The sequence below is a fragment of the Acinetobacter sp. ACNIH3 genome (assembly GCF_002918965.1).
GTDB classification, from domain to species: domain Bacteria; phylum Pseudomonadota; class Gammaproteobacteria; order Pseudomonadales; family Moraxellaceae; genus Acinetobacter; species Acinetobacter schindleri.
The window spans coordinates 173,015-271,977 of the sequence record NZ_PQLP01000001.1; the positions used below are offsets into that span (position 1 = coordinate 173,015).

The window sequence follows — 98,963 nt, forward strand, 5'->3', positions numbered from 1 at the left end:
TCTTGCCGGTAATGGCCAGAACATCTTCAACCTGATGAATCAGTTGTTCACCGCGATGCATCGTGGTATTTGCCGGAGACAATTGTGCAGCAAATACGGTCGAGCCATTACGAGCCATATCCGGCAGAATCTGATACCAGTAATCCAGTCCGATACTATCGGTACTAATGCGTGACCAGCCTAGCCAGCCATGTACCATCAAGATCGGATATTTGGTTTTGGCATAATCGGACTTGGTCTTTTCGATGACTTGTGTGGCACTTGCCGCTGCCTGGGTTTGTGCAGCAAAGCTTAAGCCCAAAGCCGCTGCTAAAGTCACAGTCAGTAACTGTGCTGTCTTGTTGAAAGTACGCATAACCGTCCCTTTTTAATTTTATCGTTATTCAAGCAATCATTGCTTTTCTAGAGTGATGTAGCCCACACCATCAGACGTTTTAAAATAAAATACAGTCTTAGCCTTGAGTGGCTGAGCCATTTTTCTTTGTAAGTAGCGGTATTTTTTCATTTTAGCTGTCTAAAACCATGTCATTTGGGGACATGTTTGACAGAAGGAAGTTTAATTTTAAGTGTATTTTTTATATACACATGTATTTAAATAAAAAGTCTTTGAAATATTTATAATTTGCTTAAGTAAATTTATGTAAAAGAAAATATTTTGAAACAATCATAGAAGTAGCTCCTTGAAGTTCAAGTACAAAATTGTCCAAATAGCAGTGATAAAAAAGCCATCAACAGGTGATGGCTTTCAGGCTTAATCTGCAAAGGGTAGCTTACCTCCCTGATCATGTATCTGTTCAAAAGTTTCTACACGTAGGCGCTCTTCCGGTTTTTTGAAATGCTGCGCACGTAGCTTTTGAACTGCTTTTTGCTTGGCACTGTCATTCAGGCCGCTTTGCATGATGCTATCACGCTCATTTAAATAGCTGGTCACACTGGACTTCCAGCTCGTGCGTTTACTATCCAGATTTTCCAGACGTTGTGTGGCTTCAGGGCCAACCAGATTTAAACGCATCTGGCGGATTTCTTCAGTCGAGCCACCACGCGCTTTAATATCTGCGGTCAGTTTACGTAAATCTTCTAATTTATTTAACTGCTCCAGATTTTCCTGCCAATCTTCCGGTAACTGCTGAAATAGTTCTTTCAGTTTCTGTGCTTTTTCAGTTTCACTTAAGTTCTTATCTGCCAGAACTGCCATGCGGTCCAGCGTATATTCATGATAAGTATCTTCGGTACCAAACAGTCCTTCAATTTCATAATTAGAGAAAAATCGTTTACGCAGATTCTGGGTGCTGGTATAGATATTGCGGTAATAGGCAGGATCTTCCTGATTCAGACCGGCAGGTGGGGTTATTTCACCAAGACTTTGACGATACTGCATATAACGATCCCACAGATCCAGAATCTGGGACAGGGCAGGCTCTTTGTGGTTCTGAGAAATATAGGTCTTAAAGTCCTGCTGAATCTGTTCAATGGTTTTTTCACCGTACTGCGTAATGAAATATTCAAAACAGTTGCGGGTCTGTTCATTCACGATCAGGCGATTACTGCTATCCAGCTGCATCTTACAGTTGATTTCGGTATCCTGCTGGCTGGCGCTGGCAAAAAAAGTATTGTTCTGGGCACTGACATTCAGGGCGTTTGCTTCTGTATCTAGCATGGCTGGCTGAGCGCTATCTGGTTCATTCGAAGTCTGCTTTTCATCCTGAGGGGAAAGCCACAGTAACAGCGTGACCAGACACAGGATCACTAAAGCAACAATGATCCATATTTTATATTTCTGCATGTCCTATGCACCTTTATTTTGTTTTTCTTCAATTATTATCAAGAAATGAATCGGCTCAATATGCCATAAATACAGATTGAATAGCATAGAAAAGTTGTAAAACATTGACCAGGGTTTTACCATTGCGCCAACTTAAAAATTGTCTGATTTTTTGCCATGAAATCTTCATCTCCTAAAATTCAGCGTCGTCATATCAGCGGTGTGTTCCTGTTAAATAAGCCTCTAGGCATCAGCTCAAATGCTGCACTGCAAAAAGTACGCTGGCTGTATCGTGCGCAAAAAGCCGGACACACAGGTGCGCTGGATCCATTGGCATCTGGTTTATTGCCAGTCTGTCTGGGAGAAGCGACCAAGTTTTCGCATTATCTGCTGGATTCCACCAAACGTTATCAAACGACTATTTTTCTAGGTCATAGCACGACTACCGGTGATGTCGAGGGGGAAATCCTGCTTGAACAAGCTGTTCCTGAACTGAATGAACAGCTAATCAAGGATACGATTGCCCAATTTGTTGGGGAAATCCAGCAAGTACCACCGATGTATTCAGCGCTTAAAAAAGAAGGTCGTCCGCTGTATGAGCTGGCGCGTAAAGGTATTGAAATTGAGCGTGAAGCGCGTCCAATTACCATTTATGCCATCGAACTTTTATCTTTTACTGAAAATAGCATCACGCTGGACGTGACCTGTTCTAAAGGCACGTATATCCGTGTACTGGGTGAAGATATTGCCAAGGCATTGGGTACTTATGGTCATCTGACTTATTTGCATCGTACGCAAACGGGTCATTTTGACATCATTCCAAGTTATACCATTGAATATCTGGAAAGCCTGAGCGAAGAAGAGCGTGAAGCTTTATTGCTACCGGCTTATGCGCCAGTGCAGCATTTTCCGCAGGTTCAAGCCCCAGAAGGCCGTGCTGAATATTTTAGCCATGGTATGGAAAGTAATATTGACCATCCGGCAGAGCCACAAGTGCTGGTATTTGAGGGTGAGAAATGTCTGGGCTTGGCAGAAATTACCGATCGTAAGCGTCTGGTGCCGAAGCGTGTGTTAAATCTCTAGTAAATATTAAGAGAAAGTTGAGATGGACATCGAGATCATCATCAGTCTGATTGGCTTTGCCTTTATGGCAGGGGCAATTGATGCCGCCGTTGGTGGTGGTGGTCTGATCCAGATTCCAGCGATTATGAGCAGCCTACCGTATCTGCAGCCAGCGACCGTGTTCGGCACCAATAAGCTGGCTTCCATTTTTGGCACTGCCTCTGCGGCACTTTCCTATTTGCGACAGGTAAAATTGCCGTGGGCTTTGCTCGGCGTGGTTGCCTTATGTAGCTATATCAGTTCTTTTGCTGGCGCGGCCAGTGTCACGCTAATTCCGGTCGATATTCTCAAGCCTTTTGTGCTGGTCATGCTGATCGTGATCGCGGTCTATACTTTCATGGAAAAACAGTTCGGCCGGGTACATGTCGAGCAAAAATTGACACGGAAAATGCTGATGTTCGCTGCCATTGGTAGCTTGATGATCGGGTTTTATGACGGAATTTTTGGTCCGGGCACGGGCAGTTTCTTTATATTTTTCTTTATCCGTTATCTGAGCGTGGATTTTTTACATGCGTCAGCACTTTCGAAAATTGCCAATTTCACTACGAATCTGGCTGCACTGAGTTTCTTTATTCCAACAGGTCATGTGCTGTTTATGGTCGGTGCCATGATGGCGGTGGCGAATATTGCAGGCTCGATTGTTGGGGTGAAACTGGCCTTTAAATATGGCAGTGGTTTTATCCGGATTCTGTTTCTCATATTGGTCAGTTTGCTGATCTGCCGGATGGCTTATCAGATGTTTTTGATTTAAAAATAGATGTAAACCATTCTCGATATTAAAGTTTTTTATACAATTTCTACTTATAAAACCTCCTGAACCCTTGCCATTTCCTCTTTATGATGCAAAAAGGCATGACAAAAACAGGAGAAAAATTACATGACCACCATTTTTGAAGCACTCAGGGAAAGTCATGAAATTCAGCGTGATCTCGCTGAAAAACTATTACAAACTTCCGGGGATACGGCAGAACGCCGTGAGTTGTTCAAGCAGCTTAAAAACGAACTCTTTGCCCATGAAACTGCAGAAGACCGCTATTTCTATATTCCATTGATGATGACTGATTCGGGATTGAATATTACCCGTCATGCCTTGGCAGAACATCATGAAATGGATGAGATGATTGAAGAGCTGACTGCAACCGAATTTAGTAATCCGGGCTGGATTGCGATTGCCAAAAGACTTTCAGAAAAGGTTCATCATCACTTAAAAGAAGAAGAACATGGCTTCTTTCAGCAGGCAGGTAAAATTCTTGGAGAAGAGCAAAAGACCGCTTTAGCTGTGCAGTACAAGAATGAATATCAGCGTTATAAAGACATGAAAAAAGACATGCTGGTACAAAGTTAAGTTTTAAATTCAAAAACTATATTGCAAAAAAAGATGGCTGAACAGCCATCTTTTTTAAGAGATATTTAAGCTGTTTTTGCCTTTCTGGCCTGACGTGCAGCACGCAATGTGACCCCGACGGAAGCCAGCATAATACAGGCCAAAGCAATCCATTGTAATACGCCGATACGTTCATCAAGCAGGATAAAACCGGTTAAGGCTGCCAGCGCAGGAGAAAGGCTGGACAGGGTGCCATAGCTCATCTTGTTCAGCTGTTTAAGTGCTTTCAGATCCAGTGCATAGGGAATTGCTGTTGCCAGAATTGCAATGGTAATGGCTTTGCCCCAATGTTGGGTATCGAGGACTGCTGCAGCATTGTGATATAGTCCGAATGGAAGTAAACATAGCGCAGAAATACTGATGGCAATGGTCAGGGCATGCATACCCATATTCTGCTGTACCACACGCTGACCAAAGAAAATATAGAAGGCCCAGCATAGACCAGCACCTAATGCACAGGCAGCACCCAGCAGGTCAAACTGATGATTGGCAGCTTGTCCCCATGGCACCATCAATGCGATTCCTAAAATGGCCAGAATTACCCAGATATAATCACTGCGATTTTTAATCGATAACAGTGCCAGCCCTAGCGGTCCTACAAATTCCAGGCCGACTGCAATCCCTTGAGGCAGTCTGCCCAGTGACATATAAAACAGGATATTCATCAGGCCCAGTGCTGCACTGTAGCAGAGTAAATCTTTCCATTTGAGATAGGGCAGTCGCGAGATAATTTTCCAGGAACGGAACATCACACAGACAATAATGGCGGCAAAACATAGACGCAAAATGGTTACTGTCAGCGGGTCCAGTACAGTAAATAATTGCTTCGCAAAGGATGCACTGATCTGGTATGAAGTCATGGATAAAACCATGTACAACACAGCAAGGAGTTGGGCGTTTGGCATGGGAGTTTGATATGCCAGGCAGGCACAGAATTCAGGTCAGGGAGAAAGGCAGATTATAGCAAACTGGCTAATTTTTGATGAGTAGGCGGAGAGAATATTTTGTGAACCGTTGCCTTAAATTTAAAGCAAATGAATTTAAATTTTTAAGCTCCATAAATGACCAGAAAATTTTAAATTCAAAGTGTAAAAATCACTGCGCAAAACTTTGAATTTAAAAATTCCTACAGTACAAAATAATTAATGATTTAAATATTTTTATTTTTGCGCTTTTGCATGGTCACCGTGCAGCCAATTGAAGCGCTAATGATTGTGCCTAGTGCCAGCCATTGGGTCCACAATAAAGTTTCACCCAAAAAGATAAAACCGGAAAATGCTGCAATTGCAGGTTCCAGACTCATCAAGGTTCCAAAACTCAAAGCGGTTAAATTTCTAAGTGCAATCATTTCCAGGGTAAAGGGCAGTGCACTGGCCAATATTGCCAGAGCTAAAAAGTACATCAGGCTGATCGGTTCGAAAGTATGAGCTGGCATTCCTGCAAAGAGTGCAATTGGCATCAGTACCAGCATACCGACAAACATGCCTAAGCACACGGTATGGTTGCCGGAAACCCCGGAAGGCTTCTGTCCCGCGACGATATACAGTGCCCAGCAGGCACCTGCACTCAAGGCAAATAGAATACCAATCGGATCAAGCGGCTGTGCGGCCTGATCAAAGGGAAACAGCAGCACCAGCCCTAGAATTGCCAGTCCGACCCAGATAAAATCAAACTTCTGCCGGGCATGAAAAAGCGCCACACTGAGTGGCCCAATAAATTCAAAAGAAACTGCAATACCAAGTGGCAGGCGATCAATCGCCAGATAGAACAGCATATTCATGCCAGCCAGCGCTAAGCCATAACTGATAATCGCTGACCATTTCACCTGACGGAAATTGATTTGCCAGATTTTAAAAATCAACGCCAACACGGCTGCACCTAAGAGTAGGCGCATGGCTGAAACTGTCAGAATCGGGAACTGGCCAAACAGATATTTGGCAAAGGAACCACTGCTTTGCATGCTGATCATGGCGATCAGCAAAATCAGTGGCGCTTGCACCATCGGTGCAATTTTAAAATCTGGCATGACTAAATTTGGCTTCGAAGTAATCGAATACTGCGCACAGGAGCGGACTGTACTCAGGGAAAATAAATCCCTAAAAAATAAAAAAACCGCAGACCGAAGCCTGCGGTTTTTTCAGTAGTTGAATTAGAATAATACGCGTACGCGAATCGTGCCTTCAACTTCGTGTAGCGTATCAAGTGCTTCTTTAGATGCAGTCGCATCTACATCCATCACGAGGTAACCGACATCGCCTTTAGTCATCAGTGACTGACCAGAGATGTTGATGCCGTGTTCAGCAAACAGATTGTTAATCTTAGACAGAACACCCGGGATGTTTTTGTGGATGTGAAGCAGACGGTGTTTGCCTTCAGTCAATGGAAGCGCAATTTCTGGGAAGTTCACCGCAGAAAGTGTCATACCTTTGTCAGAATAAGCTACGAATTTTTCAGCAACTTCCAAACCAATATTCGCCTGAGCTTCCATAGTAGAACCGCCCACGTGTGGAGTCAGAATCACGTTTGGAATGTTACGCAGTGGAGAAACGAATTCTTCACCGTTCGCTTTCGGCTCTTTCGGGAATACGTCAACCGCGGCACCTGCAAGGTGACCTGCTTTCAGTGCATCCGCCAAGTCTTCGATCACAACACAGGTACCACGTGCCGCGTTAATGAAGATAGAACCTTCTTTCATTTGCGCGAACTGGTCTTTGGTCATGAAGTTACGTGTAGACGGAACATCTGGCACGTGTAGAGATACCACGTCAGCATTTGCCAAAAGTTCACCTAATGAACCGACCTGACGTGCATTACCTAAAGGCAATTTAGTCACTGTATCGAAGTAGATGACTTTCATACCCATGCTTTCAGCAAGCACAGAAAGTTGTGAGCCGATTGAACCGTAACCTACGATACCTAAAGTCTTACCACGTGTTTCGAATGAACCTACAGCAGATTTGTTCCAGCCGCCTGCATGTGTATCTGTCGATTTTTCAGGTACACGGCGAAGAAGAAGAATTGCTTCAGCAAGTACAAGTTCAGCAACCGAACGAGTATTTGAATAGGGTGCGTTGAATACCGGAATACCACGACGCATTGCTGCATCCAGATTTACCTGGTTGGTACCGATACAGAAACATCCTACCGCGATCAGTTTGTTCGCAGCTTCAAACACTTCTTCAGTGAGCTGAGTACGGGAACGGATACCAATAAAGTGCGCATCTTTGATCGCTTCTTTCAGTGCTTCACCCTCAAGCGCCGTTTTGCGATAGTCGATGTTGGTATATCCAGCTGCATTCAATGTGTCGATTGCGTTCTGGTGAACGCCTTCTAGCAATAGAAAACGGATTTTATCTTTAGGTAGAGATAGATGTTGGCTCATTACGGCTCCGCTACAAAGGCCAAATTTAGTCGCGGTATAATAGCATAGGAAAGTACCTGATTTACATTTCCTTCGTGACGTGAATATCAGGTATTTTTGCAAGTGATATTGGTGAAAATGATGATTCTGGTTGAATTAAACTATCATTTTCAAAGGTATATTAGCTAAATTGTCATTTTTTCAGGGAATCGCCTAAAAATAGCTTATAATATTGCGCCATGCTTTTAAAGCAGCCCGTTTTGATGCTTTAATGGTCATGTATCGTCTGAATTTCATACAGGCCTTGATGCCTGAAAAATATGCAAATAAACAGACGACCTTTCTCTTGTTTACTTCATGCTAGGTCTGCAAACGATGAATGCTCCAGTCGCTTTAACCCCTGAGTTATTGACCCAATTGACTGCAATTGTAGGTGAAAACCGTATTAAAACCGATACGGACAGCCTCCAGAATTGGGGTCGCGATCATACTAAGCACTTTGATCCAAACCCGTCAGTCATCGTTTTCCCATCAACCACTGAGCAGGTTCAAGACATCGTAAAATTGGCGAACCAATTTAACGTTGCAGTGACACCATCAGGTGGTCGTACTGGTCTTTCGGCAGGTGCAGTGGCTGCCAACGGCGAGATCGTAGTCAGCATGGACAAGATGAACCAGATTCTGGAATTCTTCCCGGCAGACCGTATGGTACGCGTGCAGGCAGGTGTCGTGACTGAACAGTTGCAAAACTATGCTGAAGAACAGGGGATGTATTATCCAGTCGACTTTGCTTCAGCAGGTTCATCGCAAATTGGCGGTAACATCGGGACTAATGCTGGCGGCATTAAAGTGATTAAATATGGCATGACCCGTAACTGGGTGCTTGGCCTGACTGTGGTGACGGGTAAAGGTGATGTATTACGTCTGAACAAGGGCATGATCAAGAATGCAACCGGTTATGCGCTTCAACATTTATTTATTGGTGGTGAAGGCACGCTGGGTCTGGTGACGGAAGCGGAAATCAAGCTTGAACGTCAGCCACAAGACCTGCAAGTGATGGTACTGGGTGTGCCTGACTTTGAAGCAGTGATGCCAGTGCTCCACGCTTTCCAGGCAAAAATTGATTTAACAGCGTTCGAGTTCTTTGGTGAACTGGCAATGCAAAAAGTCCTGGCCAATGGACATGTACAGCGCCCATTTGAAACTGAATGCCCATTCTATGTATTGCTTGAGTTTGAAGCGCCATTTGAGCCGATTATGGACAAGGCGATGGAAATCTTTGAACACTGTATGGAACAGGGTTGGGTGCTGGACGGTGTGATGAGCCAGAGTCTGGATCAGGTGGAAAGTTTGTGGCGTTTACGTGAAGACATCTCTGAGTCAATCGCGCCGTTTATTCCATACAAAAATGACATTTCAGTTCTAATCACGCACGTTCCTGCATTTATTAAGGAAATTGATGCGATTGTTTCTGAGAACTATCCTGACTTTGAGATCTGCTGGTTCGGTCATATCGGTGACGGTAACTTACACCTAAACATCTTAAAACCTGCTGATTTGTCTAAAGATGAATTCTTTGCCAAATGTCAGGTCGTAAACAAGTATGTGTTTGATACCGTGAAAAAATATGACGGTTCAATTTCTGCGGAACATGGTGTAGGTATGACCAAAAAGCCATATCTTGAATATTCACGTTCAGCTGAAGAAATCGAATATATGAAAGCCCTGAAAAAAGTGTTCGATCCGAAAGGCATCATGAACCCGGGTAAATTATTCGATCTTTAATCTGGTCAAATTTACAAAAGCGCATCGAAAGGTGCGCTTTTTTTATTGTTGTGTAATCGTACTTACATTGTCTCAATAGTCGGTAAAAAGAAAGCCCGGCATCATAGTTTTTGATAATAAAGACAACAATGGAAACAAGACCATGCTACGAATAATTTTATTGGCAACTTTGACTTTGGGTGTGGCTGTAACAGGTGGTTGTGCAACGACGCAGGATACAATTTTTAAATTACAGTCACCAGATACCCCACTAGAGCAGGTTTTAAAATTGCGCCCTGAACTGCGTGAGAACCTTGCAACAGTGGAACTACGTCAATTCTTTAATAATGTAGAGTCACCTACTGCAGGTCAGGTGAAAGTGACAGAAACCGGGCTGAAAGATGATTCGGTAAAAGCCATTCAAACCATTTATCACTTTAAGCTGGATGGTCGTCAGTGGGAGCTGGTCAATACTCAGAAAGCTTATCAATGCTTGCGGGGAAATGATAAGAAAAAATTCCAGCAAGAGCCGTGTCCATAATATTGTTTGCTCTTTAAACAGGTCTTAGTTAAAAGCGTATTTTAAGGATGCGCTTTTTTCTTTTTTTAAGAATGGCTTAATTTATTTTAAATTTATAAATACGCAACTTATAGAAGTTATTAAATAGTTATATTTAGATAGACTTAACCCAAAAAGCTTTAAACAATAAACTCTGCTACACTTTGCTAAATTTTTCCAAATTCAGCTCTTTTAAAATTCTAAAAAGAGTAAATGAGCCTTAACTCTTCCATGCAAAATATTCAAACGACAAAACTCACCCGTGCCACCATTATGTTCCCATTGGCGCTGGTACTGTTTGAGTTCTCCGTCTATATCGGCAATGACCTGGTACAACCCGCCATGCTCGCTATTACCAAAGAGTTTGGTGTGAGCAGTACCTGGGCGCCGTCGTCCATGTCTTTTTATTTATTGGGTGGGGCATTTATTGCGGCTGTGCTTGGCCCTTTATCTGATCGACTCAGTCGTAAAACCGTATTACTTGGCGGTGTGGCTTTCTTTGTTATAACTTGTCTGGCAATTCTGTTTGCTCCGAATATTGAAAGCTTTATTGCACTGCGCTTTTTACAAGGCTTCGGCCTATCTGTGATCGGTGCAGTAGGTTATGCCGCAATTCAAGAAACCTTTGAAGAACGTGATGCCATTAAAGTTATGGCACTCATGGCAAATGTGTCTTTGCTCGCGCCATTGTTGGGGCCTGTGCTCGGTGCCTTTATGATTGAGCATGTATCCTGGCATTGGGGTTTTATCGGGATTGCCTTCTTGGCTTTTTTGAGCTGGTTTGGTCTTAAAGCCAAAATGCCTGACCCTCAAATCAGTCGGGTTAAACAGCCGCTGAGTTATGTCTGGGATGACTTCAAAGAAGTACTAAAGAATAAGCGCTTTGTGACACTAACCATGTCATTGCCCACCATCTGCATGCCGTTAATGTTGTGGATTGCATTATCCCCAGTTATGCTGGTCGAGCATTTGGGCCTGACCAGTATGCAGTATGGTTTGGCCCAGATTCCAGTTTTGGGCGGCCTGATAGCAGGTAATCTGGTCTTGCTAAAAATCATCGACAAAATGCCATTAGGTCATACCGTCATGCGTGCCGTCCCGCTGATGTTTATTGGGACATTGGTCATCGTCGCGGGGCTGTTTATTCCAGAATATTTTGTACACTGCCTGATTCTGGGCATGACTCTAATCAGTTTCGGTGAAGGCTTGAGTTTTTCGGTTATTTACCGTTTTGCTTTGATGTCTTCTGAAGTGTCTAAGGGCACCGTAGCGGCTGCATTATCTGTACTAATGATGCTGAGCTTCTTCGCTGTGATTGAACTGGTACGGGTGATTTATGAAGCTTATAATATTGGGGGTTATAGTATTTCTTGTGCTGTGCTGATTGCACTGTGGTTTGGCATTCCAAGAGCATGTTTAAAAACACTGATAGCAGAAAGAAAGGAAAGAGGGGAGTTTTAAGCCTCTCCTTTTTAAATTTTTATATAAATGAAGGTATTTACTTTATATCCCTTTGATAAAATGTATTGAATGTTCTCTCTCCCTCTGCGAGAGAGTTAGAGAGAGGGAAATATTAATAAAATAATCTTCCCCTTGTGCTGCAGTACTGCTCATCTCCTAAAAGGAGAGGGAATGTCCATTACCATTTGATAATGATTGCAATCCCAAAATTAAGCTTCAGCCGGCTGCTCCAGCTTTTTTAATTTCATATCAAAGATAAATGGCCCAAATGGCAGAATTGAAGCGATCAGGCCCATAATAAACATATTGAGTGCCCATTTCTGTTTTTCACATACCGCAAACAGCACTACTATAAAAAGAATAAATAACACGCCATGCCCCATGCCGATATATTTCACCAAAACAGGATTGTCCATCATGTACTTCACCGGCATGGCAATAAATAACAACAGCAGGAAAGAAATACCTTCAATCAGGCCAATAAGGCGTAGGGTTTCGATGTTCATAAGCAAGTCAGAATATTTGGAAACTCTACGAGTGTAGCCGATATAAGTAGCAGAATAAATAGGCTTTATAACTATAAGTAATTGTATTTAAAATAAATAATTCAGAGTTGTATGGTTGGTTTTAGCTGTGTTTTTATATTGGTAAAATGATCTGTATGATTTATAAGATATAAAAAAGCACCTCCGGGAAGGTGCTTTGCTGTATTCAATGAATTAGATCACGCCACAGGCAATACGGTCACCACCACCGCCAAGTGGTTTAGGTGAATCAGAGTAGTTATCACCACCAGCATGAACCATGATGGCACGGCCTTGAACATCAGCCAGCTTTAAGCGTGGTGCAACCACAGTCACTTTCGCAGTACCATCAGCAGCTACTTTCAGCGCTGGCAAGTCACCGAGGTGACCACTCATTGGCGTACCGTGATTCGGTGCCTGATTGGTATTCAGGTGACCGCCCGCAGCAATTGCAGCGCCGACTTTACCGTCTTTTTCAGCAGGAGCACATGAACCATTTTCATGAATATGGAAACCACGTTCACCCGCAGGCAAGTTGCTTAAATTGGTACGAATCACCAGTCCTGCCGGGCTATCAGCCAGGTAAACCATACCAATCGACTGACCCACACCTTGTGGAGATACAGCATTTACCGTAACCGCTTTCATATTGTCGATACTTGGTTGAGTCGAGGAGGTTGCACAACCAGTGAACAGGGCCGCACTGATAATACCCAGTGCAGATAACTTGAACATTGATGACTTAAACAATGCAGACATGATATGGCATCCCATACTTATTTTGATTTTGTGTCCTCATTGAAACAGAGAATTTATGACAATTCTATATGGATTAAGCACTTAAATGTTTTAGCTTTGTAATGCGATATAAGCGCTGCCAACACCACTTAAAGTGACGATGTTGGTGGATCTTTCTTTTCTTCTTCCAGATCATAGGCCAGCGTGGCTTTCGGCATCATTAGCGGTTCATTCTGGCCATTTTCATGCAGCCATTCACGCCAGATTGCCAGTAGTACAGCCAGAATCACTGGACCGATAAATACCCCAATCAGACCGAAGCTGGCAATACCGCCAAGTACACCAAACATGATCAGCAGGAATGGAATCTGGGTTGCGCCGGAAATGACCAATGGACGAATTACATTATCGGCCGTGCTGACGATACAGACGCCCCATGCCATCACGCCAATCGCTTCGATAGTTTGACCTTGTGAAAATAGCCAGAGGGATACTGCACCATACGCCATAGGTGGGCCAAACGGAATCAGGGCAAAAATAAAAGTAATAATGGTCAGAACCATCGGGTTTGGCACACCTGCGACAAAGTAACTTACACCCGCAAGGAGGGCCTGTGCAATTGCAGTCAGTCCAACACCATAGACCACGGCACGCGTGGTATCAGAAATGGTATCCAGATAATGATGCACACGTGGACCAATCACTTTTTCTAAGGCTTTGCTGACCTGTTTCAGAATGATTTCGCCATCACGGTAGAAAAAGAACAAAGACAGCATCGCAAAACCTAACTTAATCAGGTTTTTGCTGATTTCATTAAATACCACTTTACCGTAGTTCAGGTGCCCCTGAATCCAGATGGAAATATTCTGGACAATGCTGTTTGGGTCGTTATTGATATCACGCAAGGTACGGGAAATTTCCTTACCTACAAGGGGCAGATTACGAATAAAGTCTGGAACATTGAGATGACCAGAAAAGACCTGTTTCTGTAATTCGTAATACAGGCTACGACCTTCATGTTGCAGCAGGAAGATGGCAAATGTTAGTGGAATACCGACCACCAGCGTTACCATAATCATCATGATAATCGCACTCAGGTTCGGTCTTGAACCGACAGAGCGTTTGATAGACTGATACAGAGGCCAAGTCATATAGGCAATAATGGCTGCCCAAACTACAGGTACAATAAAGTATTTGAGTACATTAAAACTCAAATAAAGCAGGATAAAAAATAATCCAAACAATAAAACTTTTTGTAATGTAGGCGCGTATTGTTGCACTGAATTCAATGACTCATTCCTTAGGTCTGTCAGGCATATTAACTGAAAAAAAGCCGGGCGCAAATGTACACTGACAAAGTTATACGGATTCTTTTATCAAAAAAAAGATATCGTACGCTGCGAGTTTAGAACCATTGGGCTGGATCATCGATAATGGCATTTAATACAGGTTGCCATTGTGCCTGCATTTCCCGGTACATTTTTTGTGGTTTATCGAAAATCGACAGACCTTCCATCGCCAGACGTCCATACGGTGCACGTTCAGAAATCCATGCCACCGGCTGCTGTTCAATACGGTCAAAGAACTGCTGAATTTCCTGATTCGATGCTGCATTCGGCCTGTTACGATTTGCCAGAAGCAGAATCTGGACTTTACCTTTACGAATCCGCTTGATTTCCTGAAGATGTTTCAGAAAACGGCGGGTCGAATCGATATCAAAAAATGAAGGCTGTAAAGGAATGATAATGGCATGTGCTTCACTGACCAGTTGTTCCGCATGCTCACCATTTAAAGCGCCTGGCGCATCAATGATCAGGTATTCGATTTTCTTGGGTGCATCGCCAATAGATTTGGTACTACGCCAGTCCAGACTCTGAATCGGAGCAGCATTTTCAGGGCGATGTTTTAGCCATTGCAGTGCAGATTTCTGGTTATCGGCATCAGCAAGCGCAACCTTGTAACCTTTTTGGGCCAGTGCTGATGCTAGGCTGATGGCAGTCATTGTCTTGCCACAACCACCTTTCTGATTTGCAACTAAAATTGTTTTCATGAGTGGGGGTGATTTATTTATGTACATTGCTAGCATATCATTCTTTTCTGATCGGCAGATGGCGGAAAACCTCGACTTCAGTCGAATCTAACCATAACTTAAGTGAAAATTAAGGAAGATTGAATGTCCATATGGATGGCAATGTTAATAGGAGCGTGTATCGGGATTGTGCTAACCACACTCATTCTGGGGCAAAGCCGTAATGGCCGCATCAAGGCAGAATATGAACAGTATATTGCCGAGCTGGAATTGGAACATCAGCAGGCTCTGACGGCCGCCCAGAAGCGTAGCGTAAATACCAGCCGTGCTGTACTCAAGGGGAAAATGGCCGAACAGTTAGCACCGATTATGCCTGAATTTCAGTATTTACCCAGTGATGCCAAGTTCCTGGGTGATCCGGTAGATTATGTAGTTTTTGATGGTTATACCGACTTCCGTGATGGTGATGGTCTGGCCGAAGATATTGAAGTGGTGCTGATTGATATCAAGAGTGGTGGCGCAAGGCTGAGCAAAGGGCAACAGGCAATTGCCCGGGCAATTCAGGAAGGACGGGTACGCTTTGAAACCATCCGTATCGATTTTGAAGAATTCGAGGATTAGGAAAAGATCATATGGATAAGTTACTGATCACCGCAGCACTATTCGCATTTGGGATCTGGGTCTGGTCAGAGTATTTTCGCGCTATCCCTCATCTGGAAGAAAGCGGCGTTCTCAAGAATTTTAAGGTAGAAGCGGTGCAGCCTGTTTCAGCAACGTATACAGTGCTGGATAAATCGTTTATCAAACCAAACCGTCGGGTCTTGCATCAGGCCAGTCCCTTTGTGGGCAGTTTTAATGATCTGGCCTATGTCAGTAATATTGATATCTTGCTGGCGATTCAGCCTTTGCCCACTACTATGCAGGCTAAACTGCAGCTCGATCAGCCAAAACGCTGCTTCCAGATTGAAGGTACAATCAATACAGCGGAGCAGGAAGCCATTAAAACCCATGTACAGCACTTTAGCCTGATTGCCGCCAATGAAAATATTGCCAATCAGATTCGCCGTCTGAAATCAGGGCAGCAGGTTCATCTTCAGGGTAACATTGTCACTGTACAGTCGGGTACTACAGGTCAGGCTTTTCAGGCAGGAATCGGGTCGAAACATCGCGCCCAATGTCAGTTGCTTAAAGTGCATGCTATTCAGGTGAATTGATTTTATTTAATGCATCAAACAGGCTTACGTGCCCGGGCCAGCAACATACGCTGTCCAATACTTGGAATACCAGCGGCATCGACATATTTTACTTCATCCAGTTCAAAACCAGCTTCAAGTAAAGCAGTTTCAATATCCCGATCAAGATGGCAGCCATCCGCGACTTTTTTCTGAATCGGGGTCAATAAATGCTGTAAACGTTGTATGTTCAGATTCTGCCGATTCAGTACATGTTCTGCTACATGCAAAGTTCCACCCGGCATCAGTACCCGATAAATCTCCTTCAGGCTTTGATACAGATCAGGAATACTGCAGAGAGTCCAGGTTGAAACTACATTTTCCAGCTGATCACGATCAAAAGGTAATGCTTCAGCACTGGCAAGAATGTGCTCAACCACAAAAGGCGTCGTCTGAATCCGCTCTTGGCCTAATTTAAAAATTTCGAGATTAGGCTCTAAGGCATAGACGGTATGGACGCCTTGATAGAAGGGTAGATTCAGCCCGGTACCGAAACCGATTTCCAGAACTTCACCAGAAACCCCAAGTAGCAGTTCACGGCGCAGATCCATGAGTGATGCGGTTTGCATGACCTGATTTAGCAGATGCGGGAAAATGTGTTTTTGATAAAGTTTATACAGCATGATTTTAGGTTCAATTTATTGCTGGATTGCGCTTAGCTTAACCGAAAATTCCTCGGTAAATATAATTTTTAGTACGACTCATTCATAGCACATTGTTACCAATTTCAACTATTTCCTTCATAAGTTCGCGCTAAGATATTTGGTAAACAGATGAACTGAGATGGTTGGGATAAAAGCAAGATGAGGTTGAAAAGCATGAAGCATATTGCCCTGTGTCTGGGTCTGATGTTACCGGTGCTGTCACAAGCATCCGTAGAACATAATATTGCCAAAGGCTTGCCACCCGTGGCAAAAGGCCAGTCAATTTCGGTATTGCAGCCGTTTAAAGGTGATTTCCGGATCTTGGGTTCAAAAATTTATAATAATGATCCGCAGGCCAAATTTTCTCCAATTGATTATGCAGTAAGTTGGGGACTATTTGCTGAACCGGAAATTGCCCGGCATATCACGGTAAACCAGTATGACCGCTATCTGAACTGGAAAATGGATCGTATTCCAGTGCCTAAAGCACAAGCCATGCAGATGGTATCCAATATGCATATCATTCCTGCCAATCCGCAGATTGCCAAAGCCATTAAACAGGTCAAACGTGGTGATCTGGTCCGTTTGAAAGGCGAGCTGGTTGAAGTGCGAGATAAAGATCTGGTATGGACCTCATCATTGACTCCGACCGATACAGGTGATGGCGCGTGTGAAGTGTTTCGTGTTAATTCAATTCAGTGGATTGAAAAGGTACAACGTAGTTAGTGATAAAAGTTCATTCATGGCAATTTATAGGAAAAGAAAACCGCTCAAAGGAGCGGTTTTTTTATAGCTTGATTGAGCATTTATTTAGCAGCTAGCGCTTCGCCTTCAAACTGAATCCCATCCCAGCCATTGAGCATGAACTGACGGATATTCTGGTGGTCGGTCGCTTCAGGCGTTGCCAGTACTGCGGCATAGTGTTCAGCAAACAGACTCAAAGTTTGCGCCTGATCCAGACCATTCAATTTAGCAAAAGAGAATACTTTTGCACTACCCTGGTTTTCAGTAGCGGCATTGGCTTGTTGACCATTTTTAAAAGCTGTTGGTGTGTGCTGATAGCGTGCATCAATGAATGCAATTACATCAGCAAATTTTGCTTCGCCAGCAGCCAATTGAGCCAGTAATTCCTGAGCCATGGGGTTTCCCTCTAGAACTTAAATAAATATGAATGGTGTCGAATATACCAATTTTTTGGCAAAGATCCATGTTCATTGTGCAATTTTAGGTGCATGATGTTATTCATTATTCTCGCCCAATATAAGGGCTGATGACGTATTCAGGATTGAAGGATAACGGAGAGGACATGAACTGGCTTTTGGTGGCAATGGGCGGCGCAATCGGGGCGACACTGCGTTATGCAACAGGCATGCTGATTTTCAAGCCGCAGATGTTATTTCCTTGGCCGACCTGGTGGATCAATATTATCGGTTGTTTATGTGCGGGGATCTTCTTTGCCTTTAGCCAGAAATACAGCTTTCTACAGAATGAAGCACGGCTGTTATTTATGGTGGGGATCTTGGGTGGTTTTACTACTTTTTCCAGTTTTGGTTTGGAAACTTTTCAGCTGCTTAAACAGGGAGCGCTAACAATTGCTATCAGTTATGTCGTATCCAGTGTGATTGTCGGTGTACTGCTGCTGGGAATTGGTTTCTATCTGACTCAGCTGGCTTTAGCGCAGGCATAAAAAAGTCAGGAAACTAGGGAGATTTCCTGACAATAGAGGATTTAGAAATGAGACATTAAGGTTTAACTGCGTTTAAAGCGTGCAAAACGTTTATTGAAGCTTGCTACGCGGCCTTCATTACTGGTTTGACGCTGTTCACCGGTATAGAAGGGGTGAGACGCACTTGAAATATCGAGAGTGACATAAGGGTAAGTTTTGCCTTCGTATTCACGGGTCTGGCTGGAATTCATGGTGCTGCCAATAATGAAATAAACATCGGCATTGGTATCATGAAATAGTACTTCACGATACTCTGGATGGATATCTGGACGCATATTTTTTACCTTGCTTGAACAACAATGATTAGATTTAATGTTATGTTATAATATAACAATATTATTTTCAATATAAGCCGGGTAACGATGTGTATCCAGGTGTAACTCTTGTTAAAGCTTAGGCACGTTTCGGTACCAGCTCCTCAAATACATCACTGAGATCATCTTTAACTTTTAAATGAATCAGGTTCCAGTATTGTCCTGAAATGGTCCGGTTTACCATCAACGTATCTGGAGAAGGTTTAAATACGTCCCAATATTTCAAGGATGGCTTGATCAGCTCTATACCGTCATGGTGCGCCGAGTTTTCCTCAAAATCATAATAGCCATTTAGTGGGCGTAACAGTACTTCCAGCCACTGTTCATACAGTTCCTGAGGGAATTTTCCAAGTTCTGTAAGTGACTTAAGCGAGTCTAGCTGCTGCTCGATCATCGGAATATTCTGTTCCCGAGCTGCATGTACTAACTCTCTAAAATGACCAATCACTTCAGTAGATAAAGTTTTTACACCACCGAAATCGTAAATAATCACTGTGCCATCTTCACGGAAGGCGAAGTTACCCGGATGCGGGTCACAGTGGAAACGACGCAGATAGAAAATTTCCTGGCCAATGGCACGGAACAGGCGACGGCCCAGATCATTACGGATTTCCACCGGCCAAGTACTGGCAGTTTCAATGCTTTCACCATGTTCCAGACTTAAAGTCAGAATATGCCGTGACGAATAATCCGGATAGACTTGTGGAATTACAATCTTGCTATCCAGTGTTTCGTGGAAAGCACGAGCAACCTCTAAATTTTGTGCTTCGATTTCATAGTTCAGCTCATCGTCCAGACTGTGCTGAATTTCCTTAAACAGCTGATCTTGCAGTTTACGGTCAATTTTCAATACCCCCATCAGACGTAACGCCAGACGGACCTGTTTTAGGTCGCTTTCACAAGCTTCTTCTACACCCGGATATTGCACTTTCACCACGACTTGCTGACCATTCGGCAAGGTGGCTTTATGCACCTGACCAATCGAGGCAGCCGCAAAAGGTTTAGGTTCAAAATCCTGGAAAATCTGCTCCAGCGGTTTGCCAAGCTCTTTTTCAACCTGTGCTTTAATCACATTAAACGGCATGGCTGGCGCCTGACGTTGCAACTTGGAAATGGCACGTGCGACTTCAGGCGGAAAAATATCTTTATATTGAGAAGCGATCTGACCGACTTTCATCACTGCGCCTTTCATTTCTCCAAGGGTATCGGCAATCTGTACACCAATATCCTGAAAAAGTTTGCTGCGCGCTGCATTTTTCTGCTCTTCGTCGGCAGTTAAATTTTTAATAGAATTTGATAATGTTTTGCTGGCGATACTTGCTGTCATACCGGCAAGTTTCATAAAGCGACGACCGGGTGTGCTAGCCGTTTTTGCCATGCGGAATTCCTCAAAATCATCTTTTTAATGCTGTCTTTGATCATAGGCGACAAAGGCGTAAATGCCTATAACTAATTGTAGAGGTTGTGTTGCCAGCCCAATCTCATACTTTACAATTTCTTCAAGAATCTTCCAAAAACTGTGCCAATACCGCTTTGATTCATTATTTAGAGTGATTGGGTTCACCATTAATTCTGAGTTTTTATGCATTGATGAGATTAGAATAGTCAGCATGATTTAAGCTAAGACTATTCCATGAAAGTTTATCGTTATTTTACCGGTAAGGATGATGTGCATTTTTGTGCCCGTGTCACCAAGGCATTAAATGAAGGCTATGAACTGTATGGTTCACCAACCATGACTTTTAATGGAACAGAAGTGATTGTGGGCCAGGTCGTCATTAAAGAAGTAGCAGATGAGTCTGAGATTCCACAGGGTTTAAAAGCAGCTTTAGAAGCGAACTAGAGTTCTGAATGATCATGCCCTCAATGTTTCATTCGCATTTTTATCTTATTGTGTAGGTGGTTTTTACTTTCGCAGCGGCAAAAGTAATAAAACCCTTTTATTAATCTGATGCTTTATCCTAAGCACGCTTTAAGCACTGCTTTAAAGCGTTGCGCAAGATGACTGATCAACGGCGACATCCATGTCGTTGGAGAGTTAATTGAATATAGGATTGAAAATTCATCCTTTTTAATTCTTTTAAGCCTGCTGAATTAAACGTTTATTGTTGCCATAAAGGCGCATCAGCAGTAGCACACAGGCCACACTCAGGCCGACAATCAGCCCCACCCAGACACCGGCCGCACTCATATCCGTAAATCTGGACAGATAGACACCGACCGGGAAGGCAATCACCCAATAGGCAATCATGGTGATCCACATCGGGCCTTTGGTATCTTGCATACCACGTAAGCAACCTGCCGCACTGATCTGCCAAGCATCCATCAGCTGATAGGCAATTGCAAATAGTACCAGATACACTGCGATCTGGGAGACCTGCATTTCTGAGGTGTAGAGCGCCACAATCTCATGCTTAAAGAACCACAGCAGCAGCATGGTTAATACGGCAAGTACAGTAGCAGTGGCTAAACCCAGCCATTGCACCTGACGCATCGCGACCCAGTTTTTCTCGCCATAATAGGTTCCAACACGGATCGTCAAAGCAATCGCTAAAGACATTGGAATCATAAATAGCTGCGATGTAATCGAGATCGCAATTTGATGTGCCGCGACAATGGTTTCACCGAGTGGACTAAGGACAATCGCTGCCGTACTGAAAATGCTCACTTCAAAGAAAATTGCCAGACCAATCGGTAAGCCTAACTTGAGAATACGCTTGAGCCAGTAAGTATTAATTTTTTCCCAGTGAGTGAAGGGTTGGGTTGCCTGATAGGACTTATTTTTTAAAATATAAATCGCAAGCGTAATCAGCATCAGCCATTGCAGAATCGCTGTAGCAAAACCACAACCAGCGCTGCCCAATGCAGGAATTGGACCGAAACCATACATGAAAATAAAGTTGAGTGGTATTAATGCCAGCAGAGCCAATAGACTGATTGCAGTGACTGGGCGTGGATAACCGATTGCCTCGGAATAGCCACGCAGTGCTGCATACATGGTCACCGCTGGCATACCAAAACCAATGGCATGCAGGAACAGGCCGGCCTTAGGCTGCAGGCTTTCCGGTACACCTAGCAAAGGTAGGGTTAGAGGTAAAATCTGCAAAACTAGCCCTGCGATCACCCCAAGTACTAAAGCCACCCAAAGGGATTGACGGGCAATCGTTGAAATTTTCTCGGGAGTGCGAGCACCGTAAGCTTCAGCCACTAAAGGAGTAGTAGCAATCATGATGCCACTAAATAATAACATCACCGGAATCCATAACCCGACCCCGACTGCAATGGCTGCCAGATCAGTTGCAGACAGATGCCCTGCCATAATGGTATCAATCAGACCAAGACCAGCTTGGGAAAACTGGGTGATCAAAATGGGCAACATTAAGGTGAACAGTCGTTTTAATTCAAAGCTTAGGGTTGTGGCTGACGAAACATTCGACACAAAAAATACTCATCTTTCATCATGTGCTTAGATAGAAGGTTTAGCGTTGTAAAGTGAGAAGCACACCAATAAAAATCACCACGCCACCCAGAAGACGTTGCCAGTTGAGTTGTATTTTTTCACTGTCGAACCAGCCAAAATGATCAATGATCATGGAAGAGACCAGCTGTCCAAAAATCACCAATGCAGACAAAGTCAGTAGCCCAAGCTTAGGCGCACTATAGATGCTCATGCTAATTGCATAGACACCGATGACACCGCCTAGCCATAAGTACCAGGGCAATTGCGTAAATGTACTGAGGCTCGGTTTATCCACCTGCTGAAAAAATACCAACACAGCAAGCAATATTGTACCAATCAGAAAGGAGAAAAGGGCAGCTTGTAAGGGAGAATATAAATATTCCCGTAGCTGGGTATTGATACCGGTCTGAAAACTTAAGCCAATACCAATTGCCATTGCCAAAGGGATAAACAGCAGGATCTCGGAAGATATTTTCATTCTCAGGGTCTTGTTTTTGTTAAGTTAAACTGAGTCTACTGTAAAGCGGATGAGAATTCATAAGCAGGGTACTTTTGTCATGCTAAAATACAACAAAATTCATCTGATGTTCTGAGCACTGTCCTTGACTGATTTAAATCCTGCCGCTATTCCCTTGTCCCTGTATATTCATATGCCATGGTGTGTGCGTAAATGTCCATATTGTGATTTTAATTCGCATGCGGTACCAGATGGCAAGCTGTCTCTGGATCTTGAGCAGGAATATTTGCATGCCTTGGTCGAGGACTTTAAAACTCAGCTTGACTTTGCACACGGACGTCAGATTCATAGTGTATTTATTGGTGGGGGTACACCATCCCTGATTTCTGCTCAAGGTTATCAGTGGTTATTTAGTCAATTAAAAGCACTGCTTCCTTTTGAAGAAGGTTGTGAAATCACCTTGGAAGCCAATCCGGGCACAGTAGAGCATGATCCATTTGCCGGTTATCTGGCAGCGGGTATTAACCGTCTTTCGATCGGTGTACAAAGCTTTAATACTGAGCATTTGAAAAAGCTGGGGCGTATTCATAGCAATGAAGATGCGATCTCGGCAATTGCGCATGCGAAAGAGGCAGGTTTTGAGCGCATTAATATTGATCTGATGCATGGATTACCAGAACAGACTTTAGAACAGGCTTTAAATGACTTGAAATTAGCTGTGGAAAATGGAGCGACTCATATTTCCTGGTATCAGCTCACTATTGAACCCAATACGGTATTTTTCCGTACGCAGCCTATTTTACCTATGGATGAGGTCTTGGAAGATATTCAGGAACAGGGTGAGGCTTATTTAAAAGCTCAGGGCTTTATCAACTATGAAGTCTCGGCTTGGCGTAAAGAGTTACCGTCAGCACATAACCTGAATTACTGGCAGTTTGGCGATTATTTGTCGATTGGGGCAGGGGCGCATGGGAAAGTCACACAAGCTGATGGGGTCTATCGTTTCCAGAAAACCCGTTTGCCGAAAGATTATTTAGCCAAAGTACCAGCAGAACATTTGCAGTTTAAACGGATTGAAGCTGAAGATATGCCGTTTGAATTTATGATGAATGCCTTGCGTTTAAATAATGGTGTAACAGCAAAGTTGTATGCAGAGCGTACAGGCCTCAGTCTGGAGGGTCTGAATGAATTATTGACTTCACTGCGTCAACGTAAACTCATGGTTGAGGATCCAGAACGTTTGGCTTGTACCGAGCAGGGGCATGTATTTTTAAACTCAGTACTGGAAGAGTTTTTATAAGCCTGTGGATTTCTATTCAATAAAGTTTAATTCCATCTACCTCTATTAATTTCTCAATAATTTTGTGATTATTCAAATATTAAGTCATTTGAATAACATAACAATATTGCGAGGGGCGGGTGAGTTCTTTATTAGATTTCTACAAAGTAGAATTAGGCGATGCACGCTTTTTTATTTTGGATAGTAAGAGTGATCATCTGGTGTATGGTGACTTGGATTTTGAGGAATATCATTGGGACAAGGCAAAATTTAATAAAGTGCGTCCAGGTGATTTCTTTCTCTACCGTCGACCACAAAAAGCTTCAGAAATAAAAAACCAATTCTATATTTACGGTGCTGGCCGCATTGGTCAGATGATTGAAGTTGCGAATGCATCTGGGCCCGATAAAGTTCGTCAAAAGCCAGTCTATGCCACTATTGAACAAGGCATTGCCTTTGAAAATCCCATCCTGCAATCCGATTTGGAAAATTTTCAGTGGAGCTTTAAGACCCGTGGCTCAACTTGGGAATATTTTTTCCAGCAATATGGTATGAATGAAATCCATGCTGATGATTTTTGGCGATTGCTGAATATTGGGGTGCAAGGTAATAATTATGAATTCAATGCATCCCAAACTAGTGTAGAGCAAGAAGTTGCTGATTATTTTGTTGAAGATAAGCGTGCCCATGTCAAAATCCGAGGCGTTGAACAAAGAGAATTTGCTTTAAAAGTAAAGCTCAATTATCAATATCAATGTGCAATTTCAGGGATCAAAACCAAAGATTTTCTAGTAGCTTCACATATCATTCCTTGGTCAGAAAATTATGCGCAACGAACTAACCCACGGAATGGAATTTGCTTGTCTTCTCTATTAGATAAAGCTTTTGATACTGGTTTTATGACTATTGATGAAAAGTTTAAAGTTTGTATTGCGAATAAAGCACTACACGACCAGTCCTTATACACCTATTTAAAACAGTATCAGGGGCACAGATTACAGGTGCCAAAGAGCTATCAACCCGATCAAAACTTTTTAGCTTGGCATCGGTAGCATGTATTTTTAGATAATCACAGTGCCGATATCAGTTTCAAGTTAAAGTAAGCAATAGATTAACCTTTGATATCATTTTGATTTTTTAAAAATAAAAAAGCCCGATGGATTACCTAGGGCTTTTCTTCTATTTCAACTTTGCCTTCAAGTTATTCGTTATTAACGAGGCCTAGGCGATATTTTGTAATATGGGCTGTTGCGATGATTATGACTTAGTGTAATTTTTTACATGATTGTATGCAGATGAAGAAATTAGACAGAGTATTTTGAATTGAAAGACTAGGGACTAGAGAAAAGCAAGACCTTAATTAATGTATCTAAGATAAGTGTGTATTTATTTATGGCACAAAAAAAGCACTCTAATGAGTGCTTTTTTTCATCTTAGCAACGATTAGATTGCAGTGATGTTAGTCGCTGTAGGGCCTTTTTGACCTTGAGCAACGCTGAAAGAAACCTTTTGGCCTTCAGCTAAAGTTTTGAAACCTGAACCTTGGATTTCGCTGAAGTGAGCGAAAACGTCTGGACCGTTGTCTTGTTGAATGAAGCCAAAACCTTTAGTTTCGTTGAACCACTTTACTGTACCAGTAACTGTATTAGACATAATATAACCTATTGAGTTTTATTGATTTATAGTCAATCTATGGGATGACTAAGATGTAACTTGGAAAAATAGACTGGATGGAGCTTTTGATCTATAAAAACGGAGGTTTATGACTAAAACTGCGATACTTAAAGAAGACTAACCAAAACAAGAATTTTTCTAGTTGCAACCATCATACCCTGAATTCAGAGATATTCAAGCTGTATATCACTATTATTTTTTATGCAGTTGATATCACTCAAAATAAAATTGTAGAAAAATTATACAGAATTAAAAAATCAAGGACTTAATATGCTTTAACAAAAAGAGCGCCGTAGCGCTCTTTTTGTTATTTGACTTTCAATGTCAGCGAAAACTTAGTAATCGAAACTGAAGTGCTCAGATGCCAGTGAAGTCATCGTTTTAGATGGGTTGACCATCGCTTCGGCATGACCTTGGGTACGTGGCAATAAGCGTTCAAAGTAGAAATCTGCCACTTTGATTTTCGCTTTGTAGAATTCTGGGGTTTCTGCGCCATCATTCGATGCCAGCTTGGCCGATGCAACGGCCGCCTGCTGTGCCCAGAAGTAAGCCATCATCACATAACCCGAGAACATCAGGAAATCTACAGATGCAGAAGAAACGATATCACGGTCCTTACGTGCAGCCAGCATGATACGAACCGTTAATGCATTCCATTGTGCGCAAAGTTTGGTTAAGTCCCAAGCAAAACGACGCATGTATTTGTTACGTGCATGCTGGCCACAGAATTTCAGGATTTCTGCCGTGTAATCACGAATCACTTTGCCTTTAGAAGTTAACAGCACTTTACGGCCAATCAGATCTAGTGCCTGTACACCTGTTGTACCTTCATAAAGAGTAGAGATACGCGAGTCACGTACGATTTGTTCCATGCCCCATTCTTTGATATAGCCATGACCACCAAAGACTTGCATACCGTGATTGGCTGCTTCATAGCCCAGTTCAGTCAGGAAACCTTTCAGAATAGGGGTATAGAAACCTAAGTGATCATCATGCGCCTCGAAAGCTGCTGTATCTCCACGAACCAGAGCATCATTCATTTTGTCTGCAATTTGTGCTGCATGATAAATCATTGCACGACCGCCTTCAGCAATTGCTTTTTGTGTTAATAACATACGGCGAACATCAGCATGGTGAATGATGGCATCAGCTACTTTTTCTGGATCTTTCTTGCCAGAAAGGGCACGCATTGACATACGCTCTTTGGCATAAGGCAGGGCTCCTTGGAAAGACAGCTCTGCATGACAGATCCCCTGAATCGCGGTACCGATACGTGCCGTATTCATAAAGGTAAACATTGCATGCAGACCTTTATTCTTTTCACCAATCAGGTAACCAACCGCATTGTCAAAGTTCAGTACAGCTGTTGCAGATGCACGGATTCCCATTTTGTGTTCAATCGAACCACAAGTAACCGGATTGCGTTCACCAATGCCGCCATCAGCTGCCGGAATGAATTTCGGTACGATGAACAAGGAAATACCTTTAGTGCCCGCAGGTGCATCTGGCAGGCGTGCAAGTACAATATGAATGATATTTTCAGTCAGATCATGTTCACCCGCCGAGATGAAGATCTTGGTACCTGAAATGGCATACGTGCCATCTGCATTTGGCTCAGCTTTGGTTTTTACCTGGCCCAGGTCGGTACCACATTGCGGCTCAGTCAAACACATGGTACCAGACCATGTACCTGCTACCAGGTGAGGCAGGTAAAGATTTTTTTGCTCATCTGAACCAAATTGAATAATGGTATTGATACAGCCGATACTTAAACCTGGATACATCTGGAAGGACCAGTTTGCAGTGCCCATCATTTCAGACTTAACCAGATTCAAAGATTGTGGAAGGTTTTGACCGCCAAATTCTTCAGGATAAGAAAGACCTTGCCAGCCGCCTTGTACGAACTGTTCGTATGCTTCCTTGAAGCCTTTAGGCGTAGTGACTTCACCATTTTCAAAATGACAGCCTTCCAGATCACCACTTTGATTCAATGGAGACAGTACATTTTCACAGAAATCTGCTGCACCTTCCAGAATCATGTCCACGGTTTCAGCATCGGCATATTCACCATTTGATAGTGTCTGGTAATGTGCAGGGTAATCAAGCACTTCATTCATAAGGAAGCGAATGTCACGTAACGGGGCTTTATATGCTGGCATGCGTTTTAATCCTGATTAATAGTTTTGGATTATCTGTATCGATTCTTTGATTATTCACATTGCGGCTAAAAATACATTGATAAGGCAAGCAAATAAAAATGTCAGAAAGGCGAATCGAGGAGATAGGAAAATTAGGGTGATTCAGGTTAAAGATATGGGCTAATAATAAATAGCTGAAAAATAAAAAAGACTTATATGAAACGACTTTAATAGATAATTATTCTGTTTGTCTAGGTGATTTTTTGGGTGAATTGTACACAAATGTTATTGTTCGAAAATAAACAGAAGTGCTGTCATTAAATCCACTTATTGCTCTGTATATTGCCTTCTGTCGGAAAATCAAAAGAGCCTCCGTAGAGACTCTTGAATCATATTAAAAGCTTAAACGGGCTTAAAGGAAATCTTTGAGCTGTGGCTTGACCCCATTCCAGATCGCGAAAGATTCAATCGCTTGACCGACCAGCATGCCAAAACCTTCAGCGCTAGGAACACCACGCGCACGGGCTTGATCTAGAAAAGTAGATGGTTTGCCATAGGCCATTTCATATGCGTGTTTAAACTGCAGTGCTTCCGGCAGGATTAAGGCATCACCACTCAAGCTGGCAGAAGTTGCATTGATAATAAGATCGAACTCACCCGCCAGATCAGTCAAGGCAATCGCTTGCAGTTCAGCTTGTGGTACTGCATCTTTTAAATCCGCAATCAGCTGTTCGGCACGGGTGAGGGTACGATTGGCAATGACAATTTTCTTCACACCTGCCTGTACCAGTGGATAGATCACGCCACGAGTCGCACCACCAGCGCCAATAATCAGAATATCGGTATTTTCCAGGTTCCAGTCTAAAGCACGAATAGCTTCAACCAGACCTTGACCATCGGTATTATCACCATGCAGGACGCCATTTTCCATCCATAGTGTATTTACTGCACCGGCAATACGAGCGCGTTCAGTCAGCACCTGACACTGTGCATAAGCTTGTTCTTTAAACGGAACCGTGACATTCATGCCGATACCGCCTTGGGCAAAGAAGTCCTGAATATTGGCTTCAAAGCCATCCAGCGGAGCCAGACGTTTACTATAGGTGAGATCAATACCGGTTTTAGCGGCAAATGCATGATGCAATTCTGGAGAACGTGATTGTTCAATCGGGTTGCCAACAACAGCAAATTGTTTGCTCATTTCACAGTGTCCATGTGCTGAAATGCTCAACAATATACGTGAAAACAGGTAGGGACTAAAGTATTGAAAGGTCTAATTCTAGGGGCTTATTTTAGGAATTACAGGTTTTAATAATGCGTTCAGTCAGAAGCAGGGCACCACTTAAGATAATACCGATAATCATAATAATGCTGACACTGATTGCCAGACTGTCCAAGATAAGATCCTTGGTTAAGAATGTTGTGGTAATTGCACTGACTGTAACGGCCAGAAATACCCACATCATCAGCACATGACTTTTGAAATGTCGTAGCTGCATATATTTTTACCCAATATTTTTTAAGATTTTACTATACAGCAGAGCTTGTGACGAAGTGAGGACATTTCTGCTTATTTATATAAAGAAAAGTTTCTAAATGTTTATAGGAAAATTTTTCGTTCAAATTAATAGTCTTGAAGAATTAGTTTTGTAAATTTGGGAACGAATTAATTGCATGAAGTTTTCAGGAGAAAAAAATTAGAGGTACTGTAAGCAAAAAATAATTGGAACAGTTTTATAAAAAATGCCCTCAAACTGAGAGCATTTTGGTTAAGCGTACACTTACTTCTTTAACTCTTTTAGCCAATCTCGTGGCTTTAGATAATAATCGGTGAGTTGTTTCTCTGGTGAACCTTCGGCCCATTCCGGACGATAAGACCAGCCAGTGAGTGGGGGCAGACTCACTAGAATGGACTCGATCCGGCCACCGGTCTGTAAGCCAAACAAAGTGCCACGGTCATACACTAGATTATATTCAACATAACGGCCACGACGATACAGTTGAAACTCACGCTGTGCTTCGCTATAAGGTTTGTCCTGATTGCGCTGGAAAATCGGAATGATGGCATCCAAGTAACCCTTACCCATCGCCTGCATGTATTTAAAACAGGTTTCAAAATCCCATTGGTTCAGGTCATCAAAGAACAGGCCACCGACACCACGCTGTTCATCACGGTGCTTTAAGTAGAAATAATCATCACACCATTTTTTATGCTGTGCATAAACTTCTTCGCCAAATGGCGCACACAGATCATGCGCCGTCTGATGCCATGAAAGCACATCTTCATCATTCGGATAGAACGGTGTCAGGTCAAAACCACCGCCAAACCACCAGATCGGATCCTGGCCTTCTTTTTCAGCAACAAATAGGCGCACATTGGCATGTGAGGTCGGCACATTTGGATTTTTGGGATGGATCACCAGTGAGACACCCATCGCCTGTGCCTTAGCCCCGGCAATTTGTGGATGACGTTCAGTGGCTGAAGCCGGTAGTTTAGAAATATTGATGTGCGAGAACATTACCCCGCCTTTTTCAATCACTGTCCCATTTTGCAGCACACGTGAACGGCCACCACCACCTTCAGGTCGCTCCCAGTCATCAATGATAAACTCAGCTGAGCCACCACCAGCACGTTCTTGTTGTTCGAGAGCCGCACAGATGCGTGCCTGTAAGTCGAGGAGGAATTCGCGTACGCGTTGAATATCCGCAGAAGTTGGATGCTGCATCAAAGCCCTCATGGGGAGAAAGAAAGACTTTCTACATCAAAGCATAAAATGGCATAAAAATTAAGATGTATTTGCCGATACTGATGATCTAAAAAGACTTTGTGTTCACAGTAAATTAAAGCAAGGTAGCGTATTAAATCCGACCGAGATGCTAGGTTGAATTCTTTTTTCGAGCCCCACACAATAGCTTTAGATGGCCCATGCTTGGGTGAATTTTCGATGGTCATAGGTGGATATTATGTCGGTTCAGGCTACTTCCCTCATTCAAAAATACAATCTCCCAGGTCCACGCTATACTAGTTATCCAACTGTACCGTATTGGGAAGAACAGTACTTTTCTCTGAAACAGTGGAAACAGACTTTAAAGCGCTCTTTTGCTGAATCGAATCAGAAAGAAGGCATCAGTCTATATATCCATCTGCCCTTTTGTGAAAGCCTGTGCACTTTCTGTGGATGCCATAAACGTGTCACCAAACGGCATGAAGTTGAGCAACCCTATATTCAGGCGGTGCTGAAGGAATGGGATCTGTACTGTGAATTATTGGAAGAAAAGCCAATGATCAAGGAAATCCATCTTGGTGGTGGTACACCGACTTTTTTCTCGATTGAGCACTTAACTCAACTGATTAAAGGTATCTTGGTTAAGGCCGAAATAGCGTCTGAGCATGAATTCAGTTTTGAAGGTCATCCGAACAATACCACTTATGAACATTTGCAAGGCTTGTATGACTTAGGTTTTCGCCGGGTCAGCTATGGCGTGCAGGATTATAATGAAACTGTGCAGAAAGCCATTCACCGCATCCAGCCTTATGAAAATGTCAAACAGGTCACCGAATGGGCGCGTGAAATAGGTTATACCTCGATTTCGCATGATCTGGTCTTTGGTCTGCCATTCCAGAGCCTGGATGATGTCCTGACTACCATTGGCCAAACCAATACCTTAATGCCGGACCGTTTAGCCTTATATAGCTATGCCCATGTGCCATGGATCAAGGGTAATGGCCAGCGCGGTTTTAAAGATGCCGATGTGCCAAAAGATGAAATCAAGCGTCAGTGCTATGAAGAAGGTAAGAAGAAACTGCTGGCACATGGTTACCATGAAATTGGCATGGATCATTTTGCGCTAGAAAGTGACAGCCTGTATCAGGCTTTTAAGGAGAGTTCTTTGCACCGTAACTTTATGGGTTATACCGCATCTAAAACCCAAGTCATGATCGGATTAGGGATTTCATCAATCAGTGATAGCTGGTACAGCTTTGCCCAGAATGTAAAAACCATTGAAGAATATTATGAATGTCTTGAACAGAATGAGATTCCAGTAGTTAAAGGGCATGTATTAAGTCAGGAAGATTTAATCATCCGTAAGCATATTCTGAATCTGATGTGCAGTTTCACCACTTCTTGGGCAGATGAGCACATGCAATTTGCTGAAATTGACGAAGTACTAAAACAGCTCAAAGAAATGTCACAGGATCAGTTGATTAAAATTGTAGACTCATCAGTCACAATTTTGGAGAAAGGGAAACCTTTTGTACGTAATATCTGTATGGCTTTTGACCTGAGATTAAAACGTAAAATGCCGGAGAACCGGATTTTTTCGATGACGATTTAGAAATCCCTTCAATCCTCCTCAACCCTCCTTTAGCAAAAGGAGGGTTGAGGAGGATTTGTATGAAAGCTAAAAATCATCCTTCCGATACAGATGCGCCATACGTTCATGCTTGGTCTTAAGATACTGTTCATTAAATGGATTTAGACCAACCGTCAGCGGTACACGATCTACCACATTAATACCCAAATCTTTAAGTGCATTGATTTTTGTAGGGTTATTGGTAATCAAGCGTACTGCTTTTACACCTAAATGATCCAGCATGATGCTACACATATCGTATTGGCGTGCATCGGCTGGCAAGTTTAGCATCAGGTTGGCATCTACGGTGTCATGACCTTGATCCTGTAGGGCATAGGCTCGGATTTTATTGGTTAAACCAATCCCGCGGCCTTCCTGACGCAAGTATAGAATCACACCACGACCGACTTCATTAATCAGCTTTTGTGTCGCCTGAAGTTGCGGTCCACAATCACATTTCAGTGAGGCAAAAGCATCCCCCGTCAAACACTCAGAATGTACACGTACCAGCACGGGTTCATCACTCGATTCTTCCAGTCCTTTAGATAACGCGACATGTTCTTCGCCAGTCTTAGGGTCTTGAAAAACAGTAATTTTAAATTCACCATGAGCGGTAGGTAATCTTGATGTTGCGACAAACTCGATAGGCACAGCTGAACCCGTTAAATCCTGAAATTGCTCAAAGTATAGCGTAATGATTGGACATTAGTAGGGTTGCATAGAGGAATTTCTGGAGAACATTTTCTTTTTTGTATAAAGCGAACGATAATAGTTGATAAACAGTAAGATTATTCAGGATAATCGTATTCTGCAAATTTTACCCTGATCAAGATCATTGTTTAATATTGCGCCGTTAACAGCTTTAGTCAATTGAAGCTGCTACAATTCGACTATATGATCGGGACTCCCCATAGACAGACCTAGCTTAGGATTTGCCAGGCTTTTGAAGGCTTTGCCATTTATGCTGTATACAGAAATACCAACTCAACGCCCTGTAACACCGTTGCTTGATGCGATCGATCATCCAGAGCAATTGCGTTCACTTGAGCAAAATCAGCTTGAGCAGGTGGCCGATGAGTTACGTCAGTACATTTTGTATGCTGCAGGACAAAGTGGTGGGCATTTTGGTGCCAATCTGGGGGTGATTGAGCTGACTGTAGCTTTGCACTATTGCTTCAATACGCCAGACGACCGCCTGATCTGGGATGTAGGTCATCAGGCATATCCGCATAAAGCCTTAACCGGTCGTCGTGAGCAATTAACCACGATTCGTGCCAAAGATGGCTTGGCCGCATTCCCGGCGCGTGATGAATCTGAATTTGATACTTTCGGGGTAGGGCATTCTTCTACTGCGATTTCAGCAGGCTTGGGCATGGCCTTGGCGCGTCGCTATCAAAAGAATCCATGTGAAGTGGTGTCCATTATTGGTGATGGTGCAATGACGGCAGGTATGGCCTTTGAAGCCATGAATGACGCCGTCGCACACAATGCAGATCTGATGGTGGTGCTGAATGATAATGACATGTCGATTTCCTGCAGTACCGGTGGTTTTGCCAAGCATCTCGCTGCACTGTGGGAACGTGGTGAGTCGGTGAATATTACTGAAGAGGGTGAAGCCTTCGTTCAGCCGCATCCAGAATGGGTCTATAACTCACGTCTGCATTGTGCCGCGACTGATGCTGCCGATAACCTGTTTAAGGCGATTGGTTTTGATTATTTTGGTCCTTATGATGGTCATGATCTGAGTCAATTGGTGCATGTGTTTAATGCACTGAAAAAGCGTAAAGGTCCACGTCTGATTCATGTCTATACCAAAAAAGGCAAAGGCTTTGCTCCGGCAGAAGCAGAACAAATTAAATATCATGCGATTAGTCGTTTAAATGCAGGATCTACTGCAAATCCAGCACCAAAATATTCTGATGTCTTTGGTCAATGGTTGTGTGATGAAGCGGCGAAAGATGACCGCTTGCTGGCCATTACCCCAGCCATGTGTGAAGGTTCAGGCATGGTGGAATTTGCTAAGCAATATCCTGAGCGTTTCTTTGATGTCGCGATTGCAGAACAGCATGCGGTAACGCTAGCAGCGGGTATGGCTTGCGAAGGTTTGAAGCCAGTTGTAGCGATCTATTCAACGTTTTTGCAACGTGGTTATGACCAGTTAGTACATGATGTGGCGCTACAAAATCTGGATGTGACGTTTGCTATCGATCGTGCTGGTCTGGTTGGTGAAGATGGTCCGACCCATGCCGGAGCATATGACTATGCTTATATGCGTACCATTCCGAATCTGATGATCATGGCGCCAAAAGACGAAAATGAATGTCGCCAGATGCTACATACTGCGTATCTCTATAAAGGTCCGGCAGCAGTACGTTATCCGCGTGGGAGTGGTCTGGGTGTTGAGATTCAGCAAGACATGGTTGAATTACCAATGGGTCAGGCTGAAATCGTGGCTAGCTTTAATAGTCAGCATGATGACTATATCTCTGTACTGGCATTTGGTAGCCGAGTGCAGGCCGCTATCGATGCAGCCCAAGCCTTTGCTGCAAAACATGATGTGGCAGTACGTGTGGTGAATATGCGTTTCATCAAACCACTGGATACCCAAATGCTGGATGATATCTCGCAAAGTACCACTCTGTTCGTGACAGTCGAAGAACATGCAGTGATGGCAGGTGCGGGCAGTGCAGTCAATGAATATCTGGCTGAAGCGCAGATCGTAAAACCAATTTTAAATCTTGGTCTTGCTGATACCTTTATGGCGCAAGCGACCCATGCACAGATGCTGCAACAGGCAGGACTTGATGCTCAAGGCATTGAAAAGTCAATGAATCAGGCTTGGTCTTCACTTACCCAGTCAGTCTGAAACAACGTCTTCAAAATTTTAGACACATTTTTTTCCCAAAAAGCCCTTATATTTGCTAAAATGTAGGGGCTTTTATGCATTATTCTTTATCAATATCTTCAAATTTGTAGTGGGTGTTCAATGGAACCTATGGTGGTGATGGCTGCGCGTGCGGCTCAATTAGTTGGTCAAGAGCTTTTAAAAGCGCATCAAAATCGTCATAAACTCGATCTACAAGTCGAAGAAAAAGGCATTGATGGTCCTGTAACGCGTGTTGACCGTTATCTGGAGCAACTGACTATCGATACGCTGCGTAAAAGTTATAAAAATCACAGCTTCCTTGGTGAAGAGTTTGGTCTGCAAGAAGGTAAAGGTCACGACGCTGAATGGTGTTGGGTGATTGATCCTCTTGACGGTACACTGAACTTCATCAACGGTTTCCCGCATTTCTGTATCTCTATTGCTGTTCAGCACAAAGGCGTAACCCAACACGGTGTTATTTATGACCCTGTGAAAGACGAGCTATTCTCTGCAAGTCGTGGTCGTGGCGCGATGCTGAACCAGCGTCGTATCCGTGTAAATGTGAAAGACAACTTGCAGAATTCTTTCCTGGCAGTCGGTCATGCTTACCGTGCTCAACGTGGCGGTGAAGTGGTGTCTTATGCGAAAAACCATTTCGAATCACTATTAAACGTTACTGAAGCAGGTGCTCAATACCGCCGTGCAGGTTCTGCTGCGCTGGATCTGGCTTATGTTGCGGCAGGTCGTTTAGATGGTTACTTTGAACTTGGTTTGAAACCTTGGGATATCGCTGCTGGTGAACTGATTGTGAAAGAAGCGGGCGGTACAGTGGTTGATGCACGTGGTGGCAGCGAATCTATGGAAAAAGGTCAGGTCATTGCCTGCTCTATGAAAATGCTGAAACCTTTAATGCAGGCAGTTGTTCCTGCATGGGGCGAGGCAGCTAAATAATCGGGTTTAGACATTTTGGTTTAAAACATATAAGAGGCATCCTAAGGGATGCCTTTTTTATGACTGGATAATATTTTTTTCTGCTAAATATGGTTAAAATATCAACTAATTTTAGATTAATACAAAATAACAATAAAACTTAATGACATTATTTTAAATCCTGCTATAATCCGCGCACGCACTTAATTTCTGTTCGTTACCTGAACATTTCTCTTCTTATCATTGTGTATGCGCGTGCGGTCCAAAGAGAGGACGATATCTCGCGCCCCAATCGCTAAAGCGATTCCTTCAGGTTATGCCGTAATCATGCGTGCGTTATATCACATCGTCGTTACTCGGATCGCCGCTGAATGATCTCTTATTTTCAGCGTATATTGCTGTACCGCTTTTTGTCGATGTTCATTTGACTTTATTTTTAATGGAGCACCCAATTTCCGGGTGAAAGACTCTATGAGCAAAACTTTTGCTGATTTTCCTCTACACGAAACCTTACAACAAGCTTTACAAGCACTAGGCTTTACTGCGCCTACACCTGTACAGGAACTATCTATTCCTGCGGCGCTTGAAGGTAAAGACCTTCTAGTGTCAAGCCAGACTGGTTCTGGTAAAACTGCAGCCTTCCTTCTCCCTACATTGAATGGCCTTGCAACTGAAGATACTTTCGTTCCGTTCAAAGAACGCATGAAAGCGGTAACTCAACCAAATATCCTGGTAATTTCACCAACACGTGAACTTGCACAACAGGTTTGTCAGGATGCGATTGCATTTGTACGTCACATGAAAGGTGTTCGTATTGCTGCAATCATGGGTGGTATGCCATTTGGTAAACAAATCCAACAATTAAAAGGTGCACAAGTTGTAGTTGCGACACCAGGTCGTTTACTTGATCTCGTTAACCGTCGCCAGATTAAACTGGACAAAGTTGATGCGTTAATCGTCGACGAAGCTGACCGTATGTTAGACCTTGGTTTCTCTGAAGACCTAGAGGCAATCGGTGACTTGGCTGCGAACCGTAAACAGACTTTGATGTTCTCTGCTACATTTGCACCGCGTATCATCACGCTTGCTGAACGCATGATGAATGAGCCAGAGCGTATTGCGATCGAAACTGGTCACTCTACGAATACTGACATCACTCAGACTTTGCACTGGACTGATGGCTTTGAGCACAAGAAAAAATTACTGACTCACTGGTTAAACGAAGAAGACGTTGATCAGGCAGTTGTATTCGCTTCTACGCAAGAAGATACCGATATGCTGGCTGAAGAACTTGCTGAAGCAGGTCTATCAGTAGTAGCACTTCACGGTGCAATGCCACAGACAGTTCGTAACCGTCGTCTACGCAGCATCCGTGAAGGTCGTGCGAAAATCTTGGTTGCAACTGACGTTGCAGCACGTGGTCTAGACGTACCAACAATCTCTCACGTCATCAACTTCGGTCTTCCAATGAAGAACGAGGACTATGTACACCGTATTGGTCGTACAGGTCGTGCGGGCCGTACTGGTAAAGCGATTACTTTAGCGACTTACCGTGAACGCGGTAAAATCCGTGCGCTTGAAGACTACCTAGATGCTCGTTTAGAAGTATCTGAAATCGAAGGTCTTGAGCCATCTCCACCTCCTGCACGCGGTAGCCGTGATGGCGCTGGTCGTGGTCGTGGTCGTGGTCGTGATGGCGGCCGTGGTGGCTTCGGCGGTGGTCGTCGTTTCGAAGGTGAAGGTAACTTCAAACGTCGTGATGGTGGTGATGACCGTCCACGTCGTAGCTTCGATGACAAACCTCGTGGCGACCGTCCTGCGTTCGGTGGCGAAGATCGTCCACGTCGTGACTTCAACAGTGATCGTCCACGTCGTGAAGGCGGTTTTGGTGATCGTCCTAAACGTGACTTCGGTGATCGTCCAGCTTCACGTCGTGAAAGTGGTTTCGGTGACCGTCCGCAACGTTCTTTCGATGACCGTCCAAAACGTGATTTTGGCGACCGTCCTCGTTTCGAAGGTTCTGATGACAACCGTGGCAACCGCGTAGACTACAAACCACGTCGTGAAGGTTCTTTCGGTGACCGTCCTAAACGCGATTTCGGTGATCGTCCGGCGCCACGTCGTGAGGGTGGTTTTGGGGATCGTCCTAAACGTGATTTCGGTGATCGTCCGGCGCCACGTCGTGAAGGTGGCTTCGGTGACCGTCCAGCACGTTCATTTGGTGATGACCGTCCTAAACGTGATTTCGGTGGTGATCGTCCACGCCGTAACTTCGATGACAAACCACGTGGTGAGCGTTCGTTCGGTGAAGACCGTCCACGTCGCAAATTTAATGACTAATTGAATCTAGCCAGAAAAAACCAGCGATAACGCTGGTTTTTTTATGGATGCATTTTTTTAAAGTTTTAGGTAAAGTGTGTGCCATTTCTGAATTTGAATCGGTTATGATAACTAATCCTCAAAAATCACACTTGGCTCGTTATATCCATGAGGTTATTATGCCTTATATTGCGCTGATCCTGATCTTATGTAACATCATTCTCTTTCTCTATAATTTTTATAATTGAATGATTATTGAACATATAAGCAAGCGATAAAATTATAAAAATAAATCATGCTTTCTCATTTTTTTCATTCAGATATTGCCTTTTTGCCATTGTAACATTCCGATCAAAAGGTAACATTTAGAGAGTTAATCCTTTATAGTACGCATGCTGAAAAAATGCAGGAAAACGCTTAGCTATGAAAAATCAAACAGCGTTTGAGACTCAATCACTCATAGAAGTGAAAGGTTTGAGCTTCAAGCGAGGCGAACGTGTGATTTATGAGAATGTCAGCCTGAACATTCGACGTGGTCAGATCACTGCCATTATGGGACCTTCTGGTACCGGTAAAACTACATTATTACGTCTTATTGGCGGACAGCTAACGCCAGATCAGGGACAGGTGTTGCTGGATGGCAAGGATATCGCACGCATGTCACGTCACGAGCTATTTGCTGCACGTGCACGTATGGGTATGTTATTCCAGAGCGGTGCATTGTTTACAGATATGAGTGTCTATGAAAATGTCGCTTTCCCGATTCGTGCACATACCAAATTGCCTGAGCACTTGATCGCAGAAATCGTGGCGCTCAAGCTGGAATCTGTCGGTCTGCGCGGTGCAGAGCAGATGATGCCCTCTGAATTATCTGGTGGTATGAACCGTCGTGTGGCTCTAGCACGTGCGATTGCACTTGACCCAGAGCTGATCATGTATGACGAACCATTCGCCGGGCAAGACCCGATTGTGATGGGCGTATTAACACGTCTGATTCGTTCCCTGCGTGAAGCATTAGACCTGACTACAATTATCGTTTCGCATGATGTAGCAGAAACTCTATCCATTGCGGACTACATTTACGTAGTGGCAGAAGGGAAGATCCAGGGCGAAGGTACACCTGAAGAATTAAAAGCACATCCTTCTGCATTTGTTCAGCAGTTCCTGACGGGTTCCGTTGAGGGGCCTGTGGATTATCAGTTTAGTCATGCGGCTTATTTAAGTGATGAGGTGCGTTCATGAATGCAATTGCCTTATTGGGTAGACGTGTCATAGAACGTGTGCGCGGGATTGGGGTTGCGACCCTAATGCTGTTGCAAATTCTGATTTCGATGCCAACCTGGCTGGGGTTTAAGCTATTTGTCTACCAGATGTATCGTGTTGGGGTGCTCTCTTTACTGATCATCGTAGTTTCGGGTCTGTTTATTGGTGCTGTCCTCGGTTTGCAGATGTATACCATTCTGGCGACCTTCGGCAGTGAGGCGATGTTAGGTACCGCAGTAGCTCTAACCTTATTACGCGAACTGGCACCTGTTGTGGCCGCTTTACTGTTTGCCGGTCGTGCCGGTTCCGCATTGACAGCCGAAATCGGTCTGATGAAAGCCACTGAACAGTTATCCAGCATGGAGATGATTGGGGTTGATCCGCTGAAAAGGGTCATTTCACCACGTCTTTGGGCAGGGATTTTCAGTCTGCCTATGCTGTCCGTAATTTTTGCTGCCGTGGGGATTATGGGCGGTAAAATGGTCGGTGTAGATTTCCTTGGCGCAGATGAAGGTGCGTACTGGAGCGGCATGGAAAGTACCGTGCAGTTCTACAAGGATATCTTTAACGGTACCATCATTAAAAGTTTTGTATTTGCATTGATTTGTACATGGATTGCGGTCTATCAGGGTTATGCCTGTGAACCGACATCTGAAGGGATTGCAACGTCCACAACACGTACTGTGGTGTATTCATCGTTGTGTGTTTTAGGTTTTGATTTCGTGTTGACTGCGGTCATGTTCGGAGGTGTTTAATGAAATCACGTACCAGTGAGCTGGCCGTTGGTGTTTTTGTCATTCTGTTTGGAATTGCAATTTTCTTCCTGGCAATGCGTGTCAGTGGTTTGGTCGGAACCAATATTGCCGACAGCTATAAAATGACAGCAACTTTTGAAAATGTAAATGGCATTAAGCCACGTACCAAAGTGGCTTTAAGCGGTGTGAAAGTCGGTCAGGTCGATACGATTACACTTGATCCAGTCACCCGATTAGCCACTGTACATATGACGCTAGATGGTTCATTGACATCATTTAATGCTGAACAGTTAAAGAAAGTACAGCAAGAAGCCCTAGATGAGTTACGTTACAGCACTGACTATGAAGCTGCGGCACCTGCGCAACAAAAAGCAATGGAAAAGCAACTCTTAGACAACATGACATCCATTACCAATATTGATGAAGATGCTTACATTATGGTAGCAACCAATGGTTTGCTGGGTGAAAAGTATTTGAAAATTATTCCAGGCGGCGGTCTGAATTATTTGAAACGTGGTGATCATATTGCCAATACCCAAGGCACGATGGAAATTGAAGATTTAATTACCAAATTCGTGACAGGTGGAGCAGGCAGTAAGTCATCAGAAACTCAGGAGGCATCTGCTGATGCAGTAACTTCTGAAGCTACAGATGCAGAACCTGCATTTGTTGAATAATGATTGAGGAAATTTGAGTGAATATTTTAGTAAAGCAAACCCTTGCAGCAAGCATTCTATCTACTATGGCGATGGGAAGTGTTTTCGCTGCACCGGCTGAAGCACCACCTGCATTTATCAAGAAAGTTGCAGACAATCTGGTGGCTCGTCTGAAAGCAGACCATAGCAAGTTGCAGAGCAATCCGGCACTGGTGAAAACTATTATTCGTCAGAATCTTGATCCATATATCGATTCACAAGCATTTACCCGCATTGTGATGGGAACGTATGCAACTAATCAGTATAGCTCTGCTGCACAGCGTGCTCAGTTTGAACGTAATTTCCGTGAAACGCTGACTGAAAATTATGGTTCAGCATTTGCCAAATATACCAACCAGTCTTATACCATGCGTCCGTACAAAGACACGGGTAGCAAAAATCCAGTTGTAACCATTGATTTCCATAATAATGGCGAGAAAATTCCGGTTTCTTTCCAGTTGGCCGATAAAGGTTCACAATGGAAAATCCGTAATATCAACGTGTCTGGTATCGATCTAGGTTTACAGTTCCGTAACCAGTTTGCAGCGACTGTAAAACGTAATGGCGGTAACCTGGATAAAGCAATCGCAAACTTCAAGCCAGATGCAGAAGCAGCGGTTGAAAAGAAAAAATAAGATAGGTGAACTGTGATCAAATTCAGTAATCAGGAACTGCATGTTGTAGGCAAAATCGACTATAACAATGCGCAGCAATACTATGAACAGGGGCTGCGTGAAATTCAGTCACAGACAGTTTTTCCTATTGTGGTAAATCTGGCTGAGCTTGAAAGCGGCAGTACTTTGGCTTTAGCGATATTGGTCAGATGGTTACGTCAGACGCCACAAGCCAAAGGATTGCAGTTTAAAGCCGTTCCTGCAAAAGTGATGAAGATCATACAGTCCTGTCACCTAGAGAATGATTTACAGATCATTCAGTAAAAAGAAAAAGCACCGAAAGGTGCTTTTTTATTGTGATTAGATTTTAAAAAAATAATGAAAATCAAATAGATCTAAGTATAGATTGCAAGTCCTCTTTCTCAGGGAGAGTTAAAGAGAGGGTGAAAATTCTCACCTAACTCCTCCTCTGGAAAAGGAGGGGGAATTTTCTTCACTTTTTTAGAGAGAAGTTGATCAGGGATTAAATAGATATAAATTAAATACAGAGATTTCTTGCGCTTTGCTTTGAAGCAGGGCCTCAAAGCTCGCTCAAATCCATTTCTTCCATCTAAAGTAAATCAACGGTCCAATAAAGAATGCGACCAGAATCAGCCCGACAATAATAAAGCTGGTGGTGCCATGTGCAAAAGGCAGAACTTCTGTGTTCATCCCATAAATACTCGCAATCAGCATTGGTGGCGCAAGCATACTTGGCAAGATCGAGAATCGACGGATTGTGTCATTCTGTTCGGTATTAATGAATCCGGAAGTGGTATCGAGCAGGAATCGCACCTTTTGGAACAGGAACGCATCATGCTCAACCAGAGAGCGTACATCTTCACTGAGCTCTCGAATGTCCGCATCGTAGATATGACTACCGAGCGCCCGTGGACGGGACAGGAAGGTCAGTACCCGGCGTAAATCGATCAGACAGAGCTGGGCTTTTCCAAGCATATCCTCGAGCTGTGCCAGACGGGTAATCATGTCATCCAGATCCAGAATCTGTTCACGATGGCGGTTATTCAGAACTTCGGTTGAGTATTTTTCCAGATCCTTGTGCACATCTTCCAGAATATCCGCCAGCTCATCCAGCTTGGCTTCAAGCAGGCCAAGTAGAATCCAGGTCGGATCCTTATAATCAATCTCATAATCATTGCGGCGCGCACGAGCACGAAAGGCACGGAACGCGACCAGTTTTTCCCCACGCAAGGTAAACAGCCGATCTTTATGCAGAATGAAGGCGACGGTTTGCACCGTGGCTAAAATGCTGGATTGATCTTCAGTATCTTCTTCGACCTGATAGTTTTTATTTTTCGTTAAAAAATAAGTGCTGATATGCAAAATACCGTCATCATCGCGGTAGAATCGGGCACTGGATGAAATGTCTTCTAATGATTTGAGCGTAGGAAGATTTTGCTCATAAGCATCCATGATCCATTGCTGCTCTTCCTGTGAAGGAGCAATCAGATCAACCCAAACCAAATCTTGATGTAAATCAAAGTCGCCATTAATAGTGGCATCTTCTAGGCTACCGCGCTCTGTGGCATAAAAGGCTTCAAGCATGCTGTCTTTTCTCCCTTGCGCAGTATGTAAATTGGAATGGGTGTATTTTAGACAAGGAATTGAATAAAAACACTGATTGAACAGTTATTTTTTCAAAAAAAGCTTCGATCAGGGATTCCTTGCGATACAGCTAGAACTAAATGGTGAAAAATGATGAATTCTATCGCAATTTTTTGTGGTTCCGCACTGGGGATCGCTCCTGTTTATACCGAGATTGCTGAAAAAGTCGGCCAGACGCTGGCATCTAGACAGCAAACTCTGATTTATGGTGGTGGCCGTTCAGGCTTGATGGGAATTGTTGCGGACAGTACTCTGGCTGCGGGCGGCCAAGTGATTGGGGTGATTCCAAAACAGCTGGTAGACCGTGAACTGGCCCATCCTGGTCTGACTGAACTGCATATTGTTGAAAATATGCACGAGCGCAAAACCAAAATGTCAGAACTGGCAGATGGTTTTATTGCGATACCGGGTGGTGTAGGAACACTGGAAGAAATCTTTGAGCAATGGACCTGGGCACAGCTCGGTATTCATGAAAAGCCATGCGCATTTTTAAATGCAGAAAACTTCTATACCGGTTTGATTCAATTTATTCAGCACACGACTGAACAGGGTTTTACCAAGGCACGTTTTACCGAGAAACTCATTGTCAGTGAAGAAATTGAAACAATTCTGGATGCTTTTGAGAATTATCAACCACCGCAAGCGAAATGGGGGATGGTTGATCAGCAAGATCTCGTGAAATAAGCCCATTGATCATTTTTAAATTTGAGTTGTTATGAAAGTTATTACTGTTGCCGCCGGCATTGTACTGAATGAAGCACAGCAATTATTGGTTGTGCGTAAGAAAGGCACCAGCTGCTTTATGCAGGTGGGTGGCAAGCTGGAACCGAATGAAGCACCTGAAGTGACGATTGTTCGTGAAATTCAGGAGGAAATCTGCTGTCAGGCTGAAGTGCAGCAATTTGTGGGTCGTTTTGAAACGAAGACCGCGAATGAACCCGACCACCAACTGGTCAGTTATGTATATCTGGTCAAACTGGATCAAATGCCCAAAATTGAGGCGGAGATTGCCGAGATGAAATGGATTGATCTCAATGAACGAGACTTAGCACTGGCCCCGTTAACCACAGAAATTGTAATTCCATGGGTGAAGTCAAATCTTTTAGCCCAAGCTTAATTTAAAGCTTTGCACCTGCGACACAGGCTGTATAAATTTGCTGGCAGCCAAGTTCTTCGAGCTTCTGATTAAGTGCACGAATTGAACTACCAGTTGTTACCACATCATCAATAATCAGTACTTTACGATAACGCAATTTTGATGATGTACTGATCTGAAATTGTGCTTCAATATCTTCAATCCGTTCCAGGCGGCTTAAGCCTTTTTGTGAATGCTGTTTGAGCCGGCTTACCGGTTGCCATACTGGAACCTTGAGATGCTTTGCGACCTGTTTAGCCAGCAGTAAGGACTGGTTATAGCCACGCTGTACCAGTTTGTCTGTCGAGATTGGCATCGGAACGACTGCGCTGACTTTGGGAAGTTTTAAACTGATAAGCGCGCCTGCTAACAAGTTTTCCAGATAAAGCTTCTGTTCATATTTGAACAACTGAATCAGACGATCTATCGGATAATCATAATGGCAGGCAATCTGTACCTGCATTTCCTGGCGCTGGATGGTCTGACGTGCCCAAGGTAGCTGGTTCCAGCAATCCTGGCATACTGAGTGAATTGTTTGATAATCGTTGTGACAAAGCTGGCAAGGCTGTAACTTGCCCAGCCAATGCTTGCCTTGCTGAATCAGCTTAGACATAAGCATAACGTGGCGCCTCAGGTAACCAGCGTTTTAATAACGCATCGGCCTGTTTCGGATAATCCTTTAACATCTGCTGCGCCACATAATGTGCCTGATTGAGTAGGTGGTCATCGCGTTCCAGCTTGGCTACCCGGAAACCCATATCTCCAGTTTGTTTGGTGCCAAGCAGTTCACCTGGACCACGCAGTTCCAGATCCTTTTCCGCGATGATAAAACCGTCATTGGTTTCACGCATGATACGCAAACGTTCCTGACCATTCTGAGAAAGGGGATGCTTATACAGGAGTACACAGAAACTGGCTTTGGCACCCCGACCAACACGTCCACGCAGCTGATGCAGTTGTGAGAGTCCGAGACGCTCGGCATTCTCAATCACCATCAGAGAAGCATTCGGTACATCGACACCCACCTCAATCACGGTCGTGGCAATCAATAGCTGCAATTCATTATTTTTAAATTGTTGCATCACTGCCTGCTTTTCATCAGGCCTCATCTTGCCATGGACCAGACCAATATTGATTTCCGGGAAGCGTTCCTTAATTTCGGCAAAAGTGGCTTCTGCTGCTTGGGCATCCAACGTTTCTGACTGTTCGACCAGAGTACAGACCCAATAGGCCTGCTTGCCTTCAGCACAGTTAGTGGCAATACGCTGTAGTACTTCTTCACGGCGATCCAGTGGGATAGTTACGGTTTGGATCGGGGTACGACCTGGTGGCAGTTCATCAATAACTGAAGTGTCCAGATCGCCATACGCAGACATGGCAAGCGTACGTGGAATTGGTGTCGCCGTCATGACCAGTTGATGCGGTGACATGCCATCCAGCCCTTTATTGCGTAGAGCCAGACGCTGATCCACACCAAAGCGATGCTGTTCATCAATAATTACCAGCCCCAATTTGGCAAACTCGACATTTTCCTGAAACAAGGCATGGGTGCCGACCACCAGATTGGCACTACCATCTCTAATGCTTTGTTCTGCCGCAGTACGAGCTTTACCTTTTTGTTTGCCAGATAACCAGGAAACAGTCAGTCCCAGTGGCTCAAACCATTTTTTAAAATTCAGATAATGCTGTTCTGCCAGAATTTCGGTTGGTGCCATGAGGGCCACTTGCCAGCCTTCTTCCAGAGCATGACAGGCTGCCACACCAGCAACCAATGTTTTACCTGCACCGACATCGCCCTGTACCAGACGCAACATCGGTTTGTTGCCTTTCATGTCATGGGCAACTTCTCGTGAAACACGTTTTTGCGCCCCCGTCATTTCAAAAGGTAGACCCGCGAGCAACAGTTTGGCATAACGCTTACTTGGTGAAAATGCAGGCGCTTCAATCTGCTGAATAAAGGCACGGCGGGTCAGTAAACTGATCTGATGCGCGACCAGTTCCTCAAAGATCAAACGCTGCTGGGCGGGGTGGGAACCCTGTGCCAGCTGCAACATATTGGCATCGACTGGAGGATGATGAATATATTCCAGTGCCTGCTTCAGGTCATAGCCATTGCTGAATTGAGCTGGTAACAGTTCCGGCAGATCATCACTGTGTAGGGCGAGCGCCTGCTTGATATATTCACGTAATTTGGGTTGGGTCAGGCCTTCAGTTGCCGGATAGATCGCCGTAAGTTGTGTCTGCGGAAGTGGGGTATGTTCAGTAATGACCTGTAATTCGGGGTGATACATTTCCAGGCCACGGGCACCAACACGCACTTCGCCAAAAACTCTTAATCTTGCACCAACTTTGCAGCGGTCGGTAATGCCTTTATAGATATGATAGAAACGTAGCGTCACCTTGCCGCAATCATCATCCAGCAGTACGGCCATGGACTTGCGTTTACCTGGTGGAAAATCTACGCCTTTGACAATACCTTCCAGCAAATAGCTACGTCCCACAGTCAATTGATTCATGGGAATGATCGTGCTACGGTCTTCGTAGTCACGTGGCAGATGAAAGAGCAAATCATCAGTTGTGAACAGATTTAATTTTTCAAGTAATGTGGCGGCGGCATTGCCGACACCTTGTAACTGATGGACTGCAGCCATGTCCCCTCAACCAGGTTTTGTGATTCGGTGCTGAATGCATATTTTATTTATCGGTTATGGTAAAACATCCGCACGCATAGCTAAACAATTATTTGAGCAAGGTCATCAAATTAGCACAATCAGTCGCAGTGCGAAAACAGATTCCTGTGCCACTCATCATGTTCAGGATGTGCATCAGCTCGATTTAATCAGCCTTGCACCGATTGACTGGGTCTACGTCTTGCTCAGTCCTGACCAAAGTACGCTCGAAGCTTATCAGCAGACTTATCTGGACTCAGTCGGTCCAATTGTTAGGGCGCTAAAATCCCATCCGATACAACGTCTGGTTGTTGTATCTTCCACCCGGGTCTATGGTGAGAATGCCGGAGAGCAGGTGGGTGATGACAGTGCAATTTATCCGAATGATCCGCAAGGCAAAGTCCTGCATCAAATGGAGCAGACTTATTTAGCTGCTTATCCAGACCAATGTACGATCATCCGCCCAAGTGGGATTTATGGAACTTCAGTTGCACGCTTGGAAAAAATGGCACGATCTATGACCAGTTATCCAAATCTGCACTGGTCGAATCGGATTCATATTGAAGACTTGTCACGTTTTATGGCTGAGATGATTCACGTGGAACATCTTGAATCTTCATATATTTTGACCAATAACCAGCCACAACTGTTGCATGAAGTTCTGCAATGGTTTCAGCAGCAGATGAGATTGCCTTTATTAAAGGTAGACAGTGAGCAGGTGACAGGGAAGAAACTATATGCTACCCGTATGCAAAAAATGGGATATGAGTTAAAGCATCCGGACTGTTATGAGGATTATTTAGAATTGATGAAGTTAGCCACTCATCTTGAATAAAGTTGAGTTCCCTCTCCTTTTAGGAGAGGGTTAGGGAGAGGTAAGTTTTTAAACATTTTCTCTCATCCCTCTCGCGAGCAGTGCTTCTCATCCCAGAGGGAGAAGGAGCTTAAATAATCTTACTTTTTCTTCCGTTTCGCACGCTTCTTGGCTTGTTCAGCTGCCAAGGCATCCAAAGCTTCTTTCAATTCTTCATCCGTAAAGGCTGTAAGATTATGAAGCATTTGCAGCTTTACTTCATCCAGTACCAGATCAGCATACTGAGCGATATTTTTGAAGCTTTCATCAAAGACAATCGCATTGTCTTCATTGGTACTGATATAACCTTTTTGAGTTAGCGTTTTGATAAAGCTTTGGAATAGTGCCTTATCAAAGAATTCTGGTGAATTGAATTCATACAGTACAGACAGACGCTGACCTACCAGATGGCTTAATTCTTCAACCTGACGGGTGGAGATATTGCCTGAACCACGTTGGGTAATCAGTGCCAGCGTCATGTAATAGCGCTCGATACTTTGCATGACAGGTGCAGCCAAAACTTCTAGCTGATGATGCGCTTCGCTGTTTGGTGTAGGTGCAACCAGATTTTCACCATCCTGTGCAATCAACTTCGCTGCAATTAAGGCATCAATATAAGCGTTTACTGGTACCTTGATTTCATCTTCATGCCATTTCAGAAACAGTTCAGCTTTCAGGAATGGATACAGCGTGCTGCTGATATTTACCAGATCATCACGGCGAATAATGCCATTATGATTTACCAGGGCGGCTACCAGTGATGGTAATACAAAAGCATGCACAATATTGTTGCGGAAATAGGTCAGTAAAATTGCCTGATTATCTTCGATAGCGATAATATTGCCCAGCACATGATTGACGCGTTTGATCAGTTTTAACTTCATTGCATAGGCAATGATTTCTTTCCCTGACAACGGCGTCACTTGCATACGTTCATCATATGGCAAAGACGTCAGCAGATTACGATAAGTATCTAACTGTTTGATACAAATCGCCTCATCCAGTGTGTGTTTTGGTGTCGCTAATAAAATGAGTGACAACAGGGATACTGGGTTAATGACGGCTGCACGGTTAATATTTTCCAGAATTGCCTGTGCAGAACTATTTACTGCTTCAGATACTGCTGGCGGGATTGGATCATCATTCTTTTCAATCTTGATTTCATCTGCACCATGCTGTTTCAGCATGTCATCCAGAAAGACGGGTTCACCAAAATTCAGATGTACCTTACCGAAAATACGTTCAATCTTGCGCAAGGTTTTTAGGATGCCAAAAATAGATTCCGCTTCTTTTTCCTTACCGTTCATTTCACCTACATAAGTTGCACCTTCCATCAGACGTTCATAGCCGATATAGGTGGGTACAAATACGATAGGCTTCGCTTTGCCACGCAAATGACCATGCACGGTCATTGCCAGCATACCGGTTTTCGGTGGCAACAGACGGCCGGTACGTGAACGGCCCCCTTCAATAAAGTATTCCAGTGGAGTATTACGTGACAGAACGCTATACAGATATTCTTTGAAAACTGTTGTATAAAGTGCATTACCGCGGAAAGTACGGCGGATAAAGAAGGCACCACCGCCACGCAAGATCTGGCCAACAAATGGCATGTTCAGGTTATCACCCGCTGCGATATACGGCACCATCAGACCACGACGATAAATCACATAAGACAATAACAGGTAGTCGATATGACTACGGTGACATGGTGCATAGACAATTTCATAGTCTTTCGCCAGTTCACGTACCGTACTGAAGTTATGTACATCAATGCCGTCATAGAGCTGAGTCCAGAGACGGGTCAGGGCCTTATCAGCAAAACGTACGGTTGAGTTGGAATAATCTGATACGATTTCATTTAAATAACCAATGGCACGGCGTTCAGCTTCATCCACACTGATCTTGCTGCGGATACTTTCATTACGGATAGCCGCCTGCACATCTGGAGATTTAATCAGACCCTGCATCACATTACGGCGATCTGAAAGGTCAGGTCCCAGCACTACTTCACGTTGGGCATCCAGATAGTCATTCAAGGTACTGACAATATAAGTTGCTGGAGACAGGTTTGGATGTGTCACTTTGGCATGATCAATCAGTGCACGCAGAGACTGTGCTTCATGGAACTCCAGATAAGACTGACGACCATGCAGGCCAATATTCACCAGCTGTTTCATCTTGCTTGGTGTTGACCAGGTGTCGGTAAATAACAATTTGAACCAGGAATCTTCTTTCTCTGGCTCACGACCCCATAGCACGGTCACCGGAATCAGTTCCACATCCAGTTCTGGATTCTGTTCCAGTGCTTCAATCAGACGCAGCAGACGTGGTGGAAAAGCATGTGGCGGTGAGCTCAGCAGATTGCTTTCATCATGATATTGCAGGAACAATACCGAAGCTTTTTCCCGGCGCGTACCTAAATCCATTGGATCAAGTGCAGCAGGCAATTTGAGACGACGGGTTTCACCATCTACCACCAGCGCATTACTGCGAGAATGGTTTTGCAGAACATAACAGACAATCTTTTTCTGATCTTGCTGGTCAGCCGCTGGAGCAGGGACTTCCGTTGGTACTTCCCCAAGTACATGCGGGGTAACCACAAGTTCAAGCATCTTACTTGAAAGCTTGCGATACATTTGACCAAAGCCACTCTTGGACATACCTACTCCTAATTTTACTGACCAGAACCACAGGATTTCTGAGGGGGGATCTATTTTGATAGATTGTATTTGAAAACAATATGTCATTTTCTAACAAATTCTACAAAAGTTCTTTGATTTTAACGTGAAAAAACGTTTTTTTTATCGGAACATCTACAAAGTGAATGACAGGTCAGTCAGTCAATCTCTAGGGATTTACTCAGAATTTATGGCAGAATATTACCAGAAATGAAGCACATTGTTATTTTTCCAATGTTGGATATCCCGAACATCGTATAGGTTGCCTATGAATGTCTTAACACAAGAACTGGTTGAATTGCTTAGCCTGGAAAAGCTGGAAGAGAATATTTTCCGTGGAATTAGCCGTAACCTGGTAGGCAAGCGCGTATTCGGTGGGCAGGTATTAGGACAGGCTTTGCGTGCTGCATCGTATACGACTGATCGTCCAGCACATTCATTGCATGCCTATTTCCTGTTTGGAGGAGATGTCAATGCACCGATTATCTATGAAGTAGATCGTATCCGTGATGGCAAGAGTTTTGCCAGTCGTCAGGTGCGTGCGATTCAGCATGGCCGTACTATCTTTATGTGTATGGTGTCTTTTGCCGAACCAGAAGAAGGCTTGAACTATCAGATTTCTGAACCAGAATATCCCTCAGTCGACAGCCTGAAAAATGAGGCAGAACTGAAGCATCAAATTGTTGAATTCGTACCGGAAAATGTCCGTGCTTCATTTATGCGTGATCGCCATGTAGAAATTCGTCCTGTGATGCCGGTGAATCCATTCCAGCCGCAACCGGAAGCGCCAAATTATGCGCATTATATCCGTACCCATGGCCAAGTCGCTCCGGAAGTTGATGAGGTTTCGCTGCATCAGGCAATTGCGGCCTTCTACTCAGACTTTACCTTGATGACGACAGCATTGCGTCCACATGGTCTGAGCTATATTTCACCAAACCTGCAATGTGCCAGCATCGACCATGCCATGTATTTCCATAAGCCATTCCGTGCCGATGAATGGATGCTTTATGATATGGATGCGACAGTGAGTGCCAGCTCACGTGGTCTGAACTTCGGTCGTATGTGGCAGAATGGAGAACTGGTCTGTAGTACAACCCAGGAAGGTCTCATCCGTCTGCGGGAAATTGAAACCCAGTAAGATTTAAAATAAAAAAAGCCGGATTAGAGTTCCGGCTTTTTTTATGGGTGTGATTTGAAGTTAGTGGCAATGTGGAACATCATTGCTTGAATGCTTATGGCAACCTTGCTGTTCTTTACCGCCCGAAGAATGTGCAAAAACCTGCCCGATGCTGCAAATGAGTGCAACAGCAATGATCATTTTTTTCATGACGTTTATTTCCTTTGTATAAAACCAGCTTATTGCACTGATTAAGCACATTGCGTGCCAAAATTTGGTACATCAGTATATGGATTAAGTGAATAATAAAAGATATTTTGCTGCAAAGCGTTTATAAAATTTTACTCGATTATCCGAAACTTGCATGGCATAGTGCCGGATAAGTTCAATATTAAAATGTCCATGAAGATGAGCTTAAATACGCAGATTCTAGTTGCCGCAGTATTGGGTGTCCTGTTTGGTTTTTTATTAAATCTTTTCCCACAAACCACGTTTGAAGAGCTCAGCCTGTATGGTCTGGGTATCATGAGCAGCATCTTCATTGGTTTGCTAAAAATGTTACTGGTTCCATTGATCTTTAGCTCGATTGTGGTTGGGGTATCGAATCTGCAAGCTGGTGGTCAGCTGAGCCGAACCTGGAAAATTACCTTGGCATGCTGTGTCACCACGACCACCCTGGCTTTAATCTTGGGATTGGCTTGTGCCCATCTGTTTGATGTAGGCAAGGGGGTCGATGTAGTAATGTTTCAGGATGCCATGGCTCAGCATAAAACTCCGGATACCTTAACGCCGTCTTCATTCTTTACCAACTTTATTCAGAATACCCTGATCAATCCGTTTAAGGCCTTTGCCGATGGTAATGTGCTGGCAGTGGTGGTCTTTGCACTCTTTGTCGGTGTGGCACTGGTGGCAGGGGGAGACAAGTTCCGGACGGTACGTAAGCTCAGTATGCAGTTCTTTGACATCATGATGCTGATGATTGGCTGGGTCATGAAACTGGCGCCATTCGGGATTTTTGCGCTACTGGCCAAGCTGATTGCCACTGAAGATATTTCGGTACTGAGCCGTCTGGCAGAGTTTGCTGCGGTAGTAACGGGCACCACCATTTTCCACGGTCTGGTAGTTCTACCATTATTGTTGTGGATCTTCGGGAAAATGAGCCCAATTACCTTTTTCAAAGGCACTCGCGCAGCCTTGATTACCGCTTTTGCGACCAGTTCCAGTTCTGCAACCATGCCATTATCCATGAAATGTGCCCAGGAAAATCTGGGAGTACGTCCACATACGGCAGGCTTTGTCATTCCGCTTGGGACTCAGCTGAACATGGATGGTACGGCACTGTATGAAGCCGTAGCAGCTTTGTTTATTGCCAACCTCATGGGACTTGATCTGACGTTGGGGCAGCAATTGGTCGTGTGTGCCACAGCAATGATTGCATCTTTAGGCGCACCGGGTATTCCAAGTGCCGGGATGGTGACCATGATCATGGTACTGCAATCAGTGGGTCTACCGGCAGAAGCCATTGCGATCCTGTTGCCGATTGACCGACTGCTCGATACGGTCAGGACTGTGGTGAATGTGCAGGGTGATATGATGATCAGTGTCGTGGTTGACCGACATACCCGTGAACCGCAACTGGATCAGTCCATCTCTAGTTGAGGATTGAAAACTATCTCCCACAGATGTCCATCTGGATCCTGAAAATAGCCTGCATAGCCGCCATAAAATGTAGCCTGTGCAGCTTTCACAATCTTGGCTCCAGCTTTTTCAGCCTGAGTCATGACCTGATCGACATCTAATGGGCTATACACATTGTGTCCCAAGGTCATTTGAGTGGGACACATCGGGCTCGGTTCGAGTCCGGTATCATGCTGGATGCTGCTTTGCGGCCATAAAGCCAGTTTTAATCCAGCCTGTAGTTCAATAAATGCGACTGCGCCACATTCAAATTCTTTGCCAACAATGCCTTTGCTGGGAAAGCCCAGCCCATCACAATAAAAGCGTAGTGCAGCCTCCAGGTCGCGAACACCGAGTGTAATCACTGAAATCCGTGCTTGCATGAGCTCATCCTTATGGTCATGTCTGTAGCTTTATCTTAGGTCAAATAAAAAGCAGGGAAATGATCCCTGCTGTTAGAAATTGTAATAAGAGGAGAGCTTAGGCGACTTTTAAACCTGCCCGTTTGGCCGCAGGGGAATGCTCAAGATAATACAGGGCATCATCGGTACTGCCTTCATGCACCGGGTCATACCATGGCATCAGATAGCCGAGTTGCTGAGAAACCAGCCAGAGGGGATTGGGTAGCAAACGATTGTCCTGCTGTGAAATACGGAACCATTCTTTCCAGATCCAGGGTTTATATACCGCTGGTTTCAGCTGCTTAAAACGAGGGTCTTGTGCCAACAAGCGTGCTGCACCGTCGACCCACAGACCAATTACTCCAATAATCACCACCACACTTAAATAGTAGCGGGCAATATAACCGCCACCAAGATGACGATATAAGTCAAATGCCACACTGCGATGCTCAATTTCTTCTGCGCCATGCCATTTCACCAGATCTAGCATATTCGCGTCAGCACCGAGCCGTTCCCACTCGGTGTTATAGAGCGCATATTTTCCAAGGACACAGGTCATATGCTCTACAGTTGCGACGACACCAAGCCGGAACAGATCCCATTGATGTTCTGCGATTTTAGGAATTTTCAGACCAAGCGGCTGATCGGCCAGCAATTGATTGAACAGGAAATTCATAATGTCCAGATTGCGCTGGATATCAATCTGGCGTTCAGATAGATACTCTTTATTGGCCGAATTATGTGCCTGAGCATGCATGGCTTCCTGACGGATAAAAGCCTGTACATCATGCTTTAATTTTTCGTCGGTGATCTGAGCGAGAACCTTATTATACAAGCGACAGAACCAGAATTCACCGGCCGGCAGAATATTATTAATTTCATTCACAAAGTAACTGGCGAAAGGCTGATTTGGAATCCAGTCAATCGGGGTAGCCTGCCATTCAAACTTAACTTTGCGCGGTTGGATAAAATAGGAAATTGAAGAGCCAATTTTTGTTGTTTTGAATCGTGAGAGTAAAGACATGGGGTGGATCCATCACTGCTTGATCAATACAGTATGAAAAAAATGTCCCGAATTGCTGCAGGCAATACGGGACATTATTTTGTCACTTGGATCACATCGGACTTATTTTGGCTGTTCTTGGTTGACAATCTCTGTTTGATCAGCCTCAACCGGCTCATCCAGATTATTTAATTCACTCGCAGTAATTTCATGATCTGGGTCTGAGTCAGTTTCATCTTCTAGCTCCACAGATTCAATCGGTTCATCAGCTTCGTTTAAATCATGGATTGACGCTTCTGGAATGTTATCCAGATCAAATTCCGTTGGTTGATCCAGGGTAAAGTTAAGACGACCAGCCATCACGCTTGCCAGTTCTTCCAGACCTTCTTTATTTAAAGAGGAAAATAATTGAATCGAGAAGTTCAGCTTCATTTTATTTAATGTTGCTTTGACTTCCTGCAAGGCTTTGGACGCAGGACCACGATTCAGCTTGTCTGATTTGGTCAACAAGACATGCACGAACAGGTGACGTGAATAGGCCCATTCCAGCATCATCACATCAAAGTGTTGTAGCGGATGACGGATATCCATCAGCAGCACCAGACCTTGCAGGCTCTTACGGTGAATCAGATAGTTTTCCAGTTCTTTTTGCCAGACAATTTTCATGGCTTCTGGGACAGCTGCGTAGCCATAACCCGGTAAATCGACCAGACGCTGATCCGGATTGCCAAGGCTAAAGAAGTTGATCATCTGGGTACGGCCTGGTTTTTTGGAGGCACGGGCCAACTGTTTCTGATTGGTCAGGGCATTGATGGCACTGGATTTACCCGCATTGGAGCGACCGGCGAATGCAACTTCATAACCTGTATCTTCAACACACAGGTTAAGTTTGGGTGCACTCATTAAAAATTCAGCTTTGCGCAGCCAATTGAGCGAGCGCACAGAGTATTCAGTAATCGCAGGATCGACTTTTTTGGTATAGCTAATCTTTTGCTTTGGGGCAGCAGCTGCCTTACTGTTTTTCGATTTTCCTCTGCTGTGGTGCATGGCTCAACTTCAAACTTAAATTTACAAGCAGCTATTATAAAGGAAGTCGCTTGGGCAAGCGAACTTTCAATGCAAGACTTGGTAAGCAGAAAGTGAAAACTAAAGATTGATCAGGCCGATTGGTGACTGGATGCTGTAATGGCCTTGCAGTGGTGTTACCACTTCACTGAGCGTGTATTGATCCAGGCTGGCATAAAACTGCTCTACGGCATCATCTAAAATGCCTTTTAAACCACAATTTTTACGCAGCACACAGGGTGGGGTATTGCATTCTACCACTTGGCTATCCTGTTGCAGGATACGCACGACTTGACCCAATGGTATTTTTAAGGTGAGCGGATTCATGCGAATGCCGCCGCCTCGCCCACGAGTAGTGATGAGCCAGTCCTGCTTTGCCATAAAATGTACGATTTTCATGGCATGGTTCTCTGACACCTGCAGCTCATTCGCGAGTTCCGCAATGGTATACGGCATTTCTTTCGGCTGAGCGATGTACATAAGAATCCGTAAGGCGTAATCGGTAAATTTATTTAACTGCATTATAAATATAGAGTTTTCATACAAAGCAGGGCTAGTCTAACACAGCCAGACTAGCCCTTGCTTGATTTCAGTTTAAGCTGACTGCTTAGTGGCGAACGCCACCAGTACCAAAGGCTTCACTGTGAATATTCTCAGCAGGAATGCCTCGTGCAACCAGCGCTTTGTGTTGTTCTGCCATAAATGGCATTGGGCCACATAGATAGTAATCAGCATTTTCTGGTAATAAAGCACGATCAATTGTACTCAGATCCAGACGGCCTGCTACATCATAGTCTTCACCCAGTTTGTCACCTTGGTGTGGGAATTCGTAAGCAGTCAGCGTGCTTAAACGTGGGTATTTGGCTTTCAAATCATGAATGTGCTGTTTCATGGCATGCACCTGTTTGCTACGGCAGGCATGAATGAAAGTCACAGGTTGTGGCATATCCAGAGTTACCAACTGATTTAACATGGCTACCATTGGAGTTAAGCCCACACCGCCACTGATAAATACATTACGTTTGTTTGGATCAATCAGGTAGAAATTACCTGTTGGTGCAGACACTTCAATTTCTGAGCCTTCTGCCAAGCTATGTAAAGTATTAGATACCCAGCCTGGAACCAAATCACCTTTTTGATCTTCACGCTTTACTGAAATACGCAGGTATTCATCTTGAGGACAAGTTGAAAGCGTATATTGACGTGGTTGTCTTAAATTCAGTTCAGGCACAAACACACGTACAGAAATATACTGACCTGCTTCATACTTCGGTAATGGTCCGCCGTCGACTGGTGCCAGGTAGAACGAAGTGATCTCTTCACTTTCTACTACTTTCTTGGCAATCTTGAAATTGCGCCAGCCTAACCAGCTACCTTTAGTCTGTTCATGTTGATCATAAATCGCTTTTTCAGTCGCAATAAACAGGTCTGCTAATTGGCCATATGCAGCAGCCCACGCATCAATCAGTGGATCATCCATAGAAATATTGAGTACTTCACTGATTGAATGCAGCAGGTTTTCCCCAACAATGCCGTAATCAGGTGCTTTAATATTTAAGCTGACATGTTTATGCGCAATGAGTTCAACCACAGGTAATAACACAGAAGGATCTTCGATATTTTCAGCATATGCTAAAACTGCACCTGCCAAGGCTTGCGCCTGAGCACCGCTACGCTGGTGACCCATGTTGAAGGTTTCTTTTAGATCTGGGTTATTGTTTAACATGCGGTTGTAAAAATAACCGGTTAAAGCAACCCCATTTTCACGAAGCACAGGTACTGTAGCTTTTACTAGGTCAATTTGCTGTGGAGTCATAGCAGATCTCTCATGGCTGTTATTTATAAGATGTATTTAAAATACATCTTTAAAGATATATTCACAATACATCTTTAAGTAAAAACCATGAAAAAATTATGGGATATTAAAATATCCCATAAAAATAAAGAAAATAATCGGAGAAAGAAGGGTTATCTCTTACCAAATAATGACCCTAATAAACCACGGACAATTTTCTGGCCGGTAGTGCTACCCAAAGTGCGTGCGGCACTTTTAGCAAAGGTGCCAACAATGTCTTGGGTGAACTTTTCACGCTGTTTCGCTGCACGTTCAGCTTCTTTCTGCTGTTCGCGTGCAAGACGTTCCTGTTCGCGGGCTTGCTGCTTAGCAAATGTTTCCTGCTCTTTTGCGACTTGTTTGGCATACGCTTCTTGTTCTTTGGCTTGCTGTTTGGCAAGTTCCGCAGCCTGAAGCTGTTGCTGGCGTTCAGTGACTTTGTTTTGCAGCATTTCATGCGCACTGTCACGATCAACTTGCTGTTCATAAATCTCAGCCACAATGCTTTGTTGCATTAAAGTTTTGCGTTCTTCAGGAGAAATGGGGGTAAAAGAGGAGTGTGGCGGCATCACCCAGCCGCGTTCTACAATTTGCGGTGTGCCTTTTTCATCCAGACAGCTAATCAGTGCTTCACCGACAGCCAGTTCGGTAATGGCATCCTGAACTTTAAACTCTGGATTAGCTCGAAAAGTATCTGCCGCCGTTTTTACCGCTTTTTGGTCTTTAGGGGTAAAAGCACGTAAAGCATGCTGAACCCGATTGCCGAGTTGACCTAAAACGCTTTCTGGTAAATCGAGTGGATTCTGGGTGATAAAGTAAATCCCCACACCTTTAGAACGAATCAAACGCACCACCTGTTCAATCTTTTCTTGCAAGGCAGGGCTAGTATTATCAAATAGCAAATGGGCTTCATCAAAGAAGAACACCAGTTTGGGTTTATCCAGGTCGCCGACTTCCGGTAACTGTTCAAACAGCTCTGAAAGCATCCATAGCAAGAAAGTGGCATACAGCTTAGGTGTGTTCATCAGCTTGTCAGCAGCAAGCAAGTTGATATTGCCATGACCTTGACTGTCGGTTTGTAAAAAATCCATCAGATCCAGCGCTGGTTCACCAAAGAATTGCTCACCACCTTGATCAGCCAAGGCAAGCAGATTGCGTTGAATCGCGCCCAGACTGGCAGGAGACAGATTGCCATAGTCCGCTTTAAAATCTGCGGCATGTTCGCTGACATAACTAATCATGGCCTTTAGATCTTTAAAGTCGATCAGTAATAGGCCTTGATCATCAGCAATACGGAAAATGACTGAGAGCACACCTTCCTGAGTGTCGTTCAGATTCAAAATACGGGCAAGAAGGAGGGGGCCAATCTCGGAAATGGTAGTGCGAATCGGATGGCCTTGCTCGCCAAATAAATCCCAGAACACCACAGGCGACGCTGAAAAAGGGATGGACTCGATATTCAGGCTTTTAATGCGTTCATCAAATTTGGGGTTGTTTTCCCCGGCTTTCGCCAAGCTGGAAACATCACCCTTGGCATCGGCCAAAAATACCGGTACACCAATTCGGGAAAAACTTTCTGCCAGTACCTTTAATGTTACGGTCTTACCGGTACCGGTTGCACCGGCAATCAGGCCATGACGGTTGGCAAGCTGAGAATGCAGCACGATATCCTGGGTGGTATCGGCGGTTTTTTTAGCGATTACGATTGGTGTACCCATATAATTTCCTATTTGTTATTTATTTATTTATTTTTAACTTTTTTCATGTTTTGTAGTGCCTGTTGAATGTCTTCAATCAGATCTTCCGGATGTTCTAGTCCAATACAGAAGCGCACCAGAAAGCCTTCTTTCAAATGTGAATGTTCAAGCACACGCATATCTTTTAAGTTATATAGCATGACCAGGCTAACAGGACCACCCCAGCTAAAACCAAGCTTAAACAGTTTTAAGTTGTCACAAAAACTGCGGATATCTTGCAGTTCATATTTACTATCAAAAATTACACTGACCAGACCGGCACTATGACCTTCCTTGCAAATTTCTTTCCAATATTGATGGCCTGCGCTATGCGGATCGGCTGGATGCAGTACCTGCACAAACTCCGCTTGCTGTTTTAACCAGGTGAGAATGTTGAGTGCACTATTGGATTGATGTGCATAACGCAGCTGCATGGAAGCAAGACTACGTTGCACCTGAGCAACGTCATCACCTGAGACAGCAATGCCTTGAATGGCATGTGCGCGGAACAATTGGTGATGCAGTTCTTTATCACGCGTGACCACTGAACCCATCAGAATGTCACCACCACCGCTTGGATATTTGGTCAGCGCATGTACGGATAAATCTACACTTAGGTGTTCATCACCAAAATCAAAGGCATTAAAGGCCAGACCCGCGCCCCAGGTATTGTCCAGTGCAGTCAGAATATTGTGTGCTTGAGCTTTCTTCACGAGGCCATTTAAATCCGGAAATTCCAGTGTGACTGAGCCAGCTGCTTCCAGCCAGATCAGTTTGGCTTTATCTGAAGGAATAAAGCTTTCCAGGCATAATGGATTATAAACTTGTACCTGAATGCCATAACGTGTTTCCAGGTTGCGTAGATGCTCCATGTTTGGGCCATAAATATTGTCCGGTACCCAAACTTCCTCTCCCTGACTTAAAAAGCAGGAATTCACGAGATTAATCGCAGATAAACCGCTAGGTGCAAGCAAATGGTAGAGCCCACCTTCGAGCTGGGCAATGTTATCACCTAAGGTAAATGTGGTTGGGGTACCATGTGTGCCATAGCTATAGTCATAATCATCGGTCCAATGGCGATTAAACAGGGCATCGGTATTGTTAAAAATAATGGTTGATGCACGATAGAGGGGAGGTTGAACCGTCGAAATGTACTGAGGGGCCTTTCGTGGTGCATGAATCAGGGCGGTTTGAGGATTTTTTTTCATGCTGCAGCTCATATCTGGAGTCAAAAACAGCTTTAGCTTAAGAGAATCTTTGCTTTAGCGCTACTTGCGTTATCAATTGTTTAAAAACCTCACATAAAATAAAAAGTTGGCTTCATTTTTGCAAAACCTAGCCTATATAGATACAAGAACAGGTTCGAGCGCATGAAGTCGCATTTACGAGTACATTATTTTCAGCATATTGCTGGTGAAGGTTACGGTAGTTGTCATGAATTTTTAAAGCAGCATCAGGCGCAAATTACAGCGACTGAATTCTTTGCTTTACCTGTGGATCGTCCTTTGGAAATAGAAGCGCTACCTGCAGTAGAAGAAGTAGATTTGCTCATTATTATGGGCGGCACCATGAGTGTAAATGATGAAGCAAATTTCCCCTGGTTGAAAATAGAAAAACGCTGGTTACGTCGTTACTTGTCTCAGGGGAAGCCAGCGATTGGTTTGTGTCTAGGTGGACAGCTGATTGCCAATGCCTTGGGGGCAGCAGTTAGTTATAACCCGGAACAGGAACTGGGGTGGATGTCTGTCAGTAAAGTGGCCAATGTGCCAGCAGACTGTTTTAGTTTGCCTGAGCAATTCCGGATCATGCAGTGGCATAGCGAGACCTTTGAAATTCCCAAAGGGGCGGTACATCTGGCAGAAAATGAAGCCTGTCGCAACCAGATGTATCAATTAGGCAAAAATGTTCTCGGTTTCCAGTTCCATCCAGAAATAACCCCGGAAACCTTGGCCCTGTTTTTAGAAGATGAAGAGGAGTTGCTAAAATTTTCAGGAAAATATGTGCAGCCTGTGCATGAGCTCAGAAAAAGCCCAAAATCTAATTTTATTGAAGGAAATCAAATACTAAATCGCGCAATCGAATATGTGGTAGAGAAATCAGCTTGACGGGTGAAAAACAAACTCTTGATTTAGCAACCAAATTGATTTGCAGACGAAAACTATAAAAGGCATTTGCTTATGCATTAAACAATGGCTATAATAAGCCACCCTTCGATAGGAAGGATGTTAACTGCGAAGAAAGTAGTTAACTATCGTTACAGTCGTGGCATCGATCATGACCTTAGTGATAATTCACTGCTCTTGACACTTACCTCAAAAATTAGTGGGGTGAGATGCGTCAAGAGTGATTCTTTATATATTTGGCTTGGAGTTTACTGGTATGTCTAACCAGAGAATTCGTATCCGTCTTAAGTCTTTTGATCACCGTCTAATTGATCAATCAGCTCAAGAAATCGTAGAAACAGCAAAACGTACTGGCGCACAAGTTTGTGGTCCAATTCCAATGCCTACACGCATTGAACGTTTTAACGTTTTGACATCACCACACGTAAACAAAGACGCGCGTGACCAGTACGAAATCCGTACTTACAAGCGTTTGATCGACATCGTTCAACCTACAGACAAAACTGTAGATGCATTGATGAAGTTAGATCTTGCAGCTGGTGTTGATGTTCAGATCGCATTGGGTTAAGGCTTTCGGGTTAATTAACGCTCTAAGTTAATTAGGCCGCTTTTTTAGAGGTTTATGCACATGGCTATTGGTTTAGTCGGTCGCAAGTGCGGTATGACACGTATCTTTACAGATGCTGGTGTTTCTGTGCCTGTTACAGTGATTGAGGTTGATCCTAACCGCATCACTCAAATCAAAACGCTTGAAACTGATGGTTATCAAGCGATTCAAATCACTACTGGTGAACGTCGCGAATCTCGCGTAACTAACGCTCAGAAAGGTCACTTCGCTAAAGCGGGTGTTGCTGCTGGTCGTCTGGTTCAAGAATTCCGCGTTTCAGAAGCTGAGCTTGAAGGTCGTGAAGTTGGTGGTACGCTTACTGTTGAGTTGTTCCAAGTAGGTCAAATCGTTGACGTAACTGGTACTTCTAAAGGTAAAGGTTTCCAAGGTGGTGTTAAGCGTTGGAACTTCCGTACTCAAGATGCTACTCACGGTAACTCTGTTTCTCACCGTGTTCTAGGTTCTACAGGTCAAAACCAGACTCCTGGTCGCGTGTTCAAAGGCAAAAAAATGGCTGGCCATTTAGGTGCTGAACGCGTAACTACACAGGGTCTTGAAATCGTTGCTATTGACACTGAACGTTCAGTTCTAGTGGTTAAAGGCGCGGTTCCTGGTGCTACTGGTGGCGACGTAACTGTTCGTCCTACGATCAAGGCCTGAGGGGAAATAACGTGAATTTAAATACTGTTTCCGGCTCTGCTGTTGAATTATCAGAAGTTGCGTTCGGTCGTGAATTTAATGAAGCTCTTGTACACCAAGTTGTTACAGCTTACTTAGCTGGTGGTCGTCAAGGTTCTAAAGCTCAAAAATCACGCGCAGACGTTTCTGGCGGTGGTAAAAAACCATTCCGTCAAAAAGGTACTGGCCGCGCTCGTGCTGGTTCTATTCGTAGCCCAATCTGGGTTGGCGGTGGTAAAACTTTTGCTGCTCGTCCACAAGACTGGTCTCAAAAAGTAAACCGTAAAATGTACCGCGGTGCTATGCAATGCATCCTGGCTGAACTTGTTCGTCAAGATCGCTTAGTTTTAGTTGAGGAGTTTGCTGTTGCAGCTCCAAAAACTAAAGAATTGCTTGCAAAACTTAACGACTTAAATGCGACTCGTGCATTGATCGTTACTGATGCTGTTGATGAGAACTTGTATCTAGCTGCTCGTAACCTTCCACACGTAGATGTGGTTGATGCGACTGCAATCGATCCTGTTAGCTTGATCGCGTTCGATAAAGTTGTTATGTCTGTAGCTGCTGCTAAGAAAATTGAGGTAGAACTCGGATGAACAACGAACGTTTATATCAAGTCCTGCAAGGACCTGTTTTCTCAGAAAAAGCACAAGTTTTAGGTGAAACTGCTGGTGTTCAAGTTTTTAAAGTTGCTACTGATGCAACTAAACTTGAAATCAAAAAAGCAGTTGAGCAATTGTTTGGTGTTCAAGTTGTTAAAGTTAACACTACGATCACTAAAGGTAAAACTAAACGCTTTGGTAAAACTATCGGACGTCGTTCTGATGTTAAAAAAGCATACGTCACCCTGAAAGCTGGCCAAGATGTAGAAATGGCTGACTTGGGCGATGCCGCTGAAAGCGCAGCGGAATAAGGACGAAAACTATGCCTATTCAAAAATGTAAGCCAACGTCTCCAGGACGTCGCTTTGTAGAGAAAGTCGTTCACGACCATCTTCACAAAGGTGCTCCTTATGCTCCACTAGTTGAAGCTAAAAAACGTACTGGCGGCCGTAATAACAACGGTCACATTACGACTCGTCACGTTGGTGGCGGTCACAAGCAACACTACCGTATCGTAGACTTCAAGCGTAACAAAGACGGCATCCCAGCTGTAGTTGAGCGTATCGAATACGATCCAAACCGTTCTGCGCACATTGCGTTGTTGAAGTATGCTGACGGTGAACGTCGCTACATCATCGCGCCTAAAGGTTTACGCGCTGGTGATTCAGTACAATCTGGTAACGATGCTCCAATTCGTCCAGGTAACTGTTTACCACTTCGTAACATGCCTATCGGTTCTACTCTTCACAACATCGAGCTTAAAATCGGTAAAGGCGCACAGTTAGTACGTTCTGCTGGTACATCTGCTCAATTGTTGGGTCGTGACGGTTCATACGCTATCATCCGTCTTCGTTCAGGTGAGATGCGTAAAGTACACGTTGAATGTCGCGCTGTGTTAGGTGAAGTATCTAACTCAGAAAGCAACCTTCGTTCATTGGGTAAAGCTGGTGCAGCGCGCTGGCGTGGCGTTCGTCCTACCGTTCGTGGTATGGCGATGAACCCGGTAGATCACCCGCACGGTGGTGGTGAAGGTCGTAGCAAAGGTATTCAACCTGTAAGCCCATGGGGTCAAAAAGCTAAAGGGTACAAGACACGTACCAACAAGCGTACGACTAAGATGATTATTCGCGACCGTCGCGTTAAGTAACAAGTAAAGGAATCTGACAATGCCTCGTTCTCTGAAAAAAGGCCCATTCGTCGATGCGCACTTGTTCGCTAAGGTTGAAGCGGCTATCGCGGCTAATAACCGTAAGCCGATCAAAACTTGGTCGCGTCGTTCGATGATCCTCCCGGATTTTGTTGGTTTAACAATTTCTGTACACAATGGCCGTAACCATGTTCCAGTGATCATCTCTGAACATATGGTTGGACACAAGCTTGGTGAATTTGCACCGACTCGTACCTACCGTGGTCACGGTGTTGACAAGAAATCTAAACGTTAATAGGTGCTATGATGGAAGTAACTGCTAAATTACGCGGTGCCGCTATCTCGGCACAAAAAGCTCGTTTGGTTGCAGATCTTATCCGCGGCAAATCTGTTGCGCACGCACTTAACATTTTGAACTTCAGCAACAAAAAAGCTGCAGTCCTAGTTAAGAAAGCGTTAGAGTCTGCAATTGCAAACGCTGAACACAATAACAGTTTAGATGTAGACGACCTTAAAGTTTCTACGATCTACGTTGATGAAGGCATGAGCCTGAAACGTATTATGCCACGTGCTAAAGGCCGTGCAGATCGTATTACTAAGCGTACTTGTCACATTACCGTTAAGGTAGGGGTTTGATATGGGTCAGAAGGTTCATCCAATCGGTATCCGCCTAGGTGTTGTGAAACGTCATAACGCTAACTGGTATGCGAGTCCGAAACAATACGCTGAATACTTGCTTAAAGATTTGCAAGTTCGTGAGTTTTTAACTAAAAAACTTAAGAATGCAATGATCAGCAATATTCTTATCGAACGTCCTACAGGCGCTGCTAAAGTAACTATTAGCACTGCTCGTCCTGGTATCGTTATCGGTAAAAAAGGCGAAGACATTGAGAAATTACAACGCGAATTAACATCTATCATGGGTGTTCCTGCGCAAGTAAGCATCAACGAAATCGATCGTCCAGACTTAGACGCACGTCTTGTTGCTGAAGCTATCGCTTCTCAATTAGAAAAACGTGTAATGTTCCGTCGTGCTATGAAGCGTGCGGTTCAAAACACAATGCGTGCTGGCGCTAAAGGTATCAAAGTTGAAGTTTCAGGCCGTTTAGGTGGTGCTGAGATCGCTCGTACTGAGTGGTATCGTGAAGGTCGTGTACCTCTACATACACTTCGTGCAGACATCGACTATGCTACTATGCGTGCTGAAACTACTTACGGTACGATTGGTGTTAAAGTTTGGATCTTCCGTGGTGAGATCTTGGGCGGCATGAAACAAGTCATGAACCCGGCTCCAGCTGAAGAACGTCCAGCTAAACGCGGTCGCGGTCGTGGTGAAGGTCAAGAGCGTCGTGGTCGTCGCAATGATCGTTCTGCTGAAAAAGGAGAATAATCCATGTTGCAACCTAAACGTATGAAATTCCGTAAGGTGCAAAAAGGCCGTAACACTGGTCTTGCACACCGCGGTAGTTCAGTATCTTTCGGTACAATCGCTCTTAAATCAATTGAACGTGGTCAAATGACTGCGCGTCAAATTGAAGCAGCGCGTCGTACTATCAGCCGTCGTATTAAACGTGGTGGTAAGATCTTTATCCGTGTCTTCCCAGACAAACCTATTACTTCTAAACCTCTTGAAGTTCGTATGGGTAAAGGTAAAGGTTCTGTGGAATACTGGGTTTGCCAAATCAAACCAGGTAAAGTCTTGTACGAAATTGATGGTGTTAACGAAGAATTGGCTCGCGAAGCATTTACGCTTGCAGCTGCTAAACTTCCGTTTAAAACCACTATCGTGACTCGGACGGTAATGTAATGAAAACTAAAGATCTACGTGAAAAGTCGGTAGAAGAGTTGACAGCTTTGCTTGATGAGCAACAGCTTAACCAATTCCGTCTTCGTATGGCGAAAGCAACTGGTCAATTGGGTAAATCGCACGAAGTGCAATTAACTCGCAAGACTATTGCTCGTATCAAGACCCTCCTTACCGAAAAACAGGGGAACGGACAATGAGTGAACAAACAGTCCGCACGTTAACAGGCAAAGTAGTAAGCGACAAAATGGACAAGTCTATTGTTGTGCTTATCGAACGTCGTGTTCAACACCCGTTGTATGGCAAATCAATCCGCCGTTCAACAAAATTACATGCTCATGATGAAAACAACACAGCTAAAACTGGTGATGTTGTAACAATCAAAGAAAGCCGCCCAATTTCTAAAACTAAGTCTTGGACTCTAGTTGAAGTTATTGAAGCAGCTGCTGAGTAATTAACGTTCTTGTTGCATCATCGGTCAAATTCGAGTACTCTTTGAGCCTTTCGAATTTGCGACCGGTGATGCTCGGTTTTGGAGTAGGGCAATGATTCAGACCGAAACTATGCTCGACGTAGCAGACAACAGTGGTGCTCGCCGCGTACAATGTATTAAAGTACTTGGTGGTTCACATCGTCGTTATGCTTCTGTTGGCGACATTATTAAAGTTACTGTAAAAGAAGCAATTCCACGCGCACGTGTTAAAAAAGGTGACGTGATGAATGCAGTTGTGGTTCGTACTAAATTCGGCATCCGTCGTCCAGATGGTTCAGTGATTCGTTTCGACGATAACGCTGCTGTTATTTTGAACAACAACAAAGCGCCGATTGCAACTCGTATTTTCGGACCAGTGACTCGTGAACTTCGTACTGAACAGTTCATGAAAATTATTTCATTGGCTCCTGAAGTTCTATAAGAGGCAATCATGGCTAAGATTAAAAAAGGCGATCAAGTAATTGTGATCGCAGGTAAAGAAAAAGGCAAACAGGGTACTGTTCTGTCTGTTTCAAATGACCAAGTGAAGGTAGAAGGTCTTAACCTAGTTAAGAAACATCAGAAGCCTAACCGAGCTACTGGCGCTGAAGGCGGCATCGTAACTCAAGAAGCTTCTCTTCACATTTCAAACGTGGCACTTTTTAATGCTACAACCCAAAAGGCTGACCGTGTTGGTTACCAAGTGATTGATGGCGTGAAAACTCGCGTATTCAAATCAAATGGTGAATCAGTGGCGGTAGCGAAGTAATAGGTTGAAAAAGGCAATGGCCAGACTTAAAGCACGTTACAACGACGAACTTAAAGCTCAATTACAAGAACAATTGGGTGTTAAGAATGTGATGGAGATCCCTCGCATCACTAAAATCACTATCAACATGGGTGTTGGCGCAGCTGCTGCTGACAAGAAACTCCTTGATGGTGCTCTTTCTGATATGCAAGCTATCGCTGGTCAAAAACCAGTACTTACGTTAGCTCGTAAATCTATCGCTGGTTTCAAAATCCGTGATGGTTGGCCGATTGGTTGTAAAGTTACTTTACGCGGCGAACGCATGTACGAATTCTTAGACCGTTTGATCTCTATTGCGATTCCTCGTATCCGTGACTTCCGTGGTTTCTCAGCGAAATCATTTGATGGTCGTGGTAACTACTCAATGGGTCTTAAAGAACAGATCATGTTCCCTGAGATCGATTTTGACAAGATTGACCGTATTCGTGGTATGGACATTACCATCACTACGACTGCTCGCACCGATGACGAAGGCCGTGCGCTTATGCGTGCATTCGGCTTCCCGTTCAAATAAGAGGTCGAAATGGCTAAGAAAGGTATGATTAATCGCGAATTGAAACGCGAAGCTACTGTTGCTAAATACGCTGCAAAACGTGCTGAATTAAAAGCTGTTATTGCTAACGTAAATGCGTCAGACGAAGAACGTTTCGAAGCGATGATGAAATTACAAGCATTACCACGTAATGCATCTCCAGTACGTCTACGTAACCGTTGTGGTTTAACTGGTCGTCCTCATGGTTACTTCCGTAAGTTCGGTTTAAGCCGTAACATGGTACGCGAAAAAGTAATGCAAGGTGATGTACCTGGCGTTGTTAAGGCAAGCTGGTAAGGAGCACTATAAATGAGTATGCAAGATACCGTTGCCGACATGCTAACACGTGTTCGTAACGCACAAATGGCGAAGAAACAAACTGTTTCTATGCCTAATTCTAAGTTGAAGGTTGCTATTGCAAACGTTCTTCAACAAGAAGGTTACATCTCTAACGTAGAAGTTGCTGATGTTGAAGGCAAAGCAACTTTAACAATTACGTTAAAATATTTTGAAGGCAAACCAGTTATCGAAACTGTGAAACGCGTAAGCCGTCCAGGTCTACGTCAGTATCGCGGTAAAGATGCACTTCCAAGCGTTAAGCAAGGTTTAGGTATTGCAATTGTTTCTACAAGCAAAGGCATCATGACTGATCGCGCTGCACGTGCTGCAGGCATTGGTGGTGAAGTTATTGCTTTTGTTTCTTAATAGGTGATTCCTCATGTCTCGTGTGGCTAAAGCCCCAGTAACTGTACCTAACGGTGTAGCAGTTACTCAGAACGGCCGGCAGGTCGAAGTGAAAGGCACTAAAGGTACATTGTCTTTCAACCTGCATGCGCTGGTCGAGCTAAAACAGGAAGACGGTACTCTAGTTATTGCTCCTAAAGCTGAATCTAAAGATGCTTGGATGCAGGCTGGTACTGCTCGCGCTGTGCTTAACAACCTTGTTAAAGGTGTTAGCGAAGGTTTCGAACGTAAGTTACAACTTATCGGTGTTGGTTATAAAGCTGCGGTTAAAGGTAACATTGTTAACCTTAACCTTGGTTTCTCTCACCCGATTGACTACAACCTTCCTGAAGGTGTAACTGCAGAAACTCCTACAGCGACTGAAATTATCCTAAAATCTGCTGATAAAGCAAAATTAGGTCAAGTTGCTGCGGAAATCCGTGGTTACCGTCCACCAGAGCCGTATAAAGGTAAAGGTGTTCGTTATTCTGACGAAGTTGTACTTCGTAAAGAAGCTAAGAAGAAATAAGGCGCGAGGTTCTTATGAACGAAAAGAAACAATCCCGTTTGCGTCGTGCGAAAAGCACACGCTTGCACATCCGTGCATTGGGTGCGACTCGTTTGTGTGTAAACCGCACTCCGCGTCACATCTATGCTCAAGTTATCTCAGCAGATGGTGGCAAAGTATTAGCGCAAGCTTCTACACTAGACGCTACTCTACGTGCTGGTACAACTGGTAATGTTGAAGCAGCTCAAAAAGTAGGTGCTTTAATCGCAGAACGCGCTAAGGCAGCTGGTGTAACTAAAGTTGCATTTGACCGTTCTGGTTTCAAATATCATGGTCGTATCAAAGCCTTGGCTGATGCTGCTCGTGAAAACGGCTTGGAGTTCTAATCATGGCTAAAGTTGAACAAAACGAAGGTCTTGTTGAAAAGCTGGTTGCCGTTGATCGTGTAGCCAAAGTTGTTAAGGGTGGTCGTATCTTCTCTTTCACAGCATTAACTGTGGTAGGTGATGGTAATGGTCGCGTAGGTTTTGGTCGTGGTAAAGCACGTGAAGTTCCAGCTGCTATTTCTAAAGCACTTGAAGCTGCTCGTCGCAACATGATCACTGTAGATCTTGCTGGTACGACTTTACAACACCCTGTGAATGCTCGTCACGGTGCAAGCCGTGTTTACATGCAGCCTGCTTCTGAAGGTACTGGCGTAATCGCTGGTGGCGCTATGCGTGCCGTTCTTGAAGCTGCTGGTGTACACAACGTACTTGCTAAATGTTACGGTTCTACTAACGCTGCTAACGTAGTTAACGCGACTTTCAAAGGTCTGCGTGACATGACTTCTCCTGAGAAAGTTGCTGCGAAACGTGGTCTTTCAGTAGAACAAATTCAAGGGTAATAATCATGAAAACGATTAAAGTTACCCAGACTAAATCTGCATCGCATCGCTTGAAAAATCACAAGCTGAGCCTTAAAGGTTTAGGTCTGCGTCGTATTGGTCATACTGTTGAAGTGTTAGACACTCCATCTAACCGTGGTATGATCAACCAAGTCTACTATATGGTTAGTGTAGAGGAATAAGCCATGACTCTGCGTTTAAATACTATTGCACCTGCAGAAGGTGCTAAGCGTGACAACCTGCGTCTAGGCCGTGGTATCGGTTCTGGCGTTGGTAAGACCGGTGGCCGTGGTGTCAAAGGTCAAAACTCACGTAAGAGCGGTGGTACTCGTCCAGGTTTCGAAGGCGGTCAAACAGCACTTTATCGTCGTTTGCCTAAATTCGGTTTCACTAGCCAACAGGCTTTGAAAACTGCTGAAGTACGTTTATCTGAGCTTGCTAAAGTTGAAGGTGACATCGTGTCTCTAGAAACTTTAAAAGCTGCGAACGTTGTACGTAAAGACATGACTCGTGCACGTATCGTACTTTCTGGTGAAATTACTCGCGCATTCACTGTACAAGGTGTTGTGTTGACTAAAGGCGCTAAAGCTGCTGTTGAAGCTGCTGGCGGTAAAGTCGAGGAGTAATCTCCAGTGTCTATGTCTCCTAGTTCTTCAGGTCATGTCAACATGATGAAAGGCCAACCATTTCATGTGAAATACCGTGAAATTATTCGTCGAATGATGTTTCTCATTGGTGCGTTGTTGGTGTTTCGACTGGGAGCACATATTCCAGTACCGGGCATTAACAATGCTGCGCTGGAGAATTTGTTTAATGCAAACCAAGGTACGATCCTTGGTTTGTTTAACATCTTTTCTGGTGGTGCATTGGAGCGAATGTCTATTCTTGCTCTTGGGATTATGCCATACATCTCTGCATCGATTATCGTGCAGCTGATGTCAACAGTCGTTCCTTCGCTGGAAGCTTTAAAGAAAGAAGGCGAGCAAGGCAAACGTAAAATAAATCAATACACACGACAGGGCACACTGTTCCTTGCATTTGTGCAAGCGGTCGGTATGTGCGCGGGCTTGATCAGCCAGGGAATTACCCTGACCTCTGGTCTGGCTTTTTATGTTCCTGCAGTAACCTCATTGGTTGCGGGGACCATGTTCCTGATGTGGTTGGGTGAACAGATTACCGAGCGTGGGGTGGGGAATGGTATTTCCATGATCATCTTCGCAGGTATTGTTGCAGGTCTGCCAACTTTGGTTATGCAGTCCCTGACTTCTGTCGATAATGGTCAGTCTAGTCTTATTGGTCTGGCGATATTTGCATTGTTATCCATCGCCGTGCTTGCAGCAATTGTGTTTATCGAGAAGGCGCAACGTCGTATTCCGGTCAACTATGCTCAGAAGCAGCAGGGTCGTCGCGTATTTACTGCACAGCAGACACATTTGCCATTAAAAATTAATATGGCCGGTGTGATTCCTGCAATTTTTGCAAGTTCATTGCTTTTGTTCCCAGCGAGCTTAGGTCAGTGGGTTGGCAGTGCAGATCCTGATGCAGGAATTATCAAGCGTAGTCTGCAAGATTTGGCATTGGTGTTGTCGCCTGGTCAGCCGTTGTATTTGGTGCTCTTTGGTGCGTTAATTATCTTTTTCTGTTACTTCTATACTGCGCTAGTATTTAGCCCGAAAGAAGTGTCAGAAAACTTGAAACGCAGCGGAGCTTACGTGCCTGGTATTCGTCCAGGTGAGCAAACTGCTCGTTACTTAGATCATATTCTCAATCGTTTGACCTTCATTGGCGCGATTTACATCACTGTCATCTGTTTAATGCCGATGATCCTGCAAAGCTCTTTTGGTATTCCATTCAGCTTGGGCGGAACATCGTTGCTAATCGTGGTAGTGGTGGTGATGGACTTTATGGCTCAGCTACAAGCACATCTCACTTCGCACCAGTATGACAATCAAACATTAATGAGAAAAACGACTGCTCATCCTAAGGGATAGCGCACTTAGAGGTTTCATCATGAAAGTACAAGCTTCTGTAAAGAAAATTTGTGGTAGCTGTAAAGTTATCCGTCGTAATGGGGTTATCCGCGTAATTTGTAGCGCAGAACCTCGTCATAAGCAGCGTCAAGGTTAATCTGATCAAGACCTGTTGATTTCAGTAGGCGAATTAGGTTATTATCCGCCCCTCAAGATTTTTGTGGGGCGGTTGATTATCTCTACTGCCTTTTTGGAGAAAATTGAATGGCTCGTATTGCCGGTGTAAACATTCCGGATAACAAGCATGCTGTTATCTCTCTAACGTATATCTTTGGTATTGGTCGCCATACTTCAAAAGCTATCTTAGCTGCTGCAGGTATTGCTCCAACGACTAAGATCCGTGAATTAGATGACGCTCAGCTTGATGCGATTCGTGCAGAAGTTGCCAAGGTTCCGACCGAAGGTGATTTACGTCGCGAAATTTCCATGAACATCAAACGTTTAATGGATTTAGGCTGCTACCGCGGTCTTCGTCATCGTCGCAGCTTGCCTGTCCGCGGTCAACGCACCAAAACTAACGCACGTACCCGTAAAGGTCCGCGCAAACCAATTAAGAAATAAGATTTCTGGAAGCTAAAAGATGGCTAAAGATACTCGCACACGCAAGAAGGTCACTCGTACCGTCTCTGAAGGTGTTGCACACATTCACGCTTCTTTTAATAACACCATTGTGACTATTACCGATCGTCAAGGTAATGCACTGGCTTGGGCCACTTCAGGTGGACAAGGCTTCCGTGGATCACGTAAATCAACTCCGTTCGCTGCTCAGGTAGCTGCTGAAGTTGCTGGTAAAGCAGCTTTGGATTACGGTTTGAAAAACTTGGACGTCCTTGTTAAAGGCCCTGGTCCAGGTCGTGAATCTGCGGTTCGTGCTTTAGGTGCAGTGGGTTATAAAATTAATAGCATTACCGATGTGACTCCAATTCCTCACAACGGTTGCCGTCCACCTAAAAAACGTCGCGTGTAAGGAGAAACATTCATGGCTCGTTATATTGGTCCAAAATGCAAACTCTCTCGCCGCGAAGGGACAGACCTGCAATTAAAATCTGGCGTTAAACCATTTGACGTTAAGACTAAAAAACATGCTAAAGCGCCTGGCCAACACGGTGGTGCGCGTGGCAGCAAACAATCTGAGTACTCACTACAATTACGTGAAAAACAAAAAGTACGTCGTATGTACGGTGTTTTAGAGCGTCAATTTAGTAACTACTATAAAGAAGCAGCTCGTGTTAAAGGCGCAACTGGCGAGAACTTGTTAAAGTTACTTGAAAGCCGTCTTGATAACGTTGTTTATCGCATGGGTTTTGGTTCTACACGTGCTGAAGCTCGTCAGTTAGTATCTCACCGTTCAATCACTTTAAATGGCCGTCGCGTTAACATCGCGTCTATCCAAGTTAAAGCTGGTGACGTGATTGCAGTTCACGAAGGCGCTAAACAACAATTACGTATCAAAAACGCAATTGAATTAGCTGCTCAACGTGGCATTCCTTCTTGGATGGAAGTAGATCATTCTAAACTAGAAGGTACGTTCAAAGCTGCACCGGATCGTTCTGATTTACCTGCTGAAATCAACGAAAGCTTGATTGTAGAATTGTATTCTAAATAATCCTTGAGGTAGCAATATGACGCGTACTGCAAATGAGTTTCTAACTCCGCAAGCGATCAAGGTCGAAGCGGCAAGCGGGACCTCGGCAAAAGTTATTCTAGAACCCTTAGAGCGTGGCTTTGGTCATACTCTGGGCAATGCTTTACGTCGCATCCTTCTGTCTTCTTTGCCTGGCGCTGCTGTGGTTGAAGTTGAGATTGAAGGTGTTGAGCACGAGTACAGTACTTTGGAAGGCTTGCAGCAGGACATCGTCGAGCTCTTGCTGAACCTAAAAGGATTGTCTATTAAGCTGTTCGATCAAAATGAAGCTTATTTAACATTAGAGAAACAAGGTCCAGGCGATGTAACTGCGGCTGACCTTCGTTTACCTCATAATGTTGAAGTGGTTAACCCTGAACACTTGATCGGCACATTAAGTGCTTCAGGCAATCTTAAGATGCGCCTGAAAGTGGCTCAAGGCCGTGGCTACGAGACTTCTGACTCACGTTTCCCAGAAGGCGAGACTCGCCCAGTGGGTCGTTTACAGTTAGATGCCTCTTACAGCCCGATCAAACGTGTGTCTTACACAGTTGAAAATGCTCGTGTAGAACAACGTACTGACCTTGATAAACTGATCATTGATCTTGAAACTAACGGTACAGTTGATCCTGAAGAAGCAATCCGTAAAGCGGCAACAATCTTGCAACAACAAATTGCAATCTTTGTTGACCTTCAGAAAGATCAAGCTCCTGTTGCTCAAGAACCTCGTGAAGAAGTTGATCCGATTTTGCTTCGTCCAGTAGATGATCTAGAGCTAACTGTTCGTTCTGCTAACTGTTTGAAAGCAGAAAACATTTACTACATTGGTGATCTTGTACAGCGTACTGAGGTTGAGTTACTTAAAACTCCTAACCTGGGTAAAAAATCGCTTACTGAGATCAAAGATGTTCTGGCTTCTAAAGGCTTACAACTCGGCATGCGTTTAGAGAACTGGCCACCAGCTAGTCTCCGTATGGACGATCGTTTCGCCTATCGTAGCCGTTAATTAAGTAGGACTATCACCATGCGTCATCGTAATAGTGGTGTGAAATTAGGCCGTACAAGCAGTCATCGTAAAGCGATGTTCCAAAACATGGCTAACTCTTTGTTCGAGCACGAGTTGATCAAAACAACTGTGCCTAAAGCAAAAGAATTACGCCGTGTTGCTGAGCCTTTAATCACTTTAGCTAAAGTCGATACAGTAGCAAATCGTCGTTTGGCGTTTGCTCGTACTCGTTCAGCTGCAACTGTTGGTAAATTATTTACCGTTCTTGGCCCTCGTTACAAAGAGCGTAACGGCGGTTATCTACGTGTTCTTAAAGCGGGCTTCCGTGCAGGTGATGCTGCACCGATGGCTTACGTTGAGCTAGTAGATCGCGAAGTTAACTAATTTCGTGAAGAGCAGCAAACGTTGTTCGGAAAGGTCGGTTGAATAAACCGGCCTTTTTTAATGCCTAAAATTTATCTTTTTATAAATTGATTATCGGTTTAGCTATAAAAATGTCCCCAAAAGATAAAAAAAATAGGGCAAACACACAAACTTGACATGGAGTATTGTCAGTTTTGTGCTTTAATAAAATAAATGACAAACTTGGGTTAAAAGAAGAATATGGAAAAACAGGTTGATATCTTAATTGTGGGTGCAGGTATCTCGGGAATTGGTTTAGCAGCACATCTCTCTAAAAATTGTCCGAAGCGTTCTTTTGAAATTATTGAACGTCGGGAAAGCGTAGGTGGTACTTGGGATTTATTTAAATATCCGGGCATCCGTTCAGATTCTGATATGTCGACTTTTGGCTTTAATTTTAGACCTTGGAAAAAAGCCAGCGTGTTGGCTGACGGTGCATCAATTAAAAACTATCTGGCTGAAGTAGTAGAAGAATATCAACTTGAATCCAGAATTCACTATCAGCACCGTGTTTTAAATGCTAATTATGATACGCATACGCACAAATGGTCAGTGAAAATCGAAAATGCTCAAGGTAAGACTGAAACCTGGGTAGCGAATTTTGTTTTGGGTTGTACTGGTTATTATAATTATGACCAAGGTTTTCAACCAGAATTTCCAAATCAGGATGCATTTAAAGGAACTTTTATTCATCCGCAACATTGGCCTGAGAACTTCGATTATAGCGGTAAAAAAGTGGTAATTATTGGTAGTGGTGCAACTGCTATTACGTTAGTTCCAGCGATGGTCAAAGGTGGAGCAGGCCATGTGACTATGTTGCAGCGTTCACCGACTTATATTGCTTCGGTACCATCCATTGATATGGTCTATGACAAGATGCGTAAGTATCTGTCTGAAGATATGGCTTATAAGCTTACCCGTACACGAAACATTGGTATGCAGCGCGGGATTTATGCGCTGGCACAAAAACAGCCAAAATTGCTTAAAAAGCTGCTTTTAAATGCGGTGAAGTTCCAACTTAAGGGTAAGGTGGATATGAAACACTTTACCCCGGACTATGAGCCTTGGGATCAGCGTCTGTGCGTGGTACCGGATGGAGATTTATTCAAAATTTTACGTGAAGGTCGTGCATCGGTAGAAACTGACCATATCGAGAGATTTACTGAAACCGGTATTCGGCTTAAATCCGGTAAACATCTTGATGCCGATATTATCGTATCAGCAACAGGATTAAATATTCAGATTTTGGGCGGGATGCAGGCTTCCATTGATGGCAAGCCCATCGATACCTCTAAACATATGTTGTATCGCGGCGTGATGGTGAGTGATATTCCGAATATGGCGCTGATTATTGGCTATATCAATGCATCTTGGACACTGAAAGTAGATATCGCAGCCGAATATATCTGCCGTCTGCTGAACTATATGGATATGAACGGTTTTGATGAGGTATTACCAGAAGGTAATGCTGCAGAGTTACTCGAAGATACGGTGATGGGTAGCCTGACCTCAGGTTATATTGCCCGTGCCGCAAACGTCATGCCAAAACAAGGTAAGCATGGCCCTTGGCGTGTCAGCAATAATTATTTTGCTGACCGTAAAGATCTTAAAACTGCAACTTTCGAGGATGATATTCTTCAGTTTAAATCTAAAGTTGAACAGGGAAAAGTTAACGGCAAAAAAGTTAAACCACGTCTAGTATCTTAATATCTGAACCTATAAAAAAGGAGCATTAAATGCTCCTTTTTTATCTGTTTATATATCTGAATTAAATTGCTCGTGAGATCAATTCTTTCATAATTTCATTGGTTCCAGCATATATACGGTTCGCACGATGATCGATGTAGGCGCGAGCAATTGGATATTCCAGCATATAGCCATATCCACCATGTAGTTGCAGACATTCATCGACTACCTTACTGAACATTTCTGAAATTTTGTATTTTGCGGCAGCAGCTGCATCTACGCCTAGCTGTTGCTGTAACTGTTGTTGCATACAACAATCCAGATAAGCTCGACAGATTTCGATTTCAGTACGTAGTTCCGCCAGCTTAAAACGAGTATTCTGAAATGCTGAGATAGGTTTGCCAAAAGCCTGACGTTCCTTAGTGTATTTCACCGTATGCGCAAAAGCAGCTTCAGCGCCTGCCTGACAGATCATTGCCACAATCAGGCGTTCCCAGGCCAGTTCTTTCATCAGCATCATAAAACCCATACCGGGCATACCCAATAAATTTTCTTTAGGAACACGCACGTTATCAAAGAATAGTTCACAGGTATCCTGGCCTTTCATGCCGATTTTATTTAGCGGTTTGCCTTTACTAAAACCAGCACAGTCAGCTTCTACCATGATCAATGAAAGATTAGCTGAGCCTTTGTCACTATCGCCTGTTTTACACACTACAATTGCCATATCGCAAAGATAGCCGTTGGTGATAAATATTTTCGAGCCATTAATCACATACTCATCACCCTCCAACACGGCACTGGTGCGTACAGCCTGAAGATCTGAACCTGTGCCGGGTTCAGTCATCGCAATCGCAGTAATCACTTCGCCACTGGCCATTTTTGCTAGCCATTGCTGTTTCTGGGCTTCATTGCCGAAATTCAGAATATAATTCGCGACGATATCGGAATGTAGGGAAAAACCGGTTGCTGAATCACCGGCATAAGCTTGTTCTTCAATCAGAATCATACTGTAAAGCCGATCCACACCCGAACCACCATATTGTTCTGGTAAAGTCGGGCAAAGTAGCCCTAGGCTTCCTGCCTTATTCCATAGTTCGCGATCTACGTGTTGTTGCTGTTCGAAGCGTTCGGTATGCGGAATTACTTCCTTTTCATAGAATTTGCGCACCGTCTCGCGGAAAGCATCATGCTCAGTATTAAACAAAGTACGCGGTAAAAGATGCGGCAGTGGTCGAATCGCAGCAGATTGCATGATCAGGATTCCTTGTTCTGGTTATTGTTCTCATGAACATAAGGGCAGGGTATATCTGGGGACAATGTGCGAAATGTACAAAATACAGATAATGCTGATGCTTTCCGCCAATTCCCTCGAAAATTACTTGGCGCTTAGGTAAACTACTCATGTTTTTAACACGTTGGGGAAATATGATGACTGAAGACATCAGCCTGGAAGAGCGTAAAGTGATTTACCGCGCACGTCGTGGTCTTAAAGAGTTGGATGTGTATTTTGATCCCTATGTCAAAAACTGCTATTTGACAGCAGACCCATTTGAAAAAGAAATGTTTGCTGAACTCGTAGCGCAAGAAGACCCGGACCTGCTGGACTGGTTTATGGAAGTATCCGAACCGCCACGCCCTGAATTACGTGAGTTTATTAATAAGCTTAAACACTACGTTCATGGATAATCGTTGTTATCAGCTGAAACGCAGCCTGCTTGCACTTGCGTTTCAGTTTTTCATTTTTATTGTGTTGATGTTTGTGATGTACCAGTTATTGCCCTTATGGCTATGGGGAATCTGTCTGGTTGCAGGACTGATCATCTATCATCTGTTTTATCGCAAGCGTCCGCAGATCGCCCAGTTTGAATATCTGGATGGTCGGGAATGGACCATTACCCATCATGATCAGCGCATACAGCGTGCCCAGATCAGTCATGTGATTGATCACCAAGCTTATCTGGTGGTGTATTTTCAGCATGCCAAAATACCGCCATTGCTGATCTGGTGTGACCAGTTACCAACACAACAATGGAAGTCATTGAAAGTCCTTACGAAAATGATCTGATTGCCAGGCAATCGGTATTTTCATCAAAATTAAAATTATATATTTTTCAAATTCTTATCTTTATATAATGATCCTTTGTCAGACAATTCACATAATTCTTCGGAAAATATTTGAATTGTCTGACAATTTTCTTAATTGCTTTTATTTTAAACAGGTACATTTGAATCACCGAAGTCAACAGAGGAGATTAATATGGAATTTCCAACGTGGATATTTCCAGTAATCGCGGTAATTCTGGCACTGGTCATTGGACGACTCGGCACTATAGTTAGGGAACAAATTTCAACTCAATCACATTAACAAGCTAAAACGATAAGTTAAAGCTTTCCCAGTTAATAAGTAGCATGTGCTGAACCGTCGCAATGCTACTTTTTTTTGCCCAAAATTCAGTATTTCTTTCGATCAAGTCAATTGCAGAACCGGTAATCAATGGCAAAGTGACTCATCTAATTTAGAGTAAATACTCTTTAATTCATATAGTTCATCTGCTATGTTTAGCAGCATGGACATAATCACAATTATAGAGGACAGGAAAATGTCAAAAGTCCAACAAATATGCCAGGGTATGGCGGCCATAGTAATAACAACAACGGCTTTAACAGGTTGCTCACAGGTGGTTAAAACGGGTGCCAATGTGGCGCTGGGTTTCACTGAAAAACATATAGTGCCACCAATTCTGGCGATGGATGATGCAGAAATGGTGTGTAATTCAGGCAATGCCTTAACACCAGCGATCATGTCAACCAAGGAGATGGGGGCAGATCCGACCCGTGTTGCAGTACTGATGTACTCTGCAGCCGGTATTTGTGCGGAGCAGAAAGCGCTAGATGCCGAACTACGCTATATGCGTGCATCTAAAGCCAATCAGGTTACTGAGGCGCAGGATGCTCGCGTAGAGCAGAAACGTTGGGCAGCATTGGCTGCACAGCGTCAATATACCGGTTACCAGATGTTCCAGAAGCGTTACGAGAAAAAATATAATGTCGCGCTGGGTGAGAGTTGCCCAACCTTGAAGGGTGATACAGAACAGACTGTCTATCTGCTGGGCATGCTCAGTGGCCTACAAGCCATGACCAATGATATTAACTCGGGTGGAGCGGTGCAGGTACCGAAGGACATCGCTGCTGTGGTAGAACGCGGGATGACCTGTCTGAACAATGAAAAATTCTGGGGCGCACCAAATGCTACACGTGCCGTGATCTGGACCTTGTTGCCAGGCGCAGGTGATGGCAAGCCGGATCCATATCAGACCTTGAAACAGTCGACCCAGATTGGTGAACAGAAAGGTGTGCGTTTATCACATGCACTTTATGCCGTAGCTGCTCAGGCATCAGGTGATGATGCCAAGTTACGTGATGCGCTGAAAACTTTTGCACAGGCACGTTCTGATGAAAAGCCGGTCAATCCACAATTCAAGCTGATCGACAGTATGGCTTCGATTATGGTGGGTGGCATTGCAGACCGTTACTGGACCGAGCATACCGGCGTTCGCACTGGAGACGATGGCATGCAACGTTTCTGGGATGAAGCGGATACAGCATCTGACCTTGATGATCTGTTTAATGCGGATTCCTGATCCAGTCAGGTCCGTACGTTAAGGCGGACCTAAATTGACATACGTTAAGGGACTAAGCGATGCAGATGCATGATCACTATCTTCGTAACAAGATTGTCTTTCTGGCAGTCTTTGTTGCTTTCTGCGCATGGCTGCAGATATTTAAAGATAGTTTTATCTTTTGGCAAGCTAGCCTGATAAGTGAGCCCTGGCGGCTGTGGACGGCACATTGGGTGCACGTTGGCTGGACGCACTATTTCCTGAATATGCTGGCCTTTATCTGCTTGCCCTTTATCTTTCCACGTGTTTCGGTGTGGAACTTCGTCAGTATTCTACTGGTCTTGCCTCCGCTGATCAGTCTTAGCTTTTATTATTTCCTGCCAGATATCGAGGCTTATGCTGGACTGTCGGGTGTCTTGCATGGTGCGTATGCCGCCGTGGCCTGTGTGCATCTGTTGTATAAGAAAGAACGCAGTTTTGCAGCCTTGGTATTGTTTCTGATTTTTGCCAAGCTGGTCTGGGAAAATACCATCGGCAGTGAGGGCACGGCCCAATTGATTGGTAGTCCGGTACTGGTTGAAGCGCATTTGCTGGGGGTGATCTGGGGGATTGTAGTGGCCAATCTATATATCATTGGTAATTACTGGCTGGATCAATGATGCAGTTGGCATAAATAACAAAAAAGAAAATGTAAATTGTCATTTTCATTTCGCACAGTCTGGTGCAGAGTCAGAAGCATAATAATCAGATTGGTCTGTAAATCGGACTTACAAGACAAAGGGAAAGGGAATCCAAGTATGGTGGACATTCCCAGAGAATAACAATAGGAATACACATGCAAAATGATGCTGAAAACAGATCGGGAATAGGTCTGTTGCGTTATATCTGGACAGAATGGATCTCGACATTTGTCGTACTGGTCTTGCTGTTACTGACTCTTGTCATTGGTACGGGTGAAATGATCCATGGGCAATTGCTGCGCATGGGTGAACGGCTTTATGGCGACCCAGCTACGGGGATGCAGTATTCATTCCTACGTGCTGAACCAACCCGACCGCAATGTGAACGGAACATCGATGTCGATAGCCGTGTCCAACAGCAAATGAAAGCTGATGCTGCCGATGAATATGCCGATTTTTTTGGCGTGCGTTCCGAGGCGGATGTACGTGCAGCAGTCATGCAGGCGCAACAGGTTTGTGAAGAGTCCCATGCTTTCTATACCCAAGCCATAAATCATATCAATGCTCATCCGAGTATTCGTGCTTACCGTAGCTTTGAAACCAGTTTCTTTGGTCTGTTCAAGTTTGGTGTGGAAAACCGTGCGTTGCTGCTGGTGATTATGGTGGTATTTGCTGCCATCAGTGCGACCTTGAAAACCCATCATATTGGCCTGCGTAGCCCAGCCACCAAAATTGATTTCCGGGTCTATACACTGGCTATGCTCGTCGCGAATGCTTTCCTGGCATTCTCCTCCTATAGCCAGTATCAGTCAGTACTGAACTCTGGCGTGGCCATGGGAGAGATGAAATATATCTACTGGCTGTGGATGATTCTGTTTAGCACCTTAACCCTGATCAGCCTGTTCCAGGTGATTAAGCTGCCGAAGCCTACCCGTGAAGGCGGCAGTTTTGGTCTGGCTTTCCTGAGCGTACCGCTGTATGCCTATATGGCCATCAGTACCGGGATTAACTTTACCTTCTTCATGGATTATCCAATGGGGCAAGGGATTTATCTAGGTCAGCTGGTCGAGTTCTCTAGCATCTTCCTGAACCTAGCGCTGTTTATCTGGGCCGGCATGTTGCTGAAACAGACCCGTGTCGTGGATATGTTCCTGAATATTCTGCGTCCATGGAATCTGGCACCGGAAACCCTGACCTGGTTAATCCTGCTGGCAGCTGCATTGCCAACCGCTTATACCGGCGCATCAGGGATCTTCGTCATTGCTGCTGGTGCGATTATCTATAAGGAAGTCTGGAATGCCGGCGGTCGCCGTCAGTTTGCCTTGGCAGCTACTGCCATGTCGGGCTCTCTGGGTGTCGTATTACGTCCATGTCTGTTAATTGTGGTTGTAGCCTCATTAAATAAAGAAGTAACGACAGACTTGCTGTATCACTACGGTGTGTATGTATTCTTGCTGAGCTCGACCCTGTTCCTGGTAATTTCACTGTTTTTTGCTGAAAGCAAGTTCCGTATTGCCCCAGCAGGCGTAGCAGCACCACAATCAGGTCGTGCCTTCCTGGCTGTGATTCCATACATCGTGATCTTTGTACTGATCTGGATGTTCTACAAATATGCATTGTCGACCAATCTGAACGAGTTCACTGCACCAGTGATGATGCCAGTCATCCTGTTAATGATTGTACTGTATGACAAACTGCGCCATCAGCCTGCACCAATACCACCAGTAGGGCATTGGGATGAAAGTCTTAATATGAATCTGAATGGGATTGGTGGTACAGCAGCACAGCCTGAATCGTCACCTGGTTCATCCTTACGTCAGTTCGGTTTCTGGAAATCCATGCATATCTCCAGCAGCGAAACAGTAGGGCATATCGGTGCACTGGTCATTTTGATGGCTTTGTCCGTCAGCGTTGGCGGTTTGCTGGAGCGTCTGGAAATCATGGAAGCTTTCCCGACAGATATTAACAGCACGATTCTGGTCATTACCATGATTGTTGGCTTGATGATCTTTGTGGGTATGATCATGGATCCGTTCGGCGCCGTGATTCTGATTTCCGCAACGGTAGCGCCGGTAGCGTACCAATATGGTATTCATCCGGTACATTTCTGGATGATCACCCTGATTGGCTTTGAACTAGGGTATGTGACGCCACCAGTAGCACTGAATCATCTGCTGGCCCGGCAGTCGATTGGCGATGCCGAAGTGGCAGAAGCAGATGCAGAGGTACGACATTTGTCCTTCTATTATCGCTATGAGCGCTGGATTTTACCAGTAATTGTATTACTGCCAGCAATGCTGATCATTGCCTATGTACCCTACCTATTCAAGCTGTTCGGCTGGTATCACTAACACCGGATATTAAAAAAGCACCTACGGGTGCTTTTTTATTGCTGCCTTTAAGAGGACGGATGATTTCGTTTAAAGTGGTTTTGTAATAGAGGGCTACACAGTAAAATGGCTGAGAAAATCAGAGCCAGTCCAAGCAGGCTCATAATATCGGGGATTTCTTTCCAGAAGATATAGCCCCAAATTCCGGCAAAGATGATCGCCACATAGTTGACAGGTCCGATCTGTCCGGCAGGTGCCAGCTTGTAGGCATTGGACATCAAGATTTGGCTGATATTAGCCAAAACGCCTGCTGCAATCAGATAAGCCAGTTCAGTCAGATGATAAGGGCGCCAGTGCCAGAATATCGGAATCACTGAAACCAGTGTGCCAATAAAGCAAAAATAGAACACGATCCGTTCTGGTGGTTCAGTATCTGTTAGCGCACGTACAGTGACAAAAGCCATAGCCGCTAAAAAGCTGGCACTGAGTCCAATCACTGACATGAGATTAAACAGCCCCGAATCTGGCTTTGTTACACACAAGACACCAATAAATCCGATAGCAGCGGCAAGCAGCATCGCTTTGGTGATCTTTTCTTTTAAAAATAGCCAGGCAATGAAGGGAATGAAAATTGGAGAGGAATAGGTAAACACCATGGCATTAGACAGCTTGAGATGGGCAATGGCATAGAAGAAACCATACATTGCCATTAAACCCACCACAGAACGCCAGACATGCATCCATAACTTTTCAGTTTTAAAGAAACCGATACCTTTACGGAGCAGCAAAGGTAGGAATAACAACATACCCACCGCATTACGGAAAAATACGACAGTCGCGTTATCAACCGTATGTGAAGCATAACGAATACACACCCCCATCATAGAGAACAGCAAAGCCGAGCAGGTGAGTAGAAGGATGGCTTTAATCAGATCAGAAGGGGGTGCGCTGGGCATAAGAAAGCATCGCTAGAAGATTGTGGAATATTCTAGCGAACTATTTTGATCAAAAATTATGAATTTTCTGCAAGTTGGGCTTCCAGCAGCTTGATCTGTTCTTCCTTCAGCCTGATCAGTTCATCGGCATCCTTGTGCTGAGCATCTAGCATGGTTTTTTGCTCATCTAGCTGTGACTGGATATCTTCCAGACGGGAGGTTTCCTCTTTGGCCAGGGCAGGATTTTCAGGTACTGGAGCTTTAATGAGATCGTCCTGTACCAATCGATTGGCAAGATTTGCTTCTGTTTCAATTGGAGCTACTTGAGCCGTTGCCTCAGTCTTAATAGGCTCTTGAGCAGGAGTAACTGTTACAGTTTCCTGTTCAGGTGTTTCCTGAGATGAAGATGCACTAAACCACTGATAAGCAAATACCAGAATCACGACAGTAACTAAAGCCCCAATAATCCCCATTAAAAGTTTAGAACTATGCCTTTGCTCTACACTCATATGTTCAACCTTATTTATTTTTCTATACTTAACGCGGTTTAAACTGAATCACACCCACTTCATCAGGTACAGCATGAACTTCAGGTTGCTCAACGTGGGTTGGACGGTTTTCCTCATAGCCACATTCAATACACTCAATCCATTCATTCTCGCCGGAGGTCAGCATGACAATCCGATCCATCGCCTGACATTTTGGACATTTAGCACCTGCAATGAAACGACGTTTGATGGTCATCATACTCACCTGTTGATTAATTTAAACCGTTAGTTTAAGCATTTTTTACGGTATTCGTCCAACCTTGATGTCGGAGTAGGGCATCAATTTTTGGCTCACGACCCCGGAAGTTTACAAAAGCATCCAGTGCAGTATCTTTGCCGCCGACTGCCAGGATGTTCTTGCGGAAAGCATGACCCGTATCAGTATTGAAAATGCCTTCTGTTTCAAAACGGTCAAAGGCATCACTGGCCAGTACTTCTGCCCATTTATAAGAATAATATCCGGCAGCATAGCCACCTGCAAAGATATGGCTAAAGCTATGCTGGAAACGGTTATACGGTGTCGTTGGCAACACGGCATATTTGTCTCGGATCTCATTCAAGGTCGCCTGAACCTGTTCAGCATTCAAAGCTGGATTGGCACGATGAATGGACAGATCGAACAGGGCAAATTCGAATTGACGTAAGGTTTGCATGCCTGACTGGAAGAAACGGGCATCTAGCAGGGCTTTCAGCAGGTCTGCTGGTAGGACTTCCTTGGTTTCTATATGCTCGCTGAGCAGATTTAGACTGTCCTGATCCCAAGCCCAGAATTCCATGAACTGACTTGGTAACTCCACTGCATCCCAAGCCACACCATGTGTACCAGCAACAGAGATATTGTCTACTTCAGTCAGCATATGATGCAGACCATGACCAAATTCATGGAACAAGGTTGTCACTTCATCATGGCTTAGCAGGGCAGGTTTGTCGCCGACCGGTGGGGTAAAGTTGCCAACCATATAACAGATGGGCTTTTGTACGCCGTCATGGGTACGCATGCGAGAGCGGAAACCACTCATCCATGCACCACCACGTTTACCTTGACGGGCATACAGGTCAAAGTAGAAACCACCAATGACTTCACCCTGATCTTCCAGTTCAAAATAATGTGCATCCGGATGCCAAAGCGGAGCTTCACGTTCGATGACCTGAATGCCATACAGACGGTTCACAATGCTGAATAGACCTTGAATTACTTTTGGGGTCGGAAAATAAGGTTTTAGTGCTTCCTGTGACAGGTTGAACTGCTGCATTTTCAGCTTTTCAGAATAATAACTGCTGTCCCAAGGTTGCAGCTCGGTAATACCATCTTCTGCTGCAATTGCTTTCAGCTCGGCAATCTCTTTTTCAGCAGGCGCACGCGCATGCTCAGCCAGATCACGTAAAAACTCATCTACGGCGTCAACACTCGGTGCCATTTTACTGGCCAGTGAATATTCAGCATAGTTGTTAAAGCCGAGGAGTACAGCCATTTCCTGACGCAGACTCAGGATTTCTTCCATCACAGCTGTATTGTCAAATTCAGACTTGTCGGACTGATCTGATGCACGTGTGGTATAGGCCTTATAGATTTCCTCACGCAGACTGCGGTTTTCTGAATGGGTCATAATGGCTAAATAGGATGGGAAATCTAGAGTGGCTACGGGCTGATCCAATTTATGCTGTTGGCCATACTGTTTGAGCAGTCCAATATTGTTTGCCGATAAGCCTGCCAGTTCATCCTCATTTAATGGTCTGAAGTAGGCTTGAGTCGCATCCAATACATGATTGGAAAAATCTGAAGACAGCTGAGACAAACGTGCGGAAATTTCTGCATAACGTTTTTTCGCTTCACCTTCTAGCGCCACGCCCGAAAGTTTGAAGTCGCGCAGTGCTAATTTAATCGCGCTTTGCTGTGCTGCAGGCAGATCAGTAAATACTGGTGCATCATGCACATGCTGATAAGTCTGATACAGTGCCGTATGTTGGCCGAGTTGGGTATAGTATTCACTTAAACCCGGTAATAAGGCTTGATAAACTTCACGCGTTTCCGCATTATTTTTTACGGCATTGAGATGCGAGAGAATGCCCCAAGCCTCACTCATATTATTTTCAAGTGTGTCGACATGTTCCAAAATGGCAAGCTGTTCCTGAGCTGAATTCGGTGTTTCGTTAAGTTCATTCAGGAATTTTTGACCTTCAGCAATACAGCTTTCAATCTTTTGTTTCAGTTCTGCTAGTGTAATCTGATCAAATTGTGGAACAGGCAAAGTTGCCTTTTCTAAAGTCATGTCGGTCTGCCGATTTATTTCCTATGTTAAATCTAGATGTAGGGGTTTTAAGCTAGGAAATCAAGATATCTATAGTTTTTTCTCAATCTTTTGATTTAAGGTTATTAATGATTTATTGATATTTTTCAATTGTTCTAATAAGCCTCCATTGGAAGAGGGAAGCGACTCTAGTTCATTTATATCAATTGTAGAGATATTAATGATTTTGGTTTTCCAAAGATTTAAAGGATGTTTATAAGAATATGTCACCGTAAAAGTGATGGGAGTATTATTTAATGATTCCTTGAGGCCTCCATATTGTCCCCAATCGTATATGTAGCTTTGTTTAGGTGGAAATACTTTGATTCCACTTTTAAAAATACCAGTATTAAAATACTGTTTATCAGAATTTAACTTTTCAATTCCGAATGCTGCACGAGGGACAGGCTGATTGCTAAAGATTTTTACATTGTGAGCGATGGATTTGCCGATATTTTTAACATGAAGTTGAATTACAGATTCTTTTCCATAATGAGGCGTAGCAAAAATAAGAATTTGTGGTTGCTGATCTGACTTAAATACTGCATAGGTTACAAGTAAAGCTAGTAATGAAATAACCAATGTTATGATATTTAGTACATCCATTTTTCTAATTTTCCTTATAGTTATTATATTGATTATAAATAAAAAAAGAGCGCCGTAGCGCTCTTTTTAACTGTGAAAATTATTCACCTTTTGGCTTTGCATTGGATTTTTTCTTTTTCACTTTGGCTTTTTTCTTTACTTTACCTTTATCCTTTGTTTCAGGCTTTCCTGCAGATTTTTTAGCAGGCTTTTTGCTGTAGGAACTGGGTTTTCCTTTGTCTTTTTTGCGTCGTATGGGTTGTTCCCCATCTGCATTATCTTTGGCTTTGGACTCGCGTTCATGTTTGCCAAAGACTTGTTCAGTCGCTTCCGGACGGACTAAAGGCTTTTTCTCTGCGACACGTGGTGCACGGGCGCGGATTTGACGGCCAGCATGGGTTAACTGTTGTACCAGTTCAAAGTCAATCTTACGTTCTTCCAGATTCACCCCGGCAACCTTGATCTTGACTTCATCCCCCAGACCGAAGATTTGTCCACGGTTCTGACCGACCAGGCTTTGGCTGCTTTGATCAAAGACAAAGAAATCATCACCGAGCTGGCTGACATGTACCATGCCATCTACATAGAGATCTTTCAGGGTAACAAACAGACCAAATTCTGCAGTCGCACTGATAATGCCAACAAATTCTTCACCCAGATGCTGCTGCATGTAGTGACATTTCAACCAGGTCGTTACAGAACGTGAAGCTTCATCAGCACGACGTTCAGTTGAAGAGAAATGCTCACCGGCATCATCCAGCGATGCACCCGAAATCGGATATGGTTTTTGTGCCAACTGTGCTTTAATCGCCCGATGTAATAACAGGTCAGGGTAGCGGCGGATCGGCGAGGTGAAATGCGTATAAGCATCATATGCCAGACCGAAGTGACCATCGTTCTTCGCGCCGTAGTAGGCCTGCATCATTGAGCGTAACAGGACTGCATGAATACTTGGGGCATCAATACGGTCTTTGGTCGCTTCAATCACTTCCTGATAATCTTTCTGGGTGGGTTGTTCCGGGAATTTCAGACCGAGTAGCTTGACGAAGTCACGCACTTTCTGAATACGGGAAAATTCTGGTGGCTGATGCACACGGTACAGCATTGGAATTTCATTTTTCAGGGCATACTCTGCCGCCGCCACGTTGGCGAGCAACATGCACTCTTCAATTAGCTTATGCGCATCATTACGGGTGCGTGGCAGAATTTCTTGAATACCACCCAGCTCATCGAAAGTCATATAGGTTTCGACAGTTTCGAATTCCATCGCATGACGATCCGCACGCAATTCTTTCAGCACCTGATACAGCTGGAATAGTGTATTGAGTGATTTGCGTACATCACGATCTTCAGTAATCGCGTTACTGTCACCGTCAAAATACTGTGCAACCTGGTTATAGGTCAGACGCGCTTTGGAATGCATCACAGAAGGGTAGAACTCAAAACTGGTCACACGGCCTGCACGTGACAGTTTTAAGTCGCAGACCATACAGAGACGGTCAACATTAGGGTTTAAGGAACATAAGCCATTGGAGAGTGCTTCAGGCAGCATCGGCAAGACATAATGCGGGAAGTAGACCGATGTACCACGTTCCTGAGCTTCGTCATCCAGGGGCTTGCCAACACGGACATAATGGCTCACATCTGCAATTGCCACGACAACACGATAACCACCGCCAGGACGTTTTTCTGCATACACCGCATCATCGAAGTCGCGGGCATCTTCACCATCAATGGTGACTAAAGCCAGGTCACGCAGGTCAATACGACCTTCTCGATCCTTAGCATTGGGTTCTTTAAAACTTTCTGCTTCTTTGATGACTTCATCAGGGAATTCGTAAGGCAGACCATATTCCAGAATGGTTTGTGGAATGATGATTTCCGTATCTGCTTTATCTGCCATTGACTGGATAATATGCGCAGTCGCAAATTCTTCTTTGGTTGGATAGGTATCAATTGCGACACGAATCGAATCACCAACTTTGACCTGAGCATGTTCAATCAGTTCTTTTTCTAGGGTGATCGGCTGATGCGCATTTGGACTGGCAGGTTGTACGAAATATTCACCTTCATGCTGGCAGACTTTACCAATAACCTGTTTGACACGATGTTGTACTACTTCAGTAATAAAACCCCAGGCCTTACCTTTGCGGTCGACTGAAGTTTGGCGGACTTTAACGCGGTCACCATTAAAGACCTGGCGCAATTCACGCTCGGGCAGTAACAGATCATCCTGACCGGAAATATTGGCTGTACCCATGCCTTTAGAATTGATATACACCGTGGCTTCATATTCCGGTTGTTCAGTAGCAATCTGGAATTTATAACCATCTTTCATTAACTGGCCATCACGCACCATGGCAATCAGGCGGTGACTCAGGGCATCAATACTTTTTTGATCTGCAATTTCAAAATGTTCCACCAGGTCGGCATGCGACTGGGCATTATTCTTTTCTATGGTTTCTAAAATTAGCGTGCGACTTGGGATAGGGTTGTCATAACGTTCAGCTTCAGCTTTTGCTTCAGGATCGACCCAATTTTTCATCATGTCTTTAAATTTTCCTAGGAGATGGGATTAGCATAAGACATGTGCGCTCAGACTGCACGTAAATGATTGCAATAATCTGTTTAAGTTTCCGTTTTTCGGCGGATTTTCGACTATTAGATAGAAAGCGGAGCTTTTTCGCACAATAAGTGTATAAAAACAGATAAATTGTTTAAAAAGTATTTAATCGAGCAAAAAACTGCACTTTTTTTTAAAGCTTTGCTTGCAGTGCTATGCCGAAATTTGTATTATGGCGGCACGTTACGGTGAGATGGGTGAGTGGCTGAAACCACGTCCCTGCTAAGGACGCATACGGGTAACTGTATCGAGGGTTCGAATCCCTCTCTCACCGCCACGCTTACTTACGTCGCGCGCTCATAGCTCAGCTGGATAGAGCACTTGGCTACGAACTAAGGGGTCGGGAGTTCGAATCTCTCTGAGCGCACCAAGTAAGTTAAGCAGAAAAACGTATTGCCAACCTAGGCACACAAGTTACGCGCTCATAGCTCAGCTGGATAGAGCACTTGGCTACGAACTAAGGGGTCGGGAGTTCGAATCTCTCTGAGCGCACCAACTTGAACAATCAACCGCACATGTTGCGGTTTTTTTGTGCCTGAAATTTTCTGGAATTAGGCTCAAATGCCAGCGCTTAATTTTCGCTATGCCACTATCAATCTGATAGCTAAACTAGCTTAAGGTCGAAAGCTGATACGCTATTAATTGCTTTTAAATATAAATCTGCAGGAAAATTCACCTATAAAACCTGAATTTAACCATATCGTTTATTTACTGTACGTTCGGTTGGGTTTTTATTAAAAAAGACTTAACAAGTTTAGAAAAACATATATAATGCACCTCATCAAGACGTCGCGCTCATAGCTCAGCTGGATAGAGCACTTGGCTACGAACTAAGGGGTCGGGAGTTCGAATCTCTCTGAGCGCACCAATCTTGATAAAAATTCTCAAAAAAACCGCACATTGATGCGGTTTTTTTATGTCTGTAGTTTTTAATTTATAGATATAAAAAAACAATAATTGCTTTTAAATTTACTTCAGCTTTTGCTGTACTTTAAGTGTATAGACCGTATTTGCTCCAACTGCTGGCAGAATATCGTGATAAGGCATACTGCGCATGGCACGTAATAAAAATGGGGCCTGATCATGAATCTTCATACTGCTGGTCATTTGAAATAAAGTGCCATGAGCTTGTGGCAGCAGTTTCATTCCTGCCTTTACAAATTTTAAATCTCCGCCAATCGCATCAAACTGGCTTTGCAAAGGTGAGGGCTGTTGATAACGAAGCTTGAAATCGAATGGAATCTGGATCACTCCCAACCCAACCGATACCTTATAGTTAGCATCCATCTGCTGACGATTCACTGGATTGAGTTCCACTTTACGAATCTGTCGTGGGAATAATTGCTGACTGGCATCAGCTGCAAGCCAAGGCTGCAGTTTCTGAACTGGTTGTGGATAATAATGAAAACTGCTACTAAAACGCATGTTTTCTGAGGCTTGACCATATTTGAGCTGACGTGCAGGCAGAATAAAGCTGACAGGCTGGGCAGACTGCTGACTCAGTTGAGTGATCTTCTGAATTTGCCCGGCATTAAAATGTACTTGAGGGATCTGGCTTGCAGATAATGGAATGCTCGACTGGGATTTAAAACGTTGCTGTAAAGCTTCAAGCAGGAACGCATTGGTACCAGCAGGAATACCCAGTTTAGCTTCAGGTAAAGCATTTAAAATTTTGCTAAACAGAAAGCCTTTCGGCTGATTTAAGTCGCCCCATTGCGTCACGGTGACCAAGGTTTTATTTGCTCCAAGTGCAAACCATTCCAGCCGTCCAGCACCATAAGGAATCGGGGCATCCACAATCAAAGTTTCAATACTGTTTTCTGACACATGATGCTGCATCACCACATTTTCCTTAAAATTCAGCACTGGAATGGGCGTAGGAATATGTACCTGATAACGCACCTGCTGGATGTGTCCACGGGACTCCAGAATCTGAGCAGACCTGAGCGCTGGAAACAGGCCGGCATAGCCCTGATAATTTAAAAGATGTTTTTTAACCTGAGCCTGAGGAATCGGTAATACCACCGCACTGCTATAAAATTGCACACTTTGAGCAGCTGCCTGCTTAAAGGTTGGAAGCTGTAAGGATTGTCGAGGATGTGCATAGATGAATAGTCGGTCACCGGTCAAATCCGCTAGCTGCTGTGGACTACCGGAAAAGACATCGATACTGCTCGGAAGTGTAGGCGTCCAAGGAATAATTTTCGCCCAGCTGAAAGGAATATAAGTTGTGCAGAGGCAAAGAAGCAGACACGATTTTAGTGATTTCATACAACGTCCTGTTGTGCATTTTATTATTCTGATAGTTGTGGATTAAAAACGATTTTTATAACGAGCGGAAGCAAAGATATGTAATTCATTTCCGAACATTTTGCTAATGGGGATAGCAGTGAATTTGATATAGTATGAGCCAAGGATTTTTATATTTTGATGTGATGCTATGACTGAGTCAGCACCGACTTTATCGACCCGCTATTTTCTGACTTTAGAAGAATCTCAGGATGGATTTGCTTTGGCCACTTTTGGCAAAAAGCAGATCAGCCGATTTCTGACTCCTTTGGTAAGTGTCGGGATCATCATCTGGGGCTTTTCTATGGGCTTTGATGGGGTAGGGCGTTATTACGTGGCACTGGGTGCATTCTTTCTGCTTTTACAGGGCATCATGCGTTACTGGTTCCTGCCGATGATGTTCAAACGCCAGTTTGTAAAATACCAGTTCGGCAAGAGCGAGCAGGGTATTGACCTGTATCAGGACCATGCTGAAATCTTCCATAATGGCCGCAACAAGATCGTCCATTACAGTGAAGTGCAAAACTTTGCCAAAGGCAAGCTGACCTATATGCTGGAACTTAAAAATCGTACTGTGGTGATCGTACCTAAGCGCGCCTTTGCCGATGCCACCGAACAAAGCATTTTCGAACGTACTTTCAAGAAATAATTTCAACATTTAAAAGGGAAAATAGTCAATCATGAGTACACGTCCATCCAAGATCGTTTGTGTCGGCCGCAGTTATGCAGATCACGCCAAAGAGCTGGGTAATGCCATTCCGGACCGACCGGTCCTGTTTATCAAGCCACCAAGTGCATTAGGTGATCTGGATGCAGGAATTGAATGGAATCGTGATCTGGGCAGCTGTCATTATGAATGTGAGCTGAGTCTGCGTATTGACCGCACCCTGAAAAATGAAACTGATCCTGCAAAAGCTTTAGAAGCAGTGGGTGCTGTGACTTTGGGTCTGGATCTGACTTTACGTGATTTGCAGGATGACCTTAAGAAAAAAGGCCAGCCATGGGAACGTGCCAAGGCTTACGATGGCGCTTGCCTGCTCTCTGACTGGGTGTCAGTTGAAGACGTAGTAAATGACTGGAAAGATGTACACTATACGCTGCATGTAAATGATGCACTGCGTCAGAAAGGCGATACTGCTTTACTGATCTTTGATGTGGGAACATTGCTGGCAGATATCAGTCAGGTATTTACCCTAGAAGAAGGGGATGTGGTAATGACTGGTACACCAGCGGGTGTAGCAGCATTGCAATCCGGTGAACAGCTGAAAATGACCTTAAAGGGTAAAAACCAGGAATATATCTGGACCACCTTTGTGAAATAAGCTGAGTCTTGCGTGGAAATAAGGGAGTCGAAAGGCTCCTTTATTTTTATTTAAAATTTTTAACTGGCTTGATGAATCTTCCTGAATTGATCAGGTGTATAGCCCATCCAGCGCTTAAACATTTGAATAAAGGCTGAGGCATTGGCATAGCCCAGATCAAAGGCAATATTTTCTACAGTTTTTTGCTGTTTCAGCATCGACATGGCTTTGATGACTTTCAGACGCTGCCGCCATTCATTGAGTGACATTCTCAGTTCCTTCTGGCAGTAGCGCGCCAAGGTGCGTTCAGTCAGGTTATGCATAGCTGCCAAATGCTGCAAGGTACTGTTATTCTCTGGATTTTGATGTAGGTAATCCAGAATTTGCCTGAGTTGAGGATGTTCAGTATGCGGCAAATAACTGCCAATCATCTGTGCCTGTTTAAGTTGATCAAGCAGCACGTGTAATAAACGTTGATGCTCTTCTGACCTTACATCAGTCGGATGTAATTTTAAATGCTGCAAGAGTGAAGTGACCAGAGGACTGGTTAATAAGATCCCCGGCTGATTTGGTAAACCTGTACATAAACTTTCATGAATATAAAAAGTTCCATGTGAAACATCGGTACGATTTAAACCACTATGTTGTAAGTTAGGTGGTAGCCATACACCGTAAGGCGGAGGGGTAATATAATCAATATGCCCAATTTTCACTTCCATGATGCCATTAAAAGCATAGATAAACTCTCCCCAAGCATGATCATGCAATGGATAGACTGACAGAGCCGGGTCTTCACGAAAATTAATCCACAGAGCTGCGTCAATATCATCATTGGTTCTAAGTTGCTTAATATCTTGAGCGACTGTTTTATTGCTTCTCACGTTAGATTGCCTGAATAATGCGATTATTTGTCTGTTTTAAAGTATATCTTTTATTTCTGACAGATTTATAGTGTGCATCTTTGATAGTGTGTGTAGAGTTGAAATTGTGGAGCAGCGTAAAGCGCTTGATGCGCAAGCCTCGTTAATCATGTTTATCCTGTGTCTGTTATGGGGACTACAGCAGGTAGTGCTCAAGCTAGCAGCCCCAGATATTTCAGCCTTGATGCAGATTGCATTACGTTCAGCCTTATCTGCATTAATGGTTTATCTTTTGATTCAAGCAGGTGTAAGGCGCCAGCTATGGAGCCGTAGCTATCTTCCGGCAGGTTTGCTGGTCGGGGTATTGTTCGCTTTAGAATTTTACCTGGTCGCTGAAGCACTGCGTTATACCTCTGCTTCACATACCATCGTATTATTATATACCGCACCAATTTTTGTGGCATTGGGATTACACTGGAAACTTCCTTCAGAACATTTATCTCCATTACAGTGGGGTGGAATTCTCGTTGCGTTTAGCGGGATCGTGGTGAGCTTCTTATTTCGTAGCCACACTGGTCAGGCTATGCAAGCCAGTATGCTTTGGGGAGATTTGTTGGCTTTAATGGCTGGTATATTTTGGGCTGCTACCACTGTGAGTGTTCGATTAACACGATTAGCTGAAGCTCCAGCAACACAAACTTTGTTCTATCAGCTCTTGATGGGCGGCATGGTGCTGTTACCACTTGCGTGGATGACAGGACAAGCAACGGTGAACTGGACAACCTTATCTATTTCTAGTCTGATTTTTCATACAGTGGTCATTTCTTTTGCCAGTTATCTGATCTGGTTCTGGATGCTGAAAAAATATTTGGCTTCACGTCTGGGTGTATTTTCTTTTCTAACACCGGTTTTTGGTATGATTTTTGGAATTCTGTTACTGGATGAAGAAATTGAGATGAACTTTATTATCGGTACGATCATGGTCATGCTGGGTGTCGTGTTAGTAAGTTTGCAGGGATGGCTAAAGCCGAAAAATATAAAAGTAGTTCCTTAAAATATTAGTTATCGATAGTGTTTAAAAAAACGTGAATAACACAGTGAAAATTTTTACTGAAAAACTTACTTATATAATTCCCGATAAAAATCCTCTCATAAGAGAGGATTTTTATTGAAGTGTTTAAGGCTTAGGTGGAGTTTGAGTTTCATTCTGCATTTCCTTTTGCTTAAACAGCTCTGAAAGTGGAATGCCCAGATTTTCCGCTAAATAATGATCTGCTTCTCGTAATTTGGGTTGTAGTCGCTGCATCCAAAGGTCATTGATCTGAAGATTTTCAATTTGATGTGTGTGTGGCAAGGCATAAGGAAGTTTGAGGTAGAAATCCCAGAAATTGACCTGATCCAGATCACGTACCAAGACATATTCATTATCCTCCGTACGTTTAATCAGATTCTGTTTTTCAAACATGCTGATATAGCTTGGCAGACGGCCAATTTCATCTCGTCCTAAAACTTCGAGTGCCTGTGCTTCACTAATACTTTCTCCAGTTTTTTGCTTGCGGTAAAACAGTTCCAGTAAATCCAGTAACATCAGAATTGGATGGATTTTGCAATCCTGGCCCGATTCAAATGCCGTGATTGCATAACTGATCTCAACCCCGAGCAGGACAATATTCCAGGACAGATAAATCCAGAGCAGGAAAATAGGAACCGCTGCAAAAGCACCATAGACAATTTCATAACTGGTGAAATTGGACATGACAAAGCCAAACAGGTTCTTTAAGAGTTCAAATACCACTGCACTAAATAAACCGCCCACGAATGCAGATTTGATCGGTACACTGCGGTTAGGAATGGTCCAGTTCAGGATAAAGAAGCCGATAATCGTCAAAGAAAATGAAATGAGCCACAGTATAAAAGCACCATTCAATTCGTAGCCGGCAAAGTTATTGCTCAGTACATTCATGGACGCTACAGTTGAAGAAATCACGAAAGCGCTACCGAGTAAAATTGGACCCAAAGAAATAATGGTCCAATAGCGCATAAAGCCGATAATCCCGCCACGTGTTTCTGTGACACGCCAGATTCGGTTAAATACTGTCTCAATACTGGTCAGCATCATCACGGTGGTAATAAATAGGAACAGGATCCCGATGATGGTCAGATTGCTGGATTTGTCAGTAAAAGCACTCAGGGCTTTATCAAAGGCAATGGTGGTCTTGGGCAGGAAATTGGTATAGATCATTTCCTGAAGTTGCTGACGTGCAGGTTCTAGTGCCTTAATTGAAGAGATGATCACCAGAAAAACCGTCAGCATTGGTACTACAGCAAACAAAGTAGTATAAGTTAATGAGCCTGCCTGTTCACGGCAACGATCCGCCTCAAAGCGCCTAAGTACAAATAAAATAAATTGAAACCAGTGCTTTTCATAAAAAGGTAATTTCTTTAAGTATTCAACGATCATGCGCTTGTTGTCTCAATTTCTTATACATCATGAATTTTCTGGTTCAGCTTACCCAAAAAAACAGAAAAATACCGTATAGTTTTCTTTTTTTAGTATCGAACATTCATCATATGCAACCTTATGTCCTTGTTTTATATTACAGCAAATATGGTTCAGTCAAAGAGATGGCACATCTGATTGCCAATGGGGTTGAATCCGCAGGTATGGCAGTGAAGATCAGAACGGTGCCGAATCTTTCTACTGTGGTAAAAGAAGCAGAGGCGAGTATCCCAGCGGAAGGGGATATCTACTGTACGCTAGATGAATTGGCGAACTGTTCTGCTTTGGCAGTGGGTTCGCCAACACGTTTTGGCAATATGGCTGCGGAAATGAAATATTTCTGGGATCAGACCACCAGTCTTTGGCTGAATGGAGCTTTGCATGCTAAGCCGGCATGCGTGTTCACAGCCTCTGGTGCAATGCATGGCGGCCAGGAAAGTACATTACTGAGTATGCTTCCGCCGTTGTTCCACCACGGTATGATGATCATGGGACTAAGTAATGCTGTTCCAGCATTATCAAATACTAAAACGGGTGGTACACCCTACGGCGCCAGCCATGTCAGTGGTGCACGCCATGATCAGGCACTAAGCCAAGATGAAAAGGTACTATGTGAAGCACAGGGTAAGCGCTTGGCAGAAATAGCTTTAAAGTTAAATCAGGTTTAATAATTCTCAATCAGGACAATAAGCTTTAGGCTTTATTGTCCTGATCACTCGATTCCCGAGAATCTTCTTTATTCACTTCCAGTGCCTGAGCAGCTGTTGTCTGAATATTAAAGCGATATTTGCACTTCAGACAACGATAATCCAGAAACAGGTTACGATCTACGGTTACACCAGCTTTTTTACCCAAGAAGTTACCGACCACACCACCAGTAATCGCAACACTAATTGCGCCAACGAAAGTCCCGACTGTTCCGCCGACAATTACACCAAGTGGGCCTGCCACAGTCCCAATCGCAGCACCAATCGACGCACCTGAAGCTGCCCCACCTACAGTTCCCGCCGTTGCACCTGCAGAGGTCATGAGTAGACCGCCAATTTTTTTCAGATTTTGCTCATGATCACGTTGTTCAATATCTGTTGAGCCACATTTAGGACATTGCATAAGGTATTCCATCAATGAGTGTTATGGGCCGATGTTCAGCCTATTTATGATTTGTCATTTTGCCTAATCAGGTGGATATATGACAGCTCTACAGTATGTCTGTCTTATATTTTGATGTCAGGGACATTTCCTGCCAATTTGATTGTAAAGGAGAATTTGATAAGGCTTTGTATTTGTGCTGTAAATTATTTTATATCGAAATCCATTTTGGAATTCTTTAAGTTTTTAGCTCTCCCATACTCTACAGCTACTAAAAATAATATCTTCAAAGTATCTTTTCTATTTCTTATAAAAAATAATTTACTTGTCACCTTTTTACACTAAATAACATGACCATCATAAATTGAAATTAAGTACTGTTTAGTAGAGGTGTTGAGTATCTATATTG

General features: G+C 43.9%; 108 protein-coding genes, 4 tRNA genes and 2 pseudogenes (1 of these 114 cut by a window edge). 70 read left to right on the forward strand and 44 right to left on the reverse strand.

Annotated features, from left to right (window positions below):
- Together C3420_RS00845 and C3420_RS00850 are read right to left on the reverse strand one after the other, a co-directional pair.
- Positions 1-355, reverse strand: partial view of a lipase family alpha/beta hydrolase gene (locus C3420_RS00845; protein ID WP_103799817.1) — the start only. Its footprint begins 656 nt before the window's first position; only the first 355 of its 1,011 coding nucleotides appear in the window; its start codon is at positions 353-355; the stop codon falls past the left edge of the window.
- A 396-nt stretch (positions 356-751) separates the two neighbouring features.
- A complete protein-coding gene (locus C3420_RS00850; RefSeq protein ID WP_103799818.1) occupies positions 752-1,783 on the reverse strand; it encodes a lipase secretion chaperone in 1,032 nt (343 codons plus the stop codon).
- Between the two features lie 156 nt (positions 1,784-1,939).
- On the opposite strand from C3420_RS00850, the gene truB reads away from it, so the two are divergent.
- From truB to C3420_RS00865, 3 genes are all read left to right on the forward strand, one after another.
- The gene (gene truB / locus C3420_RS00855; RefSeq protein ID WP_103799819.1) at positions 1,940-2,845 is read left to right on the forward strand and encodes a tRNA pseudouridine(55) synthase TruB; all 906 of its coding nucleotides are present in this window, start codon (positions 1,940-1,942) and stop codon (positions 2,843-2,845) included.
- 22 nt (positions 2,846-2,867) lie between these two features.
- Positions 2,868-3,635 (forward strand): sulfite exporter TauE/SafE family protein, encoded by a 768-nt coding sequence (locus C3420_RS00860; RefSeq protein WP_103799820.1) that lies wholly within the window; start codon positions 2,868-2,870, stop codon positions 3,633-3,635.
- 126 nt (positions 3,636-3,761) lie between these two features.
- A complete protein-coding gene (locus tag C3420_RS00865) occupies positions 3,762-4,229 on the forward strand; it encodes a hemerythrin domain-containing protein (RefSeq protein ID WP_004809925.1) in 468 nt (155 codons plus the stop codon).
- Between the two features lie 65 nt (positions 4,230-4,294).
- Here C3420_RS00865 and C3420_RS00870 read toward each other — a convergent pair whose 3' ends face one another.
- The 3 genes from C3420_RS00870 to serA all read right to left on the reverse strand — a co-directional run bounded on the left by C3420_RS00870 (position 4,295) and on the right by serA (position 7,650).
- Positions 4,295-5,173, reverse strand: a complete 879-nt coding sequence (locus C3420_RS00870; RefSeq protein WP_103799821.1) for an EamA family transporter — start codon at positions 5,171-5,173, stop codon at positions 4,295-4,297.
- A gap of 245 nt (positions 5,174-5,418) precedes the next feature.
- Positions 5,419-6,294, reverse strand: a complete 876-nt coding sequence (locus C3420_RS00875; RefSeq protein WP_048881790.1) for an EamA family transporter — start codon at positions 6,292-6,294, stop codon at positions 5,419-5,421.
- 123 nt (positions 6,295-6,417) lie between these two features.
- Positions 6,418-7,650 carry a phosphoglycerate dehydrogenase gene (serA, locus tag C3420_RS00880; protein WP_048881791.1) on the reverse strand — a complete coding sequence of 411 codons (1,233 nt, stop codon included), beginning with the start codon at positions 7,648-7,650 and terminating at the stop codon, positions 6,418-6,420.
- Between the two features lie 354 nt (positions 7,651-8,004).
- On the opposite strand from serA, the gene C3420_RS00885 reads away from it, so the two are divergent.
- The 3 genes from C3420_RS00885 to C3420_RS00895 all read left to right on the forward strand — a co-directional run bounded on the left by C3420_RS00885 (position 8,005) and on the right by C3420_RS00895 (position 11,413).
- Positions 8,005-9,414: an FAD-binding oxidoreductase gene (locus tag C3420_RS00885; RefSeq protein WP_026056737.1), complete on the forward strand. Its 1,410-nt coding sequence runs from the start codon at positions 8,005-8,007 to the stop codon at positions 9,412-9,414.
- Between the two features lie 142 nt (positions 9,415-9,556).
- Positions 9,557-9,934, forward strand: a complete 378-nt coding sequence (locus C3420_RS00890) for a hypothetical protein (protein WP_004896201.1) — start codon at positions 9,557-9,559, stop codon at positions 9,932-9,934.
- A 249-nt stretch (positions 9,935-10,183) separates the two neighbouring features.
- Positions 10,184-11,413, forward strand: coding sequence for an MFS transporter (locus C3420_RS00895; RefSeq protein WP_004896199.1), 1,230 nt, complete (start codon positions 10,184-10,186; stop codon positions 11,411-11,413).
- A 209-nt stretch (positions 11,414-11,622) separates the two neighbouring features.
- Here the strand turns inward: C3420_RS00895 and C3420_RS00900 are convergent, their stop codons facing one another.
- From C3420_RS00900 to C3420_RS00915, 4 genes are all read right to left on the reverse strand, one after another.
- Positions 11,623-11,919: a DUF3817 domain-containing protein gene (locus C3420_RS00900; protein ID WP_103799822.1), complete on the reverse strand. Its 297-nt coding sequence runs from the start codon at positions 11,917-11,919 to the stop codon at positions 11,623-11,625.
- A gap of 213 nt (positions 11,920-12,132) precedes the next feature.
- Entirely contained in the window at positions 12,133-12,696 is a 564-nt protein-coding gene (gene sodC, locus C3420_RS00905; protein ID WP_004809907.1) for a superoxide dismutase family protein, read from the reverse strand.
- Positions 12,697-12,824: 128 nt separating this feature from the next.
- The gene (locus C3420_RS00910) at positions 12,825-13,964 is read right to left on the reverse strand and encodes an AI-2E family transporter (protein WP_004896196.1); all 1,140 of its coding nucleotides are present in this window, start codon (positions 13,962-13,964) and stop codon (positions 12,825-12,827) included.
- 116 nt (positions 13,965-14,080) lie between these two features.
- A complete protein-coding gene (locus tag C3420_RS00915) occupies positions 14,081-14,725 on the reverse strand; it encodes a ParA family protein (protein WP_004809903.1) in 645 nt (214 codons plus the stop codon).
- 123 nt (positions 14,726-14,848) lie between these two features.
- Between C3420_RS00915 and C3420_RS00920 the strand changes: the two genes are divergently transcribed.
- Complete coding sequence (locus C3420_RS00920; RefSeq protein WP_004809901.1) at positions 14,849-15,325, forward strand: Holliday junction resolvase-like protein; 477 nt, start codon at positions 14,849-14,851, stop codon at positions 15,323-15,325.
- Between the two features lie 11 nt (positions 15,326-15,336).
- Positions 15,337-15,918 carry a hypothetical protein gene (locus C3420_RS00925; protein ID WP_048881793.1) on the forward strand — a complete coding sequence of 194 codons (582 nt, stop codon included), beginning with the start codon at positions 15,337-15,339 and terminating at the stop codon, positions 15,916-15,918.
- A gap of 14 nt (positions 15,919-15,932) precedes the next feature.
- Here the strand turns inward: C3420_RS00925 and C3420_RS00930 are convergent, their stop codons facing one another.
- Positions 15,933-16,559, reverse strand: a complete 627-nt coding sequence (locus C3420_RS00930) for a class I SAM-dependent methyltransferase (protein ID WP_004896194.1) — start codon at positions 16,557-16,559, stop codon at positions 15,933-15,935.
- Positions 16,560-16,754: 195 nt separating this feature from the next.
- Between C3420_RS00930 and C3420_RS00935 the strand changes: the two genes are divergently transcribed.
- Positions 16,755-17,306 (forward strand): hypothetical protein, encoded by a 552-nt coding sequence (locus tag C3420_RS00935; protein ID WP_004809895.1) that lies wholly within the window; start codon positions 16,755-16,757, stop codon positions 17,304-17,306.
- 80 nt (positions 17,307-17,386) lie between these two features.
- Here the strand turns inward: C3420_RS00935 and C3420_RS00940 are convergent, their stop codons facing one another.
- The gene (locus tag C3420_RS00940; RefSeq protein WP_004896192.1) at positions 17,387-17,719 is read right to left on the reverse strand and encodes a HopJ type III effector protein; all 333 of its coding nucleotides are present in this window, start codon (positions 17,717-17,719) and stop codon (positions 17,387-17,389) included.
- Positions 17,720-17,886: 167 nt separating this feature from the next.
- Here C3420_RS00940 and crcB point away from each other — a divergent pair, with 167 nt between their 5' ends.
- Positions 17,887-18,267 (forward strand): fluoride efflux transporter CrcB, encoded by a 381-nt coding sequence (gene crcB, locus C3420_RS00945; protein ID WP_004896190.1) that lies wholly within the window; start codon positions 17,887-17,889, stop codon positions 18,265-18,267.
- A gap of 62 nt (positions 18,268-18,329) precedes the next feature.
- Here the strand turns inward: crcB and C3420_RS00950 are convergent, their stop codons facing one another.
- The gene (locus tag C3420_RS00950) at positions 18,330-18,581 is read right to left on the reverse strand and encodes a type B 50S ribosomal protein L31 (RefSeq protein WP_048881794.1); all 252 of its coding nucleotides are present in this window, start codon (positions 18,579-18,581) and stop codon (positions 18,330-18,332) included.
- 118 nt (positions 18,582-18,699) lie between these two features.
- Entirely contained in the window at positions 18,700-19,998 is a 1,299-nt protein-coding gene (locus C3420_RS00955; RefSeq protein WP_048881795.1) for an ABC1 kinase family protein, read from the reverse strand.
- Positions 19,999-20,253: 255 nt separating this feature from the next.
- Between C3420_RS00955 and C3420_RS00965 the strand changes: the two genes are divergently transcribed.
- Positions 20,254-20,463 (forward strand): DUF1737 domain-containing protein, encoded by a 210-nt coding sequence (locus C3420_RS00965; protein ID WP_004809883.1) that lies wholly within the window; start codon positions 20,254-20,256, stop codon positions 20,461-20,463.
- A 237-nt stretch (positions 20,464-20,700) separates the two neighbouring features.
- Here C3420_RS00965 and C3420_RS00970 read toward each other — a convergent pair whose 3' ends face one another.
- A complete protein-coding gene (locus tag C3420_RS00970) occupies positions 20,701-22,059 on the reverse strand; it encodes an MATE family efflux transporter (protein ID WP_048881796.1) in 1,359 nt (452 codons plus the stop codon).
- 40 nt (positions 22,060-22,099) lie between these two features.
- Positions 22,100-22,558 carry a DMT family transporter gene (locus C3420_RS00975; RefSeq protein ID WP_004809881.1) on the reverse strand — a complete coding sequence of 153 codons (459 nt, stop codon included), beginning with the start codon at positions 22,556-22,558 and terminating at the stop codon, positions 22,100-22,102.
- Positions 22,559-22,682: 124 nt separating this feature from the next.
- On the opposite strand from C3420_RS00975, the gene hemW reads away from it, so the two are divergent.
- Both hemW and C3420_RS00985 read left to right on the forward strand, forming a co-directional pair.
- A complete protein-coding gene (gene hemW, locus C3420_RS00980; protein ID WP_103799824.1) occupies positions 22,683-23,837 on the forward strand; it encodes a radical SAM family heme chaperone HemW in 1,155 nt (384 codons plus the stop codon).
- 119 nt (positions 23,838-23,956) lie between these two features.
- Entirely contained in the window at positions 23,957-24,868 is a 912-nt protein-coding gene (locus tag C3420_RS00985) for an HNH endonuclease (protein ID WP_103799825.1), read from the forward strand.
- Between the two features lie 391 nt (positions 24,869-25,259).
- On the opposite strand, the gene C3420_RS00990 is transcribed toward C3420_RS00985, so the two are convergent.
- From C3420_RS00990 to hemF, 5 genes are all read right to left on the reverse strand, one after another.
- Positions 25,260-25,469: a cold-shock protein gene (locus C3420_RS00990; protein WP_004786992.1), complete on the reverse strand. Its 210-nt coding sequence runs from the start codon at positions 25,467-25,469 to the stop codon at positions 25,260-25,262.
- 356 nt (positions 25,470-25,825) lie between these two features.
- A complete protein-coding gene (locus C3420_RS00995) occupies positions 25,826-27,649 on the reverse strand; it encodes an acyl-CoA dehydrogenase C-terminal domain-containing protein (protein WP_103799826.1) in 1,824 nt (607 codons plus the stop codon).
- A gap of 391 nt (positions 27,650-28,040) precedes the next feature.
- Positions 28,041-28,829, reverse strand: coding sequence for a shikimate dehydrogenase (gene aroE, locus C3420_RS01000; RefSeq protein ID WP_008303037.1), 789 nt, complete (start codon positions 28,827-28,829; stop codon positions 28,041-28,043).
- A gap of 91 nt (positions 28,830-28,920) precedes the next feature.
- The gene (locus C3420_RS01005) at positions 28,921-29,127 is read right to left on the reverse strand and encodes a hypothetical protein (protein ID WP_004809869.1); all 207 of its coding nucleotides are present in this window, start codon (positions 29,125-29,127) and stop codon (positions 28,921-28,923) included.
- Between the two features lie 282 nt (positions 29,128-29,409).
- Entirely contained in the window at positions 29,410-30,354 is a 945-nt protein-coding gene (gene hemF / locus C3420_RS01010; RefSeq protein WP_103799827.1) for an oxygen-dependent coproporphyrinogen oxidase, read from the reverse strand.
- 238 nt (positions 30,355-30,592) lie between these two features.
- Here hemF and hemN point away from each other — a divergent pair, with 238 nt between their 5' ends.
- The gene (gene hemN, locus C3420_RS01015) at positions 30,593-31,966 is read left to right on the forward strand and encodes an oxygen-independent coproporphyrinogen III oxidase (RefSeq protein WP_103799828.1); all 1,374 of its coding nucleotides are present in this window, start codon (positions 30,593-30,595) and stop codon (positions 31,964-31,966) included.
- 66 nt (positions 31,967-32,032) lie between these two features.
- On the opposite strand, the gene ribA is transcribed toward hemN, so the two are convergent.
- Positions 32,033-32,635: a GTP cyclohydrolase II gene (ribA, locus tag C3420_RS01020; RefSeq protein ID WP_048881805.1), complete on the reverse strand. Its 603-nt coding sequence runs from the start codon at positions 32,633-32,635 to the stop codon at positions 32,033-32,035.
- 310 nt (positions 32,636-32,945) lie between these two features.
- Here ribA and dxs point away from each other — a divergent pair, with 310 nt between their 5' ends.
- From dxs to C3420_RS01060, 8 genes are all read left to right on the forward strand, one after another.
- The gene (gene dxs / locus C3420_RS01025; protein WP_103799829.1) at positions 32,946-34,850 is read left to right on the forward strand and encodes a 1-deoxy-D-xylulose-5-phosphate synthase; all 1,905 of its coding nucleotides are present in this window, start codon (positions 32,946-32,948) and stop codon (positions 34,848-34,850) included.
- A 120-nt stretch (positions 34,851-34,970) separates the two neighbouring features.
- Entirely contained in the window at positions 34,971-35,801 is an 831-nt protein-coding gene (locus C3420_RS01030; RefSeq protein WP_004809859.1) for an inositol monophosphatase family protein, read from the forward strand.
- Between the two features lie 450 nt (positions 35,802-36,251).
- Positions 36,252-38,120: a DEAD/DEAH box helicase gene (locus tag C3420_RS01035; RefSeq protein WP_103799830.1), complete on the forward strand. Its 1,869-nt coding sequence runs from the start codon at positions 36,252-36,254 to the stop codon at positions 38,118-38,120.
- 402 nt (positions 38,121-38,522) lie between these two features.
- Positions 38,523-39,341: an ABC transporter ATP-binding protein gene (locus C3420_RS01040; RefSeq protein WP_048881808.1), complete on the forward strand. Its 819-nt coding sequence runs from the start codon at positions 38,523-38,525 to the stop codon at positions 39,339-39,341.
- Positions 39,338-40,117 (forward strand): lipid asymmetry maintenance ABC transporter permease subunit MlaE, encoded by a 780-nt coding sequence (gene mlaE, locus C3420_RS01045; RefSeq protein WP_004809853.1) that lies wholly within the window; start codon positions 39,338-39,340, stop codon positions 40,115-40,117. Before C3420_RS01040 ends, mlaE begins: the two co-directional genes overlap by 4 nt.
- Positions 40,117-40,794: an outer membrane lipid asymmetry maintenance protein MlaD gene (locus C3420_RS01050; RefSeq protein ID WP_103799831.1), complete on the forward strand. Its 678-nt coding sequence runs from the start codon at positions 40,117-40,119 to the stop codon at positions 40,792-40,794. Before mlaE ends, C3420_RS01050 begins: the two co-directional genes overlap by 1 nt.
- A gap of 17 nt (positions 40,795-40,811) precedes the next feature.
- Positions 40,812-41,447, forward strand: a complete 636-nt coding sequence (locus tag C3420_RS01055; RefSeq protein WP_103799832.1) for an MlaC/ttg2D family ABC transporter substrate-binding protein — start codon at positions 40,812-40,814, stop codon at positions 41,445-41,447.
- Between the two features lie 12 nt (positions 41,448-41,459).
- Positions 41,460-41,750: an STAS domain-containing protein gene (locus tag C3420_RS01060; RefSeq protein ID WP_004896164.1), complete on the forward strand. Its 291-nt coding sequence runs from the start codon at positions 41,460-41,462 to the stop codon at positions 41,748-41,750.
- A 267-nt stretch (positions 41,751-42,017) separates the two neighbouring features.
- Here C3420_RS01060 and C3420_RS01065 read toward each other — a convergent pair whose 3' ends face one another.
- Positions 42,018-43,031: a CorA family divalent cation transporter gene (locus C3420_RS01065; RefSeq protein WP_004809844.1), complete on the reverse strand. Its 1,014-nt coding sequence runs from the start codon at positions 43,029-43,031 to the stop codon at positions 42,018-42,020.
- A gap of 153 nt (positions 43,032-43,184) precedes the next feature.
- Here C3420_RS01065 and C3420_RS01070 point away from each other — a divergent pair, with 153 nt between their 5' ends.
- Both C3420_RS01070 and C3420_RS01075 read left to right on the forward strand, forming a co-directional pair.
- On the forward strand, positions 43,185-43,775 hold the full coding sequence (locus C3420_RS01070; protein ID WP_103799833.1) for a TIGR00730 family Rossman fold protein: 591 nt from the start codon (positions 43,185-43,187) through the stop codon (positions 43,773-43,775).
- Positions 43,776-43,806: 31 nt separating this feature from the next.
- Positions 43,807-44,208, forward strand: coding sequence for an NUDIX hydrolase (locus C3420_RS01075; protein ID WP_076754388.1), 402 nt, complete (start codon positions 43,807-43,809; stop codon positions 44,206-44,208).
- Position 44,209: 1 nt separating this feature from the next.
- On the opposite strand, the gene C3420_RS01080 is transcribed toward C3420_RS01075, so the two are convergent.
- Entirely contained in the window at positions 44,210-44,845 is a 636-nt protein-coding gene (locus tag C3420_RS01080) for a ComF family protein (RefSeq protein ID WP_103799834.1), read from the reverse strand.
- A complete protein-coding gene (recG, locus tag C3420_RS01085) occupies positions 44,832-46,877 on the reverse strand; it encodes an ATP-dependent DNA helicase RecG (protein WP_103799835.1) in 2,046 nt (681 codons plus the stop codon). The genes C3420_RS01080 and recG overlap by 14 nt, the downstream gene beginning before the upstream one ends.
- A 34-nt stretch (positions 46,878-46,911) precedes the next feature.
- On the opposite strand from recG, the gene C3420_RS01090 reads away from it, so the two are divergent.
- Entirely contained in the window at positions 46,912-47,730 is an 819-nt protein-coding gene (locus tag C3420_RS01090) for an NAD-dependent epimerase/dehydratase family protein (protein WP_103799836.1), read from the forward strand.
- Between the two features lie 119 nt (positions 47,731-47,849).
- Here C3420_RS01090 and plsB read toward each other — a convergent pair whose 3' ends face one another.
- Positions 47,850-50,411 carry a glycerol-3-phosphate 1-O-acyltransferase PlsB gene (plsB, locus tag C3420_RS01095; protein WP_004896151.1) on the reverse strand — a complete coding sequence of 854 codons (2,562 nt, stop codon included), beginning with the start codon at positions 50,409-50,411 and terminating at the stop codon, positions 47,850-47,852.
- 286 nt (positions 50,412-50,697) lie between these two features.
- Between plsB and C3420_RS01100 the strand changes: the two genes are divergently transcribed.
- Positions 50,698-51,570 (forward strand): acyl-CoA thioesterase, encoded by an 873-nt coding sequence (locus tag C3420_RS01100; protein ID WP_004809832.1) that lies wholly within the window; start codon positions 50,698-50,700, stop codon positions 51,568-51,570.
- A gap of 60 nt (positions 51,571-51,630) precedes the next feature.
- Here C3420_RS01100 and C3420_RS17760 read toward each other — a convergent pair whose 3' ends face one another.
- Complete coding sequence (locus C3420_RS17760; RefSeq protein ID WP_005223361.1) at positions 51,631-51,759, reverse strand: hypothetical protein; 129 nt, start codon at positions 51,757-51,759, stop codon at positions 51,631-51,633.
- Positions 51,760-51,957: 198 nt separating this feature from the next.
- Here C3420_RS17760 and C3420_RS01105 point away from each other — a divergent pair, with 198 nt between their 5' ends.
- Positions 51,958-53,208 carry a dicarboxylate/amino acid:cation symporter gene (locus C3420_RS01105; protein ID WP_103799858.1) on the forward strand — a complete coding sequence of 417 codons (1,251 nt, stop codon included), beginning with the start codon at positions 51,958-51,960 and terminating at the stop codon, positions 53,206-53,208.
- Here the strand turns inward: C3420_RS01105 and C3420_RS01110 are convergent.
- The 7 genes and pseudogenes from C3420_RS01110 to C3420_RS01140 form a co-directional block, all read right to left on the reverse strand.
- Positions 53,190-53,609 carry a VOC family protein gene (locus tag C3420_RS01110; RefSeq protein WP_071319852.1) on the reverse strand — a complete coding sequence of 140 codons (420 nt, stop codon included), beginning with the start codon at positions 53,607-53,609 and terminating at the stop codon, positions 53,190-53,192. The genes C3420_RS01105 and C3420_RS01110 overlap by 19 nt on opposite strands.
- A gap of 97 nt (positions 53,610-53,706) precedes the next feature.
- Positions 53,707-54,651 (reverse strand): metal-dependent hydrolase, encoded by a 945-nt coding sequence (locus tag C3420_RS01115; protein WP_103799837.1) that lies wholly within the window; start codon positions 54,649-54,651, stop codon positions 53,707-53,709.
- 249 nt (positions 54,652-54,900) lie between these two features.
- Positions 54,901-55,677 (reverse strand): annotated as a pseudogene (yihA, locus tag C3420_RS01120) (ribosome biogenesis GTP-binding protein YihA/YsxC); the annotation flags it as partial.
- A gap of 99 nt (positions 55,678-55,776) precedes the next feature.
- Complete coding sequence (locus C3420_RS01125; RefSeq protein ID WP_048881819.1) at positions 55,777-56,217, reverse strand: RrF2 family transcriptional regulator; 441 nt, start codon at positions 56,215-56,217, stop codon at positions 55,777-55,779.
- An 85-nt stretch (positions 56,218-56,302) separates the two neighbouring features.
- The gene (gene hmpA / locus C3420_RS01130; RefSeq protein ID WP_103799838.1) at positions 56,303-57,511 is read right to left on the reverse strand and encodes an NO-inducible flavohemoprotein; all 1,209 of its coding nucleotides are present in this window, start codon (positions 57,509-57,511) and stop codon (positions 56,303-56,305) included.
- A gap of 152 nt (positions 57,512-57,663) precedes the next feature.
- Positions 57,664-59,247 carry a helicase HerA-like domain-containing protein gene (locus C3420_RS01135; protein ID WP_103799839.1) on the reverse strand — a complete coding sequence of 528 codons (1,584 nt, stop codon included), beginning with the start codon at positions 59,245-59,247 and terminating at the stop codon, positions 57,664-57,666.
- Positions 59,248-59,270: 23 nt separating this feature from the next.
- A complete protein-coding gene (locus tag C3420_RS01140; RefSeq protein ID WP_103799840.1) occupies positions 59,271-60,473 on the reverse strand; it encodes a PLP-dependent transferase in 1,203 nt (400 codons plus the stop codon).
- Between the two features lie 162 nt (positions 60,474-60,635).
- On the opposite strand from C3420_RS01140, the gene C3420_RS01145 reads away from it, so the two are divergent.
- From C3420_RS01145 to C3420_RS01290, 30 genes and pseudogenes are all read left to right on the forward strand, one after another.
- Complete coding sequence (locus C3420_RS01145) at positions 60,636-61,370, forward strand: type 1 glutamine amidotransferase (protein ID WP_004809814.1); 735 nt, start codon at positions 60,636-60,638, stop codon at positions 61,368-61,370.
- Between the two features lie 274 nt (positions 61,371-61,644).
- Positions 61,645-61,956 carry a 30S ribosomal protein S10 gene (gene rpsJ, locus C3420_RS01150; RefSeq protein WP_000070912.1) on the forward strand — a complete coding sequence of 104 codons (312 nt, stop codon included), beginning with the start codon at positions 61,645-61,647 and terminating at the stop codon, positions 61,954-61,956.
- A gap of 60 nt (positions 61,957-62,016) precedes the next feature.
- Complete coding sequence (gene rplC / locus C3420_RS01155) at positions 62,017-62,655, forward strand: 50S ribosomal protein L3 (RefSeq protein WP_004809812.1); 639 nt, start codon at positions 62,017-62,019, stop codon at positions 62,653-62,655.
- A gap of 11 nt (positions 62,656-62,666) precedes the next feature.
- The gene (gene rplD, locus C3420_RS01160; protein ID WP_004786925.1) at positions 62,667-63,269 is read left to right on the forward strand and encodes a 50S ribosomal protein L4; all 603 of its coding nucleotides are present in this window, start codon (positions 62,667-62,669) and stop codon (positions 63,267-63,269) included.
- On the forward strand, positions 63,266-63,586 hold the full coding sequence (rplW, locus tag C3420_RS01165; RefSeq protein WP_004809809.1) for a 50S ribosomal protein L23: 321 nt from the start codon (positions 63,266-63,268) through the stop codon (positions 63,584-63,586). Before rplD ends, rplW begins: the two co-directional genes overlap by 4 nt.
- 11 nt (positions 63,587-63,597) lie before the next feature.
- Complete coding sequence (rplB, locus tag C3420_RS01170) at positions 63,598-64,422, forward strand: 50S ribosomal protein L2 (RefSeq protein WP_004809807.1); 825 nt, start codon at positions 63,598-63,600, stop codon at positions 64,420-64,422.
- A gap of 19 nt (positions 64,423-64,441) precedes the next feature.
- On the forward strand, positions 64,442-64,717 hold the full coding sequence (gene rpsS / locus C3420_RS01175; protein WP_004673001.1) for a 30S ribosomal protein S19: 276 nt from the start codon (positions 64,442-64,444) through the stop codon (positions 64,715-64,717).
- A gap of 11 nt (positions 64,718-64,728) precedes the next feature.
- Complete coding sequence (gene rplV, locus C3420_RS01180; protein WP_001982638.1) at positions 64,729-65,058, forward strand: 50S ribosomal protein L22; 330 nt, start codon at positions 64,729-64,731, stop codon at positions 65,056-65,058.
- A gap of 1 nt (position 65,059) precedes the next feature.
- Positions 65,060-65,837: pseudogene (rpsC, locus tag C3420_RS01185) on the forward strand (30S ribosomal protein S3).
- On the forward strand, positions 65,816-66,229 hold the full coding sequence (gene rplP / locus C3420_RS01190) for a 50S ribosomal protein L16 (RefSeq protein WP_004809805.1): 414 nt from the start codon (positions 65,816-65,818) through the stop codon (positions 66,227-66,229). The pseudogene rpsC and the gene rplP overlap by 22 nt, the downstream one beginning before the upstream one ends.
- Positions 66,229-66,426 (forward strand): 50S ribosomal protein L29, encoded by a 198-nt coding sequence (gene rpmC / locus C3420_RS01195; protein ID WP_004786915.1) that lies wholly within the window; start codon positions 66,229-66,231, stop codon positions 66,424-66,426. Before rplP ends, rpmC begins: the two co-directional genes overlap by 1 nt.
- The gene (gene rpsQ, locus C3420_RS01200; RefSeq protein ID WP_004809803.1) at positions 66,423-66,680 is read left to right on the forward strand and encodes a 30S ribosomal protein S17; all 258 of its coding nucleotides are present in this window, start codon (positions 66,423-66,425) and stop codon (positions 66,678-66,680) included. Before rpmC ends, rpsQ begins: the two co-directional genes overlap by 4 nt.
- Before the next feature lie 91 nt (positions 66,681-66,771).
- A complete protein-coding gene (gene rplN / locus C3420_RS01205; RefSeq protein ID WP_001982634.1) occupies positions 66,772-67,140 on the forward strand; it encodes a 50S ribosomal protein L14 in 369 nt (122 codons plus the stop codon).
- 9 nt (positions 67,141-67,149) lie between these two features.
- Positions 67,150-67,467 (forward strand): 50S ribosomal protein L24, encoded by a 318-nt coding sequence (gene rplX, locus C3420_RS01210; protein WP_004809797.1) that lies wholly within the window; start codon positions 67,150-67,152, stop codon positions 67,465-67,467.
- 16 nt (positions 67,468-67,483) lie between these two features.
- Positions 67,484-68,020: a 50S ribosomal protein L5 gene (gene rplE / locus C3420_RS01215; RefSeq protein ID WP_004809796.1), complete on the forward strand. Its 537-nt coding sequence runs from the start codon at positions 67,484-67,486 to the stop codon at positions 68,018-68,020.
- Positions 68,021-68,029: 9 nt separating this feature from the next.
- Positions 68,030-68,335, forward strand: coding sequence for a 30S ribosomal protein S14 (gene rpsN, locus C3420_RS01220; protein ID WP_004809795.1), 306 nt, complete (start codon positions 68,030-68,032; stop codon positions 68,333-68,335).
- 12 nt (positions 68,336-68,347) lie between these two features.
- The gene (gene rpsH / locus C3420_RS01225) at positions 68,348-68,743 is read left to right on the forward strand and encodes a 30S ribosomal protein S8 (RefSeq protein WP_004809793.1); all 396 of its coding nucleotides are present in this window, start codon (positions 68,348-68,350) and stop codon (positions 68,741-68,743) included.
- Positions 68,744-68,756: 13 nt separating this feature from the next.
- Positions 68,757-69,290, forward strand: a complete 534-nt coding sequence (gene rplF, locus C3420_RS01230) for a 50S ribosomal protein L6 (RefSeq protein WP_004809790.1) — start codon at positions 68,757-68,759, stop codon at positions 69,288-69,290.
- 14 nt (positions 69,291-69,304) lie between these two features.
- Positions 69,305-69,655, forward strand: a complete 351-nt coding sequence (gene rplR, locus C3420_RS01235; RefSeq protein WP_004281497.1) for a 50S ribosomal protein L18 — start codon at positions 69,305-69,307, stop codon at positions 69,653-69,655.
- Between the two features lie 2 nt (positions 69,656-69,657).
- Entirely contained in the window at positions 69,658-70,155 is a 498-nt protein-coding gene (gene rpsE, locus C3420_RS01240; RefSeq protein WP_004657688.1) for a 30S ribosomal protein S5, read from the forward strand.
- Positions 70,156-70,160: 5 nt separating this feature from the next.
- A complete protein-coding gene (rpmD, locus tag C3420_RS01245) occupies positions 70,161-70,337 on the forward strand; it encodes a 50S ribosomal protein L30 (protein ID WP_004809788.1) in 177 nt (58 codons plus the stop codon).
- 3 nt (positions 70,338-70,340) lie between these two features.
- Positions 70,341-70,781: a 50S ribosomal protein L15 gene (gene rplO, locus C3420_RS01250; RefSeq protein ID WP_004809786.1), complete on the forward strand. Its 441-nt coding sequence runs from the start codon at positions 70,341-70,343 to the stop codon at positions 70,779-70,781.
- Positions 70,782-70,826: 45 nt separating this feature from the next.
- Positions 70,827-72,146, forward strand: coding sequence for a preprotein translocase subunit SecY (secY, locus tag C3420_RS01255; protein WP_171294430.1), 1,320 nt, complete (start codon positions 70,827-70,829; stop codon positions 72,144-72,146).
- 19 nt (positions 72,147-72,165) lie between these two features.
- Positions 72,166-72,282 carry a 50S ribosomal protein L36 gene (gene rpmJ, locus C3420_RS01260; protein ID WP_000867907.1) on the forward strand — a complete coding sequence of 39 codons (117 nt, stop codon included), beginning with the start codon at positions 72,166-72,168 and terminating at the stop codon, positions 72,280-72,282.
- A 107-nt stretch (positions 72,283-72,389) separates the two neighbouring features.
- Positions 72,390-72,746 carry a 30S ribosomal protein S13 gene (rpsM, locus tag C3420_RS01265; protein WP_004281492.1) on the forward strand — a complete coding sequence of 119 codons (357 nt, stop codon included), beginning with the start codon at positions 72,390-72,392 and terminating at the stop codon, positions 72,744-72,746.
- Positions 72,747-72,765: 19 nt separating this feature from the next.
- Entirely contained in the window at positions 72,766-73,152 is a 387-nt protein-coding gene (gene rpsK, locus C3420_RS01270; protein ID WP_001040166.1) for a 30S ribosomal protein S11, read from the forward strand.
- Between the two features lie 12 nt (positions 73,153-73,164).
- Entirely contained in the window at positions 73,165-73,791 is a 627-nt protein-coding gene (rpsD, locus tag C3420_RS01275; RefSeq protein ID WP_004809780.1) for a 30S ribosomal protein S4, read from the forward strand.
- Positions 73,792-73,807: 16 nt separating this feature from the next.
- Positions 73,808-74,815, forward strand: coding sequence for a DNA-directed RNA polymerase subunit alpha (locus C3420_RS01280; RefSeq protein ID WP_004809777.1), 1,008 nt, complete (start codon positions 73,808-73,810; stop codon positions 74,813-74,815).
- Between the two features lie 18 nt (positions 74,816-74,833).
- Positions 74,834-75,199, forward strand: coding sequence for a 50S ribosomal protein L17 (rplQ, locus tag C3420_RS01285; protein ID WP_004786886.1), 366 nt, complete (start codon positions 74,834-74,836; stop codon positions 75,197-75,199).
- 219 nt (positions 75,200-75,418) lie between these two features.
- On the forward strand, positions 75,419-76,924 hold the full coding sequence (locus C3420_RS01290) for a flavin-containing monooxygenase (protein WP_103799842.1): 1,506 nt from the start codon (positions 75,419-75,421) through the stop codon (positions 76,922-76,924).
- A 61-nt stretch (positions 76,925-76,985) separates the two neighbouring features.
- Here C3420_RS01290 and C3420_RS01295 read toward each other — a convergent pair whose 3' ends face one another.
- A complete protein-coding gene (locus C3420_RS01295) occupies positions 76,986-78,158 on the reverse strand; it encodes an acyl-CoA dehydrogenase family protein (protein ID WP_103799843.1) in 1,173 nt (390 codons plus the stop codon).
- A gap of 176 nt (positions 78,159-78,334) precedes the next feature.
- Here C3420_RS01295 and C3420_RS01300 point away from each other — a divergent pair, with 176 nt between their 5' ends.
- The 5 genes from C3420_RS01300 (at position 78,335) to C3420_RS01320 (ending at position 83,557) form a co-directional block, all read left to right on the forward strand.
- Positions 78,335-78,592, forward strand: a complete 258-nt coding sequence (locus C3420_RS01300; RefSeq protein ID WP_008302635.1) for a succinate dehydrogenase assembly factor 2 — start codon at positions 78,335-78,337, stop codon at positions 78,590-78,592.
- Positions 78,585-78,971, forward strand: a complete 387-nt coding sequence (locus C3420_RS01305; RefSeq protein ID WP_103799844.1) for a hypothetical protein — start codon at positions 78,585-78,587, stop codon at positions 78,969-78,971. The genes C3420_RS01300 and C3420_RS01305 overlap by 8 nt, the downstream gene beginning before the upstream one ends.
- Positions 78,972-79,506: 535 nt before the next feature.
- A complete protein-coding gene (locus C3420_RS01310) occupies positions 79,507-80,547 on the forward strand; it encodes a hypothetical protein (RefSeq protein ID WP_034592054.1) in 1,041 nt (346 codons plus the stop codon).
- Positions 80,548-80,606: 59 nt separating this feature from the next.
- Positions 80,607-81,185: a rhombosortase gene (gene rrtA, locus C3420_RS01315; RefSeq protein ID WP_081405842.1), complete on the forward strand. Its 579-nt coding sequence runs from the start codon at positions 80,607-80,609 to the stop codon at positions 81,183-81,185.
- Positions 81,186-81,361: 176 nt separating this feature from the next.
- Positions 81,362-83,557, forward strand: coding sequence for a TRAP transporter large permease subunit (locus C3420_RS01320; protein WP_008302626.1), 2,196 nt, complete (start codon positions 81,362-81,364; stop codon positions 83,555-83,557).
- A gap of 47 nt (positions 83,558-83,604) precedes the next feature.
- Here the strand turns inward: C3420_RS01320 and C3420_RS01325 are convergent, their stop codons facing one another.
- The 6 genes from C3420_RS01325 to rnr form a co-directional block, all read right to left on the reverse strand.
- A complete protein-coding gene (locus C3420_RS01325) occupies positions 83,605-84,492 on the reverse strand; it encodes a DMT family transporter (protein WP_103799845.1) in 888 nt (295 codons plus the stop codon).
- Positions 84,493-84,548: 56 nt separating this feature from the next.
- Complete coding sequence (locus tag C3420_RS01330; RefSeq protein ID WP_103799846.1) at positions 84,549-84,980, reverse strand: hypothetical protein; 432 nt, start codon at positions 84,978-84,980, stop codon at positions 84,549-84,551.
- Between the two features lie 28 nt (positions 84,981-85,008).
- Positions 85,009-85,209, reverse strand: coding sequence for a YheV family putative zinc ribbon protein (locus tag C3420_RS01335; protein ID WP_171260576.1), 201 nt, complete (start codon positions 85,207-85,209; stop codon positions 85,009-85,011).
- Positions 85,210-85,249: 40 nt separating this feature from the next.
- Positions 85,250-87,289: a M3 family metallopeptidase gene (locus tag C3420_RS01340; RefSeq protein WP_103799847.1), complete on the reverse strand. Its 2,040-nt coding sequence runs from the start codon at positions 87,287-87,289 to the stop codon at positions 85,250-85,252.
- 69 nt (positions 87,290-87,358) lie between these two features.
- Entirely contained in the window at positions 87,359-87,913 is a 555-nt protein-coding gene (locus C3420_RS01345; protein WP_103799848.1) for a hypothetical protein, read from the reverse strand.
- A gap of 79 nt (positions 87,914-87,992) precedes the next feature.
- Entirely contained in the window at positions 87,993-90,440 is a 2,448-nt protein-coding gene (gene rnr, locus C3420_RS01350) for a ribonuclease R (protein ID WP_103799849.1), read from the reverse strand.
- Between the two features lie 262 nt (positions 90,441-90,702).
- On the opposite strand from rnr, the gene C3420_RS01355 reads away from it, so the two are divergent.
- From C3420_RS01355 to C3420_RS01370, 4 genes are all read left to right on the forward strand, one after another.
- Positions 90,703-90,792: transfer RNA gene (locus C3420_RS01355), tRNA-Ser, on the forward strand.
- Positions 90,793-90,808: 16 nt separating this feature from the next.
- Positions 90,809-90,885: transfer RNA gene (locus C3420_RS01360), tRNA-Arg, on the forward strand.
- A gap of 48 nt (positions 90,886-90,933) precedes the next feature.
- Positions 90,934-91,010, forward strand: a tRNA-Arg gene (locus C3420_RS01365).
- Between the two features lie 296 nt (positions 91,011-91,306).
- Positions 91,307-91,383 (forward strand) — tRNA-Arg (locus C3420_RS01370).
- A gap of 101 nt (positions 91,384-91,484) precedes the next feature.
- On the opposite strand, the gene C3420_RS01375 is transcribed toward C3420_RS01370, so the two are convergent.
- The gene (locus C3420_RS01375; protein ID WP_103799850.1) at positions 91,485-92,786 is read right to left on the reverse strand and encodes an SRPBCC family protein; all 1,302 of its coding nucleotides are present in this window, start codon (positions 92,784-92,786) and stop codon (positions 91,485-91,487) included.
- A gap of 169 nt (positions 92,787-92,955) precedes the next feature.
- On the opposite strand from C3420_RS01375, the gene C3420_RS01380 reads away from it, so the two are divergent.
- Positions 92,956-93,453, forward strand: coding sequence for a YcxB family protein (locus C3420_RS01380; RefSeq protein ID WP_004809751.1), 498 nt, complete (start codon positions 92,956-92,958; stop codon positions 93,451-93,453).
- Positions 93,454-93,484: 31 nt separating this feature from the next.
- The gene (locus C3420_RS01385; RefSeq protein ID WP_103799851.1) at positions 93,485-94,126 is read left to right on the forward strand and encodes a fumarylacetoacetate hydrolase family protein; all 642 of its coding nucleotides are present in this window, start codon (positions 93,485-93,487) and stop codon (positions 94,124-94,126) included.
- A gap of 59 nt (positions 94,127-94,185) precedes the next feature.
- Here C3420_RS01385 and C3420_RS01390 read toward each other — a convergent pair whose 3' ends face one another.
- A complete protein-coding gene (locus tag C3420_RS01390; protein WP_103799852.1) occupies positions 94,186-94,986 on the reverse strand; it encodes an AraC family transcriptional regulator in 801 nt (266 codons plus the stop codon).
- Between the two features lie 106 nt (positions 94,987-95,092).
- Between C3420_RS01390 and C3420_RS01395 the strand changes: the two genes are divergently transcribed.
- The gene (locus C3420_RS01395; RefSeq protein ID WP_103799853.1) at positions 95,093-96,019 is read left to right on the forward strand and encodes a DMT family transporter; all 927 of its coding nucleotides are present in this window, start codon (positions 95,093-95,095) and stop codon (positions 96,017-96,019) included.
- Positions 96,020-96,142: 123 nt separating this feature from the next.
- Here the strand turns inward: C3420_RS01395 and C3420_RS01400 are convergent, their stop codons facing one another.
- Positions 96,143-97,426: a YihY family inner membrane protein gene (locus C3420_RS01400; RefSeq protein ID WP_004809745.1), complete on the reverse strand. Its 1,284-nt coding sequence runs from the start codon at positions 97,424-97,426 to the stop codon at positions 96,143-96,145.
- A gap of 110 nt (positions 97,427-97,536) precedes the next feature.
- Between C3420_RS01400 and wrbA the strand changes: the two genes are divergently transcribed.
- Entirely contained in the window at positions 97,537-98,133 is a 597-nt protein-coding gene (wrbA, locus tag C3420_RS01405; RefSeq protein ID WP_103799854.1) for an NAD(P)H:quinone oxidoreductase, read from the forward strand.
- A 25-nt stretch (positions 98,134-98,158) separates the two neighbouring features.
- Here the strand turns inward: wrbA and C3420_RS01410 are convergent, their stop codons facing one another.
- Positions 98,159-98,587 carry a hypothetical protein gene (locus tag C3420_RS01410; protein ID WP_171294428.1) on the reverse strand — a complete coding sequence of 143 codons (429 nt, stop codon included), beginning with the start codon at positions 98,585-98,587 and terminating at the stop codon, positions 98,159-98,161.
- Positions 98,588-98,963: the final 376 nt, after the last annotated feature.

Bases quoted from the DNA above. Each gene is read 5' to 3' on its own strand.
- C3420_RS00850 (WP_103799818.1), bottom strand. From the start codon at position 1,783: ATGCAGAAATATAAAATATGGATCATTGTTGCTTTAGTGATCCTGTGT.
- truB (WP_103799819.1), top strand. From the start codon at position 1,940: ATGAAATCTTCATCTCCTAAAATTCAGCGTCGTCATATCAGCGGTGTG.
- C3420_RS00860 (WP_103799820.1), top strand. From the start codon at position 2,868: ATGGACATCGAGATCATCATCAGTCTGATTGGCTTTGCCTTTATGGCA.
- C3420_RS00865 (WP_004809925.1), top strand. From the start codon at position 3,762: ATGACCACCATTTTTGAAGCACTCAGGGAAAGTCATGAAATTCAGCGT.
- C3420_RS00870 (WP_103799821.1), bottom strand. From the start codon at position 5,173: ATGCCAAACGCCCAACTCCTTGCTGTGTTGTACATGGTTTTATCCATG.
- C3420_RS00875 (WP_048881790.1), bottom strand. From the start codon at position 6,294: ATGCCAGATTTTAAAATTGCACCGATGGTGCAAGCGCCACTGATTTTG.
- serA (WP_048881791.1), bottom strand. From the start codon at position 7,650: ATGAGCCAACATCTATCTCTACCTAAAGATAAAATCCGTTTTCTATTG.
- C3420_RS00885 (WP_026056737.1), top strand. From the start codon at position 8,005: ATGAATGCTCCAGTCGCTTTAACCCCTGAGTTATTGACCCAATTGACT.
- C3420_RS00890 (WP_004896201.1), top strand. From the start codon at position 9,557: ATGCTACGAATAATTTTATTGGCAACTTTGACTTTGGGTGTGGCTGTA.
- C3420_RS00895 (WP_004896199.1), top strand. From the start codon at position 10,184: ATGCAAAATATTCAAACGACAAAACTCACCCGTGCCACCATTATGTTC.
- C3420_RS00900 (WP_103799822.1), bottom strand. From the start codon at position 11,919: ATGAACATCGAAACCCTACGCCTTATTGGCCTGATTGAAGGTATTTCT.
- sodC (WP_004809907.1), bottom strand. From the start codon at position 12,696: ATGTCTGCATTGTTTAAGTCATCAATGTTCAAGTTATCTGCACTGGGT.
- C3420_RS00915 (WP_004809903.1), bottom strand. From the start codon at position 14,725: ATGAAAACAATTTTAGTTGCAAATCAGAAAGGTGGTTGTGGCAAGACA.
- C3420_RS00920 (WP_004809901.1), top strand. From the start codon at position 14,849: ATGTCCATATGGATGGCAATGTTAATAGGAGCGTGTATCGGGATTGTG.
- C3420_RS00925 (WP_048881793.1), top strand. From the start codon at position 15,337: ATGGATAAGTTACTGATCACCGCAGCACTATTCGCATTTGGGATCTGG.
- C3420_RS00930 (WP_004896194.1), bottom strand. From the start codon at position 16,559: ATGCTGTATAAACTTTATCAAAAACACATTTTCCCGCATCTGCTAAAT.
- C3420_RS00935 (WP_004809895.1), top strand. From the start codon at position 16,755: ATGAAGCATATTGCCCTGTGTCTGGGTCTGATGTTACCGGTGCTGTCA.
- C3420_RS00940 (WP_004896192.1), bottom strand. From the start codon at position 17,719: ATGGCTCAGGAATTACTGGCTCAATTGGCTGCTGGCGAAGCAAAATTT.
- crcB (WP_004896190.1), top strand. From the start codon at position 17,887: ATGAACTGGCTTTTGGTGGCAATGGGCGGCGCAATCGGGGCGACACTG.
- C3420_RS00950 (WP_048881794.1), bottom strand. From the start codon at position 18,581: ATGCGTCCAGATATCCATCCAGAGTATCGTGAAGTACTATTTCATGAT.
- C3420_RS00955 (WP_048881795.1), bottom strand. From the start codon at position 19,998: ATGGCAAAAACGGCTAGCACACCCGGTCGTCGCTTTATGAAACTTGCC.
- C3420_RS00965 (WP_004809883.1), top strand. From the start codon at position 20,254: ATGAAAGTTTATCGTTATTTTACCGGTAAGGATGATGTGCATTTTTGT.
- C3420_RS00975 (WP_004809881.1), bottom strand. From the start codon at position 22,558: ATGAAAATATCTTCCGAGATCCTGCTGTTTATCCCTTTGGCAATGGCA.
- C3420_RS00990 (WP_004786992.1), bottom strand. From the start codon at position 25,469: ATGTCTAATACAGTTACTGGTACAGTAAAGTGGTTCAACGAAACTAAA.
- C3420_RS00995 (WP_103799826.1), bottom strand. From the start codon at position 27,649: ATGCCAGCATATAAAGCCCCGTTACGTGACATTCGCTTCCTTATGAAT.
- aroE (WP_008303037.1), bottom strand. From the start codon at position 28,829: ATGAGCAAACAATTTGCTGTTGTTGGCAACCCGATTGAACAATCACGT.
- C3420_RS01005 (WP_004809869.1), bottom strand. From the start codon at position 29,127: ATGCAGCTACGACATTTCAAAAGTCATGTGCTGATGATGTGGGTATTT.
- hemF (WP_103799827.1), bottom strand. From the start codon at position 30,354: ATGCAGCATCCAACTTCTGCGGATATTCAACGCGTACGCGAATTCCTC.
- hemN (WP_103799828.1), top strand. From the start codon at position 30,593: ATGTCGGTTCAGGCTACTTCCCTCATTCAAAAATACAATCTCCCAGGT.
- dxs (WP_103799829.1), top strand. From the start codon at position 32,946: ATGCTGTATACAGAAATACCAACTCAACGCCCTGTAACACCGTTGCTT.
- C3420_RS01030 (WP_004809859.1), top strand. From the start codon at position 34,971: ATGGAACCTATGGTGGTGATGGCTGCGCGTGCGGCTCAATTAGTTGGT.
- C3420_RS01035 (WP_103799830.1), top strand. From the start codon at position 36,252: ATGAGCAAAACTTTTGCTGATTTTCCTCTACACGAAACCTTACAACAA.
- C3420_RS01040 (WP_048881808.1), top strand. From the start codon at position 38,523: ATGAAAAATCAAACAGCGTTTGAGACTCAATCACTCATAGAAGTGAAA.
- mlaE (WP_004809853.1), top strand. From the start codon at position 39,338: ATGAATGCAATTGCCTTATTGGGTAGACGTGTCATAGAACGTGTGCGC.
- C3420_RS01050 (WP_103799831.1), top strand. From the start codon at position 40,117: ATGAAATCACGTACCAGTGAGCTGGCCGTTGGTGTTTTTGTCATTCTG.
- C3420_RS01065 (WP_004809844.1), bottom strand. From the start codon at position 43,031: ATGCTTGAAGCCTTTTATGCCACAGAGCGCGGTAGCCTAGAAGATGCC.
- C3420_RS01070 (WP_103799833.1), top strand. From the start codon at position 43,185: ATGAATTCTATCGCAATTTTTTGTGGTTCCGCACTGGGGATCGCTCCT.
- C3420_RS01075 (WP_076754388.1), top strand. From the start codon at position 43,807: ATGAAAGTTATTACTGTTGCCGCCGGCATTGTACTGAATGAAGCACAG.
- C3420_RS01080 (WP_103799834.1), bottom strand. From the start codon at position 44,845: ATGCTTATGTCTAAGCTGATTCAGCAAGGCAAGCATTGGCTGGGCAAG.
- recG (WP_103799835.1), bottom strand. From the start codon at position 46,877: ATGGCTGCAGTCCATCAGTTACAAGGTGTCGGCAATGCCGCCGCCACA.
- C3420_RS01090 (WP_103799836.1), top strand. From the start codon at position 46,912: ATGCATATTTTATTTATCGGTTATGGTAAAACATCCGCACGCATAGCT.
- plsB (WP_004896151.1), bottom strand. From the start codon at position 50,411: ATGTCCAAGAGTGGCTTTGGTCAAATGTATCGCAAGCTTTCAAGTAAG.
- C3420_RS01100 (WP_004809832.1), top strand. From the start codon at position 50,698: ATGAATGTCTTAACACAAGAACTGGTTGAATTGCTTAGCCTGGAAAAG.
- C3420_RS17760 (WP_005223361.1), bottom strand. From the start codon at position 51,759: ATGAAAAAAATGATCATTGCTGTTGCACTCATTTGCAGCATCGGGCAG.
- C3420_RS01105 (WP_103799858.1), top strand. From the start codon at position 51,958: ATGAGCTTAAATACGCAGATTCTAGTTGCCGCAGTATTGGGTGTCCTG.
- C3420_RS01110 (WP_071319852.1), bottom strand. From the start codon at position 53,609: ATGCAAGCACGGATTTCAGTGATTACACTCGGTGTTCGCGACCTGGAG.
- C3420_RS01115 (WP_103799837.1), bottom strand. From the start codon at position 54,651: ATGTCTTTACTCTCACGATTCAAAACAACAAAAATTGGCTCTTCAATT.
- C3420_RS01125 (WP_048881819.1), bottom strand. From the start codon at position 56,217: ATGCAGTTAAATAAATTTACCGATTACGCCTTACGGATTCTTATGTAC.
- hmpA (WP_103799838.1), bottom strand. From the start codon at position 57,511: ATGACTCCACAGCAAATTGACCTAGTAAAAGCTACAGTACCTGTGCTT.
- C3420_RS01135 (WP_103799839.1), bottom strand. From the start codon at position 59,247: ATGGGTACACCAATCGTAATCGCTAAAAAAACCGCCGATACCACCCAG.
- C3420_RS01140 (WP_103799840.1), bottom strand. From the start codon at position 60,473: ATGAAAAAAAATCCTCAAACCGCCCTGATTCATGCACCACGAAAGGCC.
- C3420_RS01145 (WP_004809814.1), top strand. From the start codon at position 60,636: ATGAAGTCGCATTTACGAGTACATTATTTTCAGCATATTGCTGGTGAA.
- rpsJ (WP_000070912.1), top strand. From the start codon at position 61,645: ATGTCTAACCAGAGAATTCGTATCCGTCTTAAGTCTTTTGATCACCGT.
- rplC (WP_004809812.1), top strand. From the start codon at position 62,017: ATGGCTATTGGTTTAGTCGGTCGCAAGTGCGGTATGACACGTATCTTT.
- rplW (WP_004809809.1), top strand. From the start codon at position 63,266: ATGAACAACGAACGTTTATATCAAGTCCTGCAAGGACCTGTTTTCTCA.
- rplB (WP_004809807.1), top strand. From the start codon at position 63,598: ATGCCTATTCAAAAATGTAAGCCAACGTCTCCAGGACGTCGCTTTGTA.
- rpsS (WP_004673001.1), top strand. From the start codon at position 64,442: ATGCCTCGTTCTCTGAAAAAAGGCCCATTCGTCGATGCGCACTTGTTC.
- rplV (WP_001982638.1), top strand. From the start codon at position 64,729: ATGGAAGTAACTGCTAAATTACGCGGTGCCGCTATCTCGGCACAAAAA.
- rplP (WP_004809805.1), top strand. From the start codon at position 65,816: ATGTTGCAACCTAAACGTATGAAATTCCGTAAGGTGCAAAAAGGCCGT.
- rpmC (WP_004786915.1), top strand. From the start codon at position 66,229: ATGAAAACTAAAGATCTACGTGAAAAGTCGGTAGAAGAGTTGACAGCT.
- rpsQ (WP_004809803.1), top strand. From the start codon at position 66,423: ATGAGTGAACAAACAGTCCGCACGTTAACAGGCAAAGTAGTAAGCGAC.
- rplN (WP_001982634.1), top strand. From the start codon at position 66,772: ATGATTCAGACCGAAACTATGCTCGACGTAGCAGACAACAGTGGTGCT.
- rplX (WP_004809797.1), top strand. From the start codon at position 67,150: ATGGCTAAGATTAAAAAAGGCGATCAAGTAATTGTGATCGCAGGTAAA.
- rplE (WP_004809796.1), top strand. From the start codon at position 67,484: ATGGCCAGACTTAAAGCACGTTACAACGACGAACTTAAAGCTCAATTA.
- rpsN (WP_004809795.1), top strand. From the start codon at position 68,030: ATGGCTAAGAAAGGTATGATTAATCGCGAATTGAAACGCGAAGCTACT.
- rpsH (WP_004809793.1), top strand. From the start codon at position 68,348: ATGAGTATGCAAGATACCGTTGCCGACATGCTAACACGTGTTCGTAAC.
- rplF (WP_004809790.1), top strand. From the start codon at position 68,757: ATGTCTCGTGTGGCTAAAGCCCCAGTAACTGTACCTAACGGTGTAGCA.
- rplR (WP_004281497.1), top strand. From the start codon at position 69,305: ATGAACGAAAAGAAACAATCCCGTTTGCGTCGTGCGAAAAGCACACGC.
- rpsE (WP_004657688.1), top strand. From the start codon at position 69,658: ATGGCTAAAGTTGAACAAAACGAAGGTCTTGTTGAAAAGCTGGTTGCC.
- rpmD (WP_004809788.1), top strand. From the start codon at position 70,161: ATGAAAACGATTAAAGTTACCCAGACTAAATCTGCATCGCATCGCTTG.
- rplO (WP_004809786.1), top strand. From the start codon at position 70,341: ATGACTCTGCGTTTAAATACTATTGCACCTGCAGAAGGTGCTAAGCGT.
- secY (WP_171294430.1), top strand. From the start codon at position 70,827: ATGAAAGGCCAACCATTTCATGTGAAATACCGTGAAATTATTCGTCGA.
- rpmJ (WP_000867907.1), top strand. From the start codon at position 72,166: ATGAAAGTACAAGCTTCTGTAAAGAAAATTTGTGGTAGCTGTAAAGTT.
- rpsM (WP_004281492.1), top strand. From the start codon at position 72,390: ATGGCTCGTATTGCCGGTGTAAACATTCCGGATAACAAGCATGCTGTT.
- rpsK (WP_001040166.1), top strand. From the start codon at position 72,766: ATGGCTAAAGATACTCGCACACGCAAGAAGGTCACTCGTACCGTCTCT.
- rpsD (WP_004809780.1), top strand. From the start codon at position 73,165: ATGGCTCGTTATATTGGTCCAAAATGCAAACTCTCTCGCCGCGAAGGG.
- C3420_RS01280 (WP_004809777.1), top strand. From the start codon at position 73,808: ATGACGCGTACTGCAAATGAGTTTCTAACTCCGCAAGCGATCAAGGTC.
- rplQ (WP_004786886.1), top strand. From the start codon at position 74,834: ATGCGTCATCGTAATAGTGGTGTGAAATTAGGCCGTACAAGCAGTCAT.
- C3420_RS01290 (WP_103799842.1), top strand. From the start codon at position 75,419: ATGGAAAAACAGGTTGATATCTTAATTGTGGGTGCAGGTATCTCGGGA.
- C3420_RS01295 (WP_103799843.1), bottom strand. From the start codon at position 78,158: ATGCAATCTGCTGCGATTCGACCACTGCCGCATCTTTTACCGCGTACT.
- C3420_RS01300 (WP_008302635.1), top strand. From the start codon at position 78,335: ATGACTGAAGACATCAGCCTGGAAGAGCGTAAAGTGATTTACCGCGCA.
- C3420_RS01305 (WP_103799844.1), top strand. From the start codon at position 78,585: ATGGATAATCGTTGTTATCAGCTGAAACGCAGCCTGCTTGCACTTGCG.
- C3420_RS01310 (WP_034592054.1), top strand. From the start codon at position 79,507: ATGTCAAAAGTCCAACAAATATGCCAGGGTATGGCGGCCATAGTAATA.
- rrtA (WP_081405842.1), top strand. From the start codon at position 80,607: ATGCAGATGCATGATCACTATCTTCGTAACAAGATTGTCTTTCTGGCA.
- C3420_RS01320 (WP_008302626.1), top strand. From the start codon at position 81,362: ATGCAAAATGATGCTGAAAACAGATCGGGAATAGGTCTGTTGCGTTAT.
- C3420_RS01325 (WP_103799845.1), bottom strand. From the start codon at position 84,492: ATGCCCAGCGCACCCCCTTCTGATCTGATTAAAGCCATCCTTCTACTC.
- C3420_RS01330 (WP_103799846.1), bottom strand. From the start codon at position 84,980: ATGAGTGTAGAGCAAAGGCATAGTTCTAAACTTTTAATGGGGATTATT.
- C3420_RS01340 (WP_103799847.1), bottom strand. From the start codon at position 87,289: ATGACTTTAGAAAAGGCAACTTTGCCTGTTCCACAATTTGATCAGATT.
- C3420_RS01345 (WP_103799848.1), bottom strand. From the start codon at position 87,913: ATGGATGTACTAAATATCATAACATTGGTTATTTCATTACTAGCTTTA.
- rnr (WP_103799849.1), bottom strand. From the start codon at position 90,440: ATGATGAAAAATTGGGTCGATCCTGAAGCAAAAGCTGAAGCTGAACGT.
- C3420_RS01375 (WP_103799850.1), bottom strand. From the start codon at position 92,786: ATGAAATCACTAAAATCGTGTCTGCTTCTTTGCCTCTGCACAACTTAT.
- C3420_RS01380 (WP_004809751.1), top strand. From the start codon at position 92,956: ATGACTGAGTCAGCACCGACTTTATCGACCCGCTATTTTCTGACTTTA.
- C3420_RS01385 (WP_103799851.1), top strand. From the start codon at position 93,485: ATGAGTACACGTCCATCCAAGATCGTTTGTGTCGGCCGCAGTTATGCA.
- C3420_RS01400 (WP_004809745.1), bottom strand. From the start codon at position 97,426: ATGATCGTTGAATACTTAAAGAAATTACCTTTTTATGAAAAGCACTGG.
- wrbA (WP_103799854.1), top strand. From the start codon at position 97,537: ATGCAACCTTATGTCCTTGTTTTATATTACAGCAAATATGGTTCAGTC.
- C3420_RS01410 (WP_171294428.1), bottom strand. From the start codon at position 98,587: ATGGAATACCTTATGCAATGTCCTAAATGTGGCTCAACAGATATTGAA.